Origin of the sequence: Sphingobium sp. AS12, assembly GCF_019097845.1 — a bacterium.
GTDB lineage: Bacteria > Pseudomonadota > Alphaproteobacteria > Sphingomonadales > Sphingomonadaceae > Sphingobium.
In genome coordinates this window covers 57,672-173,014 of record NZ_JAHRGM010000076.1, presented here as the reverse complement: position 1 = coordinate 173,014, position 115,343 = coordinate 57,672, and the positions used below count along the sequence as shown (strand labels likewise).

General features: G+C 63.8%; 102 protein-coding genes, 1 pseudogene and 1 riboswitch (2 of these 104 cut by a window edge). Of the genes and pseudogenes, 66 read left to right on the top strand and 37 right to left on the bottom strand.

What is annotated here, in order from left to right; genetic code table 11:
• The 13 genes from KRZ98_RS21950 to KRZ98_RS21890 form a co-directional block, all read left to right on the top strand.
• A protein-coding gene (locus KRZ98_RS21950) for an alanine--glyoxylate aminotransferase family protein (protein WP_302849141.1) crosses the window boundary here: on the top strand, positions 1-99 show its 3' end. It extends 1,137 nt beyond the left edge of the window; the window shows 99 of its 1,236 coding nt (coding positions 1,138-1,236); its start codon lies beyond the left edge, outside the window; its stop codon occupies positions 97-99.
• 163 nt (positions 100-262) lie between these two features.
• Positions 263-1,132 (top strand): allantoinase PuuE, encoded by an 870-nt coding sequence (gene puuE, locus KRZ98_RS21945; protein ID WP_217675312.1) that lies wholly within the window; start codon positions 263-265, stop codon positions 1,130-1,132.
• Positions 1,129-1,509, top strand: coding sequence for an oxalurate catabolism protein HpxZ (gene hpxZ / locus KRZ98_RS21940; RefSeq protein WP_217675311.1), 381 nt, complete (start codon positions 1,129-1,131; stop codon positions 1,507-1,509). Before puuE ends, hpxZ begins: the two co-directional genes overlap by 4 nt.
• Complete coding sequence (gene uraD / locus KRZ98_RS21935; RefSeq protein ID WP_217675310.1) at positions 1,506-1,946, top strand: 2-oxo-4-hydroxy-4-carboxy-5-ureidoimidazoline decarboxylase; 441 nt, start codon at positions 1,506-1,508, stop codon at positions 1,944-1,946. Before hpxZ ends, uraD begins: the two co-directional genes overlap by 4 nt.
• Entirely contained in the window at positions 1,943-3,370 is a 1,428-nt protein-coding gene (locus tag KRZ98_RS21930) for an FAD/NAD(P)-binding protein (RefSeq protein ID WP_217675309.1), read from the top strand. Before uraD ends, KRZ98_RS21930 begins: the two co-directional genes overlap by 4 nt.
• Positions 3,370-3,699, top strand: coding sequence for a hydroxyisourate hydrolase (gene uraH, locus KRZ98_RS21925; protein WP_196805580.1), 330 nt, complete (start codon positions 3,370-3,372; stop codon positions 3,697-3,699). The genes KRZ98_RS21930 and uraH overlap by 1 nt, the downstream gene beginning before the upstream one ends.
• Before the next feature lies 1 nt (position 3,700).
• Entirely contained in the window at positions 3,701-5,128 is a 1,428-nt protein-coding gene (gene xdhA, locus KRZ98_RS21920; RefSeq protein ID WP_217675308.1) for a xanthine dehydrogenase small subunit, read from the top strand.
• Positions 5,121-7,430: a xanthine dehydrogenase molybdopterin binding subunit gene (gene xdhB / locus KRZ98_RS21915; RefSeq protein ID WP_217675307.1), complete on the top strand. Its 2,310-nt coding sequence runs from the start codon at positions 5,121-5,123 to the stop codon at positions 7,428-7,430. Before xdhA ends, xdhB begins: the two co-directional genes overlap by 8 nt.
• Positions 7,427-8,347, top strand: a complete 921-nt coding sequence (gene xdhC / locus KRZ98_RS21910; protein WP_006950938.1) for a xanthine dehydrogenase accessory protein XdhC — start codon at positions 7,427-7,429, stop codon at positions 8,345-8,347. Before xdhB ends, xdhC begins: the two co-directional genes overlap by 4 nt.
• Before the next feature lie 11 nt (positions 8,348-8,358).
• The gene (guaD, locus tag KRZ98_RS21905; protein WP_254798776.1) at positions 8,359-9,654 is read left to right on the top strand and encodes a guanine deaminase; all 1,296 of its coding nucleotides are present in this window, start codon (positions 8,359-8,361) and stop codon (positions 9,652-9,654) included.
• Positions 9,651-10,655: an adenosine deaminase gene (locus tag KRZ98_RS21900; protein WP_217675305.1), complete on the top strand. Its 1,005-nt coding sequence runs from the start codon at positions 9,651-9,653 to the stop codon at positions 10,653-10,655. Before guaD ends, KRZ98_RS21900 begins: the two co-directional genes overlap by 4 nt.
• On the top strand, positions 10,652-11,782 hold the full coding sequence (locus KRZ98_RS21895) for a nucleoside hydrolase (protein WP_217675304.1): 1,131 nt from the start codon (positions 10,652-10,654) through the stop codon (positions 11,780-11,782). The genes KRZ98_RS21900 and KRZ98_RS21895 overlap by 4 nt, the downstream gene beginning before the upstream one ends.
• 5 nt (positions 11,783-11,787) lie before the next feature.
• A complete protein-coding gene (locus KRZ98_RS21890; RefSeq protein WP_217675303.1) occupies positions 11,788-12,483 on the top strand; it encodes an HAD family hydrolase in 696 nt (231 codons plus the stop codon).
• On the opposite strand, the gene KRZ98_RS21885 is transcribed toward KRZ98_RS21890, so the two are convergent.
• The 3 genes from KRZ98_RS21885 to KRZ98_RS21875 form a co-directional block, all read right to left on the bottom strand.
• Complete coding sequence (locus KRZ98_RS21885) at positions 12,480-13,058, bottom strand: TIGR00730 family Rossman fold protein (protein WP_006950925.1); 579 nt, start codon at positions 13,056-13,058, stop codon at positions 12,480-12,482. The genes KRZ98_RS21890 and KRZ98_RS21885 overlap by 4 nt on opposite strands.
• Entirely contained in the window at positions 13,058-13,588 is a 531-nt protein-coding gene (locus KRZ98_RS21880) for a phosphoribosyltransferase (RefSeq protein ID WP_217675302.1), read from the bottom strand. The genes KRZ98_RS21885 and KRZ98_RS21880 overlap by 1 nt, the downstream gene beginning before the upstream one ends.
• Positions 13,589-13,667: 79 nt before the next feature.
• Positions 13,668-14,603 (bottom strand): LysR family transcriptional regulator, encoded by a 936-nt coding sequence (locus tag KRZ98_RS21875; RefSeq protein WP_037488592.1) that lies wholly within the window; start codon positions 14,601-14,603, stop codon positions 13,668-13,670.
• 314 nt (positions 14,604-14,917) lie between these two features.
• Here KRZ98_RS21875 and KRZ98_RS21870 point away from each other — a divergent pair, with 314 nt between their 5' ends.
• From KRZ98_RS21870 to KRZ98_RS21855, 4 genes are all read left to right on the top strand, one after another.
• Positions 14,918-17,398, top strand: coding sequence for a TonB-dependent siderophore receptor (locus KRZ98_RS21870; protein ID WP_217675301.1), 2,481 nt, complete (start codon positions 14,918-14,920; stop codon positions 17,396-17,398).
• Between the two features lie 63 nt (positions 17,399-17,461).
• A complete protein-coding gene (locus KRZ98_RS21865) occupies positions 17,462-18,562 on the top strand; it encodes a purine nucleoside permease (RefSeq protein ID WP_217675300.1) in 1,101 nt (366 codons plus the stop codon).
• 1 nt (position 18,563) lies between these two features.
• Positions 18,564-19,925: an 8-oxoguanine deaminase gene (locus tag KRZ98_RS21860; RefSeq protein ID WP_217675299.1), complete on the top strand. Its 1,362-nt coding sequence runs from the start codon at positions 18,564-18,566 to the stop codon at positions 19,923-19,925.
• Between the two features lie 8 nt (positions 19,926-19,933).
• The gene (locus KRZ98_RS21855; protein ID WP_254798775.1) at positions 19,934-21,265 is read left to right on the top strand and encodes a uracil-xanthine permease family protein; all 1,332 of its coding nucleotides are present in this window, start codon (positions 19,934-19,936) and stop codon (positions 21,263-21,265) included.
• Here KRZ98_RS21855 and KRZ98_RS21850 read toward each other — a convergent pair.
• Entirely contained in the window at positions 21,252-22,766 is a 1,515-nt protein-coding gene (locus tag KRZ98_RS21850) for an adenosine deaminase (RefSeq protein ID WP_217675297.1), read from the bottom strand. The two genes, KRZ98_RS21855 and KRZ98_RS21850, sit on opposite strands and share 14 nt — an antisense overlap.
• A 298-nt stretch (positions 22,767-23,064) precedes the next feature.
• Between KRZ98_RS21850 and KRZ98_RS21845 the strand changes: the two genes are divergently transcribed.
• From KRZ98_RS21845 to KRZ98_RS21825, 5 genes are read left to right on the top strand one after another with little or no spacing between them, the layout of a single operon-like run.
• Positions 23,065-25,497 carry a DUF1592 domain-containing protein gene (locus tag KRZ98_RS21845; protein WP_217675296.1) on the top strand — a complete coding sequence of 811 codons (2,433 nt, stop codon included), beginning with the start codon at positions 23,065-23,067 and terminating at the stop codon, positions 25,495-25,497.
• 10 nt (positions 25,498-25,507) lie between these two features.
• Complete coding sequence (locus KRZ98_RS21840; RefSeq protein WP_217675295.1) at positions 25,508-26,848, top strand: DUF1552 domain-containing protein; 1,341 nt, start codon at positions 25,508-25,510, stop codon at positions 26,846-26,848.
• Positions 26,841-28,208: an ankyrin repeat domain-containing protein gene (locus tag KRZ98_RS21835; RefSeq protein ID WP_217675294.1), complete on the top strand. Its 1,368-nt coding sequence runs from the start codon at positions 26,841-26,843 to the stop codon at positions 28,206-28,208. The genes KRZ98_RS21840 and KRZ98_RS21835 overlap by 8 nt, the downstream gene beginning before the upstream one ends.
• Positions 28,209-28,237: 29 nt before the next feature.
• Positions 28,238-28,735: a cytochrome c gene (locus tag KRZ98_RS21830; RefSeq protein WP_217675293.1), complete on the top strand. Its 498-nt coding sequence runs from the start codon at positions 28,238-28,240 to the stop codon at positions 28,733-28,735.
• An 11-nt stretch (positions 28,736-28,746) separates the two neighbouring features.
• Positions 28,747-29,418, top strand: coding sequence for a cytochrome b/b6 domain-containing protein (locus KRZ98_RS21825; RefSeq protein ID WP_254798774.1), 672 nt, complete (start codon positions 28,747-28,749; stop codon positions 29,416-29,418).
• 96 nt (positions 29,419-29,514) lie between these two features.
• Here the strand turns inward: KRZ98_RS21825 and KRZ98_RS21820 are convergent, their stop codons facing one another.
• Positions 29,515-29,979 carry an Lrp/AsnC family transcriptional regulator gene (locus tag KRZ98_RS21820; protein ID WP_037488624.1) on the bottom strand — a complete coding sequence of 155 codons (465 nt, stop codon included), beginning with the start codon at positions 29,977-29,979 and terminating at the stop codon, positions 29,515-29,517.
• 117 nt (positions 29,980-30,096) lie between these two features.
• On the opposite strand from KRZ98_RS21820, the gene alr reads away from it, so the two are divergent.
• From alr to KRZ98_RS21805, 3 genes are read left to right on the top strand one after another with little or no spacing between them, the layout of a single operon-like run.
• Complete coding sequence (gene alr, locus KRZ98_RS21815; RefSeq protein ID WP_217675292.1) at positions 30,097-31,230, top strand: alanine racemase; 1,134 nt, start codon at positions 30,097-30,099, stop codon at positions 31,228-31,230.
• Positions 31,227-32,483 carry a D-amino acid dehydrogenase gene (locus KRZ98_RS21810; RefSeq protein WP_217675291.1) on the top strand — a complete coding sequence of 419 codons (1,257 nt, stop codon included), beginning with the start codon at positions 31,227-31,229 and terminating at the stop codon, positions 32,481-32,483. The genes alr and KRZ98_RS21810 overlap by 4 nt, the downstream gene beginning before the upstream one ends.
• Positions 32,484-32,501: 18 nt before the next feature.
• The gene (locus KRZ98_RS21805) at positions 32,502-32,849 is read left to right on the top strand and encodes a RidA family protein (protein WP_006950899.1); all 348 of its coding nucleotides are present in this window, start codon (positions 32,502-32,504) and stop codon (positions 32,847-32,849) included.
• Between the two features lie 69 nt (positions 32,850-32,918).
• Here the strand turns inward: KRZ98_RS21805 and KRZ98_RS21800 are convergent, their stop codons facing one another.
• The 3 genes from KRZ98_RS21800 to KRZ98_RS21790 form a co-directional block, all read right to left on the bottom strand.
• The gene (locus KRZ98_RS21800) at positions 32,919-34,211 is read right to left on the bottom strand and encodes an amidohydrolase family protein (protein ID WP_006950897.1); all 1,293 of its coding nucleotides are present in this window, start codon (positions 34,209-34,211) and stop codon (positions 32,919-32,921) included.
• Positions 34,204-35,031, bottom strand: coding sequence for a helix-turn-helix domain-containing protein (locus KRZ98_RS21795; protein WP_006950889.1), 828 nt, complete (start codon positions 35,029-35,031; stop codon positions 34,204-34,206). The genes KRZ98_RS21800 and KRZ98_RS21795 overlap by 8 nt, the downstream gene beginning before the upstream one ends.
• 77 nt (positions 35,032-35,108) lie before the next feature.
• Positions 35,109-36,617, bottom strand: coding sequence for a class I adenylate-forming enzyme family protein (locus KRZ98_RS21790; protein ID WP_217675290.1), 1,509 nt, complete (start codon positions 36,615-36,617; stop codon positions 35,109-35,111).
• A gap of 129 nt (positions 36,618-36,746) precedes the next feature.
• On the opposite strand from KRZ98_RS21790, the gene KRZ98_RS21785 reads away from it, so the two are divergent.
• On the top strand, positions 36,747-37,691 hold the full coding sequence (locus tag KRZ98_RS21785) for an enoyl-CoA hydratase/isomerase family protein (RefSeq protein ID WP_217675289.1): 945 nt from the start codon (positions 36,747-36,749) through the stop codon (positions 37,689-37,691).
• Here KRZ98_RS21785 and KRZ98_RS21780 read toward each other — a convergent pair.
• Genes KRZ98_RS21780 through KRZ98_RS21760 form a run of 5 tightly spaced genes read right to left on the bottom strand, consistent with a single transcriptional unit; the run spans position 37,653 to position 43,236 of the window.
• Positions 37,653-39,134 (bottom strand): amidohydrolase family protein, encoded by a 1,482-nt coding sequence (locus KRZ98_RS21780; protein ID WP_254798773.1) that lies wholly within the window; start codon positions 39,132-39,134, stop codon positions 37,653-37,655. The two genes, KRZ98_RS21785 and KRZ98_RS21780, sit on opposite strands and share 39 nt — an antisense overlap.
• Entirely contained in the window at positions 39,029-40,177 is a 1,149-nt protein-coding gene (locus KRZ98_RS21775) for a CoA transferase (protein WP_254798772.1), read from the bottom strand. Before KRZ98_RS21775 ends, KRZ98_RS21780 begins: the two co-directional genes overlap by 106 nt.
• Position 40,178: 1 nt before the next feature.
• Positions 40,179-41,687 carry a class I adenylate-forming enzyme family protein gene (locus KRZ98_RS21770; protein ID WP_217675288.1) on the bottom strand — a complete coding sequence of 503 codons (1,509 nt, stop codon included), beginning with the start codon at positions 41,685-41,687 and terminating at the stop codon, positions 40,179-40,181.
• 9 nt (positions 41,688-41,696) lie between these two features.
• The gene (locus tag KRZ98_RS21765; protein WP_006950873.1) at positions 41,697-41,987 is read right to left on the bottom strand and encodes a hypothetical protein; all 291 of its coding nucleotides are present in this window, start codon (positions 41,985-41,987) and stop codon (positions 41,697-41,699) included.
• 22 nt (positions 41,988-42,009) lie between these two features.
• On the bottom strand, positions 42,010-43,236 hold the full coding sequence (locus KRZ98_RS21760) for a CaiB/BaiF CoA-transferase family protein (RefSeq protein ID WP_217675287.1): 1,227 nt from the start codon (positions 43,234-43,236) through the stop codon (positions 42,010-42,012).
• A 232-nt stretch (positions 43,237-43,468) separates the two neighbouring features.
• Here KRZ98_RS21760 and KRZ98_RS21755 point away from each other — a divergent pair, with 232 nt between their 5' ends.
• Positions 43,469-44,260, top strand: coding sequence for an SDR family oxidoreductase (locus KRZ98_RS21755; RefSeq protein ID WP_006950869.1), 792 nt, complete (start codon positions 43,469-43,471; stop codon positions 44,258-44,260).
• A 169-nt stretch (positions 44,261-44,429) separates the two neighbouring features.
• The gene (locus KRZ98_RS21750) at positions 44,430-44,735 is read left to right on the top strand and encodes a hypothetical protein (protein ID WP_006950867.1); all 306 of its coding nucleotides are present in this window, start codon (positions 44,430-44,432) and stop codon (positions 44,733-44,735) included.
• 60 nt (positions 44,736-44,795) lie between these two features.
• Here KRZ98_RS21750 and KRZ98_RS21745 read toward each other — a convergent pair whose 3' ends face one another.
• Entirely contained in the window at positions 44,796-45,260 is a 465-nt protein-coding gene (locus KRZ98_RS21745; RefSeq protein ID WP_254798771.1) for a MarR family winged helix-turn-helix transcriptional regulator, read from the bottom strand.
• A 76-nt stretch (positions 45,261-45,336) separates the two neighbouring features.
• A complete protein-coding gene (locus KRZ98_RS21740; protein WP_217675285.1) occupies positions 45,337-46,593 on the bottom strand; it encodes an acetyl-CoA C-acetyltransferase in 1,257 nt (418 codons plus the stop codon).
• Positions 46,594-46,749: 156 nt separating this feature from the next.
• Here KRZ98_RS21740 and KRZ98_RS21735 point away from each other — a divergent pair, with 156 nt between their 5' ends.
• Both KRZ98_RS21735 and KRZ98_RS21730 read left to right on the top strand, forming a co-directional pair.
• Positions 46,750-48,414, top strand: coding sequence for an MFS transporter (locus KRZ98_RS21735; RefSeq protein ID WP_006950863.1), 1,665 nt, complete (start codon positions 46,750-46,752; stop codon positions 48,412-48,414).
• An 18-nt stretch (positions 48,415-48,432) separates the two neighbouring features.
• Positions 48,433-49,473, top strand: coding sequence for a dihydrodipicolinate reductase (locus tag KRZ98_RS21730; protein ID WP_217675284.1), 1,041 nt, complete (start codon positions 48,433-48,435; stop codon positions 49,471-49,473).
• A gap of 12 nt (positions 49,474-49,485) precedes the next feature.
• On the opposite strand, the gene KRZ98_RS21725 is transcribed toward KRZ98_RS21730, so the two are convergent.
• Genes KRZ98_RS21725 through KRZ98_RS21715 form a run of 3 tightly spaced genes read right to left on the bottom strand, consistent with a single transcriptional unit; the run spans position 49,486 to position 51,791 of the window.
• Entirely contained in the window at positions 49,486-50,349 is an 864-nt protein-coding gene (locus KRZ98_RS21725) for an SDR family NAD(P)-dependent oxidoreductase (protein WP_217675283.1), read from the bottom strand.
• On the bottom strand, positions 50,346-51,569 hold the full coding sequence (locus tag KRZ98_RS21720) for an MFS transporter (protein ID WP_254798769.1): 1,224 nt from the start codon (positions 51,567-51,569) through the stop codon (positions 50,346-50,348). Before KRZ98_RS21720 ends, KRZ98_RS21725 begins: the two co-directional genes overlap by 4 nt.
• Before the next feature lie 6 nt (positions 51,570-51,575).
• Positions 51,576-51,791 carry a hypothetical protein gene (locus KRZ98_RS21715; RefSeq protein ID WP_156022452.1) on the bottom strand — a complete coding sequence of 72 codons (216 nt, stop codon included), beginning with the start codon at positions 51,789-51,791 and terminating at the stop codon, positions 51,576-51,578.
• Here KRZ98_RS21715 and KRZ98_RS21710 point away from each other — a divergent pair.
• The 7 genes from KRZ98_RS21710 to KRZ98_RS21680 all read left to right on the top strand — a co-directional run bounded on the left by KRZ98_RS21710 (position 51,790) and on the right by KRZ98_RS21680 (position 57,135).
• A complete protein-coding gene (locus tag KRZ98_RS21710; protein ID WP_217675282.1) occupies positions 51,790-52,545 on the top strand; it encodes an SDR family oxidoreductase in 756 nt (251 codons plus the stop codon). The two genes, KRZ98_RS21715 and KRZ98_RS21710, sit on opposite strands and share 2 nt — an antisense overlap.
• Positions 52,546-52,579: 34 nt before the next feature.
• Complete coding sequence (locus tag KRZ98_RS21705; RefSeq protein ID WP_217675281.1) at positions 52,580-53,914, top strand: MFS transporter; 1,335 nt, start codon at positions 52,580-52,582, stop codon at positions 53,912-53,914.
• A 12-nt stretch (positions 53,915-53,926) separates the two neighbouring features.
• Positions 53,927-54,229: a DUF1330 domain-containing protein gene (locus tag KRZ98_RS21700; protein ID WP_006950854.1), complete on the top strand. Its 303-nt coding sequence runs from the start codon at positions 53,927-53,929 to the stop codon at positions 54,227-54,229.
• 4 nt (positions 54,230-54,233) lie between these two features.
• A complete protein-coding gene (locus KRZ98_RS21695; RefSeq protein WP_217675280.1) occupies positions 54,234-55,028 on the top strand; it encodes a phosphatase PAP2 family protein in 795 nt (264 codons plus the stop codon).
• Entirely contained in the window at positions 55,025-55,678 is a 654-nt protein-coding gene (locus tag KRZ98_RS21690) for a carboxymuconolactone decarboxylase family protein (RefSeq protein WP_217675279.1), read from the top strand. The genes KRZ98_RS21695 and KRZ98_RS21690 overlap by 4 nt, the downstream gene beginning before the upstream one ends.
• A gap of 123 nt (positions 55,679-55,801) precedes the next feature.
• Positions 55,802-56,032 carry a biotin/lipoyl-containing protein gene (locus KRZ98_RS21685; protein WP_006950849.1) on the top strand — a complete coding sequence of 77 codons (231 nt, stop codon included), beginning with the start codon at positions 55,802-55,804 and terminating at the stop codon, positions 56,030-56,032.
• Positions 56,029-57,135, top strand: coding sequence for a Gfo/Idh/MocA family protein (locus tag KRZ98_RS21680; protein ID WP_217675278.1), 1,107 nt, complete (start codon positions 56,029-56,031; stop codon positions 57,133-57,135). The genes KRZ98_RS21685 and KRZ98_RS21680 overlap by 4 nt, the downstream gene beginning before the upstream one ends.
• A gap of 43 nt (positions 57,136-57,178) precedes the next feature.
• Here the strand turns inward: KRZ98_RS21680 and KRZ98_RS21675 are convergent, their stop codons facing one another.
• On the bottom strand, positions 57,179-57,979 hold the full coding sequence (locus KRZ98_RS21675; RefSeq protein ID WP_217675277.1) for an enoyl-CoA hydratase/isomerase family protein: 801 nt from the start codon (positions 57,977-57,979) through the stop codon (positions 57,179-57,181).
• A 146-nt stretch (positions 57,980-58,125) separates the two neighbouring features.
• On the opposite strand from KRZ98_RS21675, the gene KRZ98_RS21670 reads away from it, so the two are divergent.
• Positions 58,126-59,817, top strand: coding sequence for an FAD-binding protein (locus tag KRZ98_RS21670; RefSeq protein ID WP_217675276.1), 1,692 nt, complete (start codon positions 58,126-58,128; stop codon positions 59,815-59,817).
• 169 nt (positions 59,818-59,986) lie between these two features.
• Positions 59,987-60,262 (top strand): HU family DNA-binding protein, encoded by a 276-nt coding sequence (locus KRZ98_RS21665; protein ID WP_006950838.1) that lies wholly within the window; start codon positions 59,987-59,989, stop codon positions 60,260-60,262.
• A gap of 157 nt (positions 60,263-60,419) precedes the next feature.
• Here KRZ98_RS21665 and KRZ98_RS21660 read toward each other — a convergent pair whose 3' ends face one another.
• The 3 genes from KRZ98_RS21660 to KRZ98_RS21650 all read right to left on the bottom strand — a co-directional run bounded on the left by KRZ98_RS21660 (position 60,420) and on the right by KRZ98_RS21650 (position 65,533).
• Complete coding sequence (locus tag KRZ98_RS21660; protein WP_217675275.1) at positions 60,420-62,444, bottom strand: M3 family metallopeptidase; 2,025 nt, start codon at positions 62,442-62,444, stop codon at positions 60,420-60,422.
• A 267-nt stretch (positions 62,445-62,711) separates the two neighbouring features.
• Positions 62,712-63,374 (bottom strand): thiaminase II, encoded by a 663-nt coding sequence (gene tenA / locus KRZ98_RS21655; RefSeq protein WP_217675274.1) that lies wholly within the window; start codon positions 63,372-63,374, stop codon positions 62,712-62,714.
• Positions 63,375-63,388: 14 nt separating this feature from the next.
• Positions 63,389-65,533, bottom strand: coding sequence for a TonB-dependent receptor (locus tag KRZ98_RS21650; RefSeq protein ID WP_217675273.1), 2,145 nt, complete (start codon positions 65,531-65,533; stop codon positions 63,389-63,391).
• A riboswitch (TPP riboswitch) is annotated at positions 65,524-65,651 on the bottom strand. Its footprint overlaps the gene before it by 10 nt.
• A 188-nt stretch (positions 65,652-65,839) precedes the next feature.
• Here KRZ98_RS21650 and KRZ98_RS21645 point away from each other — a divergent pair.
• A pseudogene (locus KRZ98_RS21645) lies at positions 65,840-67,018 on the top strand (carbohydrate porin).
• 24 nt (positions 67,019-67,042) lie between these two features.
• Here KRZ98_RS21645 and KRZ98_RS21640 read toward each other — a convergent pair.
• A complete protein-coding gene (locus tag KRZ98_RS21640; RefSeq protein ID WP_217675272.1) occupies positions 67,043-68,257 on the bottom strand; it encodes an MFS transporter in 1,215 nt (404 codons plus the stop codon).
• 185 nt (positions 68,258-68,442) lie between these two features.
• Between KRZ98_RS21640 and KRZ98_RS21635 the strand changes: the two genes are divergently transcribed.
• The 5 genes from KRZ98_RS21635 (at position 68,443) to KRZ98_RS21615 (ending at position 75,175) form a co-directional block, all read left to right on the top strand.
• Positions 68,443-69,912 (top strand): aldehyde dehydrogenase, encoded by a 1,470-nt coding sequence (locus tag KRZ98_RS21635; RefSeq protein ID WP_217675271.1) that lies wholly within the window; start codon positions 68,443-68,445, stop codon positions 69,910-69,912.
• A 2-nt stretch (positions 69,913-69,914) separates the two neighbouring features.
• Positions 69,915-70,325, top strand: a complete 411-nt coding sequence (locus KRZ98_RS21630; RefSeq protein WP_006950818.1) for a hypothetical protein — start codon at positions 69,915-69,917, stop codon at positions 70,323-70,325.
• 148 nt (positions 70,326-70,473) lie between these two features.
• Entirely contained in the window at positions 70,474-71,412 is a 939-nt protein-coding gene (locus KRZ98_RS21625) for an AraC family transcriptional regulator (RefSeq protein WP_006950816.1), read from the top strand.
• An 89-nt stretch (positions 71,413-71,501) separates the two neighbouring features.
• A complete protein-coding gene (locus KRZ98_RS21620; protein WP_217675270.1) occupies positions 71,502-74,087 on the top strand; it encodes a TonB-dependent receptor in 2,586 nt (861 codons plus the stop codon).
• Positions 74,087-75,175 carry an NAD(P)-dependent alcohol dehydrogenase gene (locus KRZ98_RS21615; protein WP_254798767.1) on the top strand — a complete coding sequence of 363 codons (1,089 nt, stop codon included), beginning with the start codon at positions 74,087-74,089 and terminating at the stop codon, positions 75,173-75,175. The genes KRZ98_RS21620 and KRZ98_RS21615 overlap by 1 nt, the downstream gene beginning before the upstream one ends.
• Positions 75,176-75,178: 3 nt before the next feature.
• On the opposite strand, the gene KRZ98_RS21610 is transcribed toward KRZ98_RS21615, so the two are convergent.
• Positions 75,179-75,808 (bottom strand): TetR/AcrR family transcriptional regulator, encoded by a 630-nt coding sequence (locus KRZ98_RS21610; protein ID WP_006950809.1) that lies wholly within the window; start codon positions 75,806-75,808, stop codon positions 75,179-75,181.
• A gap of 84 nt (positions 75,809-75,892) precedes the next feature.
• On the opposite strand from KRZ98_RS21610, the gene KRZ98_RS21605 reads away from it, so the two are divergent.
• Genes KRZ98_RS21605 through KRZ98_RS21580 form a run of 6 tightly spaced genes read left to right on the top strand, consistent with a single transcriptional unit; the run spans position 75,893 to position 81,939 of the window.
• Positions 75,893-77,017, top strand: a complete 1,125-nt coding sequence (locus tag KRZ98_RS21605; RefSeq protein WP_217675269.1) for an acyl-CoA dehydrogenase family protein — start codon at positions 75,893-75,895, stop codon at positions 77,015-77,017.
• A gap of 11 nt (positions 77,018-77,028) precedes the next feature.
• The gene (locus tag KRZ98_RS21600; RefSeq protein ID WP_217675268.1) at positions 77,029-78,213 is read left to right on the top strand and encodes an acetyl-CoA C-acyltransferase; all 1,185 of its coding nucleotides are present in this window, start codon (positions 77,029-77,031) and stop codon (positions 78,211-78,213) included.
• A 19-nt stretch (positions 78,214-78,232) separates the two neighbouring features.
• Complete coding sequence (locus KRZ98_RS21595) at positions 78,233-78,994, top strand: SDR family NAD(P)-dependent oxidoreductase (protein ID WP_217675267.1); 762 nt, start codon at positions 78,233-78,235, stop codon at positions 78,992-78,994.
• Positions 78,994-79,776, top strand: a complete 783-nt coding sequence (locus tag KRZ98_RS21590; RefSeq protein WP_217675266.1) for an enoyl-CoA hydratase/isomerase family protein — start codon at positions 78,994-78,996, stop codon at positions 79,774-79,776. Before KRZ98_RS21595 ends, KRZ98_RS21590 begins: the two co-directional genes overlap by 1 nt.
• 4 nt (positions 79,777-79,780) lie before the next feature.
• Positions 79,781-80,944 (top strand): acetyl-CoA C-acetyltransferase, encoded by a 1,164-nt coding sequence (locus tag KRZ98_RS21585; RefSeq protein ID WP_006966934.1) that lies wholly within the window; start codon positions 79,781-79,783, stop codon positions 80,942-80,944.
• Positions 80,944-81,939 (top strand): nitronate monooxygenase family protein, encoded by a 996-nt coding sequence (locus KRZ98_RS21580; RefSeq protein WP_217675265.1) that lies wholly within the window; start codon positions 80,944-80,946, stop codon positions 81,937-81,939. Before KRZ98_RS21585 ends, KRZ98_RS21580 begins: the two co-directional genes overlap by 1 nt.
• A gap of 3 nt (positions 81,940-81,942) precedes the next feature.
• Here the strand turns inward: KRZ98_RS21580 and KRZ98_RS21575 are convergent, their stop codons facing one another.
• Positions 81,943-83,550 (bottom strand): alpha-glucosidase, encoded by a 1,608-nt coding sequence (locus KRZ98_RS21575; RefSeq protein WP_217675264.1) that lies wholly within the window; start codon positions 83,548-83,550, stop codon positions 81,943-81,945.
• Positions 83,551-84,010: 460 nt separating this feature from the next.
• Here KRZ98_RS21575 and KRZ98_RS21570 point away from each other — a divergent pair, with 460 nt between their 5' ends.
• On the top strand, positions 84,011-84,703 hold the full coding sequence (locus tag KRZ98_RS21570; RefSeq protein ID WP_006966926.1) for a CDP-alcohol phosphatidyltransferase family protein: 693 nt from the start codon (positions 84,011-84,013) through the stop codon (positions 84,701-84,703).
• Positions 84,704-85,036: 333 nt separating this feature from the next.
• Here KRZ98_RS21570 and KRZ98_RS21565 read toward each other — a convergent pair whose 3' ends face one another.
• Both KRZ98_RS21565 and KRZ98_RS21560 read right to left on the bottom strand, forming a co-directional pair.
• A complete protein-coding gene (locus KRZ98_RS21565) occupies positions 85,037-86,455 on the bottom strand; it encodes a porin (protein WP_217675263.1) in 1,419 nt (472 codons plus the stop codon).
• Between the two features lie 107 nt (positions 86,456-86,562).
• Positions 86,563-87,435, bottom strand: a complete 873-nt coding sequence (locus KRZ98_RS21560; RefSeq protein WP_254798765.1) for an amidohydrolase family protein — start codon at positions 87,433-87,435, stop codon at positions 86,563-86,565.
• A 124-nt stretch (positions 87,436-87,559) separates the two neighbouring features.
• Between KRZ98_RS21560 and KRZ98_RS21550 the strand changes: the two genes are divergently transcribed.
• Positions 87,560-87,709, top strand: a complete 150-nt coding sequence (locus KRZ98_RS21550) for a hypothetical protein (protein ID WP_217675262.1) — start codon at positions 87,560-87,562, stop codon at positions 87,707-87,709.
• Positions 87,710-87,753: 44 nt separating this feature from the next.
• Here KRZ98_RS21550 and KRZ98_RS21545 read toward each other — a convergent pair whose 3' ends face one another.
• Positions 87,754-88,329, bottom strand: a complete 576-nt coding sequence (locus KRZ98_RS21545) for a hypothetical protein (RefSeq protein WP_217675261.1) — start codon at positions 88,327-88,329, stop codon at positions 87,754-87,756.
• A 130-nt stretch (positions 88,330-88,459) separates the two neighbouring features.
• Positions 88,460-89,557 (bottom strand): alpha/beta hydrolase fold domain-containing protein, encoded by a 1,098-nt coding sequence (locus KRZ98_RS21540; RefSeq protein ID WP_217675260.1) that lies wholly within the window; start codon positions 89,555-89,557, stop codon positions 88,460-88,462.
• Positions 89,558-89,636: 79 nt separating this feature from the next.
• On the opposite strand from KRZ98_RS21540, the gene KRZ98_RS21535 reads away from it, so the two are divergent.
• Complete coding sequence (locus KRZ98_RS21535; protein ID WP_217675259.1) at positions 89,637-90,092, top strand: MarR family winged helix-turn-helix transcriptional regulator; 456 nt, start codon at positions 89,637-89,639, stop codon at positions 90,090-90,092.
• Here KRZ98_RS21535 and KRZ98_RS21530 read toward each other — a convergent pair.
• Entirely contained in the window at positions 90,089-90,868 is a 780-nt protein-coding gene (locus KRZ98_RS21530; RefSeq protein ID WP_217675258.1) for an SDR family NAD(P)-dependent oxidoreductase, read from the bottom strand. The two genes, KRZ98_RS21535 and KRZ98_RS21530, sit on opposite strands and share 4 nt — an antisense overlap.
• Before the next feature lie 145 nt (positions 90,869-91,013).
• Between KRZ98_RS21530 and KRZ98_RS21525 the strand changes: the two genes are divergently transcribed.
• Entirely contained in the window at positions 91,014-91,922 is a 909-nt protein-coding gene (locus KRZ98_RS21525; protein ID WP_217675257.1) for an SDR family NAD(P)-dependent oxidoreductase, read from the top strand.
• 6 nt (positions 91,923-91,928) lie between these two features.
• Here the strand turns inward: KRZ98_RS21525 and KRZ98_RS21520 are convergent, their stop codons facing one another.
• Together KRZ98_RS21520 and KRZ98_RS21515 are read right to left on the bottom strand one after the other, a co-directional pair.
• Entirely contained in the window at positions 91,929-93,203 is a 1,275-nt protein-coding gene (locus KRZ98_RS21520; protein WP_217675256.1) for an MFS transporter, read from the bottom strand.
• A 34-nt stretch (positions 93,204-93,237) separates the two neighbouring features.
• A complete protein-coding gene (locus tag KRZ98_RS21515; protein ID WP_217675341.1) occupies positions 93,238-94,038 on the bottom strand; it encodes a fumarylacetoacetate hydrolase family protein in 801 nt (266 codons plus the stop codon).
• Positions 94,039-94,153: 115 nt separating this feature from the next.
• Between KRZ98_RS21515 and KRZ98_RS21510 the strand changes: the two genes are divergently transcribed.
• From KRZ98_RS21510 to KRZ98_RS21490, 5 genes are all read left to right on the top strand, one after another.
• Complete coding sequence (locus KRZ98_RS21510; RefSeq protein WP_006966901.1) at positions 94,154-95,206, top strand: LacI family DNA-binding transcriptional regulator; 1,053 nt, start codon at positions 94,154-94,156, stop codon at positions 95,204-95,206.
• A 68-nt stretch (positions 95,207-95,274) separates the two neighbouring features.
• Positions 95,275-96,114 (top strand): 5-dehydro-4-deoxy-D-glucuronate isomerase, encoded by an 840-nt coding sequence (gene kduI, locus KRZ98_RS21505; protein WP_037492390.1) that lies wholly within the window; start codon positions 95,275-95,277, stop codon positions 96,112-96,114.
• 107 nt (positions 96,115-96,221) lie between these two features.
• Positions 96,222-96,977: a 2-dehydro-3-deoxy-D-gluconate 5-dehydrogenase KduD gene (gene kduD / locus KRZ98_RS21500; RefSeq protein ID WP_217675255.1), complete on the top strand. Its 756-nt coding sequence runs from the start codon at positions 96,222-96,224 to the stop codon at positions 96,975-96,977.
• A gap of 1 nt (position 96,978) precedes the next feature.
• Positions 96,979-98,520, top strand: a complete 1,542-nt coding sequence (locus KRZ98_RS21495; protein WP_217675254.1) for a carboxylesterase/lipase family protein — start codon at positions 96,979-96,981, stop codon at positions 98,518-98,520.
• 330 nt (positions 98,521-98,850) lie between these two features.
• Positions 98,851-99,252: a hypothetical protein gene (locus KRZ98_RS21490; protein ID WP_217675253.1), complete on the top strand. Its 402-nt coding sequence runs from the start codon at positions 98,851-98,853 to the stop codon at positions 99,250-99,252.
• A gap of 374 nt (positions 99,253-99,626) precedes the next feature.
• On the opposite strand, the gene KRZ98_RS21485 is transcribed toward KRZ98_RS21490, so the two are convergent.
• Complete coding sequence (locus KRZ98_RS21485; RefSeq protein WP_217675252.1) at positions 99,627-100,052, bottom strand: cupin domain-containing protein; 426 nt, start codon at positions 100,050-100,052, stop codon at positions 99,627-99,629.
• Positions 100,049-101,482 carry a polysaccharide lyase family 1 protein gene (locus tag KRZ98_RS21480; protein WP_254798762.1) on the bottom strand — a complete coding sequence of 478 codons (1,434 nt, stop codon included), beginning with the start codon at positions 101,480-101,482 and terminating at the stop codon, positions 100,049-100,051. Before KRZ98_RS21480 ends, KRZ98_RS21485 begins: the two co-directional genes overlap by 4 nt.
• Before the next feature lie 465 nt (positions 101,483-101,947).
• Between KRZ98_RS21480 and KRZ98_RS21475 the strand changes: the two genes are divergently transcribed.
• The gene (locus KRZ98_RS21475) at positions 101,948-104,722 is read left to right on the top strand and encodes a TonB-dependent receptor (protein WP_254798784.1); all 2,775 of its coding nucleotides are present in this window, start codon (positions 101,948-101,950) and stop codon (positions 104,720-104,722) included.
• A gap of 158 nt (positions 104,723-104,880) precedes the next feature.
• On the top strand, positions 104,881-106,467 hold the full coding sequence (locus KRZ98_RS21470) for a family 43 glycosylhydrolase (protein WP_217675250.1): 1,587 nt from the start codon (positions 104,881-104,883) through the stop codon (positions 106,465-106,467).
• Here KRZ98_RS21470 and KRZ98_RS21465 read toward each other — a convergent pair.
• A complete protein-coding gene (locus KRZ98_RS21465) occupies positions 106,464-108,071 on the bottom strand; it encodes an AMP-binding protein (protein WP_217675249.1) in 1,608 nt (535 codons plus the stop codon). The two genes, KRZ98_RS21470 and KRZ98_RS21465, sit on opposite strands and share 4 nt — an antisense overlap.
• A gap of 136 nt (positions 108,072-108,207) precedes the next feature.
• Here KRZ98_RS21465 and KRZ98_RS21460 point away from each other — a divergent pair, with 136 nt between their 5' ends.
• Positions 108,208-109,707 (top strand): CoA-acylating methylmalonate-semialdehyde dehydrogenase, encoded by a 1,500-nt coding sequence (locus tag KRZ98_RS21460; RefSeq protein WP_217675339.1) that lies wholly within the window; start codon positions 108,208-108,210, stop codon positions 109,705-109,707.
• Positions 109,708-110,007: 300 nt separating this feature from the next.
• A complete protein-coding gene (locus KRZ98_RS21455; RefSeq protein ID WP_217675248.1) occupies positions 110,008-110,391 on the top strand; it encodes a cytochrome c family protein in 384 nt (127 codons plus the stop codon).
• 3 nt (positions 110,392-110,394) lie between these two features.
• Here KRZ98_RS21455 and KRZ98_RS21450 read toward each other — a convergent pair whose 3' ends face one another.
• Entirely contained in the window at positions 110,395-111,759 is a 1,365-nt protein-coding gene (locus tag KRZ98_RS21450) for an ATP-binding protein (protein WP_006966873.1), read from the bottom strand.
• Positions 111,759-112,493, bottom strand: coding sequence for a response regulator transcription factor (locus tag KRZ98_RS21445; protein WP_217675247.1), 735 nt, complete (start codon positions 112,491-112,493; stop codon positions 111,759-111,761). The genes KRZ98_RS21450 and KRZ98_RS21445 overlap by 1 nt, the downstream gene beginning before the upstream one ends.
• Before the next feature lie 341 nt (positions 112,494-112,834).
• On the opposite strand from KRZ98_RS21445, the gene KRZ98_RS21440 reads away from it, so the two are divergent.
• Together KRZ98_RS21440 and KRZ98_RS21435 are read left to right on the top strand one after the other, a co-directional pair.
• Positions 112,835-113,962 carry an efflux RND transporter periplasmic adaptor subunit gene (locus KRZ98_RS21440; protein WP_254798760.1) on the top strand — a complete coding sequence of 376 codons (1,128 nt, stop codon included), beginning with the start codon at positions 112,835-112,837 and terminating at the stop codon, positions 113,960-113,962.
• 10 nt (positions 113,963-113,972) lie between these two features.
• Positions 113,973-115,343: the 5' end (the start) of an efflux RND transporter permease subunit gene (locus KRZ98_RS21435; RefSeq protein WP_217675246.1), read on the top strand. Its footprint extends 1,791 nt past the window's final position; 1,371 of the gene's 3,162 nt are visible here — the first part of the coding sequence; the start codon lies at positions 113,973-113,975; its stop codon lies beyond the right edge, outside the window.

Sequence of the window (115,343 nt, the reverse complement as noted above, 5' to 3'; positions counted from 1 at the left end):
TTGCTGACATTGGCAGCCTTGGAGGCCTGCCTGTTGCGCGAAGGCTTCCTCCTGCCCGCAGGCGCGGCGGTCCCGGCGGCGCTGGAGGCATGGGGATGAGCGTTGCGCGCAATCACACCATCCTCCCCTCGCAGGGGAGGTGGCTGGCCGTAGGCCAGACGGAGGGGTGTCGAGCTATCGAGAGCGTGACACCCCTCCACCACCAGCTTCGCTGGCGGTCCCCCTCCCCTTGCAGGGGAGGATTTGCCCCGGAGAGGCATTCATGAGCCGCGACCTTATCGGCTATGGCCAGACACCACCCGACCCGCGCTGGCCCGGTGGTGCGCGCATCGCTGTCCAGTTCGTCGTCAATTATGAGGAAGGCGCGGAAAATAGCGTTCTGAACGGTGATGCCGGGTCCGAAGCGTTCCTGTCCGAAATGGTCGGTGCCGCCAGCCATCCCGCGCGCGCGATGGCGATGGAAAGCCTCTACGAATATGGCAGTCGCGCCGGTTTCTGGCGGCTACATCGCCTGTTCACCGAGCGCGGCCTGCCCGTCACCATATTCGGCGTGGCCAATGCCATGGCGATGAACCGGGCGGCAGTCGATGCGATGCTGGCGGCCGATTGGGAAATTGCCAGCCACGGTCTCAAATGGATCGACTATCAATATGTGCCCGAGGAAATAGAGCGCGCCCATATCGCGGAGGCCATCGCCCTCCATACCCGCCTGACCGGCGCGCGCCCCCTCGGCTGGTATCAGGGCCGCACGTCGCCCAATACCGCGCGGCTGGTGCGGGAGGAAGGCGGCTTCGTTTATGATGCCGACAGCTATGCGGATGACCTGCCCTATTATGCAGAAGGGCAGCTGATCGTCCCCTATACACTCGACGCCAACGATATGAAGTGCGTAGCGCTCAACGGCTTCACCGATGGCGAGCAGTTCTTTCGCTATCTGCGCGACACGTTCGACCAGCTCCGCGCAGAGGGTGGCCGGATGATGTCGGTCGGCCTGCATGGCCGCATCGCCGGGCGACCGGCCCGCGCCGCCGCGCTCGCCCGCTTTCTCGACCATGTCATCGCCAGCGACGCCGCCTGGGTCGCCCGCCGCATCGACATTGCCCGCCACTGGATGGAGGTCCACCCCGCATGACCATAGATGATCCGATCCTGCTCGCCGAAATGACCGTCGCCTTCGCCGAATATGAGCGCGCGCTGATGGCGGACGATGTGCCTGCCATGGACGCGCTGTTCCACGATGCGCCGACCACCAACCGCTATGGCGTGGGCGAAGTATTGTACGGCATCGAGGAAATCCGCGCATTTCGTAAAGGTCGCGGCGGCTCCCCCCAACGCAAGCTGGGGAAGGTCTCCATCACGGTGTATGGCGACAGCTTTGCCACCGCCGACGCTGAATTTTTCCGCGAAAATAGCGACCGGCGCGGCCGCCAGACCCAGAGCTGGGTCAAGTTCGCCGATGGCTGGAAGGTCGTCTCCGCCCATGTCAGCCTGGAGGGCAACACGCATTGACTGCGCTGTTTGAACATAGTCCCTGGGTCGAGGCGCGCGCCGACGCACGGCCCGCATCGGGTGACCGTCATGCCGATCTGATGGCCGTCGTCCATGACGCCACGCCGGACGAGCAATTGGCGCTGATCCGCGCCCACCCTGAACTGGCGGGCAAGGCGGCGATCGACAGGACGCTGACCGATGCGTCGGCGGCGGAGCAGGCCTCGGCCGGTCTGGACCGCCTGACCCAACAGGAATATGACCGCTTCCACGCCCTCAACGCCGCTTACCGGGAACGCTTCGACTTTCCCTTCATCATCTGCGTGCGATTGACCGACAAGGCGGGTATATTGGCCGCCATGGAACAGCGCCTGGGGCATGGTCGCGACGAAGAGATCGCAACCGCACTCGCCCAGATCGGCGAGATCGTCCGGTTGCGGTTGGGGGACATGGCATGAGCGTCATCGGCCTGCCCGCGCTGGAATCCGATCTCGCCCGCCAACTCGTCCTGATCGGCCATGGCGGCACCGACTGGACCCGGCCGCGCGCCCATTCACAGGGCCATGTCCATGATGTCGTCATCGTCGGCGGCGGGCAGAGCGGTCTGGCCGCCGCCTTCGGCCTGCTGCGCGAACGGGTTTCCAACATCCTTGTCATCGACGAGAACCCCGCCGGGCTGGAAGGGCCGTGGGACACTTATGCGCGGATGATCACCCTGCGCACGCCGAAGAACCTCAACCCCATCGATTTCGGCATTCCAGCGCTCAGCTATCGCGCCTGGTGGGAAGCGCAGCATGGCGCAGCGGGCTGGGAGGCGGTCGACAAGATCGCGCGCGGCGACTGGATGGCCTATCTGCGCTGGTATCGCCGTGTTTTGAACCTCCCGGTGCGCAACGACACGAAACTCACCCTCATCGAGCCGCTGGGCGATGGCCTCCACCGCCTGCATCTCGATGGCCAGCCGCCGCTGCTGGCGCGCAAGGTGGTGCTGGCCACCGGCATACAGGGCGGCGGCGAATGGCATACCCCCGCCATGATCCGCGACGCTTTGCCACGCAGCCTTTATGCCCATACCAGCGAACCGATCGACTTCGCCGCGCTCAGGGGCAAGCGCATCGGCATATTGGGCGGGGGCGCGTCGGCCTTCGACAATGCCAATGCCGCGCTCGGCCTTGGTGTGGGTGAGGCGCATGTTTTCATTCGCCGCCCACTACTGCCGCGCATCAACCCGATCCGCTTCATGGAGCAGGTCGGCTTCACCGGCCGCTATCCTGCGCTGTCAGACGCGGATAAATATTCGGTGATGGCCAGCTTCCTCGGTCACAACCAGCCGCCCACCAACGATACGTTCGATCGCGCGGCGAGCTGGCCCGGCTTCGCGCTGCATCTGGGCGCGCCCTGGACGGCGGTGGAACAACGCGACGGCGGCGTCCATGTGACGACGCCCGTGGGCAATTTCATGTTCGACTTTGTGGTCCTGTCCACCGGCCTGCTGAGCGACCCCGGCCTGCGCCCGGAACTTGCCGCCCTGGCATCAAGCATCGCCCGCTGGGCCGATCGCTACACGCCACCGCCGGGTAGCTCGAACGCGCTGATCGACGCGCATCCCTATCTCGGTGAGGGTTTTGAGCTGACCCCGCGCGAGGAAGGGCAGGGCGATGCGCTGCACGGCCTGTTCGCCTTCAACTATTCCGCGCTCATCAGCCTGGGCCTCTCCGCCTCCGCTTTGTCGGGCCTGCAAACCGCGCTGCCGCGGCTGCTGCGCGGTGTCACCGACCAGCTTTTCCTCGATGATCGCACCGCGCTGGTCGCCGATCTGCTCGCCTATGACGAGGCGGAATTTGTCGGGCAATGGCCAAAACCGAAAGAGGAGGCGGCATGATGGCCAGCCTGTCCACCCATGTCCTCGACACCAGCCATGGCTGCCCCGCCGCCGGGGTCGCGCTCCGCCTGCTCGACGGCGACGGGGCGATGCTCTTCGCTGCTGCTACCGACGCGGATGGCCGCTGCCCCGGTCTGCCTGCGCTCGCGCAGGGCCGCTACCGGCTGGAATTTGCGGTTGCACCCTATTTCGCCGGGCGGGGCGTCGACTTGCCCGATCCGCCCTTCCTCGACATTATCGTCCTCGACTTCGGCATCGCGGACGAAGCCCATTATCACGTCCCCTTGCTCGTCTCGCCCTATGGCTATTCGACCTATCGGGGGAGCTGAGGTGAGCGTGCGCTTCCTGCTGGACGGCGATCTGGTCGAGATCGCCGACATTGATCCCACCGCCACCCTGCTCGATCATCTGCGCTACGCCATGCGCCGCACCGGCACGAAGGAAGGCTGCGCCGAGGGTGACTGCGGTGCCTGCACCGTGCTGCTGGGCGATCTGGTGGGGGATGCCATCGCCTGGCGCGCGGTCAATGCCTGCATCCTGTTCCTGCCGATGCTGCACGGCCGCGCGCTGCTGACCGTGGAAAGCCTGGCCCCCGACGGCGCGCTGACCCCGCTTCAGGCCTGCATGGCCACAAATGGCAGTTCGCAATGCGGCTTCTGCACGCCGGGGTTCGTCATGTCGCTCTATGGCCGATGTGTCGGGGCCAGCGGCCATGACCTGCCGGTCGCCGATGTGCTGGCGGGCAATCTGTGCCGCTGCACCGGCTATGGTCCGATCCTCGCCGCTGCCGATGCCACCGGCCCGCTGGAACGCGACGACATAGCGACCGTCGCGGCGCTCAAGGCTCTGCGCGACAGGCCCGCCGCGTCCGGCCAGCATGGCGAGCGCCGCTGGTTCGCGCCGCGCAGTGGTGCCGCACTGGCCGACCTGCTCGCCAACCATCCCGACGCGCGCATGGTTGCGGGGGCCACCGATGTCGGCCTGTGGGTGACGAAAGGGCTGCGTAGCATCGACACGCTGATCTTCCTGGGCGACATTGCCGAATTGCAGGCGATAGAGGAAAGCCCTGCTGGCGTCCGGCTGGGCGCTGGCGTGCGCTATGCCGACGCCCATGCCGCCTTTACGCGCCTCCACCCAGACCTTGGCGAACTGACCCGCCGCATCGGCGGCTTGCAGGTCCGCAATGCCGGAACGGTCGGCGGGAATATCGCGAATGGATCGCCGATCGGCGACGGCCCGCCTGCCTTCATCGCTCTGGGCGCGGAACTGACCCTGCGCAGCCGCGACGGGCGGCGGACGATGCCGTTGGAGGAGTATTTTCTCGACTATGGCAAGCAGGACCGCCGCCCCTGGGAATTTGTCGAAAGCCTGTGGATTCCCCGCCCCGGCCCGGATGCCATCATTCACATCGCCAAATTGTCACGCCGCTTCGACAGCGATATTTCGGCGGTTTGCGGTGCCTTTCACCTGACCGTGGATGAAGGGACCGTCACCGCCGCGCGCATCGCCTTTGGCGGCATGGCGGCTACACCGCGCCGCGCGCCGCTATGCGAAGCCGCGCTGGTTGGCCGGCCTTTCACGCTGGCGACGATGGAACAGGCTGCCGCAGCCCTCCGCACTGATTATGCCCCGCTCAGCGACGTGCGCGGCTCCGCCGCCTACCGCCTCGACGCCGCCGCCAATCTGCTGCTGCGCCTGTGGCACCGGGAGCAGGGGCAGGCCGTGTCGGTACTCAGTCTGGACGCAGTCCATGGCTGATCGCGATCCCGCATGGCGTGTGCTGTCCAAGCCCTCGCACCCGCATGACAGCGCGCATCTGCACGTCACCGGCACCGCCCGCTATGCCGATGACGGGCCGGAACCCGCCGACATGCTCCACCTCGCCTTTGGTCAGAGCGCCCAAGCCCATGCCCGCATCCGCGCCATGGACTTGTCGGCCGTCCGTGCGGCCAAAGGCGTGGTCCACGTCTTTACCGCTGCCGACATCCCCGGCGCGAACGATGTCAGCCCGGTGGCGGGCGATGACCGGCTGTTGGCCGATGGCGAAGTCATCTGCGTCGGACAAGCCATCTTCCTGGTCGCCGCCACCAGCCAGCACGCTGCACGCAAGGCCGCGCGGCTCGGCAAGATCGATTATGAACCGCTCCCCGCCTGCCTGACGATCGAGGCGGCACAGGCGGCCAATTCACTGATCGAACCGACCCAGCGCATGGCGCGCGGTGACGCCGATGCCGCGCTGGCTACCGCGCCCCACCGCCTGACCGGCGGTTTCGACATGGGCGGGCAGGATCATTTCTATCTGGAGGGGCAGGTTGCGGTCGCAACGCCGGGCGAAGATGGCCAGATCCATGTACTCAGTTCAACCCAGCATCCCAGCGAAGTCCAGCATCTGATCGCCCATATGCTCCATCTCAATTCCGCCGACGTGACGGTGGAGGTGCGGCGCATGGGTGGCGCCTTTGGCGGCAAGGAGACGCAGGCTGCCCTGTTCGCCGCTGCCGCCGCGCTGGTGGCGGACAAGACCGCACGTCCCGCGAAATTCCGCTGCGACCGGGACGATGACATGGTGATGACCGGCAAGCGCCATGCCTTCCGCGTCTCCTATGATGTCGGCTTCGATGCTTCGGGCCATGTGCTGGCTCTCCAGCTGCGCCTTGCCTCCCGTTGCGGTGCCACGGTCGATCTGTCCCCGGCGATCAACGACCGGGCGATGTTCCATGCCGACAATTGCTACTGGCTACCCGACGTCGAAATCCTGTCCGAGCGGCTGAAAACCAACACCGTGTCCGACACCGCCTTTCGCGGTTTTGGCGGCCCGCAGGGGATGCTGGCGATCGAGCGGGTGATGGACGACATTGCCGCGCATCTGGGCCATGATCCGCTGGCGGTCCGTTGCCTCAATCTCTACGGCCCCGGTCGCGATGTCGCGCCCTATGGCATGACGATCGCGGACAATATCGCGCCCCAACTCATCGCCCGGCTGCGCGCCGACGCCCGCTATGACGCCCGCATCGCCGCGATCGACGCCTTTAACGCGACCAGCCCGATCATCAAGAAGGGCATCGCCCTCACCCCGGTCAAATTCGGGATCAGCTTCACCACCACCCATTTGAACCAGGCCGGGGCGCTGGTACTGGTCTATGCCGACGGGTCGATCCAGATCAACCATGGCGGCACGGAAATGGGGCAGGGGCTTTATATCAAGGTGGCGCAGGTCGTCGCCGACGTGTTCGCCGTGCCGATCGACAAAGTGCGGATCACCGCCACCCGCACCGACAAGGTGCCCAATACGTCCGCCACTGCCGCCTCGTCGGGCGCGGACCTCAACGGCATGGCCGCCTACGAAGCGGCGATGACGATCCGCGACCGGCTGACCGGCTTCCTTGTCCGCACCTTTGGCTGCGCCGACACGGAAGTCCATTTCACCTCCGAAGGCATCATCGCCGGGGCGGAACGGCTGACCTTCGCCCAGCTTTGCCGTAAGGCGCACATCGGCCGCATCTCGCTCGCGGCCACCGGCTATTATGCAACCCCCGGCATCGCCTATGATCGCGCAGCGCATCAGGGCCGCCCTTTCTATTATTTCGCCTATGGCGCAGCCGTATCGGAAGTCGCGATCGACACGCTGACCGGCGAGCATAAGGTGCTGGCCGTCGACATCCTCCACGATGTCGGCCGCTCGCTCAATCGGCAGATCGACATCGGCCAGATTGAGGGCGGCTTCATCCAGGGGCAGGGGTGGCTGACCACCGAGGAACTGGTGTTCGACGATCAGGGCCACTTGCTGACCCATTCGCCCGCCACCTACAAAATCCCGACCGCGTCGGACCGGCCCGCCCATATGACGATCAGCCTGTGGGATGGCGAGAATGTCGAACCGACCATCAACCGGTCCAAGGCGGTCGGCGAACCCCCCTTCATGCTCGCTATCTCAGTCTTTTCCGCGCTGACCCGCGCCGTCGCCGCGGTCGCGCCGGACGTCCGCGCACTCCCGCGCCTCGACGCCCCTGCCACCCCCGAACGCATATTGCGCGCGGTGACGGAGCATCGCGCGCGATGAGCGAGTGGCTGGGCTGGCTGCGCAGCGTTGCAGGCAGGACGCCGGGCGCGATGATCAGCATCGTCGCGAGCGAAGGCTCCGCGCCGCGCGGGGCGGGGACGCGGATGCTCGTCACGGCGGACACGCTCCATGGCACGATCGGTGGTGGTCAGCTGGAATATCGCGCGGTCGAACAGGCCCGCGCCATCCTCGCGCTGCCGCCGGGCCATTGGCGGGTGCAGGATTATCCGTTGGGACCGCTGCTGGGCCAATGTTGCGGCGGGCGGGTGCGGCTGCTCATTGAACATCTCGATCCCGCCGCGATGGACTGGCTGGCCGATGCCGCCGACGAGCGCATCCTCGTCTCGACCTTCCTGCCCGACCGGATGGAACGGCATGTCAACGATCATGCCCTGCCGTCCAGCCTTTCGGCGCGCGGCGATCGTCCTCGCGCGGGTGACAGCCTCGCCGAAATCATCGGCCAGTATCAAAGGCCTGTTTACCTGTTCGGGGCCGGCCATGTCGGGCAGGCGATCGCCCGCCACGCTGCCAATCTGCCCTTGCGCCTGTCCTGGTTCGACACCCGCCCGGTGTTTGAAACGATAGATGGCGTTGCCGTCGTGCCCGAAGCCGCAATTGAGCAATGCGTGGCCGACGCGCCCGATGAGGCCGCCATTCTCATCCTGACTCACGACCATGGACTGGACTATCGCCTGACTCACGCCGCGCTCAGCCGCCCGCCTTGCGCCTTCATCGGCCTGATCGGTTCCGCCACCAAGGGTGCGCGCTTTCATGCACGGTTGGCGCGTGACGGCATCGATGCGCAGACGCGCGCCCGACTGACCTCGCCGATCGGGGTGCCGGGCGTCACCGGCAAGGAACCCGATGTCATCGCCATCGCCGTGCTGGCCCAACTGCTGCAACTGAGGGTCGCATGACGAAGGGAGGCATGACGATTCATGGCTTTCGCGGCGAACTTCTGTCGGTCTCGCGCGATCCACATCATCATCCCGATGCCATCCGCTACGAACCAGATGGGTTGCTGATGGTAGAGGATGGCATCGTCGTCGCGCGCGGCGACTATATGACACTGGCAGGCCGCTTTCCCGGTCTTGCGATCGAGCATCTCCCCGGCCTGATCGTCCCTGGCTTCATCGACGCCCATGTCCATTATGCGCAGATGGACCATATCGCCTCGCACGGCGAACAATTGCTCGACTGGCTCGATCGCCATATCTTCCCGGCTGAAAAAGCCTTTGCCGACCGCGCCCATGCGGATCGGACGGCGAGCCTGTTTCTGGACGAACTGCTGCGCAACGGCACGACCAGCGCGCTCGTGTTCCCGACCGTCCATGCCCATTCGGTCGATGCCCTGTTCGACGCGGCGCTGGACCGGAACATGCGCATCCTGTCGGGCAAGATATTGATGGATATGGGGCCAGAGGGGCTGGCCGATACGGTCGATAGCGGGCGCAGCGAGAGCGACGCCCTGATCCGCCGCTGGCGTGGCCGTGGTCGGCTCGGCTATGCGGTGACACCCCGCTTTGCCCTCACCTCGTCGGACGCGCAGTTGCAGGTTGCAGGCGCATTGCTGGCCGATCATCCCGACGTGCTGCTGCACACCCATCTGGCTGAAAATCTGCGCGAATGTGCCGCCGTGGCTGACCGCTTTCCTGCGGCACAGGATTATCTCGACGTCTATGACCGCTTCGGTCTGGTCGGCGACCGGTCGGTGTTCGCGCATGGCGTCCATTTGTCCGACCGCGCCTGTGCCCGCCTGGCCCAAAGCGGGGCGGGGATAGCCGTCTGCCCCAGTTCCAACCTGTTTCTGGGATCAGGCTTTTTCGATTTTGGGCAGGCCGACGCCCATGGCGTCCGCATCGGCCTTGGCACCGATGTCGGCGCAGGTACCTCCTTCTCGCTGCTCCATACCGCAGGGCTGGCCTATCAGGCAGCCCTGTCGCGCCATGATCCGCTCGATCCCTTCCGCGCCCTCTATCTCGCGACAGCGGGCGGCGCTGCGCTGCTCCACATTGACGACAGGGTCGGCGGTCTGGAACCGGGGCAGGAGGCTGATTTCGTCCTGCTCGACTGTGCAGCGACCCCGCTGCTGGCGCGGCGCACGGAAAATGCAACGCTTGCCGACCGTCTCTTCGCGCTGCAAATCCTCGGCGACGACCGCGTCATCGCGCGGACCTATATTTTGGGCCAATGCGCCTGGGACCGACAAGGCACAGCATCATGACCGATCTCGACAGCTTCATCCGCGCCCTGCCCAAGGCCGAACTCCATCTCCATATTGAGGGTAGTCTGGAGCCGGAACTGATGTTCGCCCTTGCCGAACGCAATGGCGTCGCCATCCCCTATGCCAGTGTGGAGGATGTTCGCGCCGCCTACGCCTTTGGTAACTTGCAGGATTTTCTCGACATTTATTATGCCGGGGCGGACGTGCTGCGGACCAGCCAAGATTTCCACGATCTCGCCGCCGCTTACTTCGATCGGGCGACGGCCGACGGCGTCGTTCATGCCGAACTCATGTTCGATCCGCAGACCCATACCGATCGTGGCATTCCCTTTGCCATGGTCGTCGAAGGACTGCTCTCGGCCATGGCCGATGCACAAGCACGCCACGGCATCAGCAGCGCGCTCATCCTCTCCTTCCTGCGCCATCTGAGCGAAGAGGCGGCGTTCGCGACGCTGGCCGCCGCCGACCCCTGGCTCGACCGGATCGCCGCCGTCGGCCTAGATTCCTCCGAAAACGGCCATCCGCCCGAAAAATTCGCCCGCGTTTTCGCTGCCGCCGCCGCCAAAGGTCTCCGCCTGACTGCCCATGCCGGCGAGGAAGGACCACCCGCCTATGTCTATCAGGCGCTCGACCTGCTCCATGTCGATCGCATCGACCATGGCAACCGCGCGCTGGAGGATGATGCGCTGGTCGACCGGCTGGTGCGGGAGGGGATGACGCTCACCGTCTGCCCGCTCTCCAACCTCAAATTGTGCGTGGTTCCCGATCTGGCCGACCATCCGATCGACCGGATGCTGGACCTTGGCTTGCGCGCCACGATCAATTCCGACGATCCCGCCTATTTCGGCGGCTATATCGCCGACAATTATCGCGCAGCGGCAGCGGCGCGCGGCCTCACCAGGGCGCAACTCGTCCAACTCGCCCGCAACAGCTTCATCGGCTCCTTCCTGCCAGCCGACGCCATCGCCGCCCATCTCGAACGACTGGACGCCCATCTATGAGGCTGCTTGCCACGCTCTTCGCGCTGCTCCTGACCATCGGCCTCGCCCATGCCGATACGCCCCGGCGCAAGGTCATCATCGACGATGAGGGCTTTGCGCTCATGCACCTCATGCTGCTGGAGGCGCCGGACGTCGACGTACTGGGCATCACCACCGTATCGGGCAACGCCTGGGCCAATCGCGCTACCGCTATGGCCCTGCGCGGGCTGGAAATCGCCCACCGCACCGACGTGCCGGTCGTGCAGGGTGCAACCTATCCACTGCTCAACTCGGAAGTCCTGACCGATCGCTGGGAAGCCCTCTACGGTAAGCTGACGTGGAAGGGGGCGTGGATGAAGCAGTGGGTCGAACCGACCCAGCAAAGTACGCCGCCCTATTTCGGCCCGAACGATCCGGTCGATTTGCCCGAAGGCAATCCGACGACCAGGGCACGCGACGAGATCGCCGCCAATTTCCTGATCCGCATGGTCCGCCAATATCCCGGCGAAGTGACAATCATCGCCGCCGGGCCGCTCACCAATCTTGCGCTTGCCCAGCGGCTCGATCCTGCCTTTGCCAGCCTGGCGAAGCAACTCGTCTATATGGGCGGCTCGCTCAATCCCCGGCAAGCGCTCGACAATCGCGCCGCCGCCGATTTCGCCCGCGAATTCGTCAACACGCCGCGCCGCGAATTCAACATCCGTTTCGACCCCGAAGCCGCCAGCATCGTCGCGCGCAGCCCGTGGAAGGCGATCACCGTCGTCCCGGTCGATCCCTCGACCGGCACCCAGCGCAGCAAGGCTCTGCTCGACCGCATGGCAAAATCCGCCAGCCCCGACCTTGCCAGCTTCATCGCCGCGCTGGAACCCGGCTTCCCGTTGTGGGACGAGATTGCGGCGGGCGTCTGGCTCGACCCGACCCTCGTGACCGACCAGCAGACGCTCTATGTCGATTATAACAGCCAGTTCGGCCCCGGCTATGGCGACATGCTCTCCTGGTTCGCGCCCTATCGCCCCGGCCTTGGCGAGCAGCCCGCCACCGTTATCCGCACGATCGACGCCACCCGGCTGGAAGCCCTGATGGTCCGCCTGATGGCCAATTGTCAAAAAAATCACCGTCGCCACCCAGTCGATCCGACGCTAAAGTAGGCGCCATGACGATCAAGCTTATCTGCCTCGATGCGGACGACACGCTCTGGCACAATATGCGGCATTTCAATGCGACCGAAGAGGCGCTGGTGGCCATGCTCCAGCCTTTCGCCGACGCCCATATCGCCCGCGATACGCTTAATGCCTGCGAAGGGCGCAATCTCAAACTTTATGGCTATGGTGCCAAGGGTTTCATTTTGTCGATGATCGAGACGGCGACTGAGCTGGCCGGGGATCACATATCCAAATCGATGATCGAGGAAATATTGGCGGCCGGGCGCGCACTGCTGGCGCATCCCGTCGATCTGTTCGATAATGTCGCCGACACGCTTGATGCTCTCGCCCATAGAGGGCGGCTCGTTCTGGTGACCAAGGGCGATTTGCTGCACCAGGAATCTAAACTGGCGGCCTCCGGCCTGGGCGATCTGTTCAGCGGCATCGAAATCGTCAGCGACAAGACCGAAAACATCTTCCGCCGCGTGTTCGACCAATATGGCGTTTCCGCCCACGAAGCCATCATGGCGGGCGACTCAATGCGATCGGACATCCGCCCCGCGCTGGAGGCGGGTGCCTGGGCCGCGTATATCCCGCAGGAAGGTGCCTGGGTCCATGAAATCGCCGACCCCCCGTCGGACCATCCCCGCTTCCGCCAGATCGACCGCCTTGCAGAGCTGCCGGACCTCATCGATACGATCGGTTAAAGATCGTCCGCGCCCAGCCAATGCTCGGTCTGTGGCGGCAGATATTGCGCCATGCGGTCCAGCAATATGTCCGGGTCGTTGTCGATTAGCAGCATCGCCCGGTGCCGGGGCTGGAGGAAGCCTTCGGCCACAACCGAATCGATGAAGGTCGACATCGGCGTGTAAAATCCGTTGACGTTGAGCAGTCCGCACGGCTTTTCATGATAGCCAAGCTGCGACCAGCACCAGGCCTCGAATATCTCCTCCAGCGTCCCGATGCCGCCCGGCAGGCACAGGAAGCCATCGGCAAATTTGGCCATCATCGCCTTGCGCTCATGCATGGTCTTGACGACATGCAGTTGCGTGATGCCCGGATGGTCATGTTCGCGCGCGCGCAGCGCTTCGGGAATGACGCCGATCACTTCGCCGCCCGCCGCGCAGACCGTGTCGGCGATCACGCCCATCAGCCCTACAGTCCCGCCGCCATAGACCAGACCGATGCCACGCTCCGCCAGCAGCCTGCCGACCCGTTCGGCGGCTTCACGATAGACAGGGGAATGGCCGGGCGAGGAACCGAGATAGACGCAGATCCGCATCAGGCGAGCCGCTCAGGCACGGACAGCGCCTCTTCGACAATGGTGCCCTTGGCACCCACCGCTTCCCAGGGGAAAACGAACCAGCGCTTGTCCTCGTCCCGGTCGATGATTTGCGCCCAATAGTCCACCGCCACGCGCGACCGGCTGTTGGTGATGATGACGGCAAAGCGCAGATTGTCGCCATTACAGCCATTGTCCGCCAGCAACCGCCGGACATAATCGATCGTCCCGCCACTGTCGTTGATGTCGTCGATGAACAGCAGCCGCAGGCCCGCCGCGCTCTTGGCCGCGACCTTGGCCAGCAGCTCGTCGGCAAAGCCCGGCACTTTGGAACTATGGTCGATCGAGAGCATCGGCAGCTCGGTCTGATGCGAGATATAGACGGCCGGGACCAGCCCGCCGCGCCCGATGCCTATAACGAAATCAGGCGTCCAGTCGCCCTGTTCAATCTGCCGCGCCAGCATTTGCACGTCGGCGACAAAAGCATCGTTGGAGATATAGTGGAGCACAGGCTCGGCAGTATGGCTCATGACAGGGAGGTCCGTTGACGGTCGGGAAAGACTGTCCGTTATCGGGTCTGCACGCATTGGGCAATCGGCTGAAAGGCGCTTATGCCACGGCGGGACCGTCGATCGATATCGGATAGCTCAGTTGCGGGAAGCCATTTTCAATTTCCTGCAACACGATCCCCGCCGCATAGGATGGCGTGCGCGCCGATGCGGTGCAGAGCGCCAGCGTCATTGGCCGCAATATCGGGTCGGAAATCTTGGTGAAGGACAAGAGGCCGCGCCGCACCTCGGTAATCACGTCGAGCGAAGTCAGCACGCCGATGCCCACGCCCTGGGTGACGAGCGACGTGATCATCTGGATATTGTCCGATGACACCGCCCGGTCGATCACAACCCCGGTCGTCCCCTCCAGCACCGCAATCTGCTCATAGACCGCCAACGGTTCGGCCGGCACGATCAGCCTGGATCCAACACAACTGGAAAAGCGCGCTTCCCTCTTGGCTCCCAGCGGATGGCCGGTCGGCGTGACGAAGCCCAGCACGACCTCCACGAAGGACCGCACCGCCAGGTCGCGCACCGTCTGCGGCTCAAAGAATATGCCGAAATCCACCTCGCCGCGCACCGTTGCCAGCCGTGCGGCATCATTTTCCAGCACCCGCACGCCGATGGTGATGCCGGGATATTTGCTCTGGAGCGCCTGGATCGCGGCGGGAACATAGCCCTTCGCCAGCGCGTCGATGACAGCGATATCGACATGCCCGCGTTTCAACCCGCGCAGATCCTCTATCTGCGCACGGACATCGGCCATATTCTTCTGCCATTTGCTGCCAGCGGCCATCATGATTTCACCCGCTGCCGTCAGGCGCAGGCCGGTCGGCAACCGCTCAAACAGGGGCATCCCCAGATTGGCTTCTACGTTCAGAATCTGCCGATCGATCGCGGAAGCCGACACGTTCAACTCATCGGCCGCGCGCCGGATCGACCCCAATCGGCCTACCGCTATGAAATAACGCAAGAAACGTGAAAGCGCCGGCATACCCACCCTATTTTTTGCAACACTGCGTCGAATTCATTGCATTTGATCGCACCACGTCAAGCCCCTAGTTGCAATGCACACCACATCGCCTGTCGGCGACAGGGGGGAATCAGGGCTGTGCGTGTTGCAGCGCACCGTTGCCAGAAGGGCCAACGCCTTAGGTCCGTCCGGCCCCGGCATACGCCTGTCGCGGAGACATGGCTGGAATTTCTCAATGAAATCCAGCCGCCAGCAAAAATGGAGAGGAACAGGGAGCTTTAACAGCAGGGCGATCAATATGTGCCGCCCTGTTTCAAATGGGGGGTATCTTATTCATGGCAAACATTAACCGCTTGCAGGACACGCACGACATCACGCCGCATCTAGGTCGTCGCGGCCGCCATTTCGGCATGATGGCTGCTGGCTTGCTGGCGTGCACTGCGCTGACCACACCGGTCTGGGCACAGGATGGGGCGCCTGTCGACGCACCCGCGCCGGGCGATGAAATCATTGTGACCGGCGCGCTCAATGCGCTGCCGGACAAGGATGTCGGATCGATCTTCGGCTTTGCCAAGACGCTGGTGGAAACGCCCCGTTCGGCCTCGACCGTCAGCAGCGAGCAGATTGAGCGCTTCGGCATCACCGACATCTACGATCTCGTCGCCCAGGCACCGGGCACCTTCACCAACAGCTTTTTTGGCGTCGGCGGCGCGCTCGACATTCGCGGCACGCCCGGCGAAGTCTATTTCCGCGGTGTCCGTCGGCTCGACAATCCTGGCAACTATCCCACGCCCATCGGCGCATCGGACCGGATCGACATTGTCCGTGGCCCGGCCTCGCCAATCTACGGCCCGTCCAAGACCGGCGGCTATATGAACTTCGTGCCGAAATCCGCGCGCGTGAAGGATGGCTCGCTGCTGACCGGGCCGGAGGGTGAGTTGAGCTACACGATCGGCAGCTGGAACCGCAATGTGCTCAAGGCCGAACTGCGCGGCCCTGCAAAGATCGGCACGGCCGAATTTGGCTACAGCCTCTATGCCGAGGTCGAGGATAGCGGTAGCTATTATGACAATATGTCGACCAACCAGACGATCCTGCAGGCCGCATTCGACAGCCAGATCACTGACAATTTCCGTATCGAATTTGGCGGCATGTACCAGAAATATTCCGGCCAGCAAAATGGCGGATGGAACCGCCTGACCCAGGCGTTGGTCGACAACGGCACCTATATCACCGGATCGGCCCAGCCGGTCGACGCTAATGGCGATGGTCAGTTGTCGCAGCAGGAATTCAGCGCGATCGGCGATTTCAACCCATTTGGTTCCTTCGGCTGCGGCGGCGGCAGCGTTTTTGCCAATGCGTCCAACAATGACGCCTGTTATGCGACCAACTATCCCTGGCTCGGTCTGACCAATGTCGGCACGACCAAGCTCAGCCGCAGGAAGGTGCTGACCGGCAAGAATGATCTGCTGGTGAACAAGGCCAAGACCGCCTATTTCGACATGATCTTCAACGCCGATAGCGGACTGGAGATCAAGAACCAGTTTTTCTATGACGGCATCGATAATGATAACGAAAATAGTTACGGCTTTTCCCAGTTCCATAAAAGCTGGGTGATCGAGGACAAGATTGTCATCTCGAAAAGCTTTGATAGCAGTGCGGGCAAATTCTCCTTCCAGGTGTCGCCCTCGGTTCGCTACACCAAGTTCCTGCACGGCGATGATTTCAACTTTGAATATTTCCATCGCGTCGATCTGACCAAGGGTTATGACGCGCTGTCTGATCGCCTGCTTTCCACCGAATGCGACTGCGATTATTCCAACTATTTGAAGGGCCATTATACCGATTATGGCTTTGCGGGTCTGGCCGATCTCGACTTCAACTTCGGCCTCGGCATCATATTGGGTGCCCGATATGATGATATCAGCGTCGATTCCAGCTTCATCCCTACAAAGATGAACAACCTGCCCGCCGTCACCTCTGCCAAGGGCAGCAAGGGCGGCTGGTCCTGGACGGCGAGCGCTTCCTACAAAATGCCCTTTGGCCTGATCCCCTATGCCACCGCTTCACGCCAGTCGACGGTGATTGCTGGCCAGGGTTCGGAAATCGATGCTGGCACGGTGGCCGCCAACGGCTTCATCACCGCCTCCAAAATGGTTGAAGGCGGCATCAAGGGCAGCTGGCTTGGCGGTCAGCTCTATGCTGCGCTGTCGGTGTACCAGCAGGAACGTACCGATCACAATATCCAGTCCTCCACGGTCAACCAGTCGGTGCAGACCAAGGGGCTGGAGGCGGAATTCCGCTGGTCGGTTGATCGCCATTTCCTGATTACAGGCGCCTACACCAAGACGAAGGTCGTCAACCTGACCTTCCTCGACAGCGGTACTGCATTCAGCTTCCTGGGCTATGAGGATCTGAAAGCCAGTCTGACGGACCCGTCGCTGATCTTTGGCGGCCAGCCGGGCGCATTGCTGCCGATTGGCAGCAAGAATGATGCGCGTCGTGCCGGTATCCCCGAAAATCTCTACTCGCTGACCGGCACCTATTCCTTCGATAGCGGCCTTGCGCTCAGCGCCAGCGTCGTGAAGGTGGACTCGGTATTTTCTGGCCAGTCGCAGGCGGTGAAGCTGCCGGGCTATGCGCTGGTCGATCTGGGCGCATCCTATCAGCTGGACAATTGGCTGTTCCGCCTTGTCGTCAAGAATGCGACCAACGAAAAATATTTCCGCGCCAACTTCACGGAATTGTTCGGCAGCACCATCGTCCTGCCCGAACGGCCGCGCAGCTTCCAGGCGACCGTATCGTATAAATTCTGATGTCTGTGGAAGGCGCCGGGCAACCGGTGCCTTCCTTTCTCGATCGGTTATAAGGGACGTTCCATGCGCCTCCTGTCTTATGTCGCGACACTGGCGAGTGCGACCCTGTTTTCCATGGCACCGGTCACGGCTAGCGCCGCGACGCCATCGGGTGTCGAGGATTGTTTGCCCGGCAAAGCCTGTTCCCATCCCCTGCCGGTTCGTGTCGTCATCGTGTCGCTGTTTGAAATTGGCGAGGATAGCGGCGACAAGCCCGGCGAATTTCAGTTGTGGAAGGAGCGGCGGCATCTCGATACCCGCATCCCTTTCCCTCAGTCCCACCACGATCTCTATTATAATCCCGACAGCCAGATTTTGGGCGTGGTCACCGGCATGGGCAATATCAAGTCGGCGACTGCGACCATGGCGCTGGGTCTCGACCAGCGGTTCGACCTGTCCCATGCCTATTGGCTTGTGGCGGGCATTGCGGGCATAGACCCGCAGGATGCCTCGATCGGATCGGCCGCCTGGGCGCGCTATCTGGTCGATGGCGACCTGGCGCATGAAATAGATGCGCGGGAAATCCCGGCCGACTGGAACAGCGGCTATTTTCCCCTGCACAGCAAAGGCCCCAACGATCCCAGCCCGCCGGTCGGGCAGGGCGAGATATTCGAGATCAACCCCGCCTTGCGCGACTGGGCCTATGACCTGACCAAGGACATGGTCCTGCCCGACGATCCTTCGATCCGCAAGGAACGCGCCCGCTTCACCAACCATCCGATGGCGCAACGCCCGCCCTTCGTGCTGAAGGGCGATCAGCTGGCGGCGATGACCTTCTGGCATGGCGCGCGGATGACCGACTGGGCCAATGACTGGGTCAATTATTGGACGCAGGGGAAGGGCGAATTCGTCACCTCCGCGATGGAGGAAACCGGCACCTATCAATCGATCGTCTATCTCGACAAGATCGGCCGGGTGGACAAGGATCGCTTCATGGTGCTGCGCGCGGGCAGCAACTTCACCATGCCGCCGCCCGGCGACACAGCTGCCCATTATCTGCTGACCGAAAATGAAGGCTATGCCGGCATGAATGCGGCGCTCGAAAGCCTCTATCTGGTCGGATCGAAGGTCGTGGACGAACTGGTCAGCCATTGGGATCGCTACGAAAAGACCGTGCCTCAATAGCATGGTGCTTACCGTCATCCGCAACGCCGACATCCTTGCCTGCATGGATGATCCCCGGCGGGAAATTGCCGACGGGGCCGTCGCCTTCAGGGATGGGGTCATATTGGCGGTCGGGACAACGGCGGAGCTGGCCTCTTCGCTGGCCGAGGCCGACGAGGTGGTTGACGCGCGCGGCTGTGTCGTCACGCCCGGCCTCGTCAACACCCATCATCATCTCTACCAGTCGCTGACCCGATCATTGCCCGGCGCAATCAACGCCTCGCTGTTCGACTGGCTCAAGCGCCTCTATCCGATCTGGGCGCAATATCGGCCCGATGATGTGTTCGCCGCGACCCAGCTTGGCCTTGCCGAACTGGCGCTGTCGGGCTGCACCCTGACCTCCGATCATCTCTACCTCTTCCCCAATGGCGTGACGCTCGATGACACGATCGCCGCCGCGCAGGGCATCGGCATCCGCTTCCATCCCACGCGCGGCGCGATGAGCGTGGGGGAAAGCGACGGTGGCTTGCCGCCCGACAGTCTGGTCGAGGATGAGCGCGCGATTCTGAATGACACGATCCGCGTGATCGACCGTTTCCATGACGCGGGGGAGGGGGCCATGGTCCGCGTCGGCGTGGCCCCCTGTTCGCCCTTTTCGGTCAGCCAGGGGCTGATGCGCGACGCCGCATTGCTCGCCCGCGACAAGGGGGTGATGCTGCACACCCATCTGGCCGAGGATGCTGATGACGTCGCCTTCTCGCTCGAGCGCTTCGGCTGTCGCCCCGGCGATTATGCCGAAAGTCTGGGCTGGGTTGGTCCCGACGTCTGGCATGCCCATTGTGTCCAGCTCGATGTCCGCGAAATCGCCCTGTTCGCCCGGACCGGCACCGGCATCGCTCACTGCCCCTGCTCCAATTGCCGCCTTGGCTCCGGCATCGCCCCGCTCAAATCGATGTTTGAACAGGGCGTATCGCTCGGCCTTGGCGTCGATGGCTCGGCCTCCAGCGACAGCGGCAACCTGCTGCTGGAAGCGCGGCAGGCAGTGCTGCTCCAGCGCGCGATCGGCGGCCCAGCCGCCTTCGATCCGCGTGACGCGCTGTACATCGCCACGCGCGGCGGGGCAGAGATGCTGGGCCGCCACGACTGCGGCTCGATCGAGGCGGGAAAACGCGCGGATATCGTCCTGTGGGACGGTATGAACTTCGCCTCCATGGGCGCGTGGGACAAGGTTGCGGGCCTGATCCTCAGTCCGCCCACGGGCGCGCGCAATGTGTTCGTCGAAGGCCGCGCAGTGGTGCGCGACGGGCAACTGGTGCAGGCCGATCGCACGACCATCCTGCAAGCCGCCGAGCGCTCGCTCACCCGTCTGATGAGTCTCGCCTGATGTCTCCCATGACGGCGGAGCAAGCCCGCGATCCCGATCATTTCCCCGGCCTGGCCGTCGCGATTCCCCTGGGCGTCCAGCACGTCCTGGCGATGTTCGTCAGCAATCTGACCCCGGCGATCATCGTCGCGGGCGCGGCCGGTTTCGGCTTCGGATCGCCAGACCCAGCACCCATGATCTACATGATCCAGATGGCGATGCTGTTCGCTGGCATCGCCACGCTGATGCAGACGATCGGCATTGGCCCGGTCGGCGCGCGCCTGCCAATCGTGCAGGGTACCAGCTTTGCTTTCCTGCCGGTGATGATCCCGATCGTCGCGGGGCAGGGGGTGGCAGCCATGGCACAGCTGACCACCGCTGCCGTTATCGGCGGCCTGTTCCACGCCTGCGTCAGCAGCTGCATCGGCCGCATCCGCTTCGCCCTGCCGCCGATGGTCACGGGGCTGGTCGTGCTGATGATCGGCCTGTCGCTGATGCGCGTCGGGGTGCAATATGCTGCCGGTGGCGTCGCGGCGCAGGGCACGCCCGCCTATGGCGCGGGGACGAGCTGGATGCTGGCGGGCATCGTCGTCGTCGTGACGCTGGGCCTCAGCTTTTACGGGCGCGGGCTATGGTCGACCGCCTCGGTGCTGCTGGGTCTGCTAGCGGGTTACGGCGTTGCGGCAGCGATGGGGCGGGTGTCGCTTGCCCCGGTCGCGGCAGCAGGATGGGTGATGGTGCCGCAGCCCTTCCATTTCGGCTTTGCGGTATCCTTCCCGGCGATCCTGGGCTTCTGCCTGATGGGGTTTATCTCCGCGATCGAATCGATCGGCGCGGTGTCGGCCATCTGCGAAGGCGGCGCTGGACGCCCGGCCACCGATCGCGAACTCATCGGCGCGACCAGTGCGGACGGCCTTGGCACCGCGCTGGCGGGCATGTTCGGCGCGATGCCCAACACCTCCTTCAGCCAGAATGTCGGGCTGATCGCGATCACCGGTATCATGAGTCGCCATATCGTGACGATCGGCGCGCTGTTCCTCATCCTGTGCGGCTTTGCGCCCAAGATCGGCGCGCTCATCACCACCATCCCGATCGACGTACTGGGCGGCGGGGTGATCGTGATGTTCGGCATGGTCGCGTCTGCCGCGCTGTCGATCCTGTCGGGCGTCGCATGGACCCAGCGCAACATGCTGATCTTCGGCGTGGCCCTGTCGATCGGCATCGGGCTTGAACTGGAGCCGGACGCCGTATCGCACCTGCCCGGAACGCTGCGCATCATCCTGACATCAGGCGTCCTGCCTGCTGCACTGGTGGCGGTGATCCTGAACCTTGCCGTGCCCGACTGGGTCAGCGCGGCATAGCTTCAAAGGCCTGGAGGTCGCGCTCCAGCCGGGCTTGCGCCGCCGCCTTGGGACTTGCCGCCAGCCAGGCGCTGCACCCCAGCGCGTCCATTACGATGCACGCCGCAACCCGCGCACCGCCCGGCTTGTCCTGCCACAGACTCTCGCCTTGCAGGAAACTGTAATGCAACCCGTTGCGCACGATCTGCTTGAGGTCCGCGTAGCGCAGCCCCTGTTCGGTGACGGCGCGGAGATATTCGTTGGTCATGTCACTGCGCGACACGCCCTCATCGTCGGTCGACAACACCACCGGCACGCCCGCTTCCCGATACAGCGACAGCGGATGATCGCTGCCCTTCACCCCCAATATGACGGCATTGCTGGTCAGGTTGATCTCCACCGCCACCTGATCGCGCGCCATCCGTGCCAGCAGCGCGGGTGCGTCGCTCTCATAGGCGATGTCGATGCCATGGCCGATCCGCCGCGCGCCTGCGATCTGCACCGCATCGCGAATATGAAAGCTCAGGTCGCGCGATGGGACGAGGCCCAGCGTCAGTTCGCCTGCATGAAGCGACAGTTGCACCTTGGGATGCCGCGCCTTGAGGAAAGCGATCATCTGCATATGCAGCGCATAATCGCGCACCGCGACAGGATCATGCTCCGGTGCGGCGATATTGACGCCGACAAAGCGCGGATCGGCCTCGACCAGTGCAAAGCCAAACGCCAGTTGCGCGAACACCTGCGCAGGCGGGCTGGTGCGGATCGCGGTGTAGAGATAGCGCATTTCCACGCCGCAGGCGGGTTTCGGATTGGCCGTCCGGCACCTGTCGATCGCCGCGCCCTGCGCATCATAGCCGTCATAGTCAGCCTTTGCGCTCGCAACGGCGTCCGGCAATAGTGGCTCAATCTTCGCGTATAACGCGGCCAAATCGCTGGCGTCGGCATCGGCCATCTTCATGCCCAGCACCCAGCCCGCGCGCGCGCCGCTGCCCAGTTCAACATAGGACAGATGGTCCGCCGCCGCCTGCTGCCGGGTCAGCGCCATGGCTTCGCCGACATGGCGGCTATAGGCCGGGCCGAACGCATCGAAGGTCGCAAAGAAACGGTCATAACCCGACACCGTCGGATCACCCACGCCCGCCTCGAACCCGCGCGTGGAAAAAGCGTCGATCGCGCGCGAATAATGAGGATATGCCTTCTCCAGCCCTGCCGCTGAAATGCGCCCCGGCGCGGTGCAGGGCGGATCGACAATATGATGCGTATCGGTCGTTATGCAAAGGCCATCGGCCGCCGCCCAGCGCAGATAATCCTCGGCGAAATTGGCCCCGCCCGCATGATTGTGCAGGTCGCCGCCCTTGGGCATTGCCTGCAGGAAGATGCGCAGCCGCGGACTGCTGCCCGCAATCCGGTCCAGATAGGCGGCGGTGCGCGCTTCGTTGGACACAGGGGCGGCGGGCGTCCGCGCCATGACCGGCCCGGCGCTTAGCATCAGCGCCACCAACAGTGCAGCCACCCGCGTCATATAGATCCCCCGTTTCGCGGTCCTTCTGGCGACGACGCCTGCAATGTTCAATGACGATATTGTGGACGTCCCGTTGCGAAAATCAGAGCGCTCTGACGTACGGGGCGGCTCACCGGGGTGGCCTAATTTTGCGATTCCGCCGTTCCGTTAACGGCAATGGACGCAAGGCGGAATCCGCCATAGGCCCAGGATCATACCCGATTTTGCATGGACGCACGGCGGACGATGAGCCGCCGAACGTCATGGCAGGGTGAAGGGGGCGGCGCACGACTGCTCGCGGGATATGGGATGGTAATGAATGGGCCTGAACTGGCATCCGACTTTGCCCAGTTGCATCCTGGCGCTCAGTGCGCTGGCGGCGGCAGCGTCGGTTCTGGCGCGGCCTGACGAGGTGCCGCCACTGCCCACCGCTGCTGCCAACACTGCGCCCGACGCTACACCAGCGATCCTGGGCGACTATTGCGCACGCTGCCACAACGATAGCGACAAGATCGCCAACCTGTCGCTCGACGATGTGCGCAATGGCGATCTGCTGCACGGCACGAATATGGACATCTGGGAAAAGGTGCTGCGCCGCACCCGTCAGGGCGAAATGCCGCCGCTTAACAAGCCGCAGCCGACGCCTGCTGCCAGGGCCGCCTTCGTCCAGTGGCTGGAAAACGGGCTGGATGCCTATGCCGCCCAGCATCCCGATCCCGGCCGCGCCACCATCCGCCGCCTGAACCGCGTCGAATATGCCAATGCCGTTCGCGACCTGCTGGCGCTCAAGGTCGATGTCAGCCGCGAATTGCCGCAGGATAATTCGGGCTATGGCTTCGACAATATCGCCGATGTCCTCAGCGTCTCGCCGACTTTGATGGACCGTTATATCGCGGTCGCGGGAAAGGTCGGGCGCATGGCGACCGGCCTCACGTCCCGGCGGGAATTCGTCACATCCTATGAAGTGCCCAAGGATGGATCGGTCATGAACGCCGGTCGCCCCGCCTATAATGAACGTGCCAGCGACGACCTGCCGCTCGGTTCGCGCGGCGGCGGGGCGTTCACCTATTATGCCCGTTACGATGCGACCTACGAGATCAGCGGCTGGCTGAACGCCAACACCAATAATGAAACCGACCGGCAGAAGGAGGACAAGGTCAGCGTCCGCGTGCCGCTGAAAGCCGGGGCGCATGTCATCGGCCTGTCCTTCCGCCGCCAGATCGCGCCCGACGAAAGCGTCCAGACGCTGCGCAACGATCTCGACAAGGTGCCGGTGCCGACCGCCCCGCCGGTGATGTTGCCCATGGACGTTTCGGTCGATGGCGTGCGCGTCAAGTCGATCGACGTCCCATCCTACCGCATGTCGCCGCGCTATTCGCAGCAGAATTTTCCCCGCGACGTCCTCCAGATCGACGTGGCCGGGCCATTTTCACCCAAGGGCGTCGGCAGAACGCCCAGCCGCGATCGCATCTACCTGTGCAAGCCCGCGCGCACCACCGCCGAAACAAGCTGTGCCCGGCAGATCGTCGCGTCGCTTGCCCGCCGCGCCTATCGCCGTCCGGTGACCGACAGCGACCTGACCCCGCTGATGCGGGTCTATGCGACCGAGCGTGCCCAGTCGGACTTTGAACATGGGGTGGAGGCGGCGGTGGAGGCGATTCTTGTGTCGCCGCACTTCCTGTTTCTGGTCGAACGGGATCCGCCGGGTAGCAAGGCGGGCGGCGTCCGTCGCCTGACCGACCTTGAACTTGCCTCGCGCCTGTCCTTCTTCCTGTGGAGCAGCATCCCCGATGAAACCCTGTTGCATCTGGCCGAAACCGGACAGCTACAGAAGCCGGGTGTCATGGACGCGCAAGTCACGCGGATGCTCGCCGATCCGCGCGCGCAGGCGCTGACCAGCAATTTCGCGGGCCAGTGGCTCTATCTGCGCAATCTGGACCAGCAGCGCCCCGACATCACCGTTTTTCCCAAATTCGACACCCGTTTGCGCAGCGCCATGGCGCGCGAGACGGAAATGTTCTTCAGCTATGTTCTGCGCACCAACCGCAGCCTGCTGGATTTCATCGCGGCGGACTATACATTCCTCAACCAGCGGCTGGCCGAGCATTATGGCATTGGCGGCGTCACCGGCACCGCCATGCGCCGGGTCAGCCTGGACCCGGCGTCCAATCGTGGCGGGTTGCTGGGGCAGGCGAGCATTCTCACCGTCACCTCCTATGGCAATCACACGTCCGTCGTGAAGCGGGGCAAGTGGATTCTCGACAATCTGCTCGCCGCCTCGCCACCCCCGCCGCCGCCCGATGTGCCCGCCTTGCAGGACAAGCATGACGGCCGCCTGCTGACCGCGCGCGAGCAGTTGGAGCTGCATCGCAAAAGCCCGGCCTGTGCCGCCTGCCATGTGAAGATGGACCCGCTGGGCTTTAGCCTCGAAAATTTCGACGCGATCGGCGCTTTCCGGCAAAAGGATGCGGGCCAGCCCATCGACGTGTCGGCGCGGATGCCCGATGGCACCCAATTTGCCGGGCTTTCGGGACTGAAGCGGATATTGCTGACGCAAAAGGACGAGTTCGCCAGCGCCTTTACCGAAAGGCTGCTGACCTATGCGCTGGCCCGCGGGGTGGAGGCGCGCGACATGCCCGCCATCCGCACCATCGGCCGCAGCGCTGCCGCTGATGGCTATCGCATCCAGACAGTCATCAAGGGGATCGTGCATAGCGCGCCCTTCACCCTGCGAAGGACAACCGGTCAATGAGGGGAGCAAGATGATCATCCTGCGCAAACCGCTTAGCCGCCGTACCCTGTTGCGCGGCGCAGGCACGACCATGGCGCTGCCATTTCTGGAAGCGATGATGCCATCGGCGAAGGCCGCCGACGTCGCGGCCCGGCCCAAGCGGCTCCAGATATTCTATTCCCCCAACGGCATGATGATGAACCAGTTTCTGCCCGCGACGCAGGGACCGGGCTTCACGCTGCCGCCCACGCTGGAGCCGCTGGCGCCGCATCGCGCGCAGATCAGCGTCGTCACCGGCCTTGGCCACCCCAGCGCCGCCGCGATGGGGGACCGTCCCGCCGGACATGGCCGCTCCTGCCCCGCCTTCATCACCGGGGTCCATGTCCGTCAGACCGAGGGGACCGACATACGCTGCGGTATTTCGGTCGATCAGGCCTATGCCGATCATCTGGGCGACGCGACCCAGCTCAGCTCGCTGGAACTGGGCATCGACCAGGCCAGCCTGCTCGGCAGTTGCGACATCGGCTATAGCTGCGCCTACACCAACGGCATCAGCTGGCGGAACCCCACCGTGCCACTGCCCGTCACCGCCAATCCGCGCGACGTGTTCGAGCGATTGTTCGGCGATGGCGACGCGCTGGACGCCAAAAGCCGCCTGGCCCAGTTGCGGCGGCAATCGAGTATCCTCGATTTCGTGATGGATGACAGCGCCCGGCTGAGCGGCGTGCTGGGGATGGAGGACCGCCACAAGCTCGACGAATATCTGGAAGCGACCCGCGACATCGAACGTCGCATCCAGCGCGCCATCGCGTCGGGCGGCGGCGCCCAAAGCGCCGGTCTGGAACGGCCTGCAGGCATCCCCGACAGTTTCGACGCGCATGTCCGTCTGATGATCGACCTTCAGGTGTTGGCGATGCAGGCCGACATCACCCGTATCGGCAGCTTCATGATCGGCCGCGAACTCAGCAACCGCACCTATCCCGAAATCGGCGTGCCGGATTCGCATCATATGCTCAGCCATCATGGCAACAACCCGGAAAAAATGGCGAAGCTGGCGCGCATCAACCGGCATCATATGGAATATTTCGCTTATTATCTGGACCGGATGAAGGCGGTAAAGGACGGCGAAGGATCGCTGCTGGACCGGACCCTCGTGCTGCGCGGATCGGCCTTTGGCGATCCCAATGAGCATGATCATATGGACCTGCCCGTCATCGTCGCAGGCGGGCTGGTGCCGGGCGACCGGCATATCGTCGCGCCAAAGGGCACGACCATGTCCAATCTGCTGCTGAGCGCGCTGCATGTGCTTGATGTGCCAGCGACCCGCTTCGGCGACAGTGACGGCCCGTTCACGGCGCTGACCAGTGCCTGATCGCGCCCGCCCATTCCTTGCCCTGCTGGCACTGCTGGCCGGTTGCGGCATGGCGCAGGCGCGTGCGCCGCAGAAGGACGAAGGGCTGGCGCGGGCGATCGTCGCGAATGACGTGGCGGGGGTTGAGGCAGCGCTGGCCGAGCGGGCCGATCCAGACCAAAGGCTGGCCTTCGGCGCGACGCCGCTCAGTTGGGCAGTGAACGTCCAGAATCCGGCCATTGTCGCCGCGCTGCTGACGGCGCGCGCCAGCGTCAACAGCGCCGATCAGGACGGCGTGACGCCGCTGGCGCTCGCCTGCGAACTGGGGGAGCCAGCAATCGTCGCGCAATTGCTCGACGCGCGCGCCGATGTCCGCGTGGCGCGGGCGGACGGCACGACCCCGCTCGCCGTCTGCGCCCGCTATGGTCCCGCCGACGCCGTCGCACGGATGCTGGCCATGGGCGCGGCCCCAGACCGGATCGACAGTCGCGGCCAGACGCCGCTGATGTGGGCTGCCGCCGCCGGACGGACCGAAGCGATTGCCTTGTTGCTAAAGGCTGGCGCAAATCCCAACTGCGTGTCGAAGGGCGGCTTCACGCCTCTATTCTTCGCGATCAAGAGCGACGTTGTCTCGGCCACGCAGGCACTGCTCGCCGCGGGCGCGGACAGCGCCTATCGCGGCCCGGAAAACACCAGCGCCGCCCAGCTTGCGCTCTATCAGAAAAATTACGCGGCCGCCGCTCTGTTGGTGCCGCATGGCGTGGACGTGGTTGAGCGGGACAGGACCGGGGAGCAATTGCTCCATGGTGCCGCAGCGGGCGGAGACATCAATCTCATCCGCCTGCTGCTGGCCAAGGGCGCTGATCCCAACGGCCTGACCGGTCCATCGCGGATCACATGGGTGACCGAAGCCAATTTCGGCGTTCCCCCGCCGCCCGTGCCCCCCACGCCGCCGCTGCTGATCGCCGCCGCCAATGGCCGCAAGGATGCGATGGCATTGTTGCTGGCCGCCGGGGCCGACCCCCGCTTCGTCACGGCGGACGGCACCAACGTCGTGCTGGCGGCCGCGCGCGGGGGCAGCGCAGCGACGCTCGACTATGCCCTGTCGCTGGCACCCGACGTGAATGTCGCTGGGGCAAATTTCATGACCGCGCTTCACTGGCTGGTGGCTGGCGGTGTCCAGCCGGAGCTGGAAGCGATGCTGAAAATCCTCGCAGCCCATGGCGCGCGCACCGACATCCCCAGCAAATATGGCGCGACCGCCGCCCAGATGGCCGACGGCGGCCTCACGCAAGTGAAACAGATTTTTCGCACCGTCTTTCCCGACAAGACGTCGGTGAAGATGGCGGGCGCCGCGCCGCAGACCGTTCCTGAACATTGAACAGCAAAACACGCAGGGTAGATCATCGCATGACCATATCGCCAGCTTTCCGCCGCCCGATGCTCGCGCTGTTGGGTATTTCTCTCGTCGCGCTGCCCATGCTGGCGGGATCATTGACCGCTGCCCCCGCCGCAGCGCCCGCGCCCAAAGCTGCGATAGCCGCGCGCCAGGCGGGCTACAAGAAAATGGGCGCGGCAATGAAGGCGCTGAACGACCAGCTCAAAAGCGGCACCCCGGTGAAAGCCACGATGGTCGCTGCGGCGCAGATGATCGCCGCCACTGCGCGCGAACAACCCCGGCTCTTCCCGGCGGGCAGCGGCCCGACGGCGGGCGTACCCACCGACGCGCTCCCCAATATCTGGACCGATCGCGCGATCTTTGACGGACAGATGGCGAAACTGATCGCCGAATCCGGCAAGCTGGTATCCACCGCCAACAGCGGCACTGCCGATGCCATCCGCGCGCAGGCCAAGGCGACCGGGGCCACCTGCGCCGCCTGCCATCGCCAGTTCCGCGCCGACAGCTGAACGATCCCGCCATGTCGACCGACGCCCCATCGCGCCGCCTGCTTGTCTGGGATATCTATATCCGGCTATTTCACTGGCTGCTCGTCGCCCTGCTGGGCTTTTCCTGGTGGAGCGGCGAGCGGCATGAGATGGAATGGCACCGCCTGTCGGGCTACGCTATTCTCTTCCTGCTGATCTTTCGCCTCTATTGGGGCTTTGTGGGCAGTGGGACGGCGCGTTTCGGCCATTTCGTGCGCAGCCCGCGCGCTGCCTTCGCCTATTTGGGCCATCTCAGGACACGCCCTTATCGCGCCACGGCAGGTCATAATCCGGTCGGCGGCTGGAGCGTATTGCTGATGCTCGTCAGCCTGGTGGCGATGGTGACGGCAGGCCTGTTTGCCGTGGATGTGGACGGTCTGGAATCGGGTCCTCTCGCAAACTATGTCAGCTTTGATCAGGGGCGCGTCGCCGCTGATCTGCACGGCCTGTTGTTCAACCTGCTCCTCGCGCTGGTCGCGCTTCACATCGTTGCGATCCTCTATTATCTGCTGCGCCTGCGCCACAATCTGATCGGCCCGATGATCCACGGCCGCGGCACCATGCCGGTTGAGGAGACAAATGATCTTCCCTCCGGGTCAGCCTGGAAAGCGCTTGCCGGCCTGCTCATCGCCGCCGCCTGCGTCTGGGCAATCGGCTTTCGCTAGGTGAGATCGCTTACCCTACTATAATGGCGACATGGCCGCGCGCCGGAAATCGCCCCTCGGCCGGATGCTCCAGCGACAGAAATTCGCGCGGGCTGATCATCCCTTGTTACGGCGCGGGCGCAGCGCGTCGCGCATGGCGATGCTGGAATTGATCCGGGTGACGCCGGGCATACGCGACAATATTTCGCTATGGATGCGTTCATAGGCGTCGACGCTGTCCGCCTCCACCCGCAGCCAATAATCGACCGCGCCGGTCATCAGGAAACATTCGCGGATTTCCGGGCATTGCCGCACCGCATGTTCAAAGCGGGCGAGATGATCCTCGGTCTGCCGATCCAGCGTCACCTGGACCAGCACATTGACCAGGCTATTATCGTCCCGTCCCCCTGCGACCACCGTATAGCCACGAATATAACCCCCCGCTTCCAGTTGGCGGATACGCCGGTGGCAGGCAGACGGTGACAGGCCGACCTCCGCCGCGATCTCGGCATTGGATCGCCGCGCGTTCAGCTTGAGCAGGCGCAGGATCGCGCGATCCATATTGTCGAAGGACATGGCCATATGTTCAAATCCACTGAAACGATATGCTATATAAGCGGAAAGTATCGAATGATCATCTGCTGATTGCATGGATATTCGCACAAACGTGTTTTATCATGCTGGCGCATCGGGAAGGGAATGGCCATGCAGCATGGGACGGCGGGACGCTTGCGCATCGACCTTGGCGCGCTGGTGGCCAATTATCGATTGATCGCCCAGCAGGTTGCGCCCGCCAGTGTGGCTGGCGTGGTCAAGGCTGACGCCTATGGCCTGGGTGCCGTCCCGGTATCGACATCTCTATATGCCGCAGGCTGCCGCCACTTCTTCGTCGCCCATCTGTGCGAAGCGGCAACCTTGCAACCGCATCTGCCGTCCGATGCGACCCTGTACGTCCTCAACGGTCTCTATCCCGGCACGGAAGCCGATTGTGCCGCGATCGGTGCGGTCCCGATCCTCAATTCGCTGGAGCAGATCGACGGCTGGGCCGCGCTTGCCCGCACACTGCACCGCGCCCTGCCCGGCGTGATCCAGGTCGACAGCGGCATGGCCCGTCTCGGCCTGACCGCGGATGACCTTGCAACCCTGCGCGTGTCGCCGGAGCGGCTGGCTGGTATCGACCTGCTGCTGGTCATGACCCACCTCGCCTGCGCCGATGATCCCGATGACGGGTTCAACGTGCAACAGCGCACCACGTTCAACGCCATCGCCCACCAGTTTCCCGGCGTCCCGCGCTCGATTGACAATTCGGGCGGCGCGATGACGGCAGGCGTGGGGCATGGCGATATCGTCCGCGCCGGAATCGCCCTCTATGGTGGCGCACCGCATGGCCAGCCCAACCCGATGCAGCCCGTCGTCGCGCTCGATGCCACTATCGTCCAGTTGCGCACCGTCGATGCTGGGGCAGGGGTCGGCTATGGCCTGACTCACCGTTTCGATCGCCCTTCGCGCGTCGCGACCGTGTCGGTCGGCTATGCCGATGGCTGGCCGCGCCATCTGAGCAACCGGGGCAGCGCCTATATTGCCGGGGTGCGTGTGCCGATCGTCGGGCGGGTATCGATGGACAGTATGGCGCTCGATGTCACCGACATGCCTGATGCTGTGCTCCGTGCCGGCGCCCCGGTCGAACTGATCGGCCCGAACCAGACGATCGACGATGTCGCGGCGCAGGCCGGCACGATCAGCTACGAAATATTGACCCGGCTCGGCCACCGTTATGCGCGCACCTATCTGCCCGCGCCGGTCGCCACCCCCGACAGGAGCATCATGGCATGAAGGTCGTCATCTTGGGCGGCGGGGTCATCGGCGTCACCTCCGCCTGGTATCTCTCGCAGGCAGGGCATGAAGTCGTGCTGATCGACCGCCAGACCGGCGTGGCGCTGGAAACCAGCTTCGCCAATGCCGGGGAAATCTCGCCCGGCTATGCCTCCCCCTGGGCCGCGCCCGGCATCCCGGCCAAGGCACTTCGCTGGCTGTTCATGCAGCACGCCCCCCTGATCCTGCGCCCAAATGTCGATATGGCGATGCTGCGCTGGATGATCGCCATGCTCGGCAACTGCAACGCGACTGACTATCGCATCAACAAAGGGCGGATGGTGCGGCTGGCCGAATATAGCCGCGACCAGCTGATTGCGCTCCGCGCCGCCACCGGCATCAGCTATGACGAGCGCAGCCAGGGTACGCTGCAACTGTTCCGCGAACAGAAGCAACTCGACGGCATCGCCAAGGATATTGAGGTGCTGCGCGCTGACAATGTCCCGTTCGAGGTGCTGGACCGCGCCGGATGCATCGCCGCCGAACCGGGCCTGGCTGCCAGCGCCTCGCCGATCGCGGGTGGTCTGCGCCTCCCCAATGACGAGACGGGCGACTGTTTCAAATTCACCAACGCGCTGGCGGCGATGGCCAAGGCGCGCGGTGTCCAGTTTCTGATGGGCCGCACCATCAACGGACTGGCGCGCGAAGCCGGACGCATCGCCCATGTCGTCACCGACGATGGCCCGGTCACCGGCGACGCCTACCTTGTCGCCATGGGCAGCTTCTCGCCTTTGCTGCTCGCCCCGCTTGGCCTGCGCCTGCCCGTCTATCCGGTGAAGGGCTATTCGATCACCGTCCCTATCGTTCAGCCGGAAGCCGCCCCGGTCTCGACCCTGCTCGATGAAAGCTACAAGGTTGCGATCACCCGACTGGGCGACCGCATCCGGGTCGGCGGCATGGCTGAACTATCGGGCTACACCAATGACCTGCCACAGGCGCGCCGCGACACGCTCGACCATAGTGTCGGCACGCTGTTTCCCGGCGCAGGGGATCTGACCAAAGCCATATTCTGGAGCGGGCTGCGGCCGATGACGCCGGATTCCACCCCGGTCGTCGGCGCGACGCCGATCGACAATCTGTTCCTCAATACGGGCCATGGCACGCTGGGCTGGACCATGGCCTGCGGATCGGGGCAGGTGATCGCCGACCTGATCGGCGGCCATGCCCCCGCCATCGAAACCGCCGATCTGGCGTTGGCACGCTACCAGCGTTGATTTTCAAGGAGAAATAGCATGACCATTACCCGCATCGACACTGGCCCGCGCATGAGCGAAGCCGTCATCCATGGCGACACCGTCTATCTGGCCGGCCAGATCGGCGCGCCCGGCGAAAGCGTGACCAACCAGACCAAGGCTGCGCTCGAAGAAATCGACCGGCTGCTCGCACTGGCAGGCAGCAGCAAGGCGCATATCCTGCGCGCCACCATCTGGCTGGCCGACATGGCCGATTTTGCGGAAATGAATGCGGTCTGGGATGCCTGGATCGCTGACGTTGCGGCCCCCACCCGCGCCACGGGCGAAGCGAAGCTGGCGACACCTGACTATAAGGTGGAAGTGATCATCACCGCCGCCCGCGCCTGATCGGGCACGGCGCAACAAAAAGCGGGGCGCTCTGTGGAGAGGGTCAGAGCGCCTCGGTCTTGCCCCTGATCAGAAGGGCAGGTTGTACATGGTGGTTGCGTTGTCCTGCAGCACCTTCTTCTTCACCGCATAATCATAGCCGCCCAGCACATCGACGAGATGTGCCTGTACGCCGGGATAGAGCGAGGTGGGATGCGGGAAATCGGTCTCGAACATCACCTTGTCGACGCCGATTGTTTCCAGCAGCAGCTTGGGACCGACCTTCTCGAACCAGAAGGTGACCCAGAAATGGTCGCGGAAATATTCCCATGGCCGCTTGTTGAGCAGGCCTTTCTTGGTCGGCAGCATCTCGTTGAACTGATGCTCCAGCGCTTCGATCGCGAAGGGCAGCCAGCCCATGCCGCTTTCGATGAGGCCGATCTTCAGCTTCGGATGACGGTCGAGCCGTCCCGACACCATCCAGTTGCCCAGCGTCGCGGCATTGCCGATCGAGAACATCGTTGCCACCACCGACAGCGTCTGTTCAAAGCCAAAGCCTTCCCAGGTCAGCGTATTGGGATCGACCGCTGAATTGAGGTGGAAGTTGAGCGGCATGCCCGTCGCTTCGCACATCTCCAGGAACGGCGTCCAATAATCGTGCAGGAAGCTCGGCACGCCGACACGTTCCGGTGTATCGGGCAGGACGAAGCCCTTGAGGCCCATGTCGTAACAACGGCGCGCTTCGGTCTCCAGCGCCTTCTGGTCCCAGAAGGGCAGATGCCCCATGTTGAAGATGCGGTTGCCCGACACCTGCTGATATTCGGCCGATGCGTCATTATACATCTGGACGATGGCGAGTGCGAGATCGGGATCGCCCAGCGACATCAGCGACCCGGCCTGGGTTACGCCCGAATTCTGGAAACCGATCTGGGCATAGACGCCCATATCGTCCATCGCCTGCAACCGTTCCTTGATCAGATGACCGCCCGGATGCGCCTGCTCCAGCTTGGGGAAGGCCAGCCGCCCCAGCAGCTTGTTATTGTCGGCGCGGATGACATTGCCACCCATCGACCCGAAATTGCGGTCACCGACATACCAGCGTTCCACACCATCGGCGTCCAGCTTCACATAGGGAACCTTGGACTTGTATTTGGCCGGTGCGCGCGACGTGAACAGGTCGGGCGCTTCGGTAATGTGGGTGTCAGTATCGACGATCTTGATGCCCGCCAGCGACGGGTCCAATCCGCCGGACTGGGATGCATAATCGACCTCACGGATGACGCCGCCTTCGGTATAGCCTTCGGCCGACCAATATTTGCGCGCGGATGCGGCCAGTTCCTCGTCGGCCCCATCCTTTACATTGGCGTCCTTCACATCAGCCATGCTTCATCTCCATCGTCTGGCGGCTGGCATCGAACAGCGGGGATACCGGCGCGGGGGCCGGCTCCTCGACGCAGCGACGGACGGCCTCGTTCAAGGTACGCAGCAGGCTGTCGGCATCGATCTGGTCCGACGGCTCATAGACAAAGCCGATGGCCAGAGGCTGTCCGTCGGGCATGTTGGGCAACAGCACGGCGGTGACGTCGGCGATCGATCCAAAGCCGGCCTTGCCACTGGCAAAGCCATGATCGCGGCACGCCTGGACCTGCGCCGCCATTTCGGTGGGCAGGAATTTGCGATCGGCACTCGCTTCGGCGTTGAGGCGACGGATCATGCCGTCGCGACGCGGCTGGGCGATGGTCGACAGCAACAGCCAGCCAGCGGCGCTATCGGACAGATGATCCTGCTGGCCACCGCAGAAACCGGCGGCACCGGCCGTGCGGAAGGTCCGCTTGCCAACGCGCCAATTGAATACCTGCGCCTTCAGCCCGACCATGCCGAACACGGCCACGCCCAGGCCCGTCTGCGCCGACAACCGGTCAATCAGGCCCGTGAGCGCGCCATCACGCACCAGCTTGGGCTGAACGGCAGCCCCCAGCATCGCGGCGCGCGGGGTGGGTGAATAGGAACGCGAACAGGGATCCTTGTGCAGCAGGCCAAGGTCCACAAGGCTCGACAGCAGTTCAGACGTGCTGGACTGGGGACGGTCGAACCGGCGGACAATGTCCATGACGGTAGCCTGGGGGTGATCCTCATCGAAGAATTCGAGCACTTCGATGACGCGCTTGGCGATCTTAGCCTTGTTGGACTCGACTTGAGCCATGGTCCTCTCCTCCGGTTTATGAACAGTAGTGTTCACTAACGCGGCGGGCCTGTCAATTAAAAATGAGATGCTCTCGTTTATGTGGCGCCGATCGCGGCATTGTCCAACTCATTGTCGGATTCATCAAACAGGCAGCGAAGCGCCAGGCGATCAGTCTTGAGCGACGGCGTGCGCGGGAAATCGGCACAAAACAGCCATTTCGCCGGGACATGCGTGGCCAGCAGATGGGCACGGACATGCGCCGCCAGCGTGTCGGCATCGACCGAGGGAGCCGCTGGCGACAGCCGGATCGCAGCCGCCGGAACCTGCCCCAGCCGTGCGTCGGGCACGCCGATGACCGCCGCTTCGGCCACCGCGGGGTGCAGCATCAGCGCCTGTTCGATCGACTCGGGCAACAGTTTAAACCCGCCCCGAATGATTGCCCCATCCGCCCGGCCCAGCAGGAACAGGAAATCGTCCGCGTCGATCCGCGCCATGTCCGACGTGCGAATCCAGTCGGGGCCGATCCGCGGCGATATGACCTCCAGCAAACCGGGCATATCGGTCGGCAAGGGCGCGCCACTATCGGCATCCACGATACGCAGCTGCGCCCCCGCCATCGCCCGGCCAACTGTGCCGCGCTTGGTGCTGCCCCATGTTGCGTGCAGTTCCGCCGTCATCATCGCGACCGGCCCGGCAAATTCGGTGGCACCATAGGATAGCAGGATGGGAATGCCATAATGCGCCTCGAACGCCTGCTGCACACCGGGGTCGAGCGGAGCCGCGCCGCAGCCGATCGCCTTGATCGACGCCAGATCGGCGACGGGAATATCAGCATCCAGCACCCCGCGCACGCTACTGGGTGGCAATCCGGCATGGGCCGGGCGATAGCGCAGTACATGGTCGTGCCAGGCGGCGAGGGTGAACCGCTCCAGCAGCAGCATCCGCTGCCCCCGGATCAGCATCGGCAGGGTGGAATAGAGGCCAGAAATATTGCCGATCGGAAAATAGAGCAGGAATGGCGGCGCAGACAGGATATCCTCGCCCTGCCTTTGGGTCAGCGGTGACCCCAGAAAATGCTGTTCCATCAGGGCATAGGACACGGCAAAGGGCTTGGGCGGGCCGGTGGTGCCGCTGGTCAATATCTCGATCTGCGGCTGGTCAGGCCCGCTCCGCTCACAGGCCGATCCCGTCGCCGGGCTGCGCAGAATCGCCGCCATGCCCTCCAGCGCGATCACAGCCACGCCCTCGCCCCGCGCAGCAGCCATGACCTCGTTGCCCAGGTCGTCGGCAAAGGCGATCAGCGCTGACCCGCCCGTCCGCACGACATCGCGGGCGATCCCGCCTGCCGACTGGAAGGCATAGATCATGCGGATCGTGCGCCCCTGCGCCATCATCCCCAGCAGCGCGGCGAGTGCCGCAGGCCGGTTGCGCGGCACGAAGGCAACCGGTGCATCCGGGCCGATCCCGCTCGCGGCCAGCGCCGCCTGCACGACATCGGCAACCTGGCGCACCGCACCCCAGTCATGCCACTGCCCTTCAAATTCGATCGCCGGCAGCGCCGGGTCACGCTGCAAGGCGTCGGCGCTGCGTTGCTGCAAACTCATGCCTGTCTCCCTGACACGCCCGATAGTGGGGCAGGGCAGGGGCCGCCGCCAACCATTCTGCGCAACGCCATGGCGATGAATGGAACATGATGGTTTGCGACATCGGCGTGGGGTCCTAGCCTGCCGCCAATGACGCCACCCACCGCCCCGATCGATCCGCAACGGCTCACGATCCCGTGGGATGGGGAGGGCGCGGACCATGCGATTGTCGATCTCGCGGCGGTGCAGAACGCAACCCCCTGGCACTTGCCGCACTGTCCGTTGATCGGCATCGGCACCCCCGATCATCCCCGCGCCAAAGACGTCGATCTGCTGGTCGACGCGCCCGCGTCCCTCCCCATGATCGTTACCGCCATCACTGCCCAGCCTCAGGCCGCCGCCGTACTGGTTCAGCTGTTGCGGCTGATTGAGGACATGGACGCCGCACCCGCGTTGGTTGCCGAATCGCTCGCTTATGGCCTGCTTCAGGGCAGTGAAGGCCACGCCCGCTGGCTTGCGTCTCGCACCCCCGCGCCCGCATCACCACCCGGCGAAGTCCGGCTGGACCGCACCGACGATCGACTCACCGTCACGCTCGACCGCGCCCACGCCCACAATGCAATCGATCGCCCCATGCGCGACGGCCTGCGCGAAGCGTTCGATCTGGCGGCACTGGACTGCGCCATCGCCCGCATCAGCCTGCGCGGGGCGGGGCGCAGCTTCTCGGTCGGCGCAGACCTGTCCGAATTCGGCACCACCCGCGATCCCGCCACGGCCCACGCCATCCGCATGGTGACGCTCCCCGCCCATGCGATCATAGGCTGCGCCGACCGGCTCGATGTGCATGTGCAGGGTGCCTGCGTCGGCTCCGCGCTGGAGATGGCGGCCTTCGCCACCCGCCTGACCGCCAGCCCCAGCGCCTGGTTCCACCTGCCCGAACTGGCGATGGGCATCATCCCCGGCGCGGGCGGCTGTGTATCGGTATCGCGCCGGATCGGGCGGCAACGCGCGGCACTGATGATCCTGTCGGGCCGCCGGATCAGCGCCGCCACCGCGCTAGACTGGGGCCTGATCGACGCACTCATGGACGATTGACCCGCCGATCATCGTCAGCCTGACATCGCCCGCATCCAGCCGGTTCCGCGCTTCGCCCCAGCCGCGATCCAGCAGGCACAGGTCTGCCGTCGCCCCCACCGCCACCTGCCGGATGCGCGACAGGTCGACCGGATCGGCCAGGAACAGGTCGCGCGCCTGCTCCGGCGTCAGCGCCTCGTCCACCCCGACCAGCGCGCCCGCAGCCGTGCGCCGGGACACCGCCGCGCGCATCGCCGCCCAGGGATCGGCGCTCCCAAATGGCGCATCGCTCCCCCCCGCCAGCACCACGCCCGCCCGCACGAACGCGCCCAGCCGATAAAGAAAGTGCCGGTCGCGCGCATCGACATCGGACAGATAGCGGTCACCGCGTTCGGCGATAAAATGGGGCTGGCTGACCGTATGCAGCCCCATCCTTGCCATGTCCGCCAGCAGCGTGTCGGGCGTCACCCCGGCATGTTCGATCCGGTCGCCGCGCATCAGCCCTGCCGCGTCCAGCGCCGCGAGCACGAACACCAGCTCGGTCTGCGTCGTGCAATGGATCGCCGCCACCCGCCCGCGCACATGCCCGCCGCGCAGGAAAGCCACGCAATCGTCAAGATCGGGCAACGCCTGTTCGTGCAGATGCAGCTTGGCCGGGCCGATTATGATGCCGGGCAGGGGCGGTGCATCGGACAGCTCCAGCGTCCCCGCCAGCACCACCCGCTGCGGCAGCCGCCCGGCGCCATGTTCTGCCGCGAAATGCGCCGCCATCGCCTCGTCATTGGCGGGCGACATATCTGTCACTCCCGTCACCCCCATCGCCGCCAGCTCCGCGCCGATCACGGTGAAATCCGGCGGCACGCTGCCCAGCCGATCGCGCAGCCATGGGTCGGCATCGAACAATTGCCCGCTCGCCCGGTCCAGCCCCGGCGGCACCGGCCCATCGCCCTGCAACAGCGCCATCGCCGCGCTGTTCAGGAACCACATCCGCCCCGACCGATGCTGTACCCGCACCGGTCGCGTCCCCGTCCAGCGGTCGAGCCGCCTCGCATCCAGCATCCCCGCGACGCTCTCATGATAGCCAATGCCACGCAGCCAGCCGTCACCGGGTCGTGCCAGCGCCGCCACCAGACCATCCTCATCCAGCACATCGGGCGGCCCGCACGCCACCGACACGCGCGCGACCGCCAGCGCGGCGCAATGGATATGATGGTCATGCAGGCCCGGCAGCAACGCGCCGCCCGCCGCGTCGATCACCCGCTCGCCCTCAACCCGCGCAAGCTGCCCGACCGCCACGATCCGCCCGCCTTCGATCCGCACATCGGCCAGCGTCTGCCTATCAATCTCGGCCCGCCGTATCAGCATCGCGCCAGCCAGATGGCATTGTCCTGCCCCATCGCCGCCACGCGCCCGGCCGGACGAACGGCGGTAGCGGGAAAAGCCTGCCCCTGCGCTGCGCCCCATGCCTGCAAATCCGTCATCAGCGCCTTCTCGTCGCGTCGCCTTGCGCTGTCCAGCGCCATGGCGACGATCGCGCTCATCGACAGGATCATCCGCGCCGCCCGCCCGTTACGGATCCGCTCCAGCGCCAGTCGTGCGGCATGGATGCCCGTCAGCGGATCGGCGCAGGCATCCCCGCCAAAAGCGATCGTCCCGCTCGCCGTGCTCAGCGCATCGCTCACCCCGCCCGCCACGCTGGCGTCATCGCCAAAGCCGATCCAGTCGCCCGCCTCACCCGTCGCGCCATGACCGGTGATCGTCATCCACACCAGCCCCGGCACCGCCCGCACCAGCGCATCGGCGTCGATCCCCAACTGCCACAACGCACGTGGCCGCGCCGCCTCGATCACCACATCGGCACGCCTGATGAGCGCGATCAACGCCTCCCGATCCGCCCGATCGCGCAGATCCAGCGCGACATTGGCCTTGTCCTGATTGATCCGCGCAAACAGCGCCGGATCGCCCTCGCGCATCCGGTCGGGCCGGTTGCGGCTCTCCACCTTCACCACCTGCGCGCCGGTCAGCCCTATGAGGTGCGCGGCCAGCGGCCCCGCCCACAAGGCCGACAGGTCAACGACCAGCAACGGCCCCGTCCGCACTTTTGCCGCGCCATCCGCCGTCACCTGACAGGGCGGCGACACCGGCACCTCGCCCATGCGCGCGATCGCCAGCCCCAGCATCCGCCCCTGCACCACCAGCGCATCGGCACTACATGCGCGAAAAGCCGTTACAATCTGCGCATCATCATCCGGGTCAAGCTCCCCGTTCTGAAACAGCGCAGGCAGCATCGCCCGGTCGTCATCGCGCGCCAATGTCAGCGCAACATGCCCGTCCCGCGTCGTATATAGGCGGCATCCGCCCCCCGCCGACACCACCCCCGGCACGGCAAAGCCGTTCAGCGCCGCCCGTTCACCCATCAGCATCGCGCCGGAAAGCCCCGCAGGCATGCCCATCGCCCGCAACTCCCCCTCGGCCCAGCCAGCCAGAGGCAGGGTCAACGGACGCATTTCAGGCCGCAAACAGCTTCTTGATCTCGCGCCGTAACAGCTTGCCCATCTCATTATAGGGCAGGGCGTCGGCGAACAGCACCCGTTCCGGCACGCGCGAGGATCGCAAGCGGGCGCGCACCATCTGCTTCAATTCCTCCTCGCCCGGTGCATCATGCCCCGCGCGCGGCACGACGATCAGCCCGACCGCCTCACCCCATTCGTGCGAAGGAATCGCGACCGCCGCGGCCTCGGCCACCGCAGGATGGGTCATGACCACATCCTCGATTTCGCCGGGCGAGATATTCTCGCCACCACGCACGATCACATCGTCGGCGCGCCCCGACAGGAACAAATAGCCGTCCGCATCGATATAACCCGCGTCGCGCGTCGGAAACCAGCCATCGGCGTCCAGCGCACTGCGTTCGCGATATTCGCCCGACACCTGCTCGCCGCGCACATAGATTTCGCCCGCTTGGCCGGGCGGCAGCACCGCGCCATCCTCGTCGCGAATCTCGATCTCCACGGTCGGCAGCGGCCGTCCCACCGATCCCAGCCGCGCCCGCACGATTGGGTCGTCCGATCCATGGGCGGCGCGGTGCTCGTCCGGTCCCAGCAGGGCGATGGTCGAGCTTGTCTCGGTCAGCCCATAGGCATTGGTAAAGCCGGTCGCGGGAAACAGCTCCAGCGCCTGATGGATCAATTCGGTCGGCATCTTGCCGCCACCATAAGCGATCGCGCGCAAGGCCGACAGGTCGGGCCGGCGGCCTTTCGCCCCCCCCTTCGCCATAGTTTCGATGATCCGTGCCAGCATGGTCGGCACGACAAAGGCGTTGCTCGCCCCCTCATCTGCGGCCAGATCGAGCCAGGCTTCGGGCGAGAAAGCGGGCAGCATCAATATGCGCCGCATCGCATAGATGGAGCTGAGCAGGGCGGCGATGCCCGCGATATGATAGGGCGGGACGCTGACCAGCGCGGCGTCCTCTTCCGGCGCGGCAGCAAACTCGACCGTCCCCAATATATAGGACACCAGATTGGCGTGGCGCAGGATCGCCGCCTTGGGCGCGGCGGTCGTGCCGCTGGTGAACAGCTGGATCGCGATCCCCTCGCCATCCTCGCCCTCGGCCGGCGCATCGACGGCGCGGGCCTGCGCGGCCTCGACAAAGGCGGCGCGGGTCAGCACGATGTTGCTTTCCGCCGGGCAAAGCCGCCGCACCCGATCGACATCGCCCACGATCAGCGCCGGGGTGATCCGTTCCAGCAATGCGCCCAGGTCCGCGTCGGCCAGCCGGTAATTCAACGGCACATAGGGGACGCCCGCCAGCGCCGCGCCAAACAGCGCCATGGCCGCCGCCTCGCTGCTTTCGTCGAGCAGCGCGACATGGGCGCAGCCGCTGTCACGGATCAACGCCGCCGCGCCGCGCGCGCCGGCAAGCAAATCGGCATAGGACCAGCGCTGGCCGTCACAGACCAGACCGATACGGTCGGGCGCTGTATCGGCGGCCATTTCCAGAAAAAGGGCGATGTTCATGGGTGGGTGTCAGTCCGACGCGGGCAGGGGCTTGGCATCCTTGATGCTCAGCGCCACGCCATCGACCGACAGCGATCCCTTGCCCGGCTTGACGCACAGCAACTCGAACGTCCCGGCCGCATCGACATAGCGCTTGCCCATCAATGTGCCTGCGGCGAGATCCGGGGCGGGCGTGCCGATCGCATCGGGCTTGGCTTCGCCCATCGCGGCACCGCCGCACTCGATAGTGCCCGCGCCGCTGCGGATCACCATCACTTCGGTGTCGCACATCGCGCTTTTCAGTTTCGTTCCGGGCTTCATGTCCATCCTGCCTTTCAAAGCGTTACGCGATTGCGCCGCTGGCTTTCCATTGTTCGATCTGGTCCCATTCGACGCCCAGTTCCATTAGCACGATTTCGGTATGTTCCGATGCCTGGGGCGCGCGGGTGGTTTCCAGTGGCTTGCCGTCAAACTGCACCGGGCCACGCACCAGCCGCAACGGCTTGCCGCCGTCGGCACCCTCGACCTCGATGATCATGTCATTGGCCAATGTCTGTTCGTCGGTCAAAAGGTCCGTAAAGCTTTGCACCGGCGCCCATTGCCCCTTCATCGTTTTCAGGTGCGACCGCCAATAGGCGAATGGCTTTTGCGCGAACGCCTTGACCAATATGTCGCTCGCCGCGCCCGCATTGTCGATCAACGACAGCACATCCTTGAACCGTGGATCGTCGGCGGCTTCCGGCACGCCGACATGGGCAAACGTGTCGGCAATCAGGCCGGTTGGGCTGACCATGCACAGGTTGATCGTGCCGCCATCGGAGGTACGGAAATTGCCCATGAACGGGTTGCGCAGCGATCCGCCCGATACCGGCATGCCGTTGCGCGTCTCGATCCCGGTTTCCATGACCTGCGAAATCAGCGCGCCCGATGCCCACCAGGCCGCGCTCAGCAGCGACACGTCCAGTTCGGTCGCTTCGCCGGTCTTTTCCCGGTGCAGCAGCGCGCCGGAAATGCCACCGGCGATGAACATGCCACCGATGGAATCGCCGAATGCCGGTATCCCCTGGGTCAGCGGGCCGGGCAGGGCTTCGGGCGTCATCGCGTAGGCGACGCCGCTGCGCGACCAGAAGCAGGTGCCGTCAAATCCGCCGATTTCGCGCTCTGGCCCCTTATTGCCCAGCGCGCTGCCACGGGCATAGATGATATTCGGGTTGACCGCGCGGATATGTTCGATGTCGAACTTGTTCTTCTGCCGCACCTGGGGGAGGTAGTTGGTCAGGAATACGTCCGCCGTCTTGGCCAGCTCGTACAATATTTCCTGTCCGTCGGCGGTCGACAGGTCGATGCCGACGCTGCGCTTGCCGCGATTGGGATGCTCGAACAATGTATGGCGCAAGGGATCGAGCGTCACCCCGCCCATGTTCAGGAACCCGCGCTGCGTGTCGCCGCGCACCGGATGCTCGATCTTGATGACGTCCGCACCCCAATCGGCCAGGATCGCCCCTGCTGCAGGCACATAGGTGAATTGCGCTACTTCCAAAACGCGCACACCCTTCATGACCTGGGTCATAAACTCTCATCCCCTCATTCGCCGCACGACGCAGCCTTCATCACCTAAAAAGCGTAGAAGCTGTGGCGGTTGCCGCAAGAGCCGACAGGCTGTTGGATGCGGGCTATCGCTAGCGCGATGCAAAGCCCGGCCTCAACGCCGCCACGATATGCGGCATGGCCCGAAAAACTGGGATTGAGCGTCGGGAAATCCGGGCCGATAGCGGAACGGAAAAGATATCGGAAGGACCGCCATGATCATCGACTCTTCGCTTTCCGCCATCGTCACCGGCGGCGCATCCGGCCTGGGTCTCGCCACCGTTAAGGCATTGCGCGCTGCGGGTGCGAAGGTCGCGATCTTCGATATCAATCAGGACCAGGGCGCAGGAATCGCGGCGCAGGTCGGCGCAACCTTTCACCGCGTCGATATCATGTCGGAGGACAGCGCGCTCGCGGGCTTTGACAGCGCCCGCACCGTTCAGGGGCAGGAACGGCTGCTGGTCCATTGTGCCATGGTGTCGAAGGGCGGCAAGACCGTCTCGAAGGATAAGGAAAGCGGCGGTTTCAAGCGCCTCTCGACCGAAGATTATGCGATTTCCGCACAGGGCATATTGATCGCCAGCTACCGCATGGCCTCCATCTCCGCGCTTGGCATGGCCGCGCTCGACCCGCTGGTCGACAATGAACGCGGCAGCATCATCCTGACCTCCAGCGCCGCGGCGGAGGACGGGCAGGTCGGCCAGATCGCCTATGGTTCGCTCAAGGCCGGGGTCAACGGCATGGTCCTGCCGATGGCGCGGGATCTCATGGATCTGGGGATTCGCGTCAATGCGATCATGCCCGGCATCTTCGCGACCCCGCCAATGCTGCGGTTCAAGGAGATGAACCCGCCCATGTATGAAAATCTCGAAAAATCGGTGCCGTTCCCCCGGCGTCTGGGGCAGCCCGACGAATTTGCCAGCCTCGCCATGGAACTGGCCCGCAACAGCTATATCAACGCCCAGACCTTCCGCATCGACGGCGCGATCCGCTTCCCGCCGCGCTGACTATCCGCTCATATTCACGCCGGAATCGGGGCGCGTCGTACCAACGGCGCGCCCTTTTCTTCGCACCTGCGAAAATAAAATACTAAGCTAGCTTGACATGTTTTTGACGAACTACTAACCTGACTTAGTATTAAATGAATAGCCCTCCCTTTTCGACCAGAGGTTCGCCATGATCCGTTTTGCCAAAATCGCTGCCTATGTCTCACTCGCTGTCGCCATCGTGCCGCAGGTCGCTGCCGCCGACGATGCCGTGCAACTGACTTCGGCTTCAGCCATCGCCACCGAATATAAGGGCAAGATGCTGTACACCGCGTCGGGCGATCGCCTCGCCGCCGTCTATCGCGTCGGTGCCGATGGCGCTGCGCAGATCATCCTCAACGGCAAGATGATTGCTGTTCCCGCCGCCAGCCTGGCTGCTGCCGATGGCAAGCTGGTGACCAACCTGTCGAAGCGCGACCTGCTGACCGCGCGCTGATCGGAAGGGCGACGGCCCTTCGTAATGAATAGGCCGCTCCCTAACCCGGAGCGGCCTTTTTCATGGCTTGCCGATATTCTCTGAAATCGTATCGAGCAGCGCGTTGAGCCGGTGCAGGTCGTCATGATCGAAGCCGGCAAAAGCCACTTCTTCATTGGCGCGCGCAATCCCCGCCAGTTGCGTTGTGATCGCCTGGCCCGTCTCTGTCAGGAATACAGCATGGGCGCGGCGGTCATCATCCTTGGCGCGCCGTTCCAGCAACCCATCGGCACACAGCCGGTCGATCAGCCGACCCGCTGACGCTTCGGCAATTTCCAGCATATTGGCAATGGTGCGCTGGGTCGCGCCGGGGTGGCGAGCCACCGCCGCGATCACTGTCCATTGCGATCGCGTCACGCCCAGCCGCACCACGCTCTGGTCGAAATGCGCCCGCAACTGCCGCGCGATCACAACCAGCTTCAGCGACGCATTGCGCATCAGCGCCTTCGCGTCATCAGCCAGCAGATCGTCGTTGGGTTCAGCCATGAAGCGCGTACCATAGCGCCATTGCGGCGAAACGAAACCGTCCTCGTTGCAAGCCGGGGCGATGTTCTGCGCCGGATCAGACACGTTCGATGATGATCGCTGGCGCCATGCCGCCCGCCGCGCACATGGTGATCAGGCCATAGCGTCCGCCGGTCCGCTCCAGCTCATCCAACGCCGTGCCGATCAGCACTGCGCCGGTCGCACCGATCGGATGACCCAGCGCGATCGCCCCGCCATTGGGGTTCAGTTTCGCGCGGTCGATGCCCAGATCGCGGATGAACTTCTCGGTCACGACCGCGAACGCCTCATTCACCTCGAATATGTCGATATCCTCGACCCGCAACCCTGCCTTCGCCAACACCTTGCGTGCCGCCGGGACGGGGCCGTTCAGCATCAGCGTCGGGCAATCTCCCATATTGGCGGTCGCCACGATCCGCGCGCGGGGCTTCAGGCCATGGCGCTGCGCATAGTCCACCGACGCCAGCAGGATCGCGGCTGCCCCATCGACCACGCCCGATGAGGTTCCGGCATGGTGCAGTGGCGTGATCGCCAGGTCAGGATAGACCTGGTTGATCAGCTGACGGAAGGTTGGCCCGTCGGCGCGCGAAGGCATGTCCATAAAGGCGGCGAAGGCGGGTTTGAGCTGCGACAACTGCTCGGCGGTCGTGTCGGGCCGGGGATATTCCTCATGGTCCAATATGACTGCGCCATCATCGTCCACCACCGGGACGGTCGAACGGGCGAAGCGTCCTTCCTGAATCGCGATCCCTGCCCGTCGCTGGCTCTCTGCGCCAAAGGCGTCGAGCTGTTCCCGACTGATCCCCTCCATCGCAGCGATCGCGTCGGCGGCGACGCCCTGGTTCGACTGGGGATGCTTGGCCTGCAACCGCATATTGCCAGTGCCAAGCCCGCCGACCGGTGGCACGCCCGCCTCTCGCAGCGACTGGCCATAGGACATGACGTGCGACATCATCTCCGTCCCGCCCGCAATGACCAGATCTTCCATCCCCGCCATGATCTGCCCGGCGGCCAGATTGGTGGCGGTCAGGCCGCTGCCGCAGAAACGGTCGAGCGTCACCCCGGACGCACGCACATCATAACCGGCGTCGAGCGCGGCCATCCGGCCCATATCGCCGCCCTGCAACCCCATCTGCGCGCTGGTGCCCCAGATAATATCATCGACATCGGCGGTATCGATGCCGTTGCGGTCGCGGATCGCGCGCAGCACGGTCGCTGCGACATGCTGCGGGTGCAGATGCGACAGCGCGCCCTTGCCCAATTTGCCGATGCTGCGCGGGGTGCGGACCGCGTCGATGATATAGGCCTCTGCCAAGGCTCGTCTCCTGTAGAAAGATGACTTTGCTATCGCATGGAAGGCCCACATTCCCAATCGCATGGGCGATTGATCGGAAGGGCAAGGGCGTGCAGGGTGGACGGCAGTAGCGCCCGCTGCCCAAGGTGGGCGGGGCCAGGAAGCATAGGGGGCAGGATGGCGAGAGCCGGGCATGATCGGTCATCGGGCGGCACTTTTGCGCCGCTTCGCGAACCTGTATTCCGCGGCATCTGGACGGCCAGTCTGCTGTCCAATTTCGGCCAGCTGATCCTGGGGGTCGGCGCGGCGTGGGAAATGACCCGGCTCACCCCGTCGCCCGGCATGGTAGCGCTGGTGCAAAGCGCCCTGATGCTGCCGCTGATGCTGGTCGCGCTGCCTGCGGGCGCGCTGGCCGATATGTTCGACCGACGGCGCATTGCCATGACGGGCCTTGCCTTCTCCATGGTCTGCGCGACGATCCTCACCCTGCTCGCCTGGTCGGGCCATAGTTCGCCCTGGATGCTGCTGGCCTTCTGCTCGCTCATCGGGGCAGGGGTCGCGCTCTATTCCCCTGCCTGGCAATCCTCGATCAGTGAGCAGGTCGGCCCGCATCATCTGCCCGCCGCCATCGCGCTCGGCACGATCAGCTATAATGTCGCGCGCAGTTTCGGCCCGGCGATCGGCGGTGTCATCGTGCTAGCGGCGGGCGCTCATGCCGCCTTTGCGGTCAACGCCATCGGCTATCTGCCGCTTTTCATCGCCTTCTTCCTCTGGCGACGCCGCCACGTCTCCTCGCGCCTGCCACCCGAACAGATCCACCGCGCGATCGTATCCGGCGCGCGCTACGCCCTCCATGCCGCACCAATCCGCACCGTTCTCGTGCGCGCCTTCCTGTTCGGCCTGGCGGGCGCATCCTCATCAGCACTCGCGCCACTGATCGCCAAGCATCTGCTGGGGGGCGATGCCAGCACCTTCGGCCTGCTGCTGGGGGCGGGCGGACTGGGTGCGGTGGGCGGTGCCTTGCTCGTGGCTCCCTGCCGGGAAAAGCTTGGCACCCACCGCACCGTGACGTTGCTGGCGCTGCTCAGTGGCGCAACGCTGGCACTGGCGGGCTTCAGCCGCTCGGTGCCACTCACCTGCTTCGCCCTGTTTCTCGCTGGCGGCGCGAATATTCTGACCATCGCCCTGTTCAACGTCGCGGTGCAACTGTCCGCCCCGCGCTGGGTCACGGCGCGGGCGCTCTCGCTCTTCTCTTCGGCGCTGACCGGCGGCATCGCGATTGGCGCGGCACTGTGGGGATGGGTTGCGGGACAGCTATCGGTCGATGGCGCGCTCTATCTGTCTGGCCTTGCGCTGGCGGCGCTGCCTGTCATCGGCCTGTTGCTGCCCCTGCCCGACACCAACGAAGCCGATATCGAACCCATATCGCTGCAAAATGAGCCGGAAGTCGGCATGGCACTGACGCGCCGGTCTGGGCCGATCATCATCGAAATCGACTATGATGTCGATCCGTCGCAAGCCCGCGATTTCTACGGGGCGATGTTGCAGGTCCAGCGCACCCGGCTGCGCAATGGCGGCTTCAACTGGTCCATTTCGCGCGACATTGCCAATCCGGCTCACTGGACCGAACGCTATCAATGTCCGACCTGGGGTGACTATCTGCACATGCGCGAACGCTTTACCCAGGCAGACAAGGATATCCAGCTGCTCGCGCGGTCGTTCGACCGGAAGGCGGGCGATCTGCGCGTGCGGCGACGGCTGGAACGGCCGTTCGGATCGGTGCGCTGGCAGACCGATACACCTGATCCGCAGCAGGGCATGATCAACTATATCGGGCCATGATGCCCGGAAGGAGAGGCAATGACAGGCAAGAGGCGATATCGCGTCATCCAGTGGGCGACCGGCAATGTCGGTTCCCGCGCGCTGCGCACCGTGATCGAGCATCCCGCGCTCGACCTTGTCGGCCTATGGGTCAGTTCCGACGACAAGCGGGGCAAGGATGCGGGCGACCTTGCCGGGTTGGCGCCCTGCGGCGTCATCGCCACGGGATCGATCGATGATCTGGTCGCGATGGAGGCCGATTGCGTCCTCTATATGCGGCAGGGCACCGACATCGACGAACTGTGCCGCCTGCTCGCATCGGGCAAGAATGTCGTCACGACCCGTGGCGACTTTCACCACCCGCCCTCAATGGACGCCGCCATGCGCGACCGGATCGAGGCGGCCTGTCGCACCGGCAACAGCTCCATCTACAGCACCGGCTCCAGTCCGGGTTTCGTGACCGAAGCCCTGCCGATCCCGCTGCTCTCCCTTTCGCGTCGGCTCGATTGCCTGACGATCGACGAATATGGCGACGTTTCGAGCCGCAATTCGCCCGATCTCTTGTTCAACATCATGGGTTTCGGTCGCGCGCCCAGTGCTTTCGACCCGCGCCAGCTCGATCATGTGAAAAGCGACTTTGCCGGATCACTGGCCCAGTTGGCGGATGCGGCGGGGATCGTCATCGATAGCTGGGACGTGGTCGGCGAAATGGGCGCGGCGACCCGCGACATCGTGATTGCGGCGGGCATCATCCCGGCCGGCACGGTCGCCGCCCAGCGCATCACCGTGTCGGGAATGCGTAATGGCAAGCCGGTACTGCGCTTCCGCGCCAACTGGTATTGCAGCCGCGAAATCGACCAGCCCGACTGGCGCCTGCGCGAATCCGGCTGGCGCGTTCGGGTGGAGGGCGACACGCCGGTGGAAGTGGACATCCGCTTCCCGGTCGCGCCGGAAGATTATGCCGCCTTCACCCCAGGCCTGACCGCCCATCGCGCGGTCAATGCTGTTGCAGCAGTGTGCGACGCCCCGCCCGGTATCCGCACCACGGCGGACATGCCACAGGTGATCGCGCAATTATGACTGGCGGCGGGATCAGTATCCCGCCACCAGCGCCTCGCTCACCTGCCACAATCGCGCGGCGGCCGCATCGTCCTGTGCCGCCGCCGAACAGGGCACGGCTTCGCGCATATAATGATAGCCGCCGCTCGACTGGCCCGGTGCCGGATCGCTCGCCAGCCATACCAGCGTCTCTGCCGCTTGCGCCGGGGTCAGCGCCCGGTCGGCGATCGACTCCATATAGGCTTGCATCGCCGCGTCACAGTGGCTGGCGAAATTGCTCGCCACTATACCGGGGTGCATCGCATGGGCGACGACACCCGTGCCGTCCAGCCGCCGCGCCAGTTCGCGGATGAACAGAATATTGGCCAGTTTGGCATGGCAATAGGCCGCGCCACCGACAAAGCCCTCCGAAAATATAAGGTCGTCCCATACAATCCCGGCACAATGTTCATGGCCGGTGGACGACACCGCCGCCACCCGCACCGAACCGGGTGCCGATTGTGCCGCTGCCGCCAGCAAATTGGGCAGCAATATCTGCGTCAGCAGGAACGGCGCGAGGTGATTGGACGCAAAGGTCGCCTCATGCCCCTCGGCAGTGATGATCCGCTGCGCCATCACCCCGCCCGCATTGTTGAGCAGCGCGTCAATCTCCGGCGCAAGCGCTGCGATTTCGCGCGCCGCCCGCGCGGTTTCCACCAGCAGCGCCATGTCCGCCCGGATCATGGTGAAATCCGCGCCGGGCAGGGCGGTCAGTTCGGCCTCTGCTGCCGCGCAGCGCGCCGGATCGCGCCCGACGCCGATCACCCGCCACCCCTGTTGCAGCAGCGCGCGTGCCGCCTCCTTGCCGACCCCCGCACTCGCGCCCGTGACGACAGCGACTTTCACACGGCTCTTCATGTGCGCACGGCCTCCATCTTGCGGGAACCATGTCCCAATGTCAGGAACAGTGCCGCTCCCATGATCGTGACGCAGGCACCGATCATCAGGAAGGGCGCATAACTGCCCCACAGGCGCAGCGTGTAACTCAGCGTCAGCGACCCCAGCGCCGCCCCGCCCGCGATCGACGCGCCGACCAGCCCCATGACCAGACTGAACACACTCAACCCGAAACGTCGCGACACGAGATAGGCCGCGATATCGCCCTCTGCCCCTTGCGCCAGCCCCATCATTGCTACCGACAGCGCCAGCACGATGGTGCTGTCAAAGGGCGACGCCATCAGGATCATGCCGATCGCCGGCATTGATAGGGTCAGCGCCGCAACCAGATGGGGTTCCATCCGGTCTAGCGACAGGCCGCAGGCAAAGCGGCCGACCATCACCCCGATCGCAAAAACGGAAATCAGCCAGGTCGCCGTCTGCGACTGCGCGCCGCTATCCATCAGCACCAGTTTCAACTGCGACGACAGCAGCCCCTGCGGGATATTCACCAATATCATGCCGACGATCAGCACCCAGAAGGCCGGATTGCGCATGATCACGCCATAGCCCCTTTTGGGTTCGACCGGCATGTCCGCGTCCTGATGCACGCCGATATGCGGCGGCGTCATCAGCACGGCGATCAGGCCGAATATCATCGTGACCCCGCCCATCAGCAGATAGCCGTTGCGCCACCCCTCGCTCTCGATGAACCTGCCCAGCAGCGGCGCGATCACCGCACCCACCAGCGGCGGCCCGGTCATCACGATGGAAAAGGCCAGCCCGCGCGCCCGCTCGAACCGCTCCGCCACGATCCTTGTATAGACGGGTGATGTGGTCAACGTGCCGACCATGATTTGCAAGACCGCAATGGCAAAGAAGGCGCGAATGCTGCCGGGCTGCATTGCAAAGGCGATATAGGCACTCGGCCCTGCCAGAACGCCCACGGCGGAAACGGCGCGCACCCCGAACCGGTCGGTCAACCGCCCGGTGATCGGCTGCGCGATCAACATCAGCAGCCCGAAACTGCCCAGCAGCGCGAATTGCGATTTTGGCCAACCAAATTCGGCGATCAGCTTGGGCGCAAACAGGCCCATCGTATAGGCGGACAGGCCTATGCCGAACCCCAGTCCCATGGTCGCGGCAAGCAACGGACGCCAATGCGTCCGCAATTCGCCCCAATAGGCCGATCCCATCCTCATCTCCTGTTATGATGCCATGCTTCTCAGGCTGTTCAGGCGCAGACTGGCTGCCATGTCGGGCCGCGCCAGGCAAATCGCCCCCGCGCTATCATGGTCACGCGGCATGCCAGCCGGATCATTGCCGCCCGTCTGGCCGCCAGAGCGATATGTCGCCTGCCCGCCTTGTGCGGCGATGCGCCTTCGGGCGATCATGGCCGTAACAGGCATAAGAGGAGCGGACATGGCAGGCTGCCTTGCAGGAAAGGTCGCGCTGGTGACCGGTGCGTCATCGGGCATAGGCGAGGCGGCTGCACTGGCTCTGGCGGGTGCCGGGGCAGCGGTAGCGCTGTCAGCGCGGCGCGTCGATCGCCTCCGCGCACTGGTCGATCATATTCACGCAACAGGCGGTAAGGCAATCGCGCTGCCCGGCGACGTCGCGGTCGAGGCGGAGGCGACCCGTGCCGTCATCGACACCATCGATCAGCTTGGCCGCATCGACATCCTCGTCAATTCCGCCGGTGTCATCCAGGCCGGCGGGGTTGAAAGCCTGTCGCTCGACGAATGGCGCCGCGTGATCGACATCAATCTGTTTGGCACGCTCTACACCTGCAAGGCGGCGATCGGCCCGATGAAGACCCAGGGTGGCGGCGACATCATCAACATCTCCTCCACCGCCGGACGGCGCGCGGCGGGGCTGTTTGGTCCCTATTCGACCAGCAAGTTCGGCCTCACCGGCCTGACCGAAAGCCTGCGTCAGGAAGTGGGTGGGGCGGGCATCCGGGTGTCGATCGTGGAGCCGGGGGCGACCGCCACCGAAGTCGCGGGCGGCATCAGCGATCCGGCGATGCGCGCGGCGATGACCGACCATGTCGGCAAGGACTCGGCGATGCAGCCAGACGACATCGCGCAAGCGATCCTTTTCATCACCTCATTGCCCGCGCGGGCGAACGTGTCGCAAATCCTGATCCGCCCGACCGCCGACACGGCGGCGATGTAGGCCGACCCCGACAGATTAAGAGGCGAGGAAATATATGGCCGACATCGAACCACGCCCGCCCGCGCTGTCAGAGGCGCTGCCGAGCATGGCCTACCGATCCTGGTTTCTTTTCATCATGGTACTGGTGTCGGCGTCCGTGCAGGGCGAACGCTATCTGATGGTGGTGATGGTCGAACCGATCCGCCGCGAACTGGGTCTGTCGGATGCGGCAATCGGCATGGTCAAGGACATGATCATCGCCATCGTCTATATATTGGCGATCATCCCACTGGCGCGGCTGGCTGATCGCTGGTCGAAGCGCAAGATCGTCGCAATCGCCGCCACCGTCTGGAGCGCGGCGATCATCGTCTGCGGCGCGGGCAAAAGCTTCTGGGTGCTGCTGATCGGTCGGGCTGGCATTGGCCTTGGCGAAGGCGGCTTTACCCCGCCATCCCAGGCGTGGATCGCCGACCTCTTTCCCATCCGCCAGCGGGCGACGGCGCTGTCGATCTTCCTGCTCGGCGCGTCGCTCGGCACCTTCCTTGGTCCGGCGGTGGGCGGCTGGGCGGTGCAGGAATATGGCTGGCGCAACACGCTGATCTTCGCCAGCATCCCCGGCTTCATCCTCGCTCCCATTGTCTGGTTCACCCTGCGCGATACCCGCGCGGGTCTTGCCGATGGTGCACCTGCTGCGAAGGGACCGGCCATCTCCTTCCTTCAGACCGCCCGCGAACTCATGGCGATTCGCACGCTGCCCCCGCTGATCCTTGCTGCCTCGCTCAACGCCTTGCTGACCATGGGCTTTATCAGCTGGGCGCCCGCCTTCATGGAGCGGACCCATGGAATGCCCGCCAATGAAGCCGGTTTGCAAATGGGCGGCGCGCTCTTCTTCGGGTCAGCGATCGGTCATACGGTCGGCGGGCCGCTGGCCGACTTCCTGGGCCGTCGCGACATGCGCTGGTATGTCTGGATATTGATGATAAGCGGCGCGATGGCCACCGGCATTGGCTGGCTGATCCTGACCGGTTCTGCCGACCGGGTATTCCCGCTTTATGGTCTTAACATGTTGATCGGTGGCCTGTCTGCCGCGCCGCTGATGGCGGTGGTGGCTGGCCTCGTCCCGTCGCGCTCCCGTGCGACCGCCATCGCCGTGCTGATGGTGTCGATCCAGGTCATCGGCCTTGGCGGTGGGCCAGTGCTGGTTGGCTGGCTCAGCGATATATTGCGCCCCATCTATGGCGAGGATTCGCTGGGCATGGCGATGCGCTGGGCGTTGCTGGTGGGCGTCCCCAGCACCATCCTGGCCTGGATCGCCAGCCGTTCCTGTCGCACCGATTTCGCGGCGGCCGGTGGCTGGAACGGTGCGGCGATCAACCATGCGATACATTGAGAGGGACACGCGATGCCAGCCTATATGATCTTCACCCGCGAAGGCCCGGTCACCGATCAGGCGGCGATGGACGCCTATAGCGGCATGAACCGCAGCCATGCCGGGCGTTTCGTAGCCGATTATGGGTTGAAACCCCTTACCGTCTATGGCGCACTCGAAACGCTGGAAGGGGAGGGGCCGGAAGGTATCGTCATCCTGGAGTTCCCGGACGCAGACAAGGCGCGGGCCTGGTATAATAGCCCGGAATATCAGCAATCCGCGCTGTTGCGGCAGAAGGGGGCACCGTATCGCGCGTTGCTGGTCGAAGGACTCTAGGATCATGAAAGCGCATCTCTTCACCCTATGCCTCGTCTCAATCGCACTCCCCTGCATGGCGGCCCAACCCCAGGCCGCGGCGCCCGGCATGTCGCGGCTCGGCACGGGCTATCTCAAGAGCGGGCCGCTGCCGGACAATGTCGCCCCGCCGCCACCCGCACCCGGCTCCGCCGCGCAGGCCCGCGATGATGAAGGGGCGAAAGCTGCGCTTGCGTTGCAGGGCGGCCCGCGCTGGACATTGGCGACCGCCGACGCCGATCTGTTGGGTTCCAAGGCAACCGCGACCTTCTCCTGCACGCTGGGCGTGGCGATCGGGCCTGACACGACGCCCCGGCTCGATCGGCTGCTGCGCCGGACCCTGGCCGATTTCGGCATGTCCACCAGCGCGATCAAGCATCGCTACGCCCGCCCCCGCCCGTTCATGGTCAACGGCCAGCCGACCTGCACTCCCGACTGGGAACCGATGCTGCGCAAGGACGGCTCCTATCCGTCCGGCCACAGCGCCATCGGCTATGGCTGGGGGCTGATCCTGGCTCAGTTGCACCCCGATCTCGCCCCGGCGCTGGTCGCGCGCGGCCGCGCTTTTGGCGACAGCCGCCGCGTCTGCAATGCCCATTGGCTCAGCGATACCGAGGAGGGCCGTCTTGCCGCCACGGTCGTATTCGCCCGGCTCAACGCCGATCCGGCATTCCAGAAAGACATGAAGGCCGCGCGCAAGGATATCGCCCGCGCCAAGGCCAGACCCACCGGCTGCGACGCTGAAGCCGCCGCGCTGACCCAAGGAGTACCCCAACCATGACCGACATCAAACCCCGCATCCTCCCGCTGCCGCGCGCGGAATGGACCGACGATGCGCGTGAGGTGTTTTCCTATTGGGGTGAGCCAAATTCCTGGGAAGAAGGATCTAAAACCAATGTGTTAATGGTCATGGCCAACCATCCTGGTCTGGGCAAGGTCTATAATATCTGGGGCAAGCATCTGCTTATGTCCAACTCACTGTCGACCAGGCATCTGGAACTGCTGATCCTGCGCGTCGCCTGGTTGGTGAAGTCTGCCTATGAATGGCATAATCATGTCGGCTACGCCCTGAACGCCGGCCTGACCCTGGAGGATATCGCCGCGATCCGCGACTATCCAGCGGGCGGCAATTGGGACGAGGCCGATGATGCTGTGCTGCGCTCGGTCGGTGAACTCATCGCCGACGGCACGATCAGTGACGCCAACTGGGCGGTGCTGGGCCGCCATTTCACCAAGCAGCAGCAGATGGATCTGGTTTTCTCCATCGGCCATTATGTCATGACCAGCTGGGCGCTCTCCTCCTTCGGCGTCGGGATCGAGGGTGGCGCGGACCCGATCGGTTTCGACCTCAGGACGGCATCGGGCAAAACCCCCGGCAAGACGTACAAGCCCGGCGAGACCGAGGACTGGACCGACAGTCGCGGTTACTGATCTCCGGCGCTATCGCGGCAACGATATTGGCCGGATCATCGCCCCTGCGCATTGCCGCACCGTCGCCGGAGCGGGCATGACGGATGCCAAGAGATTTTCGCATTTGCATGAGGGAATAAGACCATGGCGACCGACATATTGCTGCCCAAGATCGGCTTTTCGATGACCGAGGCCCAGATTGCGGAATGGCTGGCCGAAGATGGCGCGCAGGTCGAAGAGGGCCAGCCGCTCTATCTGCTCGAAGCCGACAAGTCGGCCAACGAGGTGGAATCGCCTGCCAGCGGCACGCTGCGCATCATCGCCCAGCCCGGCGAAACCTATGAGGTCGGCACGGTCCTCGGCACGATCGAATGAGACCGCTGCGCGTCGGCATCGTCAGCGCCGCTTGGGGAGCTTTTGCCCATCTGCCCGCCTGGCGCGCCATTCCCGGTGTCGAGGTTACCGCGATCTGCACTTCGCGCGAAGAAACCGCCCGCGCCGCCGCCGAACGGCTGAACCTGCCGCGCGCCTTCTGGAACGCGGCCGAAATGTGCGCCGACCCGGATATCGATATCGTCGATCTGGGCACCCGGCCCAGCGTCCGCCTGCCGATGGTGCTGGCCGCGCTCGCCAATGGCAAACATGTCTACAATGCCAGCCCCCACGCCGCCGACTGGACCGGGGCCAAGGCGATTGACGCCGCATGGTGTGCCGGGACCAGCATTGGCGTGGTCGATGCCTTCGCGCAGTGGCTGCCAGCCCATGCCCAAATGAAGGCGATGCTCGACGCCGATTTTATCGGCAGACCATTGGGCGGCACCTGCCATTTCAACCTGTCGTTGTTCAACAGTCCAAACAAGCAATTCCCCTATAACTGGTTCGCACAAAGTGGGCAGGGGGTCTCGGCCGTCCGCAATAATGGCAGCCACGCGCTCTACATGCTGCGCCATCTGTTCGGTCCGGTCGCCGAACTGGTCGCCGACGACAGCCAGATATTGCGCGAATGGCGCTTTCCTGATGGCGACAGCATCACGCCCGAAACCACCGATTTCGCCAACGTCATCCTGCGCTTTGCCAGCGGCCTGACGATGCAGATGCAGATTAGCTGGAGCATGACGCTGCACGACGGCTGGCTGATCGATGTCTTTGGTGACAAGGGGCGGCTGGTCGCCTCTTCGCCAACCTTCCCGACGGCCCGCGACTGCATTCTGCGCGGCGGCCAACTGGGGGGCGACCTGCAAGAGGTCGCGATTTCCGACAGCTACAAAAGCACTCCCGGCATTGCGCTCGACTGGCAAAGCGAGCCCCAGCCCAGCTACCCCATGGCGCTGTCGATGCACGCCATGGTCGAAGCGATCCATGGACGCGGCCAAGGCACGCCCGATTTCGCCCAAGCGCTGGAGGTCGAACGCTTGCAGGAAGCGATCCGCCTGTCGAGCCAAACCGGTCATTGGGTGCGGTTGGCCGACATTAGCTGACGCCATAACCATATATCCGTTCGCTCGACACGAACGGATCTTTCTACAGTCCAGTAAATCTTGGCGCGCGCTTTTCCTTGAGCGCCGCAATCCCCTCGCGGTGATCCGCGCTGCGGACGCTGAGCGCCTCATAAGCGATTCCTGCCTCCATCACCGCGCTGGCGATCCGCTTCAGCTCCATATTGGTCAATATCTTCGTCCAGCGGATCGCATTGGGCGCACCCGCCAGCAGCTTGCCGCAAAAGGCGTCGACCGCGCTGTCCAGTTCCTCCGGCGCGACGCAATGGTTGATCAAACCGATTTCCGCCGCCTTGCGCGCAGGCAGCAACTCGCCGGTCAGCAGATATTCCTTCGCCCTGGCCAGCCCGATCCGCTGCGCCCAGATGAGCGCGCCACCATCCCCCGCGACCAGTCCGATGCCGACATGCGGATCGCCGATCTTCGCTCCCTCGGCGGCAAAGATCACGTCGCACAGCAGCGCGATCGACGCCCCCAATCCCACCGCATGACCATTCATCCGGCACACAACCGGCTTTTCAATGTCCAGCATCGCAAAGACGATCCGCTTGGCCTGCCGCGCCTCATGGTCGAACAGATGCGGATTGGCTGCATTATGCTCCATATGCGCAATGTCGCCGCCAGCGGAAAAAGCGCGCCCCGCCCCGGTCAGCAGGATGACGTCGGAATCAGGGTCGGTCGCCGCAAAAGTCAGCGCTTCGGGCAATTCGTCGTGCAGGGTCAGGTTCACCGCGTTCATCGCATCGGGCCGGTTCAGCGTCACGACCAGCAGCCGCTCGCGCCGTTCAAGCAAGATGGTTTGGAACAGGGGCAATGGCTGGCTCATGCGCGGGTCTCCTTGACCCTCCCTTATCACGCTCCATGTCCCTGCCAACGTCGCCACAGCGATAAGCGCTGTTGGTCTGCCCATGCGGACTGCCATTCGCCGTCATCGCGCTATAGCCTGTTTCAAGATACAAGGGAGAGCAGAGCATGGCCGGGTTTGACGAGACGTTCGACTGGGTGGTCGTGGGCAGCGGCGCGGGGTCGATGATTTCCGCGCTGGTCATGCGTCAGGCTGACAAGTCGGTCGTCATCCTCGAAAAAACAGCCTGGGCCGGTGGCACGACCGCCAAGTCGGGCGGCGTCATGTGGATTCCGGCCAACCGCTTCATGCTCGCCGACGGGGAACAGGACAGCGCCGATGCGGCCATGACCTATCTCGATGCGCTACAGGAACTGGACGGTAATCCGGCCCCCGGCACTTCGCGTGAAAAGCGCCTGGCCTATGTGACCCAGGCACCCCGTGCCATCGACTTTCTGGTCGACAAGGGCGTAGCGCTGCAACGCGGCGCGACCTTCTGGCCGGACTATTATGATGAACTGCCGGGCGGCTGCAAAACGTCCCGCACTGTCGTCGCCAAGCCGTTCGATCGCAAGGAACTGGGGTCGCGGCGCGACATGCTGCGCAAGGGCTTCGCCGAATTCAACGTAACCCTTGTCGAGGGAATGGAGGCGCAGGGCCATCGCCGGACCAACAAGGCGTCCGGCAAGATGCTGGGGCGGATCGTCCTGCGCACCCTGCGAGATCTGGTGCTGGGCCGCAAATATACCACGGCGGGCGGTGCGTTGCAGGGACGACTGCTCAAGGCCGGTCTTGCGGCGGGCGTGGACCTGCGGTTGAACGCGCCGGTCAGCGAACTGGTGGTCGAAGATGGAACAGCCACCGGCGTCGTGACGATGCGCGATGGCAAGCCATGGCGGATCGGCGCGCGACTGGGTGTTCTCGTCAATGCCGGGGGCTTTGCCCAAAATAAGGCGATGCGCGACACTTATATGCCCGGCACTCAGGCGCAATGGTCGCAGACCGCCGAGGGCGATACCGGAGAGATGCACCGAGAATTGGAGCGGATCGGCGGCCAGCTGGCGCAGATGGACCAGCTTGTAGGCTACCAGATGACGCTCGCGCCGGGCTGGGACAAGACTTATGTCGCACCCGGCGCCCAATCGATGACCGGCAAGCCGCACGCGATCCTGGTCGATCAGACCGGCCAGCGCTATATGAATGAAGGCGGCAGTTACGAACTCTATTGCGAAAATATGCGCAAACGGAACATCGTCGCCCCGTCCGTTCCAAGCTGGGCCATCCTCGACCGCCATTATGTCGAACTTTATGCGATCGCGGGCAAATTCATCGATAAGAAGATCCCGGAAAACTGGATCGAAAGCGGCTATCTCCACACCGCGGACACGATCGAGGGACTGGCCGGGAGTATCGATGTCGATCCCGCCGCGCTGGCGGCGACCGTGGCGCGCTGGAACGGGCATGTGGCCAAGGGCATGGACGAGGATTTCCACCGGGGTGAGCGCGCCTATGACAATTGCGGTTTCGTCGGCGATCCCTTCTCCGAACGCAGCGCTATCGGCGCGATCGACAAGGCGCCTTTCTATGCCGTTCCGGTCGTACCGGGCGACGTCAGCACCTATGGCGGCGTCATTACCGACGCCAAGGGCCGCGTCGTCACCGCCGACGGAAACGTGATCGCAGGCCTCTACGCCACTGGGGTCACAACCGCATCCGTGATGGGCAATGTTTATCCCGGCGCGGGGGCGAGCATCGGCCCGTCCCTGACGTTCGGCTATATCGCCGCGCGTCATGCGGCTGGATTGGATAACCAGCTTTAGCCGATAGGTTTGGGTGAGCGATCGTTCCGAAAACCTGTCAGGTGCGACAAAGGGCATGAAAATCGGCCTAAACGTCCCGCTAAGCCTAAGATTGCGGTACGTGACATATGGACCAGCGCCTCAGCCTTGGTTATGCGGGCAAGGCAATAACCCCTAAGAAAGGCATTTTATGAACAATAGCGATCTGGCCGACGGCGTTGCCTCGGCACATGGCATCACCAAGGCGGATGCCCGCAAGATTGTCGACGGTGTTTTTGCTGCCATCGCCGATGCCGCCGCCAAGGGCGAAGAAGTGTCCCTGAACGGCTTTGGCAAGTTCAAGGTGAAGGATTCGCCGGCGCGCGAAGGCCGCAACCCCTCGACCGGTGCGACCATTCAGATCGCAGCGTCCAAGAAGCTGGGCTTTACGCCGGCCAAGGCGGTCAAGGACAAGCTGAACGGCTGATTGGCCAAACCGGCGTCGCCCTTCAGGACGACGCCGGTTGCCTATGTTATCGGGATGCCGGACGATCTGGCCCCAAAATCTTCGACCGCACCGAGCGCAAGGTCGACATCAAGCAGAGACCGGGTATCGATTTTCAGGCGGTATCCGCCTAAACGGCTCAGGCCGCCAGACCCAGCGCGCGCAACAGCGCAGCGGAATCCGGCTGGCGACCACGGAAAGCAACGAAATTGTCGATCGCCGGGCGCGATCCGCCCCGCGCCAGCACATGATCGCGAAACAGGCCGCCCAGCGCTGCGCGATCCGCCTTCTCTTCAGCGAAGGCCTCGAAGGCATCGGCGGACAGGCGTTCGGCCCACAAATAGCTGTAGTAGCCCGCCGCATAGCCGCCTGCGAAAATATGGCTGAAACTGTGCGAGAAGCGGTGCCATGCCGGGGGATGGATCACCGCGACATCCTGCCGCACGGCAGCGACGATCTCCTGCACCGATGGACCATCCTCCTGTGCTGCCGACTGGTGGAGGCGCAGGTCGAACAGGGCAAATTCGACCTGACGCAGCAGCGCCACCGCACCCATGAACCGCCGCGCCGCCAGCATCCGTCCGATCATCGCCTCGTCCAGAGGCAACCCGCTTTCCTCATGCGCGGATACACGCCGCAGCATGGCGGGTTCCCAGGCGAAATTCTCCATGAACTGGCTGGGCAATTCCACCGCATCCCATTCAACGCCGGATATGCCACCGACCGAGGGCACATCGACCTGCGTCAGCAGATGGTGGAGGCAGTGGCCCATTTCATGGAAGAGCGTCACCATTTCCTGATGGGTCAAATGCGCGGGACGATCCGCGCTGCCGCTGGCGAAATTGCAGACCAGATAGGCGATGGGCATTTGCACGGCGTCGGCCTCGCGCAGGCGTGGGCGGCACACATCCATCCACGCCCCGCCGCGCTTGCCCGCACGGGCGAACAGATCGCAATAGAGCGCGGCGACCGGCGCGCCGTCGGGACCATGGACAGTGTAATAACGCACATCCTCATGCCAGACCGGCGCACCATCGGCTGGGCGGATGTCCACCCCGTAAAGCTCGGCAACCAGCGCGAACAGGCCATCCAGGATTCGTGTTGGCGGCAGATGGGCGCGGATTTCCGCCTCGTCCAGCGCATGGACCGCGCGCCGCATCCGCTCCGTCGCATAGGCGATATCCCATGGTTCGAGCGTGTCGATGCCCAGTGTCGCCTGCGCGAACGCGGCCAGATCGGCCAACTCCCGCTCGGCTTGCGGGCGCGCGCGCCGGGCAAGGTCGACCAGAAACGCATCGACTTCCTCGCCATCGCGGGCCATTTTGGTGGAGAGCGACAAGGCGACGGGATCAGCATAGCCCAGCAGTCCTGCCGCCGCCTGCCGCAGCGCCAGCAATTGCGTGATCCGGTCGCTATTGTCGAACTGGCCGGCATGCGGACCCTGATCGGACGCGCGGGTGCCATAGGCTTCATAGACGGTGCGCCGCAGGTCGCGATCGTCGGCAAAGCCGGTTATCGCCCGCACCGACGGCGCATGAAGGTCGATCAGCCAGCCGTCCAGACCCCTGGCTTCTGCCGCGCGGGCCATGGCACCCCGGTCGCTGTCCGGCACACCCGCCAGCCTGGCAGGGTCGGTGACATGCAGCGTCCAGGCTTCGGTCGCGTCCATAACGGCATTGGCAAACTCGGTGGCCAGCCGTCCCTGCGCAACGCTGTTGGCGGCAAAGGCCTCCCGCTCTACGCCATCCAGCCCGACCCCGGACAGCTCAAACCCCTGCAAGGTCAGCGCCAGCGCGCGCGCCTCCGCCTCGCCCAGCCCGTCGCGGGGGATGGCGACCAGCGCGTCATAGAGCGCCCGATCCTGCCCGACTTCGGCAAAATAGCTGTCGATCATCGGCTGCACTTCGCCATGCACCGCGCGCAGTTCCGGCGTGTTCGCGACCCCGACCAGATGCGAGACGGTCTGCCACACGCGCGAAAGGGCCGCGTCGGCGCGATCCTTCGCCAGGAAAATCGCGTCATATCCCTTTGCCTCGGCGCATCGCCGCATCGCTACGCGATGCTGTGCAATGGCCGTTTCGACGGCGGGCAGGATATGGTCGGGCCGGATGTCACCAAAGCGCGGGTGAAGGCCGGAATCGAGCAGGGGGTTCGTCTGTGTCATGACGCTTCCTTACACAGGGCAATATCCCCTGTCTGCCCGCATCCATCCGCTTGATTGCGGGCAGTCACGCCTTTTGGGGATGGATGCTAACGGGATCGAGCGCATGCGCGGCTGGTCCATGCTCCTCAAATCCTCTCCTCCACGCCGGCAGCCAGCGCCTGTTGCACGGCGTGCGCCCGGCGTGTTGACGGGCGTGGCGCTGTTTCTGCCCCGGTGCTGTCAGGGGCGTGAATCCTGCTTTCCGCCTATAGTTCCGATTTGCGCGCGTCAGACCGGCCATTTCTCAAGCCGCCAGGCCGAATCCCAGAACATCCATTCGTACCGGGTCGCATTGCGGAAGGCACGGGCCATGGCATCGCGCAGTGCCGGGGTGGTGGCGGCGGCGGCTTCGTCCACCAGCGTGCGGACGCGATCGGTCGCTGCGCCGAAACCGGGATCGGCATAGGTGTCGATCCATGGCGCATAGGGGTTGGGGCTGGTAGCGCGCGGCTTGATGGCGCAGCCGACTTCCCAATAAACCCAGAAGCAGGGCAGGATGCCTGCGATCAGTTCCTCATAGGTGCGGGTCGCGGCCAGGCTGGCCAGATAGCTGGTATAGCCAAGGCAGGCCGGGGTCGGCTCGACCGCCTGCACCATCGTTGCACTGACGCCAAACTGGCTGAAAAAGGCCTGATGCAGCCCTTCCTCGACCTGCACAGCCACCTTCGCCCCGTCGGAAAATTCCAGCCGCCCGGCGGCGCTGGGTGCGCGGGCGGCGGCGATCGCCAGCACACGGGCATATTCCGCCAGATAAAGGCTGTCCTGCACGATATAGTGCTGGAAACTTTCGCGCGGCAGGGTGCCGTCGGCCAGCGCGGCCAGGAAGGGATGGGCCAGGATCGCCTGCCGCAGCGGGGCGACGTCTGCCCAAATCTCATCGCAAAAGCCCATCGCTGTTTCCTTCGTCAGAAGCGCATAGTGGCGCTGGCGCCGAATTGGCGGCCGGTGTTGATGGTGAAACTGTCGAACGGGCCGTTGGGGCCAAGGCCGAGCAGCAGCGGCAATTGCTGTTGGCCGAAGGCCGAGATCGCCCAGCTTCTGTCGAGCAAATTCTTGGCCCAGAGGTCAAAGGTCCAAGCCCCATGGCTGACGCCGACCCGCCCATCGACCAAGGTATAGCCAGGCGAATGGAGGATATTGTCGATCTCGAAATCGACGCGGGACACATAGGCGACACTGAGCCGTACATTGACAGTCGCCGGGCCAGCCGCGCCCTGCCAGCCGATGCCGCCATTGACGGTCCAGTCGGGCGCGTTGGGGGTCCGCTGGCCGCTCATATCCAGAATGGCGGGTTCGCCCGGTTCCGGGGTCGGGTTGGGCGTGAAATAGGTGCCGGTGCGGCTATGGGTCCAGGCCAGTCCGCCATCCAGGTTGAAACCCGCACCAAGCGCTGCCTGTGCGGACGCCTCGATACCGTGGACATCGACCTGCGGCACCGACAGCACGACGGAATTGCCCAGGAACACGGTGTTCTGGAAATTGTCATAGTCGGTGACGAACCCGGCCAGCGACAGGCGGACACGGCCATCGGCGCTTTCTCCCTTCACGCCCATCTCGATCGAGCGAGTGGTTTCGGCCGGAAATACTGCCTGCCACACATCGGTGGCGCCGGGCAGCGGATTGAACCCACCTGCCTTGAAGCCGATCGCGCCGGTCACATAAGCGGTCAGATGATCGGTCGGGCGCCAGGCGATGGATAATTTGGGTTGCCATTTCTCGAACGTCCGGGCGCGCTGTGCGACGATAGTGCCGCTGGCGGTGCCGACCGTATCTTCCTTGCGCTGGTCGCGGTCATAGCGCAGCGCCAGGGTCGCCTCGACCTGGGGCGTAATGTCATAGCTGGCCTGTCCGAAGATGCCGACCTGGCTGGATCGGGTTTCGGCGCGGAACGCTTCGCCACCAAACAGCAGCGGGCCGAAATCATCGGTGCGGTCGCGCTCCAGCCGCTGGTAGAACAGGCCGACATGCCAGCGCAGGGGCCCATCGCCGCGCGAGGTCAGTCGGGTTTCGCTGGTCCATGCCTTGATATCAACGGGTTGGGCGATGGGTTGAATACCATCTGGAAAGGCGGGTGCACCAAAGAAGGTCAGCGGCTTGTCGTTGCGGAAATCCAGTTCTTCAACAAAATTCTTGCGATAATCATCATAGCCACCAGTCCATGAGAAGAGTAGCGCGTCACCCGCTTCCTGCTCATAGCTGGCTTGCGCGCCCCACCATGACCGTGATGCCCGGCCTTCAAAATCGCCGAACGGGTTGGTCAGGGCCGCGCCTGACAGTCGGCCGTTATAGAGACCGGTGACATTGCCCGACGAAATATAGGCCGCGCCGCCTTCCTCATTGGCCCAGCCCAGACGGAAGCGGAAGGTGGCGGTTTCGGTCAGAGCGACCTTTGCCTTCAGGCGCAGATTGCGGCTGATGCTGCCATCGACCTTCTTGTCGAGAAAGCTGTTGCGGATGAAGCCGTCGCTGTTGCGATAGGAACCGGCCAGGCGCAGCTGCACCTGATCCGACACCGGGGCGTTGACCACGCCATCGGCAGTCCAGGTCAGGCCATTGCCGATACCGACTGCCGCCTCGCCGCCCCAGTCCGGGCCGGGATCATTGGTGGTCATGGCGATGGCACCGCCCGATGCGGAGCGGCCGAACAGCGCGCCCTGCGGCCCTTTCAAAATCTCGACCCGCGCCAGATCATAGGGGCGCAGCGTGAAGAGTTCGGAATCGGCCAGCGCCAGCCCATCCACGATATAGGCAATCGATGGCGACTGGCTGCGATTGGTGGATATGCCGCGCACGGAAATGAGGTTGGTGCCGGGGTCCTGATCATTGATGATGAAAATGCCCGGCGTCGCGGCGATGAAATCGTCGATCGTGGTCAGGCGGCGCGCGGCGATGGCGTCGGGACCATAGACGGCTATGGTGTCCGGCACGCGGATTTCGGCTTCTTCGCGACCGCGCGCGGTGACTATGATGCTGTCATCGGCATGGGCGGACCCTGCGCCCAGCAACAGGGCAATCGAGATGGCAGGCGACGTAATGGCGTAAAAACGCATATCCCTATTCCTCCGCCGGTGTGAGCCGGATCAGGTTCGCGGGTTTGCCGACTGGACGCCCCCTGCGCCCGATCCGCCTCTCAGCCCTGACAGCGCCAGGACACCCCGTGGGTTGAAACTGAGCGTGCGCCTATGGCGTCGGCGCACGCACGTCAAATGATCGCTGTGAGACAACGCATATTCCTGCCGAAACCGGGGCGATTTTCGGTCAGCTATGGCGCGCGGGGCGATGGATCAGCGGTCGATGGCGTGACGAAACCCTAAAGTCGCCAGTATTATGACTGTCTCGCAATTCCGGTCCCTGCCATGGTGATGCTTACCCCCTTCCTGTTGCTGGCTGCTGCAGCGGGTGACGCGATGCCGACGCGGCCCCATTCGCATATCCACGCTGGGGGCGAGATTGATAAGGCGCAGGGTCCGCTATTGTTGGATATCACCTATACTGGCGAGGTGATGGGCAATGTGGCGGGCGGGGTGAAGCGGCGCGCGCGCTATCTCGACAATCTGGATATCGTGGCCGAGGTGGATCTGGAGGCGCTGCTGGGCTGGCGCGGGGCAGAAGCGCATGTCTATGGCATCTACAATAATGGCGCGTCGATCTCCAACGCGGTGGGTGACGCCCATGCCGTCAGCAATATCGAAACGGGCACGCGGGCGTTCAAGCTTTATGAAGCGTGGATCGACCAGATGGTGGCGCCCGGCCTGTCGCTGCGTGCGGGCCTGTATGACCTTAATTCGGAATTTGATTCACTCGACGCGGCTGGCCTGTTCGTCGGCAGCGCCCATGGCATCGGCAGCGATATTGCCCTGACCGGCCGCAACGGCCCGTCGCTCTTTCCATCGACATCGCTGGCGGCGCGGGTCGAATGGCGGCCTGCCAAGGGCTGGGCGGTGCGCGCCGCCGTGCTGGACGGGGTGCCGGGCGACCCCGATCATCCCGCACGCACCGTGATCAAGCTCGGCCAGGGCGACGGCGCGCTGCTGATCGGCGAACTGGAAGCGCCGCTTGCAGGTGCGCGGCTCCTGCTGGGCCACTGGCGCTATACCGCTACTTTTGATGCATGGGATGGTGGCCGGGGACGGGGCAATGGCGGGGTCTATCTGCGCGGCGAGATGCCGTTTATGACCGATGGCGACACGCAGATTGACGGCTTCTTTCGCCTTGGCACGTCGAGCGGGCGCTTCAACATGTTCGACCGTTTCGCCAGCATGGGTGTGAAATGGACGGGCGCACTAGCCGGCCGGCCGGAAGATGAACTGGGTCTGGCGGTCATCACCGCGACGACATCGACCGAATAACGCCGGAACAGCGGTGCAGGCCGTTCCGAGTCCGTTGCCGAAGTCACCTATCGCACGCCGCTTTCCCCGTGGCTGACGGTCCAGCCCAATATGCAATATGTCCGCAACCCCGCCGCCGCCCCGTCCATTCGCGACGCCTGGGTGGTCGGGCTGCGTTTTGCCATCGGCCTGCGCCTGATCGATTAGGGCTGAATGGCGATTGGGCCTGGATCAGGCGCGACGCGCGGCGGGCAGGGCCAGTGTGATGAGCAGGCAAAGCGCCATGGGCAGGATAGCGAACAGGAAAAAATGGTTTGGCTCCGCACCATGACTGATCAGCCAGCCACCCGCCAGCGGGCCACCGATCGCGCCGATCCGGGCCACCGCGACGCCAAAGCCGATGGCGGTAGCCAGGCAATCGGGCGGAAAGACACCGGTGACGACCGCGACGATGCATAAATGCACGCCGACAATGCCACCGCCCGCGATGAGCAACAGCAGGTTCCAATGGAGCGGGTCGGCAGGCAGGGTCGCCAGCAGGGCAAAGGCGGCGATGATCGTGGCGTAGGATGCAACCAGCGCCAGCACGGCATGGCCACGATCGAGCAGCCAGGCGAGCGCAAGGGCGACGACCAGCCCGCCCGACTGGATGATGGTGATCGAACGGGCCGCCTGATCCAGCGTGAAGCCCGCCTGCGGCAGCACCGTGGGTGTCCAACTGATAACAAGATAAAGGCCGAAGGCATTGAAACCATAGAGTAACGCAAAAATGATGGTGGGGAACCGCAACGGTTTGGTCAATATACGGGCCAGCGGGCGGGCGGGCTTGTCGCTGGTCGATGGTGTCATCTTCTGTTCGGTCGGAAAGAGCAGGAACAGCGCCACCGCCAGCAGCAATGTCGCGGCACCCGGCAGCAGGAACAGGGCGCGCCAGCCGCCCAGCGCGACCAGCGGCGGCGCGATCAGGCCGGCTATGATAGCGCCAAAGGAGATGCCGAGCGACACGATCGTCAGCGTGCTGGCCCGTCGACCCGGCGGTGCCCAGATAGCGGCGAGCGCGGTTACATTGGGGAGACATGCCCCCAGCGCCAGTCCGGTCAGCAGGCGCCAGACGATGAAGCTGCCAATGCTTGTTCCGCTGGCGGTCGCCATGGTCAGCAAGCCGATACAGATGACAGAGACGATTATCGTCCGGCGGTGGCCGAAGCGGTCGCCCAGCGGTGCCAGCAGGACCGCGCCAACGCCCAGACCCAGCAGCACCGCCGACAGCGCAAAACCAAAGCGGGCGGCCGGTATGTCGAGCGCGACGGCAATATGGGGAAGCGCCAGCGGCAGCGCGGCGAGATCATAACCATCGACGAACAGGATGACGCCGCACAGGAACAGCGACAGGATCAGGCGGGGCGTAAAGGCTGGCGCAACGTCCGTATCCAAGGAATGGGTCATGGATCGGCGTTTCCTCTCACCTGGTCGGGTCTGCGCCCATATCATAACGAATGATATAATAGGTTTGGCCGGACCCGGACTGTCAAGCGTTAAAAAAGCCGATGGAACGGCTTGCGATAATAATAACGTTCGTTATAGTTATGCACTGGAAAGGCGTGCAGCGCCACCCAGGAAGAGGATAGACCATGGTTCCCGACAACATCCATATCGCCCATCCCGACAAGCTGTTCATCGGCGGCGCGTGGGTCGAATCGACGGGCAATGGCGTGATCGAGATCATATCGCCCAATAGCGAAGAGGTTATCGCCCGCGTCGTTGATGGCACGGAAGCGGATATGGACCGCGCCGTCGCCGCCGCACGCAAGGCGTTTGACGACGGGCCGTGGTCCACCATGGCACCTGCTGAGCGTGGCGCGATTGTGCGGCGGATGGGGGAAGAACTGGGCAAGCGCGCGCCTGAACTGGCCGCCGCCTGGACCGCACAGGTCGGCGGCCTTGCCAGCTTCGCGCCGATCATGACCGGCGGCGCGACCATGACGATGATGGCGATCGCAGGTTATGCGGACAGCTTTCCCTTCGTCGAAAAGCGCCCGTCGAGCCAGGTCCATACCGCCATCGTGGCGCAGGAGCCTGCCGGGGTCGTCGCGGCGATCGCGCCCTGGAACGCGCCCTATGGCATCATGTCGGCCAAGGTCGCCTATGCCATGGTCGCAGGCTGCACCGTCATCATGAAACCATCGCCCGAAACCCCGCTGGAAGCCTATATCATGGCCGAAGCGGCAGAGGCCGCCGGCGTCCCTGTGGGCGTCGTCAATCTGGTCGCGGCCGGGCGCGATGCGTCGGACCATCTGGTTCGCAACCCCGGTATCGACAAGGTGACCTTCACCGGATCGACGCTGGCGGGCAAGCGCATTGGCGAGGTGTGCGCCGGGCGGGTCGCGCGCTGCACGCTGGAACTGGGCGGCAAGTCTGCGGCGATCGTCCGCGACGATTTTCCGATCGAGGTGGCTGCCGCGATCCTGGGCAACACCATCACCATCATGAGCGGGCAGGTGTGCGCCATGCTGTCGCGCGCCATCGTGCCACGCCATCGCCATGACGAACTGGCCGACGCCATTGCCAAGGTGATGCAGGGCATCCGCATCGGCCATAGCGATGCACCCAATACCCAGCTTGGCCCGGTGGCGATGAAGCGCCAACTGGAACGGGTGGAGGAATATGTCGCGCTGGGTCGGGCAAGCGCCGATCTGGTCACCGGGGGCAATCGTCCGGCCCATATGAACAAAGGCTATTTCATCGAGCCGACCCTTTTTGCCAATGTCGATAACAAGAGCCGCATCGCGCAGGAGGAGATTTTCGGGCCGGTCCTGTGCCTGATCCCCGCCGATGATGAGGAAGATGCGATCCGCATCGCCAATGACAGCGCTTTCGGCCTCAACGGGTCGGTGCTGACCAATGATGCGGACGCGGCCTATCGCATCGGTCGCCGCATCCGTGCAGGCGGCTTCGGGCAGAATGGCATGAAGCTGGAATTCGGGCTGCCCTTCGGTGGCTTCAAACAGTCGGGCATTGGCCGCGAGGGCGGGGTGGAAGGGCTGTATCCCTATCTGGAGAGCAAGACCATCTTGCTCGACGCAACCCCGGCCGGCTTCTGACCATGATCGTGCTGGACGCACAGGGGCGTGGACAGGGCGCAGCCTTTACCGCCGCGCGGATCATCTATGGTGGCTGGTTCCTGTTTTCGGGGGTGGAATATTTTACCCCCTTCGACCTCCAGCCGCTGGGCAATACGCCGCTGGCGCAGGAATTCACCCTGGCGCTGATCCACAGCGGGCTGTTTGCCCTGATCAAGGTGATGGAGGTGGTGGTGGCGCTGCTGGTTCTGGCGAACCGGGCTGTGCTGCCCGCCGCGCTGGCCAGCGTCCCGCTGAACGTGGTGATCGGTTACTGGAATTTCGTGCTGGATCCGGGCCTGGTCGAATATATATTCGGCATCGTCACCCTCCTGCTCAACGCCATTCTCCTCTGGCCCTGGCGCAGGGAACTGATCGCACTGTTGCGCTGGTAGGTTGTGATATATCGGCCATATTGCCAGTGTCGTATGCCTGGGATACTTTTTCTCTCCATGGGATGACTCGTTGACGACCAGTAATAGTGTCGCGGCGGGCAGAGAGAGGGATGCCGGGCATGGCTCAAGATGGTTTCGATCATGCGGAGTGGGTCCGCTGAGCGCGGTCGAGCGTTTTTCCACCCGGCTGGTGCCGCCGCCGCGTCGCCAGCGTTTCTGGCGTGAGGTTGTCGCCGAAGCCTTCCCCGGCATGACCGCCCATGCGCCGGAGGGCATCAAGGCCGAGCTGGCGCGCTGGTCGCTGGGCGTGGTCGGGCTGGCGCGGGCGCGTAGCGAACGGGCGCAGGTCAGCCGGGTCGCCAATGAAGGGGAGGGGCGGCATCTGCTGCTCCACCTGCTCCATCGCGGGTCGATGACCATGCTGCATGGCGACCGCAGCAGCACTGCGCGGATCGGCGACATTGTGATCGCCGATGACCGCCACCCTTATGCCATCGACATTTCGCAATATAATGACTGCCTGATCCTGCAGGTGCCCGTTGCCATGATGGGCGACGATATTGCCGGACGTGACTGGCATGGCTGCCTGATGCCATCGACCAATCCCAATGTCCTGTTCCTGGCCCATGTGCTGCATGGCCTGTGGTCGCAGCGGGACCAGTTTGCCGATCTGGACGACGATGCCGGGGTCTTGCTGGCCGATGCGGCGCGGATGTTGTGCCGTCGCAGCACGCTTGATCGGCCCGCGATTCAGTTGCCGCGTTCCCCGGTGGATTATGCGCTGGAGCATCTGGGCAATCCCGACCTTGGCACCGCGTTGATCTGCCAGGCGCTCGACCTGTCGCCCCGCGCGGTGCAAAAAAGCTTCGTCCGTCATGTCGGCTTGACCCCCACCGCCTTCATCACCGCGCGGCGGCTGGAGCGGGCGGCGAGCTTGCTGGCGTGCGACGATGGGCGCACGATCACCGATGTCGCCTTCGAGGTCGGGTTCAACGATTCCGCTTTCTTCACCCGCTGCTTTCGGCGACGCTTTGGTGCTGCACCCAGCCAGTGGCGGAGCGGCACCGGGAGTTCGCTTGCGTCCTGATTGCCAGTTCGCCCTGATCCAAGACCTGATCCGTCCTCGCGCCTATCATCACCCCAAGTCGCCGACACAGGCGAGGCATTTACGGGAGGATGATAATGGGCAAGTCCATGATTGCGATGCTGATGGCGTCGAGCGCACTGGTCGCAGCACCAGCGCTGGCGCAGGATGCCGAACAGAGCGGCGGCATCGCCGAAATCGTCGTGACCGCGCAGAAGCGTGCGGAAAATGTGCAGGACGTGCCGATCGCGATTTCGGCCTTCACCTCTGAATCCTTGCAGGAACGCGCGGTCGGCAGCGTGGCGCAACTCTCCGCCATCGCGCCCAACGTCAATCTGGACGCTGGCACGCCCTTTTCCGGCTCCACTGCCGTGCTGTCCGCTTATATTCGCGGCATCGGGTCGGACGATTTCGCCTTCAACATCGATCCGGGCGTCGGCATCTATCTGGATGGCGTTTACCTTGCCCGCACGGTCGGCGCGAACCAGGATCTGCTGGACGTCGCGCGGGTCGAGATATTGAAGGGGCCGCAGGGGACGCTGTTCGGCCGCAACACGATCGGCGGCGCGATCTCCATCGTCACCGCCGATCCGGGCAAGGAATTTACCGCCAAGGGTGATGTGACGCTGGGCAGCTACAAGCTGTTTCAAGCGCGCGGGTCGGTGACGGTGCCGATCACCGATGGCCTCAGTTCCGCCCTCACATTCGGCATCAAGTCGCGCGACGGGTTCTTGAAGCGCCTGCCATATCCCGACCAGCGCGCCAATAATGCGCCGCCTTTCTCCGCTTTTTCCGCCGCTGGCTATGACAGCGCCAACAAGGAAGGCGAAAATGACAATTGGAACCTGCGCGGCAAGCTGCGCTGGGATAATGGCGGCGCGGTGCGGGCCACCTTCTCCGGCGATTATAGCAAGGACAAGGGTACGTCGGCCAACAAGCTGATCGGCACGGCGGAGTTCGTCCCCGGCAATTTTGCAGGCACGACCAACCTGCCCGGCACGGCGTTTGATCCGACCGGCACCACCGGATTCCTGTTCGCGGGCCTCTATAATTTCTGCATCGGTAGCACGGGCGGGGAAATCGCGGCGCGCAATGCGCAGGCGCTGTGCGGCGTTTCCGGTACCCAGTTCAACCCGCAATTTCAGCTGGCCAGCATCGCCAGCGCCAATGTCGACGGCAATCCGGCCAATGATCGCCTGCCGTGGGACGGTCGCTACCTGATCGCCAACAAGGACCGCAGCTATGCCAGCGGCAACAGCTATTCCGATCTGGAAAGCTGGGGCTTGAGCGGTATCGTCGATTTCGATCTGGCCGACAATGTCGCGCTGAAATCAATCACCGCCTATCGCGAGCTGCACTGGAACGCCGGGCTGGATGCGGACGGATCGCCGCTCAACTTCCTGCAACTCAGCTTCACCATGAACCAATGGCAGTTCAGCCAGGAATTCCAGCTGCTCGGCAATGCGTTCGATGAAAAGCTGCGCTATGTGCTGGGTGCCTATTATTTCAAGGAATCAGGCGACCTGCATGACTTCGTGACCTTTGGCGAAGGTCTGGTGCAGGTCGATGGGCCGAACGAACTGGCGACCAAGAATTACGCCTTCTTTGGCCAGATCGACTATCGGCCGATCGACCTGATCGGCATCACCATCGGCGGGCGCTACACCAATGAACGCAAGCGGTTCGAGGGCGGTCAGCAGGAACTGAACGGGTTCAACTACAAGCTGTTCGGTTGCGCCGACGCCAATGGCAATATCTTCCCCGGCGGTGCCTTTCCGCTGGCACCAGTGCCTTGCCAGGCGGCGCTAAGCTATCCTGACCCCACCAACCCGGTGCGGGTCTATACGCCGGGCGTCAATCGCAAGAAATTCAGCGACTTCTCGCCCAAGGTTGGCGTACAGATTCACCCGTCCGAAGATGTCATGCTCTATGGCAGCTGGTCGAAGGGTTATAAGACCGGCGGCTGGACCACGCGCCTCACCAACCCGCAGGGCAATGTCGCACCGGACTTTAACGAAGAAAAGGCGACGACCTGGGAAGCGGGCATCAAATCGACCCTGCTTGACCGCCATCTGCAACTCAACGCGGCGGTTTTCTTGACCAAATATCGCGACATTCAGCTCAATATCCAGGTCGGCACATCGCCCACCATCGCCAATGCGGGCGATGCGCGCATCCGGGGTTTCGAGCTGGAAATGGTGGCCGCCCCGGTCGATGGCCTGACCATCAATGGCGCGGTCGGCTATATCGACGCGCAATATACGTCGGTATCGCCGGGCGCTGCCGCCGTGGGCGGGGCCAATCCGTTCCAGGCGGGAACGCTGGTGGGCGAAGATTTGCCCAAGACCCCAAAATGGAAGGTCAATCTCAGCCCGCGTTATGAGGCGAAGCTGGGCAATGGCGGATCGGTGGTCATGCTCGCCGACTGGACCTACACCTCCAGCGCTTGGAACGACACGCAGCGCACATTGCTGCTCAAACGGGTGTCGACCGACATCGTCAACGCATCGATCAGCTATCGCGAACCGGACGGCCACTGGTCGTTGACGGCGGGCGGCACAAACCTGACCGACAAGCGCTTCCTGACGTCGGGCGGATCGAACATTGCGGCGGGTGCGATCTTTGGCACCTATAACCGGCCGCGCGAATGGTATGTCCGCTTCGGCTTCGGCTTCTGATGTTGGACGGCATCGCGATCGAAGCGGCGGTGGTGGAGGGGGCGGGCAGCCCCTTCCGCTTCGAGACGCTGACGATGGATCCGCCCGGTCCCGACCAGATAAGGGTCCGGCTTCATGCCTGCGGCATCTGCCACACCGACATGGTGATGCGCGACGGTGCGCTGCCCATCTCCTTCCCGGTCATATTGGGCCATGAAGGGGCAGGCGTGGTCGATGCGGTGGGACCGGGCGTGGACAGCGTCGCGCCCGGCGATCATGTGCTGCTCAGCTTCCATAGTTGCGGTGCGTGCGGAGCCTGCCACGATCATCAACCCGGCTATTGCGTGGAATTTGTGCCGCGCAACTTTCTGGGACTGACGCAGGCGGGGCAGGGCGGCATCTGGCGCGGCGATCAGCGGATCGGCGGCAATATTTTCGGCCAGTCGGCCTTTGCCACCCATGCCTTTGCCCATAGCGACAATGTGGTGCGGATCGAGCGCGATCTGCCGCTCGATATCCTCGCGCCGCTGGGTTGCGGAGTTCAGACCGGCGCGGGCACGGTGCTGGAGACATTGAAGGTCATGCCTGGCCAGTCGATTGCGATATTGGGCGCAGGCGCGGTCGGCCTGTCGGCGCTGATGGCGGCGGTGATTGCGGGCGCGGGGCGGATCGTGGTGATTGACCGCCACGCCAGCCGCCTTGCCCTGGCGCGCGAACTGGGCGCGACCGAGGCGGGGGATGATCTGGCCACGCTCAATGGACTGTTCGACCATATCGTCGATACGACCGGCGTGTCTGCGCTGCTGGGGCTGGCGGTCGATCGGCTGGCGCAGCGTGGCACATTGGCGCTGGTGGGCGCCTATCCGCCCGGCGACTTTAGCATCGACCCCTCGGCGATCATGAGCATGGGGCGGCGGATCGTCGGCGTGGTGGAAGGCGGCATCGCCCCGCAGAGCTTCATCCCGCGCCTGATCGGCTATTATCGCGAAGGTCGCCTGCCGCTGGAAAAGCTGATTCAGCGCTATGAATTTGCCGATCTGGAGACTGCCTTCGCGGCGTCCGATAGCGGCGCGGTGGTCAAGCCGGTCGTCGTGATGCCGCAGGGTTGAGCGTCAACCGCGCGGGGCGAGGCCGCTGATCAATATGTCGACCATCGAATCGGCGACCTGCTCTGCGCTCAGCGCGCCGTCCGGGTCATGCCAGCGCCCCGACCAGTTGATCGCCCCTGCCAAGGTAAAGGCGGTCATGCGCACGTCGAGTGGCGCGATAGACCCATCGGCGATGCCATCCTCAATCAGGGCGCGGACCGACAGGTCGATCGCCCGCTTGCGCGCGCGGAACAGGGCGGCGCCTTCGGCGGAGAGAAATTCGTCACCGGTGCGCACGACGCAGCGGCCAAAATCGTCCATCATCACCTGCGCATAGCTGCGCAGGACGCTGCGCAACCGGGCCAGCCCGTCGCCCGGCTGCGCCCGTGCGGTATCGGCCGCCTCGCTCAGCAGTTCCAGCCCGCGAGTGACGCATTCGATCAGTACCTGCTCCTTATTACCCAGATAATGGTAGATGGTCGGCTTGCTGATCCCAAGGCTCGCGGCAACATCATCCAGCGAGGTGGCGTGGAAACCGCGCGCGTTGAACATCCGCACCGCGGCCCGCAGCACGGCTTCGCGCTTCTCCTCACGGTCACGTTCGCGTTCCTCGCGCGATCGGAAGGGGGATGGGGCGGCAGTTGGCTGGGGCAAGCGGATCTCCTTATCCGTTCCTCTTGACAAGAAACCCGTGAATAATCAATATACCCGTGAGTATAGAGGGGACGATTGGGTTTTATGCTGACCGAAATCCAGACGGCCATCCGCGATACAGTGCGCAGCTTTGCGCAGGACACGATCCGCCCGCACAGTGTTCGCTTTGAATCGGAAGGCGGCTATCCTCCTGCTTTGTTCGAGGAGATGGCAGGTCTCGGCCTGTGGGGCATGACCGCGCCGGAAAGCTATGGCGGGGCGGAAACCGATGCGGTGTCCTACGCGCTGGCGCTCATTGAACTGGCGGCGGCCGACGGAGCACTCTCCACCATCGTGTCGATCCAGAACAGCATCCTCGTGTCCGGCCTGCTCAAGGATGGCAGCGAGACGCAGAAGGCGCGCTTCCTGCCCGACCTGATCGGCGGGCGAACGATCGGTGCCTTTGCCCTGACCGAAGCCGATGCCGGGTCTGATGCCTCCGCCGTGCGCACCCGCGCGATCAAGGTCGATGGCGGCTGGCGCATCACCGGTGCCAAGCAGTTCATCACATCAGGCAAGATTGCAGGCGTCGTCATGGTGGTCGCCGTGACGGACCCGGACGCAGGCAAGAAAGGCCTGTCGGTGTTCATCGTGCCGACGGATCGCCCTGGCTATGGCGTGGACAAGGTCGAACATAAATTGGGGCAGGGCGCGTCGGACACCTGCGCGCTGCGGTTCGACGATATGTTTGTCGAGGATGATCTGCTGATCGGACAGCCGGGGCAGGGCTATCGCATTGCGCTCGCCAATCTGGAGACGGGGCGGATCGGCATTGCCGCGCAATGTGTCGGCATGGCGCAGGCGGCGCTCGACATTGCGGTCGCCTATGCCAAGGATCGCAAGAGTTTTGGAAAAGCCATCATGGAGCATCAGGCCGTGGGCTTTCGCCTTGCCGACCTAGCCACCCGGCTGGAGGCGGCCCGGCAACTGGTGCTGAACGCCGCGCAGGTCAAGGATGCGGGTCTGCCCTGCCTGACCGAAGCGTCGATGGCCAAGCTGTTTGCGTCCGAAGCCGCCGAACAGATCGTATCGGGCGCGCTCCAGACGCTGGGTGGCTATGGCTATCTGGAAGAATATGGCGTCGCCAAAATCTATCGCGATGTCCGCGTATGCCAGATTTACGAAGGCACGTCGGACATTCAGCGCATGGTCATTGCGCGCAGTCTTTGAAAGGAATGTATATGCAGGACGATCCGGTAGTCATCGCCAGCTATGCCCGCACGCCGATGGGCGGGTTTCAGGGCGCATTGTCCGCGCTCAAGGCTACGGAGCTGGGCGCAGCGGCGGTGAAGGCGGCGGTCGAGCGCGCGGGCGTGTCCGTCGATGCGGTCGATCGCATCTATATGGGCTGCGTCCTGCCTGCGGGTCTGGGACAGGCGCCTGCGCGGCAGGCGGCACTCGGCGCTGGCCTTGGCCTCAACACCGAAGCGACCACCGTCAACAAGATGTGCGGATCGGGGATGCAGGCCGCCATCATGGCGCATGAGGCGCTCAGTTCTGGCGCGGTCGATGTCGTGATTGCGGGTGGGATGGAGAGCATGACCAATGCCCCCTACGCCCTGCCCAAGCATCGCGGCGGCGCGCGCATCGGCCATGACCGGATCATCGACACGATGATGATGGACGGGCTGGAAGACGCCTATGAACCCGGCAAGGCGATGGGCGTGTTTGCCGAGGAAGCGGTGCGCGATTACCAGTTCACCCGCGCCGATCAGGATGACTATGCCATCCGTTCGCTCGAACGCGCCAATGCGGCGATTGGCAGCGGGGCCTTCGTCCGTGAAATCACGCCTGTGACGGTCAAGGGCCGGGGTGGCGATACGATCGTCGATACCGATGAACAGCCGGGCAAGGCACGGCCGGACAAGATCCCCGGCCTCAAGCCCGCCTTCGTCAAGGACGGCACGATCACCGCCGCCAATGCCTCTTCCATTTCCGATGGCGCAGCGGCGCTGGTAATGACGCGGCAGAGCGTCGCAGACAAACAGGGGATGAAGGTCGTCGCCCGCGTGGTCGCAACCGCCGGCCACGCCCATGAGCCGTCGAAATTCACCACGGCGCCGGTCCCGGCGATGCGCAAGCTGCTGGAAAAGGCAGGCTGGTCGGTCGAGGATGTCGATCTGTTCGAGGTCAACGAAGCCTTTGCCGTCGTCGCGATGATTGCGGCGAAGGAACTGGGCATCCCGGCGGAGAAGCTGAACGTCAATGGCGGCGCGACTGCGCTTGGTCATCCGATCGGCGCGTCCGGCGCGCGCATCGTCGCGACGCTGATTGGCGCGCTGGAAACGCGCGGGTTGAAGCGCGGCGTCGCCAGCCTGTGCATTGGCGGTGGTGAGGCGACGGCGATGGCGATCGAACTGATCTGATCGAACAGGAACAAATTTTATGGATATCAAGGGTTTATCCGCCATTGTTACGGGCGGCGCTTCGGGTCTGGGCAAGGCGACGGCAATGATGCTGGCGGCGCAAGGGGCGAAGGTCGCGATCTTCGATCTGAATGAGGAAGCGGGCAAGGCGGTCGCCACCGAACTGGGCGGCATCTATGTCGGGGTCAATGTCGCCGACGATGCCAGCGTTGCAGCAGGACTCGACATGGTGGAAGCGGCGCATGGCGTTGCGCGCATCCTGGTCAATTGCGCCGGGGTTGCGCCTGCGATCAAGACGGTCGGCAAGGAGAATGTGCCCCATCCGCTCGACACTTTTGCCAAGACGGTGACCGTCAACCTGATCGGTACGTTCAACGTCATCTCCAAATTTTCCGCGCGGCTGGCAGCGGCCGAGGAAATTGACGGCGAACGCGGCGTCATCGTCAACACTGCATCGGTCGCAGCCTATGACGGGCAGATCGGTCAGGCGGCCTACAGCGCGTCCAAAGGTGGCGTTGTTGGCATGACCCTGCCGATTGCGCGCGATCTGGCGCAGCACAAGATCCGCGTCATGACGATCGCGCCGGGTATTTTCCTGACTCCCATGCTGGAAGCCTTTCCGCAAAATGTGAAGGACGCGCTGGGCGCTCAGGTGCCGCACCCCAGTCGCCTGGGCAAGCCAGCCGAATATGCACAACTGGTCGAATCGATCGTCCGCAATCCGATGCTGAATGGCGATGTCATCCGGCTGGACGGCGCAATCCGCATGGCGCCGCGCTGATGGACGGGATCGCCTTTGCGATCGAGGACGGAATCGGGCGGATCACGCTCGACCGGCCGGAAGCGGGCAATGCCATCACCCTGCCGTTGGCGCGCGCGCTGCTGGCGGCGGCGATCCGTTGCCAGAACGACGAGGCGATCCGCTGCATCGTGCTGACCGGCAACGGGCGGTTGTTTTGTGCCGGTGGCGACGTGCAGTTGCTGGCCGGGGCAGGCGACAAGCGATCGGAAGTGCTGAGCGAGTTGATCGCGACTTTTCACGCCGCCGTCGCGCGGCTGGCGCGTGCGCCCAAGCCGCTGGTCACGTTGGTAAACGGCCCGGCGGCGGGCGCGGGGTTCAGCCTTGCGATGCTGGGCGATGTTGTGATCGGTGCGCGATCGGCGCATTTTACCGCCGCCTATGGCGCGATTGGCCTGACGCCGGATGGCGGCCTCAGCTGGCTGCTGCCGCGTCTGGTGGGGCTGCGCAAGGCGCAGGACATCATCCTGACCAACCGCCGGATCAAGGGGGATGAGGCCGAAGCGATCGGGCTGGTGACCCGGATCGTGGACGACGAGGCGGTCGCCACTGAAGGGTTGAAAGTGGCGACCGCGCTAGCCGATGCACCTGTCGAGGCGCTGGCCGCCAGCCGCGCGCTGCTTGCAGACAGTTTCGAGACCGGATTAGAGACGCAACTGGACCGCGAATTGCGCAGCATGGCGATGGCAGGTGCCGGACGGGAAAGCGAAGAGGGGCTGAGTGCATTGCTCGCAAAGCGCCCCGCCAATTTTAGAGGAGTTTGAGACCATGGCAGAAGCCTATATAGTAGAAGCCGTCCGCACCGCCGGGGGCCGTGCGCGCAAGGGCGGGCTGATCGACGTACATCCCGCCGATCTGGGCGCGACTATCCTCAATGCGCTGGTCGATCGCACCGGTGTCGATCCGGCGGGAATCGAGGATGTGATCGTCGGCTGCGTCAGCCAGGCGGGCGAGCAGAGCTTTGCCTTTGGCCGCAATCTGGTGCTGGCGTCAAAACTGCCCGACAGTGTCCCCGCCGTGACGATCGACCGCCAGTGCGGATCGTCGCAGCAGGCGCTGCATTTTGCGGCGCAGGCGATCATGTCCGGCACGCAGGATCTGGTGATCGCCGCGGGCGCGGAAAGCATGACGCGGGTGCCGATGGGGTCGAACTATCAACTCCATGCGGCCGCTGGCCTGGGCATCGGGCCATGGCCCAAGAGCATCCAGAACCGCTATGGCGTGGCTGAATTCAGCCAGTTCCACGGCGCGCAGGCGATCGCCAACAAATATGGCTTCACCCGTGAGGATATGGACGCCTATGCCCTCGCCAGCCATGCCAAGGCGGCAGCGGCGATCGACAGCGGCGCGTTCAGGAACGAAATTGTCGGCGTCGAAACCCCCGAAGGCCTGTTCGACACCGATGACGGCGTGCGGCGCGGCGGCACGATGGAGGCGATGGCCAGCGTCAAGACATTGGAGGAAGGCGGCACGATCACCGCAGCCAATGCCAGCCAGATGACCGATGGCGCATCAGGCGTGCTGGTGGCGAGCGAGGCAGCGATCAAGCGCTTCAACCTCAAGCCCATTGCCCGCATCGTCAATCTGACCGTGACGGCGGGCGACCCGGTCATCATGCTGGAAGAGCCGATCCCGGCGACCCGGCGCGCATTCGAGCGTTCGGGCCTCAGCCTCAACGATATCGACCTTTTCGAGGTCAACGAAGCCTTTGCCGCGATCCCGATGGCCTGGCTAAAGGCGATCGGCGCGGACCCCGCCAAGCTCAACGTCAATGGCGGTGCGATTGCGCTGGGCCATCCATTGGGCGCAAGCGGGACCAAGCTGATGAGCACGCTGATCCACGGGCTGCGTGCGCGCGGCAAGCGTTATGGCTTGCAGACTATGTGCGAGGGCGGCGGCATCGCCAATGTGACGATTGTGGAAGCGCTGTAATGGCGATCAGGACGCGCTTTACCGACCTGTGCGGAATCGAACATCCGATCGTTCAGGGCGGGATGATGTGGGTCGGCCGGGCGGAACTGGCCGCCGCCGTCTCCAACGCCGGTGGCCTTGGCATATTGACCGCGCTGACCCAGCCGACGCCTGACGATCTGCGCCGGGAAATTGAGCGTTGCCGGACGATGACCGACAAGCCGTTCGGGGTGAACCTGACCATCCTGCCATCGGTCAATCCGCCGCCCTATGCGCAATATCGCAAGGCGATCATCGACAGCGGCGTCACGATTGTCGAGACGGCGGGGCACAAGCCGCAGGAGCATGTCGACGATTTCAAGGCGCATGGAGTCATCGTCGTGCATAAATGCACGGCCGTGCGCCACGCTTTGTCCGCGCAGCGGATGGGCGTGGACGCCATCTCGATCGACGGGTTCGAGTGCGCGGGGCATCCGGGCGAGGATGATATTCCCGGCCTGATCCTGATCCCGGCGGCGGCCGATAAACTGACGATCCCGATGATTGCCAGCGGTGGCTTTGGGGACGGGCGCGGGCTTGCCGCCGCGCTGGCGCTGGGGGCGGATGGCATCAACATGGGGACGCGCTTTTGCGCCACGGTCGAAGCGCCGATCCATGACAATGTGAAACAGTTTCTGGTCGATAATGACGAGCGGGGGACGAACCTCATCTTCCGCAAGTTCCACAATACCGGGCGCGTCGCCAAGAACAGCGTGTCGGATCAGGTGGTCGAAATTTCGCTACGCGAGGGCGCGGTGTTTCAGGATATCCAGCCGCTGGTGTCAGGGGCCAAGGGCCGGGTCGCGCTGGAGACGGGCAATCTGGACGCAGGACTGGTCTGGGCCGGGCAGGTGCAGGGTCTGATCCACGACATCCCCACCTGCGACGCGCTGACCAGGCGAATCGTGGGCGATGCCGAAGCGATCATCCGGGGCCGGTTGAGCGACATGCTGAGCGGAGAACTGGTCGCCGCCTGAGCCTCATTGCTCGATCAATATGGCAGCATAGGGTTTAAGGTCGCACAGCGCTGCCCCGTTGACAGCAGTCAGGACGCGACCGGACCCGTCAATGTTGGCGGGCCACGCTATCGCCTCACGCGACAGGTTGAACAGGCAGAGCAAAGACTGGTCCTTGCAGGTGCGTCGGAACGCCAGGCAGGCATCGTCGGCAACCAATATGTCGAGCGCGCCAAGGCGAAGCGCCTGATTTGCCTTGCGCAGCGCAAGCATCGCGCGGGTGAACTGGAGCAGCGAGTGGGGATCGCTCTCCTGCGCGTCCACCGCGAGCGCGAGATGATCGTCGCCATGGGGCAGCCAGGGTTCGACGCTGGAAAAGCCCGCCTGCGTGGCGTCAGTGGACCAGGGCAGCGGCGTGCGCGCGCCGTCGCGCGACAGGGTGAGCGGCCAGTTGGCGATCGCTTCAGGATCCTGCAACCGCTCGAACGGGATGTCGACCTGGGTGATCCCCAGCTCCTCACCCTGATAGAGGATGGCATTGCCGCGCAGCGCCATGAGCAGCGCCATCTTCATCCGGGCAAAGGCGGGGCGATCTTCGGGCGCGCACCATCGCGACAGGGCGCGGGGGGCGTCATGATTCTCGAACGCCCAGCTTGGCCAGCCCATGGCCGGTTCGTCGGGCCAGCGGTTGATCGTGTCGGCCACTAGCGTAGGGGTAAGGGTAGGCGCGTAGAGGAAGGTGAAGCCGTAAGCGCTGTTGAGGCGATTGGTCCCGGCGGTATAGGCCTTCATCTCCTCTTCGGCGAGCGCCCCGCCGACTTCGGCGACGGTGAAGATCGCGCCATATTCGTCGCACAACGCCCGGATACGCTCGACAAAGGGGACGACGCCGGGGTGCGACTGGCTGTAGCGCTTGATCTGATAATCGAACGGGCGGGTGCGCGGCGATCCATCGTTGGTGGCGGGGGGATTATCGCGGAAATCGGGATCGTGCATCGCATGGTTGAGCGCGTCGAGGCGGAAACCATCGACTCCGCGATCAAGCCAGAAGCGCATGACGTCGAGCAGCGCGTCCTGCACCTCACCCTTGTGGACGTTGAGTTGCGGCTGGCTGGTCAGGAACTGGTGCATATAATATTGGCCGCGCCGCGCATCCCATGTCCAGGCCGGGCCGCCGAATACTGATTGCCAATTGTTGGGTGGAGTGCCGTCCGCCTTGGGATCAGCCCAGACATACCAGTCCGCCTTGTCGCCGCTGCGGTTGGCCCGGCTTTGAACGAACCAGTCGTGCAGGTCGGAACTATGGGCATAGACCTGATCGATCGTGACCTTGAGACCCAATTCGTGGGCGCGGGCGACCAGCGCATCGAAATCGGCGAGCGTGCCGAAGATCGGGTCGACATCGCAATAATCGGCGATGTCATAGCCAAAATCGCGCATGGGGGAGGTGAAGAAGGGCGATATCCAGATCGCATCCGCCCCCAGCCGGGCAATATGCTCCAGCCTTTGCGTGATGCCGTTCAGGTCGCCGATGCCGTCATGGTTGCTGTCCTGAAAGCTGCGCGGATAGATTTGATAGATGACCGCGCCCTTCCACCAGGGCTGGTCAGCGGTGTCGGCGGCATTGGGCATCGCTGTTCGCTCCGATCAGGACTGGCGGCAAAACTGTGCAGCCGCAACCAGGTCAATCTACACATCGCCAGCGGCAGGTGAAGCCCCGGATGACGCAAGTCACTATTGATGCGATTCGGCGACCAGTCATGGATTTGCTTTCAATAACGGCATGTACCGAGTGAAGCCCGCCCCACCTTCCGCTACGGAAAGCATTACTAATGCAGCAGGTGCATATTTTGCAATCGCGAACAAGGATTTCGCACTTGCAGCAAAGCGCGATTCGGGTGACACAGGAGGTGCCTTTCAGGCATCCTCTCCTAAACTTTCATGGGCTGGTCTTCGGATCGGCCCTTTTTTTGTGCGTTTCAACGACGCCTTCGCGATTGGTCCGGTAGCGACATGTAATATAATGGTCATTTTCGACGACACGAAAGGCCGGGGTGATTGTCACACCGTCATGTGTTCGTCATAAGGCGCCATGACATTGCCCTCCGGCCCATCCTCCCCCCCGATCGACCGTATCCAGCAAAATGTGCTGGCAGCGTCTGAACGCCGCCTTCTCAACTGGCTCTGCGCCCGGATGCCGGGCTGGGTCACGCCCGACATTTTGACCGTGCTTGGCATGGTCGGGGCTTTTGCTATTTTTGCGGGCTATGCCGCCAGCAGCTTGCATGTCCATTGGCTGTGGCTCGCCATTGGCGGCTATGTGTTGCAGTGGTTCGGCGATTCCATGGACGGCAGCCTGGCGCGGTTCCGCCGGATCGAACGTCCATCCTATGGCTATTTCATCGACCATAGCTGCGACGGTCTCGCCACTTTGCTGATCTTGGCCGGGATGGGGGCCAGTCCCTATATTCGCATGGATGTCGCGCTGGTGGCGCTGGCCGGTTATCTTCTGCTGTCGATCCATGCCTATCTGGCGGCGCGGGTGATGGGGGAGTTCAAACTCTCCTACCTGTCCGCCGGGCCGACGGAGTTGCGGCTGATGCTGATCGGTCTGACGCTGGCGATGATGGCGCTGGGTTATGCGCCCGGCCTGTTCGGCGTGATTTCAGGGTTTGACCTGTTTGTCGGCGTCGTTTCCGTGATCCTGATCCTGCTGTTCGTCATCCAGACGCTGGTGACAGCAAAGCGTCTGGCGATCAGCGACGCAAAGGATGCTCGCCGGTAACAGGCTTTACCGACCGGTCATCCATATCACGACAGACTTTCAGCGATGCGGGAGCGATCGTGCCGTTGCCTCATGCACGGCGGTCGATTGCGGAGTATGACCCACGATCAAATCGTTCAGGCGCATTTCATCCTGAACGCCCGATGCAAAAGCAAGGCAAAGCCAGTCCAGACACCGTGCCAGTAACAGCATGGTTTCCTCTCCATTATTTTATTGCGCCGATCATAGCATAATCGCGCGGCGGGAGAAGAGAGATATTGAAACCGCTGGCCTAGGCAGTAACCGGACGGCCTCCGCCACCAGCCCGACCAGCTTTTTTCATGACGGACCCGATCAATAATTCCACTGCACCTGCGTGCGGATCAGATTGCCTTCGGCGCGGCCGGTGCGGCGTTCATCGGCTTCGGCACGCTTCATGCGGGCATAGGCCATGGTGATTTCCAGCGCTTTCCATGGCTGCCATTCCAGCCCCAGTTCAAATTCGTCGGTTTCCAGACGCGGGGCGTTGGTTCCGGCCTTCCATCCGCCGCGATAATGCTGCCAGCGGCCATAGGGCATCAGAGGCCCCATGTTTTCGGTCGGCAGGCGCAACATCGCCTGGACATAGCCGCCCTGAAGATTCTTGGTCTGGATCGATTGCGTCGCGACATCATATTCCGGCCCCTTGCCCCAATTCCATTCGGCCTGGATACCGAATGGCTTGGGATAAAGCATGGCGTGGATGCCGACGCGCTTTTCCTTGAAGGTCACCGGGCTGACGCCGCCGGTGCGCAGTTCGGGCTGGACGTCGTTCAGCATCGCCGATCCGCCAAATTCCACGACCTGATCGCCAATCTCGAACGGCCATGTCGCCAACGCAACCTTCATCAGACCGCGATTCTGCTCGGTCTTGTTGATGCCCTGACCGTTGAACACGCCAAAGCCGAAAGCCCCGTAATTACCGAACAGCTTTTGCCCGTCATGCGCCAGATCGTCCCAGATTTTCTGGACCGCAGGCGGCGTATAATAGGCAACCACGCCCAGGTCGCGCTCACCCGGAACGGCGCTGTTGATCGCGTCGCTGCGGTCCAGCGTCAGCCGGTTGGAGGATGACTGCATATTTTCCCAGCCATAGGGAACCTTGGACTGGCCAAAGCGCATACGGACGGTCTTGGCCTTGTCGAGGAACACGTCGGCATAGGCATCGCGCAACTGGCCAAAGCCTTCTCGCCGTTCGGTGCCTGCCTGATTGCTGACCGCCGTGGCGAAATCGGGCTGGAGATAGAGCGAGACGCGATCCGAAATATCCCCCTGAATGACGAGGCGAACACGGCGGAGCGAAAAGCTGCCCCGGTCTGAAATGCCGCTGTCATGTACCGAACGCAACCGGGACATGCCAGCAGGCGCTGTGTCGTCACCCGAAAGGAAGGCGTTGTAGCGCATCTGGGTGTAGCCGCGCAGGCTGAGCTTTTCGTACCAGGCCTTGGACTTGGCCGGTGCGGCAGCGGGCGCAGCCGTGGGGGCCGATGCCAGCACGACTGGCGCGGTCGACGAAGTTGTCGCCGGAGTTGCCGACTGCGGCGGCACCTGCGCGACGACGGGCGCAGCCTGGTTCTTGCTGGCAGCGAGCGCGGAGACGAGCGCCTGGACCTGTGCTTTCAACTCGTCAATCTGCGTTTGCAGCTGCTCTACCGTCTGGGCCTGTGCCGCTTGCGGCATGAGCGCCAGCAGGCTGACCGCCAGGCCCGTCTGAATATGTTTCGATCCGATCATTTGCTCGCCCTTCGTCTGTCCGGGGCGCGTTTATGGCGATTCGATGACAGCTATATGACAGCGATAGACTTGATTCTGTAACAATCCAGCCATCGGCGATTTGTAATTCAGCCAAGGCCTAGCAGCCCGACCGCATTATCTTTCATGATCAGCGGCAGCACATCTTCGCGAAAACCTGCCTCGCGCGCGGCGTCGATCCATTTTTCCGGGCGAATGAGCGGCCAGTCCGACCCGAACAGCATCTTATGTTTCAGTTGCGTATTCGCGTACTGGATCACCTGCTTGGGAAAATACTTGGGCGACCAGCCCGACAGGTCCATGAACACATTATCCTTGTGCAGCGCCATCGACAGGCTTTCGTCGGTCCAGGGCCAGCTGGGATGGGCCAGGATGATTTTCATGTCGGGGAAATCGACCGCGACATCATCCACCAATATGGGCTGGCCATATTTCAGGCGCACGCCGCCACCGCCCTTCATCCCTGTTCCCATGCCCGAATGGCCGGTGTGGAAGATGGCCGGCAGTCCATGTTCCGCGATCACTTCATAGATGGGATAGGCGACCCGGTCGGCCGGGTGGCAATCCTGCATGATGCCGTGGAATTTGAAGCCCTTGACCCCATGATTTTCAACCAGATCGCGCGCTTCCCGCGCACCAAACTTACCCTTGCGCGGGTCGATCGAGGCGAAGGGAATGACGATATCGTCATGTTCGGCGGCGATATCCGCCACTTCGTAATTGCTGATCCGCTTGGCCCCGATGCCGCTTTCGCAATCGATCGTGAACAGACAGAAGGCAATATTCTGCGCGCGATAATAGGCGATGGTTTCAGGGATGGTCGGGCGTTTCCGGTCCGTCCTGAAATAGGCAGACGCTGCGTCGAAAAATTCGGCCATCACCGGGTCTTCGGGATCGTGGCAGGATAGTTCGGCATGGACATGCACGTCGATGGCCAGGATTTTGGACGGATCAATCGACATGGGCGGTTTCCAGTGCTTTATCTTCATTGGCGTGGTGGATGACATAGGCGCGGATGTCGTCAATTTCTGTCGCACTGAAGATCGGCGCGAAGATGACCATGCCTCCATCCTTTAGCGCGCCATCATGCACGACCTGCTTCCATATGTCGGCATCATTCAGCGTGCCGCCGTGACGCAGGACAGGGACGATGCCGCCCCGACCGCCGCGACGAAATCCTCGCCGATTTCCGCCCCTATCCGGCGGATGCTGCCACGACCAGCCGGTCGGCTTTGAGAAGATGCGGCGGGAGCGTTACGCCAAGGCGCGGAACGGCGTAATCAGGCCGCGAACAAATCACCCTGTCGTGGGCGGGTTGGCGGTGCGGCGGTCTGACGCGGTGCACCGACCAGTACGCGTGCGCGCCCAGTCAACGTATAGACCGCCTGCCGCTGCGCACCGCGATTGAGGTGATCGACGCGATAGCCCTGATAATGGCGCTTGAGCAGACCGGCCTTCACCAGTTCGGACGCTGCTCGGCTGAGGTTGGTCTTGCCTGATGCGCGCACCCGCGCTCGCACCTCATCCTGCACCAGCGACTGATCCGCTGTCGCGTCCCCGGTCAGTCGTTCATCCTTGCGCAGTTCCTCGCGTACCCGCTCGACCAGCGCCATCCGTCGGGGATCGCGATGCCCCATCGGGATCAGCGCGTCGCACAGCCAGTCACGTAATGGGACCAGCGCCTTGCCCACCCGAACCATCGGCCCCGCGCTGCCATCAGGCTTGGCGACGTCCGCGATAAGGGTCAGCAGCATGAAGGCGTAGCGGGGGCGTGAGCAGCAATGCGACAATTGGTCGAGCAGCAGCGACAAATCGCTGCCACCGGGAATGCGGGAGGAGACGGGCGCATGAAACATATCGTGAATCAAGCATAGTCTACCCGGCTTGTGAATCTCCTATTTCCGCCGAGTCGCACTTTGTCGTCCGTGACACTTTGCCAGCCGGTAAAGTGTCGCGGGGGAACCTTTGCCGGCGCACGATTAAGGCTTAACGCTTCAACTTCAGATATTGTGTGAAGAAGCGCGCCATCACGTCGAAGGCTTCGCGCGATTCAGGCAAGGCTGGATCGTAGAAGAAGGCGTGGCCGAGGCCATCCCAGACATGCAGGTCCGCATCGACCCCGGCCTTCACCAGCTCCTTATGCGTGTTGACTGCTGCGCTCATCTCGAAGGCGCGGGTGCCGGTGATCACCAGCGTCGGGGGAAACTGCGCCAGCGTCGCGGGCGATGTAATGGGTGAAACGATCGGATCAGCCAGGTCGGCATCCTTGAAATAGCCGCGACTATCCTCCCGTTGCGCCAGCGCCTGGAATGGCCGTCCAAACGCCTGACTGTCGCCGCCCCAGCGTGCGTCGGCCGATGCGCAGAAGATGCCGATCGCGGCGGGCAGGGGCAGCTTGTCGCGGATCAATGCTGCCATGGTTTCGGCAGTCAGCAGGCCGCCTGCCGAACAACCGAATATGGCAATATCCTGCGGCTTGTGGGTCTTGAGCAGATCGCGATAGACGGCCAGCACATCCTGCGTTGCTGCGGGATAGGTGAACTCTGGTGCCTGCCTGTAGGTGATGCTGACAATCTCCAACCCGGCCAGTCCGGCCAGCGGAATCGATTCGAGCATCCCGGTGCCCGTCGCCGCCCCCATGATGAAGCCGCCGCCGGGCAGGTTGAGCAAGATCTTGCCGCGATTGGCCTTCGCCACGCCCCCCACCGGCGTCGCGCGGACGGCGGGGATGCCTGCAATCAGCTCGTCGCGGGTCGTGACCCCATATATTTGCTTGAGCGCATCGAGACGGGGCGCCATGATTTGCGGCATCCGCGCACGCAGCGCCCCGGCCTGCCCCGCGGCGACCGCGCGCATCATCGGCTCTTCAGGATCGGATGGGGTGCGGGGCAAGGCCTTCTTTGCAGCGTCGCTCAGATGGACAGACGGTGGCAGGCGGAAGGAGGGGACGACCACCGTGCCATCCGGTTCTATCGTGCCGGGACCAGCCAGTATGGGCGGCGTCTGGGCAATGGCCATGGCGGGCAGCGCGCAGGCCGCTACGCTCAGGGCCAATCCGCGCAAGCTGGACAGTGAGCCGTACATAGGAATCTCCTCAACAATTTATATTATGAAACATAATATGCAGGGTTGAGGGCCGGACGCAAGCGCGTTATCGCGGCCTATGTCCAACTCACTGTCGCCTTCACCCGAATTGGTCGATCCGCTCGACCCGCTGATCGGCTATCACCTGCGCCGCACCACCGTCGCGGTGACAGCGGCGCTGGCCGACCTGCTCCAGCCATTGGGGATCAATGTGGGGGAGGCGACGCTGCTATTGTTCCTGGGTGCCAATCAGGGCTGCACCCAAAGCGACATCGGCCGCGCGCTGCGCGCCCAGCCGGCCAACCTCGTGCCGCTGATCAACAAGCTGGCGCTGCTCGGCGTGCTGGACAAGCAGCCGGGCAAGGGGCGGGCGATCACCCTGTCGCTGACAGTTGACGGCGAACGGCTCCACGCCAGTGTGAGCGAAGCGTTCGAGCGTCATGAAAGCCGGATCGGCCGATCGATTCCGGCCGAGCGTCGCGACGAAGTGCTCGCGCTGCTGCGCCAACTCTGCCGCGATGCCTGCCACCCTTAGGCTTCAGCTTCGACCCATGTGGTGGTCAGCGCGCGGGGTGAGAGATATTTGGTGGTCGTCCAGCCGCCATCGACCACGATCGTCTGCCCGTTGATGAAGCCCGCGCCCGGCGAACAGAGGAAGGCGATGGTGCTGGCAATATCCTCGACCTCACCCAGCCGGGGAAAGGGCGTCGTCTCGACATTCACCCGCTTGAACATCTCATCCTCGAACCGGTGCCGCACCATGTCGGTCATGGTGACGCCGGGCGCGACGCAATTGGCGCGGATCCCGCGCGGGCCATAGTCACAGGCGATATGCTGGGTCAGCGCGCCCAGCCCACCCTTGGCCGCCGAATAGGCGCCGCCGCGCCGCCCGCCGATCATCGCATAGGTGGAACTGACATTCACGATGCCGCAGCCCTCGCCCATATGGCCGATGACTTCGCGGCACAGGCGGAACGGCGCGCGCAGCATCAGCCCCAGAAAATAGTCGAGCGTCTCGTCGTCCGTCTCGTGCAGCGGCTTGGGACTGCCCGCGCCTGCATTGTTGACCAAAAAGTCGATGCGGCCAAAACGCTCCAGCGCCAATGCCACGATCTGCGCCGGGGCGTCGTCAGCGGTGATGTCCACCGAGAGCGTCGCCACCCGCGCCGGGTCATCAATTGCCTGCTCCAGCGTCGCCAGCTTGTCTACGTCGCGGCCCACGCCGACGATCGCCATGCCCGCCTCGGCCAGCATCTTGGCGGTGGCCAGACCAATGCCGCTGCCTGCCCCGGTGATGATCGCAACCTGCATCGTTCATTTCCCTATTATCCTGCCTTGCGCCTTTCATATCCGCCTTCCGCACCCACCGCGAACCGCTGGAGCGATGCCTTATGTTGTCGGCTTGAACCGGTGCGAGCGAGGGTTCACCCACGGGGCAATATCAAGGAGCATCGCCATGGCAGACTATCGTTTTGACGATCGCGTTGCGGTCATCACCGGCGCGGGCAGGGGGCTGGGCCGTGCCTATGCGTTGCTGCTGGCAGCGCGCGGGGCCAAGGTGATCGTCAATGATCCGGGTGGCGCGATCCGGGGAGAAGGGGGCGACGATGGCCCCGCTGCCGACGTCGTCGCGGAGATCAGGGCGCTGGGTGGCGAAGCCGTCGCCTGCACCGAATCGGTCGCCACGCCCGAAGGAGGCCGCGCCATCATCGACTGTGCGCTCGACCATTATGGCCGCATCGACACGTTGATCCATAATGCGGGCAATGTCCGCTACGGATCGATGAAGGAACTGAGCCAGGAAGATTTCGATGCCGTCCTCGACGTCCATCTGCGCGGTGCCTTCCACGTCACCCGGTCTGCCTTCCCGATCATGTGCAAGGCAGGCTATGGCCGGATCGTGCTGACCTCCTCGATCGGCGGGATCTACGGCAATGAAAATTGCGTCAATTATGGCATGTCCAAATCGGGCATGATCGGCCTCAACAACATTTTGGCGCTGGAGGGGGAGGCCGAGGGCGTCCGCTCAAACATCATCGTGCCGGGCGCGGTTACCCGAATGGCCGAAGGAATCGACGTGTCGGCTTACCCGCCGATGGGACCGGAACTGGTCGCGCCGGTCGTCGGTTGGCTGGCCCATGAAAACTGTTCGATCACCGGGCAGATGCTGGCGTCGATGGCCGGGCGGGTCGCGCGGGTTTTCATCGCCGAAAGCCAGGGCGTCTATCAGCCCGACTGGTCGATCGAGGATGTCGGCGAACGGATCGACGCGATCATGGACAGCGCCGATCCGGTAACGTTCGGCCTGCACGGCCATGTCGATCATATCCGCTACAGCTTCGGACGCGCCGTCGCGGGGAAATAGGGTCAGCTAAATGGTGCTGACCCGTTCCAGCCGAGGCGACAGCAGATGGACGGCGCCAAGCGCGACGAAATAGGCGCTGCCCGCCACTGCGAAGAGCGGGGTGTAGCTACCGATGCCGTCGAGGATGTAGCCGGCATATTTGGCCATCACCATGCCGCCGATCGCCCCGACAGTGCCGCCGATTCCGACGACCGATCCCACCGCGCCGCGCGGGAACAGGTCCGACGGCAAAGTATAGAGATTGGCCGAAAAGGCCTGATGCGCGGCGGTGGCGATGCCGATAACCAGCACGGCGAGCCAAAGATTGTCGATCGACTGGGCAAAGAAGATCGGCAGCACGGCGCAGGCGCATAGCAGCATGGTCAGCTTGCGCGCTGCATTGACGCTCTTGCCCGCCTTCATCAGGCGTCCGGACATCCAGCCGCCAAAGATGCTGCCGCCATCGGACAACAGGTAGATCGCCACCAGCGGCGGGCCGAAGCTGATGAGGTCGAGGCCATAGCGCGTGCCAAGATAGCCCGGCAGCCAGAAGAGGAAGAACCACCAGATGGGATCAATGCAGAATTTGCCGATCGCATAGGCCCAGGTTTCCTTGACGGTGACCAGCCTGCCCCAGCCGATCGGTTCGACCGGGTCGGCTGGGTCCTGGCGGATATAGGCCAGTTCCTCCGCCGACACTTTGGGATGCTGGTCGGGGCTGCGATAAAAGATCAGCCAGGCGATCAGCCAGACGATGCCGAAAATGCCGGTCGCATAGAAGGCGACGCGCCAGCCATAGGCGACGGTCAGCCATGGCACGAGCAGCGGGGTGATGATCGCGCCGATATTGGCCCCGGCGTTGAACAGGCCGATTGCAAAAGCGCGTTCCTTTTGCGGGAACCATTCGGTCACCGCCTTGATCCCAGCTGGGAAATTGCCCGATTCACCCACGCCCAGACCAAAGCGCGCCATGGCAAACTGAGTCACGCCATGCACGCCGCCATGGGCCATATGGGCGATGGTCCAGATGGTGACGGCGATGGCATAGCCAAAGCGCGCACCGATGAGATCGACCACCCGGCCAAAGCCCAGATAGCCGACCGCATAGGCCGCTTGGAACCAGAAAACGATGTTGGCATAGTCGGTTTCCGACCATTGCATTTCGGCCGACAAAGTAGGCTTCAACACACCGATCATCTGTCGGTCGACATAGTTGATCGCGGTCGCCGCGAACAACAGCGCCACCACCACCCAGCGATAGCGCCCGACCGGCGGACCCTGCACCCCTGCTTCGTTCATCATCCTGGCTCCTATCTGGCTTGGTCGGCCGCTTGTTTCAGCGCGGCTCTTGTGCGGCAATTGTGCAGTGAAGCACACCCAGCGGACCGAAATCGGCCTCCACCTTCTGGCCCGGCGACACCGGATGGACACCCGATACCGCACCGGTCGAAATCCACCAGCCTGCCTCGATCGCGATCCCGCGAGCGATCAGATTTTCGAGCAAGAACTGCACTGACCCAATGGCACCCAGCGCGAAGGCGGCGGCGGTGCCACTGCCGACCGGATCACCGTCGATGCGGGTCGTCACCGTTTGATCGGCATAGGTGCCGCTGCGCCAGTCGGGCACGGCGGGGCCGATCAGCAGGCCGTTATTATTGCCAAAGTCAGAGATAGTCACCGCCGGGCCATGGGCGTTGATTCCGGCAAAGGGCGAACTCGCGATTTCGATGCCGATATGGACTGCGTCGATATGGTCGGCCGCTTCCTCCAGGGTGAAATGCGTCTTTCCAGCGGCCGGTATCGTGCCGATGCGGAAGAGGAATTCCGCTTCGACCGCGCCGAAGCCTTCGGCAAAGACCAATCCCTGAGATCGCAGATCAGCGTTGAATACGGTCGAGGCGAAGATCGGGCCAGCCAGCCTGTTGCAGCCATAACGATCTGCCAGATCGCCCAATATGCGGCCGACTTTCCAGCCAGCGACCGCCTCTGTCATGCGCGCCAGAGCCGCATCCTGAACGATATAGGCCTCACCCAGCGTCGCAGGCATTGGGCCAGGATAGTCGGCAAGTCCCTGTGCGGACTGTCGTGCCGCCAGAAAGCGCTCTGCGGTTACTTCGGCCGGGCTGCTGGCGCTCACTGCGAAATCCTTTCCATCCTCGTTATGTCCGTCGGTAATGGAAACCGGTGTCATTGACAAGCCGGATCGCGGACAGATGCGCTGGCGGGGCGCGTAAACTGCGCTATAAGGTGCCATGGCAAAGCAGAAACAGGATGAGGGTCAGGCGCCCAAGCTGACGATCAACGACATTGCCCGCATGGCGGACGTGTCGAAAAAGACGGTCAGCCGGGTCATCAACCGCTCGCCGCTGCTGAACCGCGAAACCCGCGACAAGGTGGAGGCGATCATCCGGGAAACCGGCTATGTCCCCAATCCGCAGGCGCGGGCGCTGGCATTGGGGCGTAACTTCCTGATCGGGCTGGTCTATGACAATCCCAACGCGCAGATGATCCTGTCGATGCAGCGCGGCATATTGGAAGCGTTGCACGGCACTGAATTTGAACTGGTGATTCGCCCCGTCGATCGGGGATCGAACCTGGTGATGGACGATATTCGCGGCTTCGTGACGCGCCAGCGGCTGTTCGGTGTCGTACTGCTGCCGCCGATGTCGGAAAATGACGCACTGGCGCGGATGCTGGACGAGCAGGGCTGTCGTTATGTGCGGATGGGGTCGGCGGTGCTGGATGATCCTGAACATATGGTGGCGTCCAACGACAAGGAAGCAGTGGCCGATGCGGTGCGCTACTTGATCGCGCAGGGACATCGGCGGATCGGCCTGATCGCAGGACCACATGGTTTCCGATCGGCACAGGAGCGGCGGGAGGGTTTTGAACAGGCGCTGGCGGAAGCCGGGATCAGCCTGCCGCGCAGCCTGATCGCCGATGGCCAATATACGTTCGAATCGGGTCTGTCCGCGTCGGAAAGCCTGTTCGACCTGACGCCGCGTCCGACTGCAATCTTCGCCAGCAATGACGAAATGGCGGCTGGCGTGCTATATGCTGCGCGGATGCGGGGCATTGCAGTGCCGGAAGAATTGTCGATCATCGGCTTCGATGACACGCCGCTCACGACGCGCGTCTGGCCACCGCTGAGCACCGTGCGCTGGCCGATCGTCGCCATGGGACGGGCGGCTGCGCTCAAACTGATCGGCACGGCGATTGGCGAAGGGTCGGAGGTCAACGAACCGTCAATGTTCAGTTCGACATTGATCCGTCGCGCATCGGTTGCACCGCCCGCCATATCCTGATAGGCGATGCTTCATGACACCGGTGTCCAATGGGACATCTATATCGGATGAAGGACGAGGGGCTGACCATGTTCGACAAGACCTATTACGCGACCCACCCGGACATGATGGAGTGCGTCAGCAATGATGAGCTGCGCGATCGTTATTTGATCGGCGGCCTGTTCCGCGATGGCGAGTGCGTGCTCAACTACACTCATGCCGAACGCTTCGTCATCGGCGGGGTCGCGGTGGTCGATGCGCCGGTGTTGCTGCCCGCCCAGACCGAACCTGCGTCTGCCGCGGGTCATCCCTTTCTAGAACGGCGCGAGCTGGCGATTGTCAATGTGTCGGGCGTTACCGGCACGGTGACCGTCGATGGCGAATCCTTCACGCTGGGCAACAAGGATTGCCTCTACGTCACCATGGGGGCGAAGGACGTGCAGTTCGCTGGCGCAGGCGCGCGCTATTATCTCGCCTCCTGCCCGGCGCACAAGGCGTTCACGACACGCCTGATTTCGCTCGCCGACGCAACCACGCTAGAACGCGGCAGCCTGGAGGAATCAAACGAACGCACCATCTATCAGTTGGTCATCCCCGGCATTTGCGAGAGCGCGCAGCTGGTCATGGGCCTCACCGTGCTCAAGCCCGGCTCGGTGTGGAACACCATGCCCCCGCATATTCATGAGCGGCGCAGCGAGATTTATTTCTATTTCGAGCTGGATGGACCTTCGGATCGCGTCTTTCACTATATGGGCGAAGGCGACGCGATGCGGCACATCGTCATGGCGAACGAGGAGGCGGTGATCTCGCCCCCCTGGTCGATCCATATGGGGAGCGGCACGAAGGCCTATGCCTTCATCTGGGCGATGGCGGGCGAAAATCAGGATTATACGGACATGAACGTGCTGGACATCTGCCAGCTGGCCTGAATCTCCCCTCCCTTCAGGGAGGGGTCGGGGGAGGGCATGTCCGCAAAGCCCGGTCCCGACAGCCCCTCCCCTAACCCCTCCCTGAAGGGAGGGGGACAGGAATCCCCATGACCAACCCCTTCGACCTCACTGGAAAAGTCGCCATCGTCACCGGCGCGAACACCGGCATCGGCCAGGCCATCGCGCTGTCGCTGGCACAGGCAGGTGCGGACATCGCCGCTGTAGGTCGCACACCTGCGCTGGAGACCGTGCAGAAGGCCCGCGCCTTGGGTCGCCGGGCAGAGATTGTTTCGGCTGACCTGTCGTCCATCGAACCGGTCCAGCGCGTCGTCGACGAAACCATCGCCACACTCGGCGGCTTCCATATCCTGGTCAACAATGCCGGGATCATCCGTAGAGCTGACAGCGTCGACTTTACCGAGGCGGACTGGGACGCGGTGATCGACACCAATCTCAAGGTGCTGTTCTTCCTCAGCCAGGCCGCCGGTCGCCACATGATCGCGCAAGGGCATGGCAAGATCATCAACATCGCGTCCTTGCTGTCCTTCCAGGGCGGCGTCCGCGTGCCGAGCTATACTGCGTCCAAGAGCGGCGTTGCGGGCCTGACCAAACTGCTGGCCAATGAATGGGCGGCCAAGGGCGTCAACGTCAACGCCATCGCACCCGGCTATATCGCCACCAACAACACCGCCGCGCTGCAAGCCGACGAGACCCGCAACCGCCAGATTCAGGAACGCATCCCCGCAGGCCGCTGGGGCGACGCATCCGACATTGGCGGAGCCGCCGTGTTCCTCGCGTCCAGCGCCGCCAACTACATTCACGGCCACACCCTCGCCGTCGATGGCGGGTGGCTGGCGCGGTAGGATGGCCGGCGTGGACCGCCGCCACTTTGTTGCGGGGGCCATCGGCCTGAGCGCTGCGCCCGTTTTCGCTGCGCGCCCTGATCCGGTCGTTGCAACGACCAAGGGGCGGATCAGGGGCAGGCGGGAGGCAGGGCTGCATGTGTTTCGCGGCGTCCGCTATGGGCAGGACACGGCGCAGCGCCGCTTCCAGCCACCGCGGGCGCCTGAACCCTGGCGCGGGATAGTCGATGCGACCGCCTTTGCGCCATCCTGTCCGCAGCGGGCGATGCAGGCGGGGACGAGCGAGGATTGCCTGTTCCTCAATATCTGGACGCCGGGGACAGAGCCTTCCGCCAAGCGTCCGGTGATGCTCTATATCCACGGCGGGGCTTACGCCAATGGCAGCGTGGTCGATCCGCTGAATGACGGGCGGCATCTGGCGGCGGCGGGCGATGTCGTCGTGGTGACGGTCAACCATCGCCTGAATGCGCTGGGTTATCTCTATCTCGCGCGGCTCGATCCGCGCTTTGCCGATAGTGGCAATGCCGGGCAACTGGACCTGATACTGGCGCTGCGCTGGGTGCGGGACAATATCGCCGTGCTCGGGGGCGATCCGGACAATGTGACCGTCTTTGGCCAGTCGGGCGGCGGGGCGAAGATCGCGACGATGATGGCGATGCCCGCCGCCAAGGGGCTGTTCCACCGCGCGATCACGATGAGCGGGCAGCAGGTGACGGCCAGCGGACCGATCAATGCGTCGCGACGGACGGCGGCCTATCTCGACCGGCTGGGGGTGAAGCCCGATGCGCTGGCACCGTTGCTGACGATGCCGGTCGCGCGGTTGATCGAGGGGCTCGAGGCAACCGATCCGATCCTGGGCGGGGGCGTCTATATGGGACCCGTGCTGGATATGCGGTCGCTGGACCGGCATCCCTTCTGGCCCGATGCCGCGCCGCAGGGCAATCCGATCCCGATGATGCTGGGCAACACGCTGGACGAGACGCGGGCCTTTATCGACCCGGAAGGGCCGCTGGTGCGGGGGCTGGACTGGGGCAATCTGGCGGCGCGGATGGCGGGGGAGCTGCGGATCGACCTGTCGCCCGAATGGATCGTGGCGCGGTATCGCACGCGCTTTCCCAACTGGTCGGCGGAGCGGATTTTCTATGCCGCGACCACGGCGGGGCGGAGCTGGCCAGGGCAGGTGATCGAGGCGGAGGCGCGGGCGCGGGCCGATGCGCCGACCTGGGTGTATCAGGTCGATTTCCAGTCACCGACCCAGCCCAAGCGGGGTGCGCCGCACACGATGGACATTGCGCTGGCGTTCGGGACGCTGGATGCGCCGGGGTCTTTTACCGGGACCGGCGCGGGCGCGCGGGCGGCATCGGCGGCGATGATGACGCGCTTTGTCCAATTTGCGCGGGCCGGACGGGCGGATTGGCCGCAATATCGGCTGGATCGACGGGCGACGATGATCTTTGATACAACAAGCCGGGTGGAAGATGATCCGCGTGGCTGGGAACGGATGCTGTTTGCGCGGGCGCCCTATATTCAGCCGGGGAGCTGATTAAACAAGGGCTTAGGGTCACGCGGAGGCGCGGGGACGCGGAGGGGATGGGGCGCGGAACTTCGCTAACTTCGCCCATGTCGCTTATGGAGATTTGGGGCGAAGTTTTGCGTCGGCGCGCGCGGGAAGTGCGGAGCCGGGGGAGGGGTGTGGACGATGGGAAGGAGCCGGGCTGCGGTATAGCAGGGGGTGGGGGTGTAGGACAGTGGGATGGGGCAAGGGTGGAATGGCGGTTGTGAGCGCCATTCGTAAACGGCCAAACTTCGACAGTGGACAACAATCCTAGGCAGTCGACTTGCGGACATTTAGCGCAGGTGTAAGTTCCATTCCATGACACTACCGAGAAAAGCCCGATCGAGCGGATGCCTGCGTATCGGGCTGCCGATCATTATTTTAACAGCGCTCGGTATATATAGCGCTTTCCCGCACCCTACCCATGATCAGGCCAATTTGAAGGCGATAGCAGCCGAATCCCAGAGTTTGATGGCGGCGCATCCAATCAGCGCTCACGGACAATCTACTGACATTCCGAAAGATCAATGGCCGCCTGCAATCGCCGAATTGGAACCGTATTCCGTTACTGTTTACTATGGCTCGTTGCACATCGGCACGAGACCATTTTTCGATGGAGGCTGGGGATATGGCTTTGCTCCTGACAAACGAAATCTTGGATGGCTTTCTGATTGTTGGTCGGAGTTGAACTACGGCCTGTTTTGGCACGGCCCCTGCTAACTGAAACTGTCTGTTGTTGGTTATCCAAATGTCGGCCTTTGATGTTTCCGCTAAAAGCAGAACGTCGCATAACAACCCATTCCGTCATGCCGGGCTTGACCCGGCATCCATTGGCGCGAGGGTAGTGGGTCGCTTGAGCGCTGAGTGTCTGGACCCCGGATCAAGTCCGGGGTGACGGTGGTGGGTGGGACTGTTTGGGCGGCTTGATTGTGGGCGGCGACGTTTATGCGCGCAATGTAGCAAGGCGTTTGGCGAGAGATGGGTCCCCGCCTGCGCGGGGACGACGGGGGTTTGGGGGATTTGGCTAGGATCTTTTTCCCCACATATCTGTGCCGAAATGAACGGTGTGGGCGGGGGGCAGAAGATCGCGTGCGCTACTTTGCCTTTTCGCCAACTGTTTGCTTCACCGGATAGCTGATAATCAGCGCCAGCGGTTCCTTGCCGGTCTGGCGGATGCCGACCACTGCGCCGTCGTAGAGATAGGCGGCCATGCCGGGGGTGAGGCTTTGGGTTTTGCCGTCCGATGTCACGTCGCCGGTGCCGGAGAGGACATAATAGACTTCGTCATGGGCGATGGGGTGGAGGCCGATGGCGGAGCCGACATGGAGGATGCGTTTGCGGAACTCCATGGTGCGGGGCTGGGGGGCGGCGTCGCTGATGCGGTAGGCGGTGCTGAGACCGATCTTGCCGTGGGGGGTCGCTTCTTCGCGGCGGACGCTCTGTTCGTCGATCACGGCCATGGGCGGCGCGGGTGACGCTGCGACAGCGGTTGCTGCGAGGAGGAGGGGGGCGAAGATCATTTCGTTTCTCCTGATTGCGCGCGCGGTGCCGGACTTTGGCGCATCATCTTGTCGCGGTCCGACAGATGTTCGGCGATCTCGCCAGTCTGCCCGGGATAGCGGCCCGATTTCGGTTCCATCGTGTCGAGGTTCCAGTCGGCCGCGACGAAGGGCGCGCGGGTTTGAGCCATTTTCGGATAGCCGCCGACCTGCCGCTCATCATCGATGATTTCGCCGCGTCCTTCGGCGACGAAGAAGAGGACGCGCAGATCGTCGGCGTCGCGATCCCATGGGCGGGCGCCGGCATGGGCGAGGACATGGGTTTCCACGTCGCGCACGGGCAGCAGCTGGGTGCCGGGCCACCAGATCGGCGGGGTGGCGAGTTCGTTGATTTTTGCGCGGGTTTCGCCGTAGCGGCCGAACATCGGCAGGGCGACGCCGAAGCGGTCGACCGCGATATTGTCCTTGCCATGATAGTCCAGATCGCCGTCGCCGCCCAGCGTCAGGAAAGGCATGCCCGGTGCGGTCGATACGCCGCCGCGCAACACGTTGCCGACCGCTGAGAGTTTGCCGGTCTGGTAGGGATGATCGCCCCATTCGAGCGCCATGAGGTTGTAATGGACCGCGCGTTCGCCCGGATCATAGAGGATATTATTGACCATCTGGACCTGCGCGCCGCCTTTCAGCAGCGGGTTGCGTTCCTTGTTATGGGCATAGACGTTGCGGTAGATCAGTATCTCGCTCGCATTGTCGTGGATCAGCGTCCCCTTGCTATGTTCGCCCTTGGGATGGCTGGCGTCAGCGAGGCCTTCGGCGGCGATATTATAGGAGAAGGTGATGGCGTGACTGGTGCCCTTTCGCCAGTCGTCCGGGGTCTTGCCGGTGAAGCGGGGGCCGGAGGCGGACATATTCTCGTCAATCGCCCAGGTGAAGCTGCAATGGTCGATCACGACATTGTGCGCCGCGACGGTGGAAAGGGAGTCGGCTTCCCAACCGCTCATCTTGGCTTGGCCATCGACCCCGGTGCGGATGCGGATATGGCGGATCACCACGTCATGGGTGGCGATGTCGATGCCGGACTTGATGAGGGTGATGCCGGGGGAGGGGGCGGTCTGCCCCGCGATGGTGACGAAGGGTTCGGTGATTTTCAGCGTCTGGCGGGCCATGTCGATGATACCGCCAACCTCGAACACGATGATGCGTGGGCCTTTGGCCTCCAGCGCGGCCTTGAAGCTGCCGGGACCGTCGGGGGCGAGGGTGGTGACGCGCAGGATGCGGCCGCCCCGGCCGCCGGGCGTGGTCGCGGCCCAACCGACCGCGCCGGGGAAGGCGGTTTGGGCGGTAATCGCCTGGCGCGGCTTGGATTGGGCGGCGGCGGGCTGGACGGTCGCCAACTGGGCCATCGCGACGCCGAGCAGTAACCAAAGGGGGCGGGACCGGGGGGCAGGCATGATCATGGTTCCTCTCTTTGGCCATGGGTGTGCCATTGCATGCCATCTGTCGCAAGTCTCTTGTGACACCGGTGTCCGGCAATCCTTCCCGCCCCTACCCCCATGGGCGATATAATGGGCGAGCAGCTAGGCGAAAATTGCGACGACTGTGGCAATGCGGCCATCATCCAACAATAATCGTCCCCCCTATATTGACAGCCGGAAACACGGCGCGCATTTATGGCTTCGGTTATGACACCGGTTTCCAGTGTCGCCAACGGACCAGCAACAGCTGGCGGCGGCACGGGCAGGAGAGGGCGCAAGCGAGACGATTCGCCCCTGATCCTGCCGATAGACCATGCCCCGTTCGCCGATAGGGCCGGACGGGTATCGACAACAGGGAAGGAGCGGAACGTGCAGATTCGGAAGGGCAATAATCAGGGCGGCGTGCAGCGCTGGCTGGCCGGGGCGAGCGTCGCGGCGATCATGCTGGCGATGCCGACGGCGGTGCTGGCGCAGGATGTGCCGCAAGGTCCGGCACAAAGTGCGGACGAGGGCGATGTTGCCGACATTGTCGTCACCGGTTTCCGCCAGTCGCTGGGCGCGGCGATCAACCTGAAGCGCCAGTCGGTCGGATCGGTCGATGCGATCGTGGCGGAAGATATTGCGAAATTTCCCGATCAGAATCTGGCGGAATCGTTGCAGCGTATTCCGGGCATCTCGATCCAGCGCGACGGCGGCGAAGGCCGGGCGATCACGGTGCGCGGTCTGGGCGCGCAATTTACCCGTGTGCGCGTGAACGGCATGGAAACCGTTGCGACCTCGACCGATGGCGCCAGCGCCAACCGCGACCGCGCGTTCGATTTCAACGTGTTCGCGTCCGAACTGTTCAGCTCGCTGGTGGTCCACAAGACCGCCGAAGCCTCGCTCGACGAAGGATCGCTGGGCGCGGTGGTGGATCTGAACACCGGCAATCCGCTTGCCGGGAAGGATGGCTTCACTTTCGTCGGATCGGCGACGGGTTCCTATAATGACCTCAGCAAAAAATGGGGGCCGCGCGCCGCCGGTTTGCTGTCGTGGAAATCGCCCGACGGGCAATGGGGCGTGGCGCTGTCTGCGGCCTATTCCAAGCTCGATACGCTCCAGATGGGCAATAATACGGTGCGCTGGTCGCAGGCGCGGTTCGACAGTGTCGATGGCGTCAACTGCTTCACCGCGCCCAATAGCGGCGGCACCTATGTGCCGAGCGCCGGTTGCGACAGGGCAGCGCTGGCCTTCCACCCGCGTATTCCGCGCTATGGCGAAATTGCGCAGGAGCGTGAGCGTCTGGGCGTGACCGGGTCGATCCAGTGGTCGCCTTCGGACGCGACCAAGGTTTCGATCGATGGCCTGTTCTCCCGCTTCCGCGAGACGCGCGAGGAGAAATGGGGCGAAGTGCTGTTGCGGTCGAACGAGCGCTCGATCAATGTCGTGAACCCGGTTTACGACAGCAACAACAACCTGATTTCCGCGACGCTGAACGACGCCTGGGTGCGGACCGAACATTATCTGCGCAAGTCGCAGACGAAATTCTACCAGTTGGGCGGCAGCTGGGATCAGGATGTTGGCGATAGTTTCCGCTTCACCCTGCTCGGCGGTTTTTCCAAGTCGGATGCGTCCATCCCGGTCGAAACCACATTGGTGTTCGATGACCGCGATGCGCAGGGCTATCAGTACGACTATAGCAATATGAAGCGCCCGGTGCTGACATTCGGCACCAGCGTCACCGATCCCGCCAATTTCCAGCTGGCCGAAATCCGCGACCGGCCGTCGTCGACCATCAACAAGTTCCGCACGATGCAGTTGCGCACCGAATGGGACGTGACGGAAGGGTTCACGGTCAAGGCGGGTGCGGTCTATCGCCGTTTCTCCTTCGATACGGCAGGCTTTAGCCGCGATACGGTGGTGTGCGGCAATGGCGGCGTGGACCGGGTGCTGGGGACGCTGGCCTGTTCGCCGACGTCGGCCTTTGGTCCGAGCGCGGTCTATGGCTTCCCTGTGACGGCGGCGCTGGCGGAGATGTTTACGCTCAAGGGTGCGGATGCCCCAGCGGGAACAACGACGCAATGGCTGGTGCCCAATCTGGCGGCGGGTACGGACTTTACCAACCTGTATGATCGCACCGCTGCGATCGACGCGGGCAATACGCGCGGCGTGGTGGAAAAAACGACCGGCGGTTATCTCCAGTTCGACGCCAAGGGCGATATTTTCGGGCTGGAATATGCGGCCAATGCGGGCATCCGCTACGTCAAGACCGATCAGAGTTCGACCGGCCTCAATAATGGTACGCTGGTTGGCGTGTCGCGATCCTATGAGGACTGGTTGCCAGCGATGAACATCGCCTTCTTCCCGCATCCCGACTTTGTGGTGCGCGCGTCGGCGGCCGATGTGATGACGCGGCCATCGCTGGGTAATCTGACGCCGGGTGGATCGGTCGACGGGTTCAATTACCGGGTCAATTTCGGTAATCCAAACCTCAACCCGTTCCGCGCGACCGCTTATGACCTGGCACTGGAATGGTATTTCGCGCCGCAGTCCATCGCATCGGTCGCGGTGTTCAAGAAGGATGTGCAGAGCTTCCCGATTGGCCAGACGATCAACGGGACATTCGCGTCCACTGGCCTGCCGCTGTCGGTCATCCCGCCAAGTTCGCCTGCCGCCGGCCAGCCCGAACGGGCCGAAGGCTGGGCGATCGGTACGATCGTCAACGGCAGCGGGGCAAGCCTGAAGGGCATCGAATTGTCGGTGCAGGCGCCCTTCACCTTCCTGCCCGGTTTCCTGTCGCATTTTGGCGGGATCGTGAATGCGACCTTCGTGCAATCGAGCGCCGATTATACGGTGTCGGGTCCGGCGGTGGTGCCGGGCGGCGGCAATATTGCAGCGGTCCGCAGCGCAACCCTGTTCGGCCTGTCCAAGCGCGCCTTCAACGGAACACTCTATTATGAGGATGAGAAGTTCAGCGCGCGTGTGTCGGCCAGCTATCGCAGCGGCTATATCGACCAGAATAGCGGCACCGGCAACGTGTTCGAGGGCTATAACAGCACGATCAACGTCGATGCGTCGATGCGCTACAAGCTGACCGACTGGATCGAGCTGTCGCTGGAGGGCATCAACCTGACCGATGAATATCGCGATCGTTACACCGATCTGGATGCCAATCGCAATTATGAGCAACTGCATTACGGGCGCACGTTCCAGGTGGGCGCGCGGTTCAAGATGTAAGGCTCATGGCCGGGCCGCCTCTGCACGGGCGGCCCGGTTTTTCTGTTGTTGAAGGAGGAGGGCTGTCGTTCGGTCGACAGGGTGACAACCCTCCGTCTGGCCTTCGGCCATCCACCGCCCCTGCAAGGGGAGGATGAGTTTTTGATAAGGAGCGCCCTATGACGATCAGCCGACGCGATGCGATGACGGGTGGGCTGGTCGGGAGTGCGCTGGCCTTGCTGGGTACGGAAGCGGCCGCGGCGTCCCCGGCGGCGACCGACTGGAAGCGCGGTTTCGACAATCAGCGTATCGCGGACCTTGGCGACGGGCGTTTCCTTAATCCGCTGATTTCGGGCGACCGGCCCGATCCCGCCATCCTGAAGGATGGGGCGGATTATTATATGACCTTTTCGACGTTCGACAGCTATCCGGGCGTCACCATCTGGCATAGCCGGGACCTGATCAACTGGCAGCCGCGTGGGGCGGCACTCACCAAGAATATCGGGTCGGTATGGGCGGTCAGCCTGGAGAAGCATGAGGGCCGCTACTTCATCTATATCCCGGTCAAGGCCAGTCCGAACAGCATCTTCGTCATCCATGCGGACAGCATCGACGGGCCGTGGAGCGAGCCGATCGACCTGAAACTCCATGATCATATCGACCCTTGCCATGCGGTGGGGGAGGATGGCAGCCGCTGGCTGTTCCTGTCGGGCGGGGACCGTATCCGCCTGAGCGAGGACGGGCTGTCCACGGTTGGCGCGGTCGAGCATGTCTATGATCCCTGGCGCTATCCCGATACCTGGGATGTCGAGGGCTTTTCACCGGAAGGCCCGAAAATCCATCGGCATGGCGGCTGGTTCTATATGCTGACCGCCGTGGGCGGGACGGCGGGGCCGCCGACCGGGCATATGGTGATCGCGGCGCGATCCCGTTCGATCCATGGGCCATGGGAGCAGCATCCCGGCAATCCGCTGGTGCGGACGCAAAGCCTGTCCGAACGCTGGTGGTCGCGCGGCCATGCCAGTCTGGTAGAGGCACCGGACGGCAGCTGGTGGGCCGTCTATCATGGCTTTGAAAATGGGCTGTGGACGTTGGGGCGGCAGACCTTGCTCGATCCGGTCGAGTGGACGGCGGATGGCTGGTTCCGCATGACCGGGGGCGATCTGTCGCAGCCGATCGCGAAGCCGCGGGGAGGTAGGGCGGTTCCGCATGGCATGGCGCTGTCGGACGATTTTGCGACGCTCAATCTGGGCGCGAAGTGGAATTTCTTTCGACCAGCGCCGGACGAGGCCAGCCGGGCGCGGGTGGACAAGGGCGCGCTGGTACTGAAAGGGCGTGGGACCGCGCCGGTCAATTCGTCACCACTGCTGCTGATCGCGGGCGACCCGTCCTATGAATTTCAGTGCGATATCGAGATTGCGCCGGGCGGGACGGCAGGGCTGCTGCTCTTTTACGACGACAAGCTGTATTGCGGGCTGGGCTTTGACGAAACGCGCTTCGTCACCCACCAATATGGCATGGAGCGGGGCCGCCCCGCCAATCCCCATGGCCGCAAGCTGACGATGAAGGTGACCAATCGCCACCATATCATCGCCTATCATCTGAGTGGTGACGGCGGGCGGACATGGAGCCGCTTCGACCGGGGGATGGAAGTGTCGGGCTATCACCATAATGTGCGCGGCGGATTTCTGATGCTGCGGCCCGGCCTCTATGCGGCGGGTCCGGGCGAGGCACGGTTCCGCAATTTCCGGTTCCGGGCGCTCTAGGATGCCGTCAGCGTCGCGCGGATGGCCGCCTTCAGCACTTTGCCCGCGTCATTTTTGGGCAGGGCATCCCGGAGCACGACGCTTTCGGGATATTTGAAGCGGGCGACGCCGTGCTGGCCAAGAAAATCGGCGATGGCGGGAACGTCCGGGGTTGCGTCGCCGCTCGGCACGATGACCGCGACAGCGCGTTCGCCGGTGCGCGGATCGGGGATGCCGACGATGGCGATTTCAAGGATGCCGGGATGACCGATCAGTAGATCCTCAATCTCCTTGGGCGCGATATTTTCGCCATTGCGGATGATGAGATCCTTAATCCGGCCCGTGACGACCAGATGGTCGCCGTCGATCCATGCGCCCTGGTCGCCGCTACGGTAATAGCCGTCCGCGTCGAAGCTGCCTTCCTCATCCTCCGGATGGAGATAGCCGACCATCATCTGTGGCCCGCGTGCGCGGATTTCGCCGTCCGGGGCGATGCGGATGGTGGCGATGCCAGCGCGGCCATCGGTATCGGCGGCATGATCGCGGTCGGCGGGGTCGATCACGCCGACAGTGGTGACCGGCAATTCGGTAGAGCCATAGACGCGGCTGACGATCGCCTTGTCGAAATAGGCGGCAGCGTCGCGGATCAGGCTGGGCGGGACCGATGCGCCGCCGCAGATGAAGAGTTTGAGATCGGGCAGGTGCGTCTCTGCGGCGCGGGCCGAGGCCAGCAGATGCTGGAGGAAGGGGGTCGCCCCGGCCATATGGGTGCAATGCCGGGCGGTGATGATGGCGACGGCCTCATCGGGGTTCCAATATTCCATCAGGATCGCGGTCGTGCCCAGCAGCAGCGGGGTTTCAAAGGCGTAGATCGACCCGCCAATATGGCTGACAGGGGAGGGAACGAGGAAATGGTCGCCCGGTTCGACCAGCCAGTGTCGGCCGATCTGGCGGATCAGCGCGTTGATGCTGTTATGGCTGTGGAGGACGCCCTTGGGCCGTCCGGTAGTGCCGCTGGTATACATAACCATGCGGACATCATCGGGATCGACGGTCGGGAACGGCGCGTCGTCCGTTTCTGCCAGCAGGTCGGCAAAGGCGATGTGCTGGCCAGCATCCCCGCGCAGGACGATGACGGCGGGCGGACTTTCCAGCGCCGGGGTGACGCGGGTGAGCATCGCGGCATAATCATTGCCGCGAAAGCTTGCCGGGATGAAGATCATCGCGCTGTTGAGGTCAGCGAGGATGAAGCGCAGGTCATGATCGCGCAGCGAGGGCAGGATCGGGTTGGCGACCATGCCCGCGAGCGTCGCGCCCATGTAGATGATCGCGGCTTCATGCCAGTTGGGCAGCATGAACGAGATGGCGCTGCCCGGTGCGAAGCGGGCAAGCATCGCCTGCGCCAGGCGGGTGGCCTGCGCGTGGAGGGTGGCGGCGGTCAGGCTGGTGTCGCCGTCGATCAGCAGGATGCGGTCGGGTGTGTCGCGGGCCGCGCGGACCAGCGCGTCGGCGGCGGTCTCCGCCTGCCACCAGCCGTCCTTATAGGCCTGCGCCGCCAAGGCATCGTCGCGGCGGACGGACCAGCCGGTGGGCGTCGTGCGCCGGGGGGAAGCGATTTCGGGCATGGCGCAGAAATGCGGGAGTATGGCGGCACGGGCAAGCGGGGTGGCAATCCACCGTCCCGGCGATCAAAATAGCAGCGATATTTCGATGCGTCCGATCCTCCTTTATGGGCAGCCGATCAGTTCATGCGAGGGCATCATGCGCATCATCGACAATTTCATCGGCGGCCAACATCAGACATCGACCTCCACCCGGCTGGGCGACGTGTTCGATCCCGCCACCGGCAAGGTGCAGGCGCAGGTTCGCCTGTCCGATCCCACCGAACTGGATGCGGCGGTCGCCAATGCGCAGGCGGCGCAGCCAGCCTGGGCCGCCATGAACCCGCAGCGGCGGGCGCGAGTGATGTTCAATCTCAAGGCGCTCATCGAAAAGCATATGGATGAACTGGCCGAAATGCTGTCGGCCGAGCATGGCAAGGTCCATTCGGATTCCAAGGGCGACATTCAGCGCGGGCTGGACGTGGTGGAATTTGCCTGTGGCATCCCGCACCTGCTGAAGGGTGAATATACCGAAGGTGCGGGGCCGGGGATCGACGTCTATTCGATGCGCCAGCCGATCGGCATCGCGGCGGGGATCACCCCGTTCAACTTCCCCGCGATGATCCCGATGTGGATGTTCGCGCCAGCGATCGCGTGCGGCAATGCGTTCATCCTGAAACCCTCCGAACGGAACCCGTCGGTGCCGGTGCGGCTGGCGGAACTGGCGATGGAGGCGGGGCTGCCCGCAGGCATCCTGAACGTCATCCATGGCGACAAGCAGGTGGTGGACGCGATCCTCGACAATCCGGCGATCCGCGCGGTAAGCTTTGTCGGGTCGTCCGACATCGCCCAATATGTCTATGGCCGTGGCGCATCGAACGGCAAGCGGATGCAGTGCATGGGCGGGGCGAAGAATCATGGCATCGTCATGCCAGACGCCGATCTGGACCAGGCGGTCGCGGACATATTGGGCGCGGCTTATGGATCGGCGGGCGAGCGTTGCATGGCGTTGCCGGTGGTGGTGCCGGTGGGGGAAGCGACGGCAGTGGCGCTGCGGGCCAAGCTGGAAACCGGGATTGCGGGCCTGCGCGTCGGCGTGCCGAGCGACCCCGACGCCCATTATGGTCCGGTGGTCAGTTCGGCCCATAAGGCACGGATTGAAAACTATATTCAGATGGCGGTTGATGAAGGGTCTGAACTTGTCATCGACGGGCGCGGCTTTGCGTTGCAGGGCTTTGAGGAAGGCTTCTTCCTCGCGCCCACTTTGCTCGACCATGTGAAGCCGGACATGAAAAGCTATAATGAGGAGATTTTCGGCCCGGTGTTGCAGATGGTGCGGGCGCAGACGTTCGAGGAGGCGCTGAGCTATCCGACCAGACATCAATATGGCAATGGCGTCGCGATCTTTACCCGCAATGGCGACTATGCGCGCAAATTCTGCGCCAATGTCGAGGTCGGCATGGTCGGCATCAACGTGCCGATCCCGGTACCGGTCAGCTATCACAGCTTTGGCGGCTGGAAGCGGTCTGGCTTTGGCGACATGAACCAATATGGCATGGATGGGGTGCGTTTCTATACGCGGGTCAAGACGATCACCCAGCGCTGGCCGAGCGGCGGCGCGGTGACGGACCAGAGTTTCGTTATCCCGACGATGAGCTGAACATAGGCGCAGATGATATATGATTTAACATAATCCTTGTTATCAAACTTTATCTGCGTCGATTTTCGGCAGGCGGGGTATGCGGGCGACCGTGTGGCCCTCCTTTGCCACTGGCTCATCACCGCACACTTGCAAAGTCCGGTTGCCCTGCGGAAACTCCATGATACATCCATGCCGCTGGCAGTCGGCTTTGCTGCGGTGGCGAACATGCTTCAATCACCGTTCACATTCGGACTGCCATAGGGAGATCATCGCACGTTGATGAAGAATCGGCGGCAGAATGAAGGGATGAGTTGAAGCATGACAATCGCGCGGAGTTTGACCGGACTGACAATCGCCATGGTCGCAATGGCCGCCACGCCAGCGCTGGCCCAGGCGGGCGATGCCGCCAAGGGCAAGATCGTGTTCGCCCGTTGCGCGCTGTGCCATGACGTCAAGGCTGGACCCAAGAAAATGGGACCGAATCTGGCGGGTCTGTTCGGCCGTACATCGGGCACGGTGGCAGGCTTCACTTACTCGCCCGCGATGCAGAAGGCCAAGATCCGCTGGGACGCCAAGACGCTCGACACATTCCTGACCAAGCCCAATGCCCTTGTTCCGGGTAACCGCATGGCCTTTGCCGGCGTGCCGCAGGCTGCCGACCGCGCCAATCTGATCGCCTATCTCAAGGCCGAAGCGAAATAGGCTTCATGCCTTCATGTCGATGATGGCGATCAGGCCGCCATCATCGGCATTGCGCAGCCGCACCGACGCCTCGAAACTCATGGCGAGGGATCGGGCGATGGTGAGGCCTATGCCGGTCCCGGTGCGTCCGCCCGGCTGACCGGTAGCGCCGCGCGTGAAGGGTTCAAACATCTGGTCGAGCCGGTCGGCGGGGATGCCCGGTCCATGGTCGCGGATTTGAATCAGCACCCGCCCGCCTGCCCGCGCGCACCCGATGTCGGCGCTGCCGCCATAGCGTACCGCATTATCGACCAGATTGGCGATACAGCGGGTCAGCGCATTGGGCTTGACCCGGACAGTCCCGCCGCAGCCGGTCAGGAATCGCACCGGCGCGCCAAGCTCCTCCGCATCTTCGGCCATGCTGGCGAGCAGCGAGTCGATGTCGATGACCGACCACTCCTCCCGCGCCTCGGTACTGCTGGCCAGATCCAGCCCTTCGCGCACCAGCCGCTGCATCGCTTCATGATCGGCGAGCAGACGCGCGCGCAACTCCACATTCTCCACCAGTTCCAGCCGCAGCCGCAGCCGGGTGAGCGGGGTCTGGATGTCATGGCTGATCGCGGCGAGCAGCTGGGTCCGTTCGGCAAAGCCCGCGCGGGCGCGCCGCTGCATCAGGTTGAAGGTTGAGAGCGCGGCGCGCACTTCTTCCGGCCCGCGTTCGGGAATTTCCTCCGGGTCGAGCGAGACCGAGAAAGCCTCCGCTGCCTGCTCCAGCCTGCGCAATGGCTTGGACACGAACCGGGCGACAAATATCGCAAGCCCCGCCGACGCCGCGACAATGACCAGCAAATAGAGCGGATTGAAGATGGTGCTGGGCGGTTTGGCGAGGCGCGGGAAGCTGAGCGCCATTTCGCGCCGTTGCCCGGCCTGATCGGTGAAGCGGACGATCCAGCAGTCGGGACGCGGCGCATCGACCAGCCCGGCCGCCCGTTCCCACCGACCGGTATAGGTGGCAAAGCACAGGCCGGTAGGCACCTGCCCTGCCTCTGGCTGCGAGTGGGGACCAAAGCGTTCGGCGAGCGACTGTTGCAGGGCCGTATCCGGTTCGGTGAGCGAGATGCCCTGCGGCACTGGGGCGGCACCCATGATGCTGTGATCGGCCATCATCGATTCTATCCGCGCGGGATCACGCCGCAGGCGGTCGGCAATGTCCACCGCGCTGGCCACGACGCGCTGCCGCCGCACCCGCTCGAAATCATGGCGGCGGGTCTGTTCCGCCACCAGCAAAGCGATGATCGCGGCGATAGACATGCCCAGCGTCAGGATGACGAAAATCTGCCCGGCCATGGACCGGAAAAAGCTGCGAACCCGGCCGCCCAGTCGCCTCATCACGAATAATCCACCGCGCTGGCCAGCACATAGCCTTCGCCGCGCACCGTCAGGATCAGTTCGCTGCCGCCCGCGACGTCGGCCAGTTTCTGGCGCAAGCGGCTGATCTGGAGGTCGATCGAGCGGTCGAACGCGGCGGTGGCGCGCCGTTCGGGCAACAATGCTTCCCGTCCCAGAACGATATTGGGTTGCTCGATAAAGTGGCACAATAGCCGATATTCGGCCGACGACAGCATGACCAGCCGGTCGTCGGGCGCGATCAGCCGTCGCTGCACCAGGTCGAGCCGCCACGGACCGAAATGCGCATAGCGCATCGCACCCGTCCTGCCCTGCGTTCCGGTGTCGCCGCGCCCCCGGCGCAGCAGGTTGCGGATTCGCACCAGCAATTCGCGCGGCTCGAACGGCTTGGTCAGATAATCATCCGCACCCAGTTCCAGCCCCAGCACCCGGTCGATCGCGCTGCCCCGCGCGGTCACCATGATGATCTGCACGTCCGATCCTTCCCCGCGCAATTCGCGACATAGCGACAGGCCGTCGCCATCGGGCAGGTTGAGATCAAGCACGATGAGGTCGACCGGATGATCGCGCAGCATTTGCCGCAATTGACCAAGGTTCGCCGCCGCCAGCAGCCGGTAATTTTCCTGGGCCAGCTGACCAACGATCAATTCCCTGATGTCCGCATCGTCATCGACGACCAGCACGGTGGCGGGACGGGCGGAGGCGGTATCGGGCATCCCCCTTCCCTAGCGTGTCGCGCGGCGAAAGTCTGCCCGGCGGCCATCGATGATACAGGCTGATACAAAGCGATACGATAAGCCGCACAGTGCCACAGATCGAAGCCAAATTTCGCTATGCTGTCACGGCCAAAATAGCGAAGAGGCTGAGGTCGGCTGCCCCCCTCGCCGACACCATGCGGAGTCCTTGCGATGCCTGTCCGTCCACCGGGACGGACAATCGCCGCCATCGATCCGACCGTCAGCGTACGCCCCCTCCCCCCGTGCGCCCCGGCGGGTCGAACCAGGCGCGAAAGCGCATCGCAAGGCTCCGCCTGGTCAACAAGGAAATTTGCCCGACCATGTTTGCGCCTTTGTCTGTACGATCCCTGCCCTTGATGGCGCTTTGCCTGGCCATCGCCGCCTGCGGCGACAAGCCGCCGCCGCAAAAGGGACCGGTCGAGGTAGGCGTGGTGACGCTGAGCGCGCACAATGTCACGGTGGCGAGCGAATTGCCGGGCCGCACCGTATCCACCATGATGTCGCAGGTCCGGCCGCAGGTGGCCGGCGTTATCCAGAAGCGGCTGTTCACCGAGGGATCGCTGGTGAGTGCAGGCCAGCCCCTCTATGAGATCGACCAGCGACTGTACCGTGCGTCCCGCGACGAAGCGATGGCCGCGCTGGCGAGCGCGCAGGCGACCGCTGCGGCGGCGCAGGCGAAGGCGCGGCGCTACGCTACCCTGTCGGACAATGAAGCGGTGAGCGCGCAGGATCGCGACGATGTGACCGCGACCGCGCGGCAGGCCGCCGCCGCTGTCCAGCAGGCGCGCGCCAGCCTGGCCACCAGCAACGTCAATCTGCAATTCACGTTGGTCCGCGCGCCGATCAGCGGCCGGATTGGCCGCACCCTGTTCACGCAAGGGGCGCTGGTTACCGCCAGCCAGGCCGATCCGCTGACGACCATCCAGCAACTCGACCCCATCTATGTCGACATCACCCAGTCGAGCGCGCAGCTGTTGCAACTGCGCCGATCACTGGCGGCGGGCAGGACGCTGCCGGCCAGCGCGACGATCCGTCTGAAACTGGACGATGGCAGCGACTATCCGCAGGAAGGCCAAATCGAATTTGCCGAGCCGATCGTGGACGTCAACAGCGGCACGGTAACGCTGCGCGCGCGCTTCCCCAATCCAGACGGGCTGCTGCTGCCCGGCATGTTCGTGCGCGTGGTCGCGCCCCAATCGGTGGTGCCGGGTGCGATTCTGGCTCCGCAGCAGGGCATCAGTCGCGATCCCAAGGGCAATGCCACCGCCCTGGTCGTGACCAGGGACAATAAGGTCGAACGGCGCACCGTTACCGCAGATCAGGCGATTGGCGACGCATGGCTGATCACCGCCGGGCTGAAAGCGGGCGACCGCCTGATCGTCGAGGGCACAGACAAGGTGAAGCCGGACGACAAGGTGAAGCCCGTCACCATTGCGACGAAGAAGTAGGAACAGGGTCTTGCTCAGTCGCTTTTTCATCGAACGGCCGATTTTCGCCTGGGTCATCGCCATCGGTGTGATGATCGCGGGCGCGGGGTCCATGCTGTCGCTGCCGATCGCCCAATATCCCGACATCGCCCCGCCATCGGTCGGCATCAACGCGACCTATCCGGGGGCATCGGCGGAAACCGTCGAAACCAGCGTCACGCAGGTCATCGAGCAGCAGCTGACCGGCGTTGACGGGCTGATGTATTTCTCGTCATCATCCTCGGCGACGGGACGATCTTCGATCACCGTGACGTTCGAGAAGGGAAACGATCCCGACACCGCGCAGGTGCAGGTGCAGAACAAGGTGCAGCAGGCATTGAGCCGTCTGCCCAACGCGGTGCAGCAGCAGGGGTTGACCGTCACCAAGTCGCAGACCGACTTCCTGATGCTGGTGGGCATTTTTGACGAGACCAACCGCGCGTCGCAGTCGGATATTTCCGACTATCTGGTCAATAATTTCCAGGATTCGATCGCGCGGATCAGCGGTATCGGCTCCTCCCAGATTTTCGGGTCGCAATATGCGATGCGGATCTGGCTCGACCCCTATAAGCTGGCCGCCGTCAAGCTGATGCCGTCGGACGTGCAAAGCGCGATCGCGGCGCAGAATGTCGAAGTGTCCGCCGGGCAGATCGGGGCCGATCCCGCGCCTGCGGGACAACAACTCAACGCCACGGTCACAGCGCGGGCGCGGCTCCAGACGCCGGAGCAATTCCGCAATATCATCGTCAAGACGCAGACCGACGGGTCGATCGTCCATCTGTCCGACGTGGCACGGGTGGAGCTGGGCAATGAAAGCTATACCACCGCCGCCCGGCTGAACGGCCATCCCGCGTCCGGCATGGCGTTGCAGCTGGCACCGGGTGCGGACGCGCTCAAGACCGCCGAACTGGTCAAGACGCGGGTGGCGGAGCTTTCGACCAACCTGCCCGACGGCTACAGAATCGTATTCCCGCGCGATACAACGCCCTTCATCCAGTTGTCGGTGAACGAGGTGATCAAGACGCTGATCGAGGCGGTGTTGCTGGTCATTGTCGTGATGTTCCTGTTCCTGCAAAGCTGGCGCGCGACGCTGATCCCCGCGATCGCGGTGCCGGTGGTGCTGCTCGGTACGTTCGGCGTGCTGGCGCTGTTTGGCTATTCCATCAACACGCTGACCTTGTTCGGCATGGTGCTGTCGATCGGCCTGCTGGTCGATGACGCCATCGTGGTGGTCGAGAATGTCGAGCGCATCATGGAGGAGGAAGGGCTTTCGGCGCGCGAGGCGACCATCAAGTCGATGGAGGAGATTGGCAGCGCGCTGGTGGGCATCGCGCTGGTCCTGTCCGCCGTGCTGCTGCCCATG

Bases quoted from the DNA above. Each gene is read 5' to 3' on its own strand.
- KRZ98_RS21840 (WP_217675295.1), top strand. From the start codon at position 25,508: ATGATCATCCTGCGCAAACCGCTTAGCCGCCGTACCCTGTTGCGCGGC.
- KRZ98_RS21550 (WP_217675262.1), top strand. From the start codon at position 87,560: ATGCACGACCTGCTTCCATATGTCGGCATCATTCAGCGTGCCGCCGTG.
- KRZ98_RS21820 (WP_037488624.1), bottom strand. From the start codon at position 29,979: ATGGCCATGTCCTTCGACAATATGGATCGCGCGATCCTGCGCCTGCTC.
- KRZ98_RS21830 (WP_217675293.1), top strand. From the start codon at position 28,238: ATGACCATATCGCCAGCTTTCCGCCGCCCGATGCTCGCGCTGTTGGGT.
- KRZ98_RS21710 (WP_217675282.1), top strand. From the start codon at position 51,790: ATGGCAGGCTGCCTTGCAGGAAAGGTCGCGCTGGTGACCGGTGCGTCA.
- KRZ98_RS21755 (WP_006950869.1), top strand. From the start codon at position 43,469: ATGATCATCGACTCTTCGCTTTCCGCCATCGTCACCGGCGGCGCATCC.
- KRZ98_RS21875 (WP_037488592.1), bottom strand. From the start codon at position 14,603: ATGCCGGCGCTTTCACGTTTCTTGCGTTATTTCATAGCGGTAGGCCGA.
- KRZ98_RS21770 (WP_217675288.1), bottom strand. From the start codon at position 41,687: ATGAACATCGCCCTTTTTCTGGAAATGGCCGCCGATACAGCGCCCGAC.
- KRZ98_RS21730 (WP_217675284.1), top strand. From the start codon at position 48,433: ATGACAGGCAAGAGGCGATATCGCGTCATCCAGTGGGCGACCGGCAAT.
- KRZ98_RS21450 (WP_006966873.1), bottom strand. From the start codon at position 111,759: ATGAGGCGACTGGGCGGCCGGGTTCGCAGCTTTTTCCGGTCCATGGCC.
- KRZ98_RS21480 (WP_254798762.1), bottom strand. From the start codon at position 101,482: ATGCCTGCCCCCCGGTCCCGCCCCCTTTGGTTACTGCTCGGCGTCGCG.
- KRZ98_RS21680 (WP_217675278.1), top strand. From the start codon at position 56,029: ATGAGACCGCTGCGCGTCGGCATCGTCAGCGCCGCTTGGGGAGCTTTT.
- KRZ98_RS21635 (WP_217675271.1), top strand. From the start codon at position 68,443: ATGGTTCCCGACAACATCCATATCGCCCATCCCGACAAGCTGTTCATC.
- KRZ98_RS21485 (WP_217675252.1), bottom strand. From the start codon at position 100,052: ATGATCTTCGCCCCCCTCCTCCTCGCAGCAACCGCTGTCGCAGCGTCA.
- guaD (WP_254798776.1), top strand. From the start codon at position 8,359: ATGACGATTCATGGCTTTCGCGGCGAACTTCTGTCGGTCTCGCGCGAT.
- KRZ98_RS21470 (WP_217675250.1), top strand. From the start codon at position 104,881: ATGACGATCAGCCGACGCGATGCGATGACGGGTGGGCTGGTCGGGAGT.
- KRZ98_RS21600 (WP_217675268.1), top strand. From the start codon at position 77,029: ATGCAGGACGATCCGGTAGTCATCGCCAGCTATGCCCGCACGCCGATG.
- KRZ98_RS21590 (WP_217675266.1), top strand. From the start codon at position 78,994: ATGGACGGGATCGCCTTTGCGATCGAGGACGGAATCGGGCGGATCACG.
- KRZ98_RS21825 (WP_254798774.1), top strand. From the start codon at position 28,747: ATGTCGACCGACGCCCCATCGCGCCGCCTGCTTGTCTGGGATATCTAT.
- KRZ98_RS21890 (WP_217675303.1), top strand. From the start codon at position 11,788: ATGACGATCAAGCTTATCTGCCTCGATGCGGACGACACGCTCTGGCAC.
- KRZ98_RS21795 (WP_006950889.1), bottom strand. From the start codon at position 35,031: ATGGCTCAAGTCGAGTCCAACAAGGCTAAGATCGCCAAGCGCGTCATC.
- KRZ98_RS21800 (WP_006950897.1), bottom strand. From the start codon at position 34,211: ATGGCTGATGTGAAGGACGCCAATGTAAAGGATGGGGCCGACGAGGAA.
- KRZ98_RS21885 (WP_006950925.1), bottom strand. From the start codon at position 13,058: ATGCGGATCTGCGTCTATCTCGGTTCCTCGCCCGGCCATTCCCCTGTC.
- KRZ98_RS21810 (WP_217675291.1), top strand. From the start codon at position 31,227: ATGAAGGTCGTCATCTTGGGCGGCGGGGTCATCGGCGTCACCTCCGCC.
- uraH (WP_196805580.1), top strand. From the start codon at position 3,370: ATGGCCAGCCTGTCCACCCATGTCCTCGACACCAGCCATGGCTGCCCC.
- KRZ98_RS21865 (WP_217675300.1), top strand. From the start codon at position 17,462: ATGCGCCTCCTGTCTTATGTCGCGACACTGGCGAGTGCGACCCTGTTT.
- hpxZ (WP_217675311.1), top strand. From the start codon at position 1,129: ATGACCATAGATGATCCGATCCTGCTCGCCGAAATGACCGTCGCCTTC.
- KRZ98_RS21845 (WP_217675296.1), top strand. From the start codon at position 23,065: ATGGGCCTGAACTGGCATCCGACTTTGCCCAGTTGCATCCTGGCGCTC.
- KRZ98_RS21670 (WP_217675276.1), top strand. From the start codon at position 58,126: ATGGCCGGGTTTGACGAGACGTTCGACTGGGTGGTCGTGGGCAGCGGC.
- KRZ98_RS21860 (WP_217675299.1), top strand. From the start codon at position 18,564: ATGGTGCTTACCGTCATCCGCAACGCCGACATCCTTGCCTGCATGGAT.
- KRZ98_RS21715 (WP_156022452.1), bottom strand. From the start codon at position 51,791: ATGTCCGCTCCTCTTATGCCTGTTACGGCCATGATCGCCCGAAGGCGC.
- KRZ98_RS21870 (WP_217675301.1), top strand. From the start codon at position 14,918: ATGGCAAACATTAACCGCTTGCAGGACACGCACGACATCACGCCGCAT.
- KRZ98_RS21895 (WP_217675304.1), top strand. From the start codon at position 10,652: ATGAGGCTGCTTGCCACGCTCTTCGCGCTGCTCCTGACCATCGGCCTC.
- xdhB (WP_217675307.1), top strand. From the start codon at position 5,121: ATGGCTGATCGCGATCCCGCATGGCGTGTGCTGTCCAAGCCCTCGCAC.
- KRZ98_RS21530 (WP_217675258.1), bottom strand. From the start codon at position 90,868: ATGCAGGTTGCGATCATCACCGGGGCAGGCAGCGGCATTGGTCTGGCC.
- kduD (WP_217675255.1), top strand. From the start codon at position 96,222: ATGACCAACCCCTTCGACCTCACTGGAAAAGTCGCCATCGTCACCGGC.
- KRZ98_RS21780 (WP_254798773.1), bottom strand. From the start codon at position 39,134: ATGGGGCGCAGCGCAGGGGCAGGCTTTTCCCGCTACCGCCGTTCGTCC.
- kduI (WP_037492390.1), top strand. From the start codon at position 95,275: ATGTTCGACAAGACCTATTACGCGACCCACCCGGACATGATGGAGTGC.
- KRZ98_RS21580 (WP_217675265.1), top strand. From the start codon at position 80,944: ATGGCGATCAGGACGCGCTTTACCGACCTGTGCGGAATCGAACATCCG.
- KRZ98_RS21615 (WP_254798767.1), top strand. From the start codon at position 74,087: ATGTTGGACGGCATCGCGATCGAAGCGGCGGTGGTGGAGGGGGCGGGC.
- KRZ98_RS21455 (WP_217675248.1), top strand. From the start codon at position 110,008: ATGACAATCGCGCGGAGTTTGACCGGACTGACAATCGCCATGGTCGCA.
- KRZ98_RS21850 (WP_217675297.1), bottom strand. From the start codon at position 22,766: ATGACGCGGGTGGCTGCACTGTTGGTGGCGCTGATGCTAAGCGCCGGG.
- KRZ98_RS21660 (WP_217675275.1), bottom strand. From the start codon at position 62,444: ATGACACAGACGAACCCCCTGCTCGATTCCGGCCTTCACCCGCGCTTT.
- KRZ98_RS21475 (WP_254798784.1), top strand. From the start codon at position 101,948: ATGCTGGCGATGCCGACGGCGGTGCTGGCGCAGGATGTGCCGCAAGGT.
- KRZ98_RS21460 (WP_217675339.1), top strand. From the start codon at position 108,208: ATGCGCATCATCGACAATTTCATCGGCGGCCAACATCAGACATCGACC.
- KRZ98_RS21545 (WP_217675261.1), bottom strand. From the start codon at position 88,329: ATGTTTCATGCGCCCGTCTCCTCCCGCATTCCCGGTGGCAGCGATTTG.
- KRZ98_RS21675 (WP_217675277.1), bottom strand. From the start codon at position 57,979: ATGAGCCAGCCATTGCCCCTGTTCCAAACCATCTTGCTTGAACGGCGC.
- KRZ98_RS21465 (WP_217675249.1), bottom strand. From the start codon at position 108,071: ATGCCCGAAATCGCTTCCCCCCGGCGCACGACGCCCACCGGCTGGTCC.
- KRZ98_RS21535 (WP_217675259.1), top strand. From the start codon at position 89,637: ATGTCCAACTCACTGTCGCCTTCACCCGAATTGGTCGATCCGCTCGAC.
- KRZ98_RS21720 (WP_254798769.1), bottom strand. From the start codon at position 51,569: ATGAGGATGGGATCGGCCTATTGGGGCGAATTGCGGACGCATTGGCGT.
- KRZ98_RS21790 (WP_217675290.1), bottom strand. From the start codon at position 36,617: ATGAGTTTGCAGCAACGCAGCGCCGACGCCTTGCAGCGTGACCCGGCG.
- KRZ98_RS21745 (WP_254798771.1), bottom strand. From the start codon at position 45,260: ATGGCTGAACCCAACGACGATCTGCTGGCTGATGACGCGAAGGCGCTG.
- KRZ98_RS21650 (WP_217675273.1), bottom strand. From the start codon at position 65,533: ATGCGTTTTTACGCCATTACGTCGCCTGCCATCTCGATTGCCCTGTTG.
- KRZ98_RS21880 (WP_217675302.1), bottom strand. From the start codon at position 13,588: ATGAGCCATACTGCCGAGCCTGTGCTCCACTATATCTCCAACGATGCT.
- KRZ98_RS21750 (WP_006950867.1), top strand. From the start codon at position 44,430: ATGATCCGTTTTGCCAAAATCGCTGCCTATGTCTCACTCGCTGTCGCC.
- KRZ98_RS21775 (WP_254798772.1), bottom strand. From the start codon at position 40,177: ATGCGTCCGTTGACCCTGCCTCTGGCTGGCTGGGCCGAGGGGGAGTTG.
- KRZ98_RS21735 (WP_006950863.1), top strand. From the start codon at position 46,750: ATGGCGAGAGCCGGGCATGATCGGTCATCGGGCGGCACTTTTGCGCCG.
- tenA (WP_217675274.1), bottom strand. From the start codon at position 63,374: ATGGGCTTTTGCGATGAGATTTGGGCAGACGTCGCCCCGCTGCGGCAG.
- KRZ98_RS21495 (WP_217675254.1), top strand. From the start codon at position 96,979: ATGGCCGGCGTGGACCGCCGCCACTTTGTTGCGGGGGCCATCGGCCTG.
- KRZ98_RS21900 (WP_217675305.1), top strand. From the start codon at position 9,651: ATGACCGATCTCGACAGCTTCATCCGCGCCCTGCCCAAGGCCGAACTC.
- KRZ98_RS21930 (WP_217675309.1), top strand. From the start codon at position 1,943: ATGAGCGTCATCGGCCTGCCCGCGCTGGAATCCGATCTCGCCCGCCAA.
- KRZ98_RS21565 (WP_217675263.1), bottom strand. From the start codon at position 86,455: ATGATCGGATCGAAACATATTCAGACGGGCCTGGCGGTCAGCCTGCTG.
- KRZ98_RS21620 (WP_217675270.1), top strand. From the start codon at position 71,502: ATGATAATGGGCAAGTCCATGATTGCGATGCTGATGGCGTCGAGCGCA.
- KRZ98_RS21595 (WP_217675267.1), top strand. From the start codon at position 78,233: ATGGATATCAAGGGTTTATCCGCCATTGTTACGGGCGGCGCTTCGGGT.
- KRZ98_RS21490 (WP_217675253.1), top strand. From the start codon at position 98,851: ATGACACTACCGAGAAAAGCCCGATCGAGCGGATGCCTGCGTATCGGG.
- KRZ98_RS21725 (WP_217675283.1), bottom strand. From the start codon at position 50,349: ATGAAGAGCCGTGTGAAAGTCGCTGTCGTCACGGGCGCGAGTGCGGGG.
- KRZ98_RS21520 (WP_217675256.1), bottom strand. From the start codon at position 93,203: ATGATGAACGAAGCAGGGGTGCAGGGTCCGCCGGTCGGGCGCTATCGC.
- KRZ98_RS21510 (WP_006966901.1), top strand. From the start codon at position 94,154: ATGGCAAAGCAGAAACAGGATGAGGGTCAGGCGCCCAAGCTGACGATC.
- KRZ98_RS21445 (WP_217675247.1), bottom strand. From the start codon at position 112,493: ATGCCCGATACCGCCTCCGCCCGTCCCGCCACCGTGCTGGTCGTCGAT.
- KRZ98_RS21805 (WP_006950899.1), top strand. From the start codon at position 32,502: ATGACCATTACCCGCATCGACACTGGCCCGCGCATGAGCGAAGCCGTC.
- KRZ98_RS21540 (WP_217675260.1), bottom strand. From the start codon at position 89,557: ATGTACGGCTCACTGTCCAGCTTGCGCGGATTGGCCCTGAGCGTAGCG.
- KRZ98_RS21855 (WP_254798775.1), top strand. From the start codon at position 19,934: ATGACGGCGGAGCAAGCCCGCGATCCCGATCATTTCCCCGGCCTGGCC.
- KRZ98_RS21665 (WP_006950838.1), top strand. From the start codon at position 59,987: ATGAACAATAGCGATCTGGCCGACGGCGTTGCCTCGGCACATGGCATC.
- KRZ98_RS21765 (WP_006950873.1), bottom strand. From the start codon at position 41,987: ATGAAGCCCGGAACGAAACTGAAAAGCGCGATGTGCGACACCGAAGTG.
- alr (WP_217675292.1), top strand. From the start codon at position 30,097: ATGGCCATGCAGCATGGGACGGCGGGACGCTTGCGCATCGACCTTGGC.
- KRZ98_RS21570 (WP_006966926.1), top strand. From the start codon at position 84,011: ATGACATTGCCCTCCGGCCCATCCTCCCCCCCGATCGACCGTATCCAG.
- KRZ98_RS21630 (WP_006950818.1), top strand. From the start codon at position 69,915: ATGATCGTGCTGGACGCACAGGGGCGTGGACAGGGCGCAGCCTTTACC.
- KRZ98_RS21700 (WP_006950854.1), top strand. From the start codon at position 53,927: ATGCCAGCCTATATGATCTTCACCCGCGAAGGCCCGGTCACCGATCAG.
- KRZ98_RS21760 (WP_217675287.1), bottom strand. From the start codon at position 43,236: ATGACCCAGGTCATGAAGGGTGTGCGCGTTTTGGAAGTAGCGCAATTC.
- KRZ98_RS21690 (WP_217675279.1), top strand. From the start codon at position 55,025: ATGACCGACATCAAACCCCGCATCCTCCCGCTGCCGCGCGCGGAATGG.
- KRZ98_RS21605 (WP_217675269.1), top strand. From the start codon at position 75,893: ATGCTGACCGAAATCCAGACGGCCATCCGCGATACAGTGCGCAGCTTT.
- KRZ98_RS21695 (WP_217675280.1), top strand. From the start codon at position 54,234: ATGAAAGCGCATCTCTTCACCCTATGCCTCGTCTCAATCGCACTCCCC.
- KRZ98_RS21575 (WP_217675264.1), bottom strand. From the start codon at position 83,550: ATGCCCAATGCCGCCGACACCGCTGACCAGCCCTGGTGGAAGGGCGCG.
- KRZ98_RS21560 (WP_254798765.1), bottom strand. From the start codon at position 87,435: ATGTCGATTGATCCGTCCAAAATCCTGGCCATCGACGTGCATGTCCAT.
- xdhC (WP_006950938.1), top strand. From the start codon at position 7,427: ATGAGCGAGTGGCTGGGCTGGCTGCGCAGCGTTGCAGGCAGGACGCCG.
- KRZ98_RS21685 (WP_006950849.1), top strand. From the start codon at position 55,802: ATGGCGACCGACATATTGCTGCCCAAGATCGGCTTTTCGATGACCGAG.
- KRZ98_RS21585 (WP_006966934.1), top strand. From the start codon at position 79,781: ATGGCAGAAGCCTATATAGTAGAAGCCGTCCGCACCGCCGGGGGCCGT.
- puuE (WP_217675312.1), top strand. From the start codon at position 263: ATGAGCCGCGACCTTATCGGCTATGGCCAGACACCACCCGACCCGCGC.
- KRZ98_RS21525 (WP_217675257.1), top strand. From the start codon at position 91,014: ATGGCAGACTATCGTTTTGACGATCGCGTTGCGGTCATCACCGGCGCG.
- KRZ98_RS21705 (WP_217675281.1), top strand. From the start codon at position 52,580: ATGGCCGACATCGAACCACGCCCGCCCGCGCTGTCAGAGGCGCTGCCG.
- KRZ98_RS21640 (WP_217675272.1), bottom strand. From the start codon at position 68,257: ATGACCCATTCCTTGGATACGGACGTTGCGCCAGCCTTTACGCCCCGC.
- KRZ98_RS21440 (WP_254798760.1), top strand. From the start codon at position 112,835: ATGTTTGCGCCTTTGTCTGTACGATCCCTGCCCTTGATGGCGCTTTGC.
- KRZ98_RS21785 (WP_217675289.1), top strand. From the start codon at position 36,747: ATGACGCCACCCACCGCCCCGATCGATCCGCAACGGCTCACGATCCCG.